Genomic DNA, 87,687 nt, shown 5'->3' with positions numbered 1-87,687 from the left:
GCGGCCCGCCCGGTTCTGGACTGAGTGGAGCGGGGGAGCGAAGCGGAGGAGCGGAGGGAGGGAAGAACCGGGCCAAAGGGGCCGCGAACCCGCCGGAGCGAAGCGGAGGCAGATAGATACAGAAACACCGCGACGCCCGCCTGCACGGGGCAGACGGGCGTCGTCAGGGAAGCTACTTGGACTCGGCCTTCGACGGGCGCTTGCCGTAGCGAGCCTCGAAGCGAGCCACGCGGCCACCGGTGTCCAGGATCTTCTGCTTGCCCGTGTAGAACGGGTGGCACTGGGAGCAGACCTCGACCGTGATCTGGCCGGTCTCCTTGGTGCTCTTGGTCTGGAAGGTGTTGCCGCAGCCGCACACGACCGTCGTATCGACGTACGTGGGGTGAATTCCTGCCTTCATGGGTGTCCTTTCAACTGGTCCCGGGTCGCCTCACACGGCGTGAACCGGTACCGACTAGGCATGGTTGCCAAACGGAAAGTATAGACACTCCGCGAGGCCGAAATATTCCGGCCCCGGAGCCCACCCGAACGACGGGTCGTGTGAACAGTCACCCCTTCCGCGACGGGTTTCGATGCCCCTGATTTTCGGGGGTCCCCTACCGCCTCCGCCCCCAAAACTGCGGGCACGCAGAAGGTTCGGGCTCGAGTCAGGCTGGAAGTCGAGTAGTTCGCTACTCGGGAATGCGAACAACAGTGTTCATAGAGTAGTCGCAGGTGAGAGGCTTACCACTACCGGGAGGACAGCTGTGACCAGGAAGGACGCGTTCGCGGGGGTGGTCCTGGCGGGGTTGGCTCTGGCGGTGGTCGTGGGCTGGTGGTTCGCACCCGGGGAGCCGGGCGGTGGGACGGGGCAGGCCTCGACGGCGCCCGCCGGGTCGCACGGGGACGGGACCACCCTCATCCATACGGCGGCCACGGCATCGGACAGCGGGGCCGGCGCCGTGACCGCCACCATTCTCGGATTCATGATCGCGGGGGCGATGCTCATCGGCCTCTTCTTCCACAGCCCCCGTCCGGTGCCGATCCTGCCCCGGAAACAGCAGCGGCCCCGCCGAAGCGGGGCCGTCACTGTCAATGTCGTTCTACGACAACTTTATTCGTCGATCGCGCCGGGCGCGGTCTTGGAGACCGTCATCAGGAACTCGACGTTGCTCTTGGTCTTCTTGAGTCGATCCACGAGCAGATCGATGGCCTGATGCGAATCCAGACCGGACAGCACGCGCCGGAGCTTGTGCAGGACCGCGGCCTCGTCGGGCGACATCAGTAGATCGTCGCGGCGGGTGCCGGACGGGTTGACGTCGACCGCGGGGAACACGCGCCGCTCGGCGATCTTGCGATCGAGCTTGAGCTCGGCGTTGCCGGTGCCCTTGAACTCCTCGAAGATGACCGTGTCACCGGTGGAGCCGGTCTCGACCATCGCGGTGGCGATGATCGTGAGCGAGCCGCCGTTCTCGATGTTGCGGGCCGCGCCGAGGAACCGCTTGGGCGGGTACAGCGCGGTGGAATCCACACCACCGGAAAGGATTCGGCCCGACGCCGGGGACGAGTTGTTGTACGCGCGGCCCAATCGGGTGATCGAGTCGAGCAGCACGACGACGTCCTGACCCATTTCCACCAGGCGCTTGGCCCGCTCGATCGCGAGCTCGGCGACCGCGGTGTGATCGCCCGGCGGGCGATCGAAGGTCGAGGCGATGACCTCGCCGCGCACCGAGCGCTGCATATCGGTCACTTCTTCGGGACGCTCGTCCACCAGCACCACCATGAGGTAGCACTCGGGGTTGTTCACCGCGATGGCGTTCGCGATGTCCTGCATGATCGTGGTCTTACCCGCCTTGGGCGGGGACACGATCAGCGCGCGCTGGCCCTTGCCGATCGGCATGATCAGATCGATGATGCGCGTGGTCAGCTTGTTGGGCGTGGTTTCCAGGCGCAGTCGCTGATTCGGGTACAGCGGGGTGAGCTTGTTGAATTCCGGTCGGCGCTTTGCGGATTCGATATCCGAGCCGTTGATGGAATCCAGCCGCACCAGCGGGTCGAACTTCTGCCGCTGGTTGCTCTGATCGCCGTCGCGCGCCGCGCGCACCGCACCGGTGACCGCGTCACCGCGGCGCAGGCCGTTCTTGCGCACCAGGTTCATGGACACGTACACGTCGTTCGGCCCGGCCAGGTACCCGGAGGTCCGCACGAACGCGTAGTTGTCGAGCACGTCGAGGATGCCGGCGACCGGCTGCAGGACGTCGTCCTCGCGGATCTCCAGCTCGCGGCTCTCGCGGCTGCTGCCGCTCTCGCCCGCCACGCCGTCCCGGTCACGCCCGCGACGCCGCTCCCGGAAGCGACGACCCCGGCGACCGCGGCCGCCTTCCTCGTCGTCGTCGGCGGCGCGATTGCGATCGCGGTCGTTGTTGCCGCCGCGCGCGGTGCCGTTCTGGTTCTGCTGGTTCTGGCCGCCCGACTGCTGGTTGTTGCGGTCGCGACGACGCTCACCGCCCTCGGACTCCGGCTTCTCCGCGGCGTCGGTGGCGCCGGCGTCACCGGCGTTGCCGGCCCCGCCGCGCTGCTCGCGGCCACGGCGCTGGCGGCCCCGGCCGCGCTCGCCGCGTTCGCGGGTCTCCTCGCCGCCGTCGGCCCGATTGCCTTCGGCCTCTTCACGCTTCGCCTCGCGGGGCTCGGCGGACTTCTCCGGAGCGGACCCGGCGGTCGCGGGCGCTTCGGCCTGCGCGCGGGTGTCCTCGGCCTTGGCGGCCGGGCTCTCGGTCTTGGTGGCCTCGCTCTTCGCGGCCTCGGCCTTCACGGCGGGGGTCTCGGCCTTGGCGGGAGCGGCCTCGGCCACGGCGGACTCGCCCTTGGCCTTGGCGTCGGTGCGCTTGGCGGTGGACTTACCGCTCACCGCGCCGCCGCTCACGACGGCCGACTTGGCCGATCCACCCGACTGATTTTCCTTGATGGCGGCGATGAGATCACCCTTACGCATTCCGGAAGTGCCTCGAATACCGAGTTCCCCCGCAAGCGCACGCAATTGCGGCAACAACATTCCAGTCAGCCCCGATCGTGCGATGTCAGTGTGTTCGCTCATCTTCGAAATCTGTCCGGATTCACTATCGCGATCCGAGGAGTTTGAATCACTTTCCACCCCGGGTGTCGCGAGCAGGTCCGTCTCTGTCACGGAAATCCTTTCCTTCCCTCGACCGCCGTGTGCCTGATCGAGGGTTCCTCCTGCAGTCCGGTCTGATGCCGGACTCGGATGCCGTATCGCCTGTCCCGCCGGATCGGTGGGGGTACCTCCGCGTGGGCCTGCCCACCGAGTGAAAAGGCGGGAGAGATCATCCCAGTTGACTGGCTACCCCCAAGTTTCGAGCCTCAAGCCTCGAGCCTGAGCAAGGAGCCTCTGGAGCGATTGCCCTAATGAAGCACCGGCGTCTGACGCGCACGATGTACGGACTCGCTCAGGATAGCTCCCACCCTTTACATCGGCAAGGCAGGCACGCGGTCAATCCACCAGCACGCCGTCGGCGATGCCGGGTTCGAGAACACGCAGGCCGTCGGCGATCGCGAGTTCACGCAGTTCCGCAGGGAATTCGCTGGTCCCGAGGGCCAACACCGTCGGACCGGCGCCCGACACGGTGGCGGCGATGCCCGCCGCGCGCAGCCGTTCGATCCATTTCGTCGTCAGCGGCAGCGCGGAGGCGCGGTAGCCCTGGTGTAGCCGATCCTGTGTAGCGGCCATCAGCAGGTCAGGGCGCTGCGTCAAGGCAACTACCGACAGCGCCGCGCGACTCGCGTTGAAAGCCGCGTCACCGTGCGGCACGGTGTCGGGCAGCAGACCGCGGGTGTGCGCGGTGGAGGACCGCTCCTCGGGAATGAGCACGACCGGGCGCAACGACGGGTGCGGGTCCAGCCGCACCGCGCGGTACACGCGCTGATGGTGTTCGGCGGTGCCGTTGAGCTCGCCGCGCTGGTCGGTTTCGGTCCAGGACACCACGATTCCGCCGAGCACGCTGGCGGAGGCGTTGTCGGGGTGGCCCTCGAACTCCGAGGCCAGCTGCACCATGACGGTGTCGTCATAGGCCAGTCCGGCATCGAATTTCGCGGCGAGGCCGCGGCCGGCGGCCAGTCCGCCGACCACCGCCGAGGCCGAGGATCCCATACCGCGCGAATGCGGAATCACGTTGCGGCACACCACGTCCAGGCCGTCCGCCCAGACGCCCGCGGCCTGCAGGCCGCGCTCGATGGCCCTCACCACCAGATGCGAAGGGCCCCAGGGCACGTCGTCCGCGCCCTCACCCTCGACCCGGATGTTCAGCCCGGACTCGGTGGTGGTCACCGAGATCTCGTCGTACAGCCCCAGAGCGATTCCGAGGGAATCGAAACCCGGGCCCAGATTGGCGCTGGACGCGGGGACCCGCACCGTGACCGAGATTCCGGCGGGCAGGGTGCGAGTCATCACCTGACTCTCGCGCGAATTCACTCAGGCCAGCTCGAGTTCGCGGGCCACGGCCACCGGGTCGACACCGATGGGGGTGATCTCCGGCATGCCCTTGAGCGCGTTGTCCGGGTCCTTGAGACCGTTGCCGGTCACCGTGCAGACCACGGTCAGGCCCGGCTCGAGCCAGCCTTCGGCGCGCGCGGCGAGCAGACCGGCGACCGAGGCCGCCGAGGCGGGCTCGACGAAGACGCCCTCGGTGGCCGCGACCAGGCGGTACGCGGCGAGGATCTCGTCGTCGGTGGCCGCGCGGAACGCGCCCCCGGACTCTTCCTTGGCGGCCACGGCCTGGTTCCAGGACGCGGGCGCGCCGATGCGGATCGCGGTCGCGATGGTCTCGGGATTCTTCACCGGAGCACCGTTGACCAGCGGCGCGGCGCCCGCGGCCTGCACGCCGAGCATGCGCGGCAGCGACGTGGTGACACCGTCGGCGAAGTACTCGTTGTAGCCCTTCCAGTACGCGGTGATGTTCCCGGCGTTGCCGACCGGGAGCACGTGCACGTCGGGGGCCTTGCCGAGCACATCGGCGATCTCGAAGGCCGCGGTCTTCTGGCCCTCGATGCGGTACGGATTGACCGAGTTCACGAGGCCGACCTCGGGGAACTCCGCGGTGACCTTGCGCGCCAGTTCGAGGCAGTCGTCGAAGTTGCCCTCGACCTGGATGATCTTCGCGCCCAGCATGACCGCCTGGGCCAGCTTGCCCATGGAGATCTTGCCCTGCGGGATCAGCACCGCGCAGTGCATGCCGGCCCGGGTGGCGTACGCCGCGGCCGAGGCCGAGGTGTTGCCGGTGGAGGCGCACAGCACGGCCTTCTTGCCGCTGGCCTTGGCCTCGGTCATGGCCATGGTCATACCGCGGTCCTTGAAGGAACCGGTCGGGTTCGCGCCCTCGACCTTGAGGTACACCTCACAGCCGGTCAGCTCCGACAGGTGGGTGGCGGGCACCAGCGGGGTGCCGCCCTCGAACAGCGTGACGGGCTCCCAGTCGGCGCCCAGCGGGAGCCGATCCCGGTACGCGGCGATCAGACCCGGCCACGGGGTATGCGTGGCAGCTGTCGTACTCATTCCTCGGTGCCTTCCAATCTCAGAACACTGGTCACGGATGTGACGGAGTCCAGCTCGGCCAACGCGGCCACGGTATCGGCCAGCGCGGATTCCAGCGCGTGGTGGGTCACCACGACCAGGCGGGCGCCGACATCGTGCCCTTCCTGGCGAACCGTCGAAATGCTGACCCCGTGCTTGGCGAACTCGCCCGCCACCGCTTCCAGTACACCGGCGCGGTCCGCGACCTGCATGTTCACGTGGTAGCGGGTGGGGGTGTCACCGACAGCCGCGATCGGCAGCTCAGCATAGACCGATTCGCCGGGCGCGCGGCCACCGTAGAACTTGTTGCGCGCCGCCATCACCAGGTCGCCCATGACGGCCGAGGCGGTGGGCGCGCCGCCCGCGCCCTGTCCGTAGAACATCAGGCGGCCGGCGTTCTCGGCCTCCACGACCACCGCGTTGAACGCGCCGCTGACCGAGGCCAGGGGGTGCTTGCGCGGGATGAGCGCCGGGTAGACGCGGACCGAGATGGATTCCTTGCCGCTCTCGTTGGTGACGCGCTCGGCCATGGCCAGCAGCTTGACCGTGCAGCCGACGGCGGCGGCGGTTTCCAGATCCTCGGAGGTGATCTTGGAGATGCCCTCGCGGTAGACATCGGCGGAGGTCACGCGGGTGTGGAAGGCCACCGAGGCCAGGATCGCGGCCTTGGCGGCGGCGTCGTAGCCCTCGACATCGGCGGTCGGATCGGCCTCGGCGTAGCCCAGGCGAGTGGCCTCGGCGAGCACGTCGCCGTAGTCCGCGCCGGTCTCGGCCATGGCCGAGAGGATGAAGTTGGTGGTGCCGTTCACGATGCCGACCACGCGGTTCACCCGGTCACCGGACAGCGACTGGATGAGCGGGCGCACGACCGGGATGGCCCCGGCGACCGCGGCCTCGAAGTACAGGTCGGCCCGGTTGTTCTCGGCCGCGCCGGCGAGCTCGCCTGTGTAGTCGGCCAGCAGCGCCTTGTTGGCGGTGACGACGGACTTGCCCGCCTCGAGCGCCGACTTGATCAGGGCGCGCGCGGGGTCGATGCCACCCATGACCTCGACCACGATGTCCACGTCGTCGCGGGCGACGAGCGCCTCGGCGTCGGTGGTGACGAGCTCGGGGGCCAGGCCGCGATCCTTGCTCGCGTCGCGCACGGCCACGCCGCGCAGCACGACGGGGGCGCCCACTCGGTTGGTCAGGTCATCGGCGTGGTCGCGGATGACGCGCACCACCTCCGTGCCGACCGTGCCCATGCCGAGGACCGCGATTCCGATGGGATGATCCGATCCCCACACGTCACCTTTGGTGCTAGCCACCTCGGTCATGCATTCACCTCCAAGCTGAGTAGGTCCTCCACCGTTTCACGACGAAGGATCAAGCGCGCCTTGCCGTCTCGCACAGCGACCACGGCGGGACGCGTGAGCATGTTGTAACGACTCGACATCGAGTAGCAATACGCGCCGGTCGCCGCCACCGCAACCAGATCCCCCGGGCCGACGTCGGCCGGGAGCCAGGTGTCACGAATGACGATATCCCCACTCTCGCAATGCTTTCCGACCACACGAGCGACGACCGGATTGGCATCGCTGGATCGCGAGACCAGTCGGCAGTCGTATTCGGCCTGGTACAGCGCGGGCCGGATGTTGTCGCTCATGCCTCCATCGATGCTGACATAGCGACGGCGCAGGCCCGCATCCAGGACCACGTCCTTGGTGGTGCCGACCTCGTACAGGGTGACCGTGCCCGGCCCGGCGATGGCCCGGCCCGGTTCGACCGCGATGGTCGGGACCGGCAGGCCCGCGCGCTCGGCCTCTTCGGCCACGATGCGGCGCAGCTTGGCCGCGAAGTCGTCCAGGGCCGGCGGATCGTCGTGCGGCAGGTACGAAATACCAAGGCCGCCACCGAGATCCAGCACGCTGATCTGCGCGGCGCGCTCGACGCCGAACTTGTCGACCGCCTCGCGCAGCAGGCCGAGCATGCGGCGGGTGGAGATCTCGAAACCGTCGATCTCGAAGATCTGCGAGCCGATGTGCGAGTGCAGGCCCACCAGGCGCAGGTTGTCGGACTCGAAGACCCGCGCGATGGCCTGCATCGCGTCGCCGCTGGCGATGGAGAAACCGAACTTCTGGTCCTCGTGCGCGGTGGAGATGTACTCGTGGGTGTGCGCCTCCACGCCCACGGTGACGCGCACCAGCACCTCGGCGACCTTGCCGGCCGCCTTGGCGACGGCCTCGAGGCGGTCGATCTCGATCAGCGAGTCCAGCACGATGTGCCCGACCCCGGCGGCAACGGCCGCTTCCAGCTCGGGAACCGATTTGTTGTTGCCGTGCAACGCGATTCGCTCGGCGGGGAAGCCCGCGTGCAGCGCGACGGCGAGCTCGCCGCCGGAGCACACGTCCAGGTGCAGGCCCTCGTCGCGGATCCAGCGCGCGATCTCGCCGGACAGGAACGCCTTGGACGCGTAGTGCACCCGCGCGCCCGCGCCGAAGGCGCGCACCATGTCGCGGCAGCGCGAACGGAAGTCGTCCTCGTCGATGACGAACAGCGGGGTCGCGAACTCCGAGGCCAGCTCGTGCACTGGCACCCCGGCCAGCCGGACCACGCCGTCCTCGTCACGGGAGGCGTTGCGGGGCCAGACATTCGCGGGCAGATCGATCATCTGCCGCGGATTCTCGGGCCGCTCGGGCAGATTCGGCGCGGGCGGGATGTCGGCGTGCCGGGGACCGGCGGGATGGGCACTCATTACATACGCTCCGGAGCACTGACGCCTAGCAGGCCGAGGCCGTTGGCGAGAACCTGACGGGTGGCTTTGACCAGCTCGAGGCGGGCCGCGTTACGGGGACTGACGGGCTCGTCTCCCAGGGGGAGCACGCGCATGTCCTTGTCGGATTGGAAGGGGTGGTACGCGCCGGCGAGTTCCTCGAGGTAGCGCACCACCCGGTGCGGTTCGCGCACCTCGGCGGCGGTGGCCAGCACCCGGGGGTACTCACCGAGGGTGCGGATCAGCTCGCCCTCGCGATCGGCGGTCATGAGCGCGAAATCCGGTGCGACCGAGTCGAAGTCGAACGCCGCCGCGTTGCCGATGATGTTGTTCGTGCGAGCGTGCGCGTACTGCACGTAGTACAGCGGATTCTCGTTGTCGGCCTTGGTCCACAGATCGAGGTCGATGTCGATGCTGGAGTTCACCGAGGACCGCACCAGCGAGTAGCGCGCGGCGTCCACGCCGATCGCCTCGACCAGATCGTCGAGGGTGATCACGGTGCCCGCGCGCTTGGACATCTTCACCGACGCGCCGTCCTTGACCAGGTTCACCATCTGGCCGATGAGGACCTCGACGGTGTTCGGGTCGTCGCCGAAGGCGGCCGCCGCCGCCTTCAACCGGCCGATGTAGCCGTGGTGGTCCGCGCCGAGCATGTAGATGCACAGGTCGAATCCGCGCGAGCGCTTGTTCTGGAAGTACGCGATGTCGCCGCCGATGTACGCGGAGTTGCCGTCGCTCTTGATGACGACGCGATCCTTGTCGTCACCGTATTCGGTGGAGGCGATCCACCACGCGCCGTCCTTCTCGTACAGGTTGCCCGAGCCCTTGAGCGTCTCGAGCGCCTGCTCGACCGCGCCGGAGGCGAACAGCGCGCTCTCGTTGAAGTACACGTCGAAGTCGACGCCGAAGTCGTGCAGGTCCTGTTTGATCTGCGCGAACATGAGCTCGACGCCCTCGCGGCGGAACAGCTCGTGCCGTTCGGCCTCGGGCAGGCCCGGCGCCTCGGGGTGCGCGGCCACGACCGTGGCGGCGATGTCGTTGATGTACGCGCCGCCGTAGCCGTCCTCGGGGGTCGGCTGCCCGGTGGCCGCGGCGACCAGCGACTTGGCGAACCGGTCGATCTGCGCGCCGTGGTCGTTGAAGTAGTACTCGCGGGTGACGGCCGCGCCCTGGGCGGACAGGATCCGTCCGAGCGCGTCGCCGACCGCCGCCCAGCGGGTGCCGCCGAGGTGAATGGGCCCGGTGGGGTTGGCGGAGACGAATTCGAGGTTGATCTTCTGGCCGCCGAGGGTGTCCGCGGTGCCGTACGCCGCGCCCGCGGTGAGGATCTTCTCGATGATCGCGCCCTGGGCGGCCTTGGCGAGGCGAATGTTCAGGAACCCGGGACCGGCGACCTCGGCGACCTCGATGCCCTCGGCCTGACCCAGCGCCTCGGCCAGCAGGCCGGCGAAATCGCGGGGGTTGATTCCCGCCTTCTTGCCTACCTGCATGGCCACATTCGTGGCATAGTCACCGTGCTCAGGGTTGCGGGGACGCTCCACCTTGACCTCGTCGGGCAGGACCGCGGGGTCGGATCCACGTTCGACAAGTACCTTCGCAGCGGTTGCGCGAAGGAGATCTGCAAGGTCAGCTGGAGTCACGAGTCACTATCCTATGGTCTGAGCAGGTGAACGCCGCGAGCGGGCACCTACCGGGCAGGCGCCCAGCAAACGATGCGGCCGCACCGTTTGATTGTCCGACACGTCGAAGAGAGCACAACGAGCTATGCCGAGCAGGACCAGTGCCAAGTCGGCCAAGGCCGTGAAGGCCGCGGGCAAATCTTCGCGTTCCTCCCGTAAGGGCGGGAACGGCAAGCTGCCCAACCAACGAACCATTCCCTGGATGACGATCGCCGCCGTGGTGGTGGTGCTGGGTCTGATCGGCGGTATCGCCGCGGTCCTGGTGCCCAAGTACCAGGCTCGCGAGGAGCTCAAGAATCCGTCGGCGTACATCGACGGCGTGGTCAAGAAGGATTATCCGGCGGGTCTGCACGTGGCCGCCACCCAGCGGGTGGCCTACGACCAGGCGCCGGCCTTCGGTGGCCCGCACGACGGTTCGTGGGCGAACTGCATGGGCACGGTGTACGCCAAGGCGATTCGCACCGAGAACGCCGTGCACTCGCTCGAGCACGGCGCGGTCTGGGTCACCTACAACCCGGACAAGGTCGACGCGGCGGGGATCGAGACCCTGAAGTCGAAGGTCGAGGGCAAGCCGTACTCGCTCATGTCGCCGTATCCGGGCCTGGATTCGCCGATCGCGCTGCTGGCGTGGGGCCATCAGCTCAAGCTGGACTCGGCCGACGACGCGCGGGTCGACAAGTTCATCAAGAACCTGCGCCTGAACGAGAACACCTACCCGGAGGTCGGCGCGAGCTGCTCGAACCCGACCTTCGACGCGGAGAACCCGCCGCCGTTCGATCCGAGCGCGCCAGGCCCCGACGCGGTGCCCATGGACGGTAAGGGCCTGACCCAGGATCCGACCGAGCTCGGCGGCGGCGCGAGCCCGTTCGGCAACGGCCTGTCCGGCATTCCGGGGCTGGAGAACATCCCCGGCATGGAGACCGTCCCCGGCGGCGTGCCCGCTATTCCCGCGCCCACCGACGGCCCGGCCCAGCCCGCCGGTCCGACCGAGCCCGCCGAGCCGGCCGCCCCGGCTCCGGCCCAGTAATGCCGCCCTTGCTCGCACACGACGAGTCCGGCGACCACGAATCGACGGCTCCTGCCCGGGAGCCGGGCCGCGGTCAGCGGCCCGCGCTGCTGGTGCTCGGGGTGATCGCGCTCGTGCTGCTGGGGTTCGCGGCGGGTCTGCTCGTGGGCAACCGGGACACCGCCGCGGCCGCGGGTTCGGTGGATATCGGCTTCAGCCAGGACATGTCGGTGCATCACGCGCAGGCGGTGGAGATGTCGGCCATCGCGCTGGCCGGTTCGGACGATCCCGCGATCAAGCGGCTGGCCTACGACATTCTGACCACCCAGCAGAATCAGGCGGGCCGCATGCAGGCGTGGCTGTCGCTGTGGGGCGAGCCGCTGCTGCCGTCCGACGGCTACATGGGCTGGATGAGCGACGCGAGTTCGCATCACGGCGGCGGGCAGCACACGGGCCCGGTGCCGTCCATGCCGGGCATGGCCTCGGAGCAGGAACTGGCGACCCTGCGCACGGCGACCGGCGCGACGCTGGACAAGCTGTTCCTGCAGCTCATGCTGCGGCACCACCAGGGCGGCATGCCCATGATCGAGTACGCCGCCCAGCGCGCGGACACCGATCAGGTGCGGCACCTGGCGGGCAGCATGGCGAAAACCCAAGCCGGCGAATCGCAATTGATCACCCAGATGCTCGCCGAGCGCGGCGCGACCCCGCTCCCGATGAACTGAGCACGAGCCGTTCGCGGCGCCCGGCCGGGCGCCGCAAAACGCCCGGTCCGAAAACCTTTTTGGCCCAGCGCACCCGATGCGCTACGCTTTCGGAGCCCGCTCGGAAGCCAGATGGTCCGAGGGGTTCTACCCCGCCCTCGTAGCTCAGGGGATAGAGCGTCTGCCTCCGGAGCAGAAGGCCGCAGGTTCGATTCCTGCCGAGGGCACCGGATGGTAAGGCCCCGACCATGTTTCATGGTCGGGGCCTTACTCGTTCCGGGGAGCGGGCACCCTGCCCGGGATATACACCGGACGGTGCCACCACGCAGCCGTTTCCTTGCGGGTTCCGGGACCGACAGAGCGGTATGTTTCTGGACATGTCGGACATCGAGGCGGTGCATGCGCGACGGCCGCGGCACACGCCGCGCCGGCGGTCCGGATTCGTCGCCGCGACGGCCTTGGCCGCGGCGATCGTGAGTTCACCGGTCGCCATCCGGCCCGCCGCCGCGACCCCGGTGGTCGACGACTCCCCCGACCTGTCGTTCTATTCCGCGCCGGACGACCGGATTCCGGGACCGCCCGGCTCGATCATCCAGATCCGGGCCGTCATCGGCGATCCCGGACTGCCGAACGCGCGAAACTACCTGCTGCTGTACCGATCCGTCGACATGCAGGGCATGCCGGTGGCCGTCTCCGGCACGGTGGCCGTCCCGCAGGGCAGCCCGCCGCCGGGGGGCTGGCCGCTCATCTCCTGGGCGCACGGCACCACGGGGGTGGCCGATGTCTGCGCGCCGTCGCTGGACGCCTCCGAGCTGTATCCGGCGCGGGACTACACCGCGCTGGTGCGGCAGGTGCAGGCGCGGTGGATCGCCGCCGGGTACGCGGTCGCGCAGACCGACTATCAGGGGCTCGGCACCCCGGGCCCGCACGGCTATCTCATCGGGACGGCCGAACAGCGCGCGGTGACCGATATGGCCCGCGCCGCACGCGAACTCGAACCCGAGATCGGCAAACGCTGGGTCGCCATGGGGCATTCGCAGGGCGGGCAGGCCGCGATCTTCGCCAATGCCCGGGCCCAGGAGTGGGCGCCGGAACTGCGGTTGCTCGGCGCGGTCGCACTGGCCCCGGCCTCACATCAGGGCGTGGGGCTGCAGGCGGCTCAGCTGGCGACGGTGGCGGGCGTGCCGAGCGCGGGCGCCGCGCTCGCGGGTGAGTCGACGGCCTTCCTGCCGTTGATCATTCGCGGCGCGCAGACCGTCGCCGACATCGATCCGGGCAGATTCCTGACCGCCCAGACCACGGCGATGGTCTCGCTCGCGGACGCCAGCTGCATCGGCGGCCTGCGCGGCCCGCAGGCGTGGGGCGGTCTGGCCATGAACGAGGTCTTCGATCCCGAGGGCGATATGAGCGCGCTGACCGACGTGCTCAACGAGAACGATCCCGGCGCACTGACTTTCACCCGCCCGCTGCTGGTGCTGCAGGGCCGCGAGGACACGGTCGTGCCCGCGGTGGCCACCGATTCCCTGGTGGCGAAGCAGCGCCTGGCGGGACAGCCGGTGCAGTACCGCGGCTACGCGGGCGCGGATCATCGCGGGGTGCTCGAGGCGTCCTACGACGACGCGCTGCTGTGGGTCAACGCGCGCTTCGCGGACTGAATCCCGCTCGGCCGCAGGCGATACAGCAGCACAGTGCCCGCCGCGCAGCCGAGCGTGACGGCCAGCGCCGTCCAGCCGGGGGTCGCCGACACGACGCCGCTCGGGTCGCGATACCACCGCGGCGAGTAGGCGATGCGCCCGAAGCTGCTGCCGCGCACAGCGACCACCAGGCACGGCACCACCAGCGCGGCAAGCGCGACCACCATGCTGGTCGGGGCCACCGGCGCGGGGCCGGCGAAGCAGTAGCCCAGGAGCAGGCCCAGTGCGGTGATGCCGATGATCGGGACAACAGCGCCGGTGTGCGCGTAATCCGCGGTCAGCGCGGCGAACACCGCCAGCAGTCCGATTCCGGCGAAGCCCAGCCACGGCGAGAAGCCGCGCCTGCCCAGATAGAAGCCCAACAGCACGCCGCCGACCTGCATGAACACACTCCAGTCCGGGCGCGGCACGGTGAATATGGCGCTGCCGGAGTTGGCGACCGCAACCGCGAGCAGCACGTACCGCCCGTCGCGACCGGGCAGCACGAACGCCGCGAGCAGTGTCGCGAGCAAGGTGACCGCAGCGGCGAGCGCGATGTTCGTCACGGTGCCCGGTTGCCGCACGAACCAATCGGTGGACACCGCGATAGCCATCACGAGCACCAGCGCTGCCGTGATCGGGGCGATCGGCAGATCGGCGGTCTCGGCGTCGGGCTCCTCGCTCGGGCGCTGCACGCTCATCCCGGCGGCCAGTGCGAGTACCGCGAGCAGTAGCAACCAGATCGGCGGCGTGCCGACCGAGAGCCAACCGGCGAACGAGGATTCACCGTCCGCGTCGGGCAGCGCGGTGAGGTCGCCGAACAGGATGGCGCCGAGCGCGCCGACGAGGAACGCCATCGAGGTGAGTCGCCGGCCGCAGGCGGCCACCGCGAGGGCGCCGAGCAGGATGCCGCCGAAGATCGAGTCGATGTAGTTGACGGTGATGAGCGTGCCGGTGAAGGAGGAGTTCAGATTCCAGACGTGATCGGCGAGCAGGATCGTCGCCGAACTGAGGGAGATGAGCCAGGCGGCCCGGCGCCCGAGCGCCACCGCGAGCGCGGCGGCCACCACCGCGAAGATCGCCCCGGCCGCGGCGGCACGGGGCATGTTGAGTACCAGCATGTCCAGTTCGAGCGGGCCGCCGTCGGACCACGCGAGATCGAGTGGGGCCATGAGCAACAAACCGGCGACCACCGCGCCGAGAAAGGCGGACAGGACCTCGGCCAGATTCGCGAAACGACGTAGCTCAGGCACGACCGCCATATCCATCGGATATCCCAGGGCGGACTTCGCGCCCATACCGTCACCTCTCATCGGTGATGCGACGCTTATCGCGCTACAGCATTTCGAGCAGCTAACCGATCCCGAGGTTAACAGCCAGTGCCCATACCGGAGAGGGTGAGTGAAATTGCCCACATTCACACCGGAGGCGGACGGGCTGCGCGAATGGGCATCGACTGCGCCACGGCGAGCCGGGGCCTACCCCATCTTTCGACGCCGGCCCGGAACCGAGAACCCCGGGCATCGTGCGATTCGAGCACATCGCCGAGCCTGCGAATCTCACCGCGTCCCGGCGGTGGATTCATGACGGCGGTGTCGCTCAGGCGCAGCGGAAGCGGAACGTGGCGACGGCGGTGAGCCCTGGAACCACGGCCACCTGCTGCACGGGGTCGCCGTCGACCATGCAGCCGGACAGCTCGCCCGCCCGCACCGCGTAGCAGCCCGCGCCGGCCGGGAGCGTGGCCGCGCCGGTGACATCGGTCGTGACGGTCGACAGGGCGGGGCCGCCCGCGCACGGCGTGATCTCGGCGGTGACACCGGCGATCGGGAACTCCTCGGGGCCGTAGACCGCCCGCACCTGCACCCCGGCCGCGGCGGCGGGTGGCTGCGCGGCGGCGAGCGGGGCGGCCGCGAGCGGGGCGGTGAGAACGGCGAGAACGGCGAGCGTGCGGCGCACGGGCACTCCTTCGGGATCGAGCCGGGCGAATTCGCCCTCGCGCCAATATATGTGGTGGGCGGCCCCGCGCGGCCGTCGCGCGGCCCACGGAACGTCGTGCGCAGCGGACGCGGATCCCGCCGGGACACAATCGTTGTGGCGTAAGGTGCGGGCAGTTCACTGCCAGGACGATCGAAGGAACCCGATGACCCTGCCGCCCGGCGGACAACCGCACAGCCCCGCCCCGGATGTCGAGCACCCCACCGGAACCCGGGGCGGCGGGCGCAGACCACTGCTGATCGGCGTGCTCGTCGCGGCGGTCGTGGTGGTCGGCGGCGGCGTCGCGGCGACCCTGGCCCTGGGCGGCAAGTCCGATCCCACCGCCGCCGAGCAGATCGAATCCGCGATCCGCGATTTCTACGGCACCCTGTCCGCCGACGGCCCGTCGGTGGCGGTCGAGCAGGCGTGCGCCGCCGATCGCGCCGAGTTCGCCGCGCTGCCGGACGCGCAGAAGGCCGCCGCCGATCGCGGCAAGTTCACGATTCGCATTGTCGGCGTGGCCGATATCGCCATCGCCGCGGAGACCGCGACCGCGCAGATGACGGGTTCGCTCGCGCTGGCGGGCGCCGAGGACAAGACCACGACGGCCACCGAGCACCTGCGCCTGGAATCGGGCACCTGGAAGGTCTGCTCCGCGGACGGCAAGTAGCGCGGGAAACGAACGCGCACACACGAATCAGGCCCCCACGGCGAACCGTGGGGGCCTGACCCTTCCAGAGCGAGCGGCGGGAGTCGAACCCGCGTATACGGCTTTGCAGACCGCTACCTGGCCACTCGGTCACACCCGCATCGTCATCAATAATGACCTGCGCCAATGTGATTGCCCAGGGTTGGGATCAGCGTGATTTCAATGCGCTCAGGGCGCGGGCGGCGGCTCCGGGGCGGGCGGGGCCGGGGGCGCCTCGGGGCCCGGCGGGGGCGGCGGTGCGTCGGGAGCCGGTTCGGGCGCGGGGGCCGGGGGCGGCGGTGCGACGGTGGTGGTCGGCAGTGTCGTGGCGGTCTCGGCGATCGCGTCCGGCCCGGGGGCGGTGGTGTCCGCGCGCGGCGGGGCCACCGGGTCGATGCTCGGGTTGGAACAGGTCGCGCCCGGCTCGGGGTGCGTGTAGTCGTTCACCCGCAGCGCGGTGATGAAGTGCTCGATGCGCTCGTCGCGCGGGTCGGCGAGTTTGATCTGATGACCCCAGGACTGCAGCGAGATGGGGGTGGTCAGGCCGGGGTACGGCGACATGAACATGTAGGGCTTGCCCACGACCAGCGTCTTCAGCACCGCCTGCCCGTCGGCGTCGAGGGTCTCCGGGTTGTAGGTGATCCAGACGGCGCCGTGTTCGAGGGAGTGCACCGCGTTCTCGTTGCGGACCGCGACCGCGTACTCCACACCCGTGCACGGCAGCCAGGAGCCGTCGTGCGGACCGCCGAACGGCGGGGACTGGGTGTAGGCCACCCGCTGCTGCCCGGTCACGTGCAGGCCGGCGGGGTAGTCCTTGCGCACGACGCCCGGGATCCGCTCGGAGGGATCCCGGTCACCCTTCGTCGGGGCGAATTCGCTTGCGCCCGCTGCGATGTCGTCCTCCGCTGCGGCCGATCGCTGCAGTGACCAGACGATGACGCCCACCGAGAGCAGCAGGGTCGCCGCGGCCAGCCCCAGGATCTGGGTGCGCCGATTGCGCTGAGGTGGCTGCGAGTTGGGGAAGGGCACCATGTAGGGGCCCGGTGCGGAGTCGGATTGCGGGTCGGGCGGGTTGATCACGTACTGCCTCCTGTTCGCGCGCAACAGTACGACACCGGATCGGGCTCGGTGCGGCGGAGTTTGCCCGGATCGCGTGCGATGATCGATGTCATGTCCCGGCCACGTCCCCTGCCACTGGATCCTATCGAGGAGGCACACCGCCAGTGGACCGAGCACGGCTGGGGTGAAGTCGCAGATGGGATGGCCGCGGTCACCTCGCTGGTGCGCGCGCAGCAGATCGTGATGGCCCGGGTGGACGAGGCGCTCAAGCCGTCCGGGCTGACCTTCTCGCGCTACGAGCTACTCATGCTGCTGGGTTTCAGCAAAACGGGCGCCCTGCCGATGGCGGTGGCCAGCGCGCGCCTGCAGGTGCATCCGACCAGCGTCACCAACACGGTCGATCGGCTCGAGGCGGCGGAGCTGGTGAAGCGGGTGCCGCATCCGAGTGACCGGCGGGCGACGCTCATCGAAATAACCGATGCCGGAAGGGAATTGGTAGCCAAGGCCACCACCCAGCTGAACCGGCAGGTCTTCGCGAACGCGGGCCTGGCGCCGGATCGTTTACAGCTGCTGCTGCAATTGCTGGCGGAATTCCGGCAGACGGCGGGCGACTTCGACAGCGGTGGCGCGCCGACCCGCTGGGCCGGGCAGTAACCGTCCAGCATCCGAGCAGCCAATTTCCTGCGTCATAGTCTTGGAATCGGGCCGCAAAGGGTTCACCATGGAGGCCATGGTGCTGGTCCTCGGGGTGTCCGCCGGTGCGGCCGGTGCGCGCGCCATGCTGACCCATTCCGATCAGCCCCATCTGCCCCCGATCGATCGGTGCGAGGTCGAGCGGCGCGCGGGCGGCGCGCTGGAAGAGGGCGTGTTCGAGGCCATTCGGCTCATGCGTAAATCCGCGGCCCGCCGCGACGAGTTCATCACCGGCATAGCCGTGACCTGTCGCTGTTCCGCGCACGCCGAGGCGGTGCGCACGACCGCGGGCCGCAATCGCCTGACCGTCATCGACGAGCCGGTCGCCCAGCTGCGCTATCTGCGGTTCACCGGCCGGCTGCCCGCCGAGGGTTCGATCCTGCTGTACGACCTCGGCGCGTCGGGTCTGACGCTGACCCAGATCGACTGCCGCACCGACGCGATCCTGGCGACCAAGCGCAGTCCCGTGCTCAGCGGCGACGGTCACGATTCGCTGCTGCGCTGGCAGCTGGTGCGCAGCGGGGTCACGGTGGATCTGGGCACGAGCCGCCGCTGCAAGGAGGCGCTGGCCGCCGAACGGGTACTCACCGTGCAGGATCCGGTGACGGGTCAGCGCGCGGTGCTGACCCGCAGCGATTTCGCCGATCTGGTGTCCGCGGGCATCCACCATTCGGCCTCGTTCGTGCGGCAGATGGTCGAGGAGACCGGTGTGCACCCCACCGGCATGGCCCTGCTGGGCGGCTGTTCGCGCAGCCGGAGCATTCGCGACGGCCTGGAGCAGCAGCTGGACCTGCCCCTGATCTACGATCCCGAGCCCGAGTTCGTCTCCACCCGCGGCGCGGTCCTGCTGGCCGCCGAACGCCCATCCGCCCGCCGCGTCCGCAGTGTCCGCTTCAATCCCGTTCCCGCCCTACGGGCTCAGGTGGAGGCCCCGGTGTCCCGCCGCAAGGTGGTGGCCGCCATCGCCGTCACGGCGACGCTGGGCGGCACGATCGCGGGCGCCCTGGCGATGGACCGCAACGGCGATCACCCGGACAAGCCCGCGACGGTGGAGGTCGTCGGCCCGCCCAGACACGGCTGAATCCGGTTCGCCCGTACCGGTTTTCGCCGCGCAACGGCGGACGTCCCGCCATCCGTGCGGAGGGCGGGACATCCGGTGTGGCGCGAGGCAAACTCGCGAGTCCTACTTGTGGCTGAAGTTGGCGGGCCGCTTCTCGACGAACGCGGTCATGCCTTCCTTCTGATCCTCGGTCGCGAAGAGCGAGTGGAAGACCCGGCGCTCGAAGCGCAGGCCCTCGCCGAGGGTGGTCTCGAAGGAGCGGTTCACCGCCTCCTTCGCGATCATGACCGACGGCAGGCCCATGCCGGCGATGGTCTCGGCCACCTCGAGGGCGGTCGCGACCAGGTCGGCGGCGGGGACGATGCGCGAGACCAGGCCCGCGCGCTCGGCCTCCTCGGCGTCCATGTTGCGGCCGGTGAGGATCAGGTCCATGGCCTTGGCCTTGCCGACGGCGCGGGTCAGGCGCTGCGAGCCGCCCATGCCGGGGATGACGCCGAGCTTGATCTCGGGCTGGCCGAACTTGGCGGTGTCGGCCGCGAGCAGCAGATCGCACATCATGGCCAGTTCGCAGCCGCCGCCCAGGGCGTAGCCCGCGACCGCGGCGATGATCGGCTTGCGGAAGGCGGTCAGGCGATCCCAGCCGGCGAAGTGGTCGGTGAGGAACATGTCCATGTAGGACTTGCTCTGCATCTCCTTGATGTCCGCGCCGGCCGCGAAGGCGCGCTCGGACCCGGTGAGCACGACGGCGCCGATCTCGCTGTCGTTCTCGAGCTCGTCGAGGGCGGCCGAGATGTCGGCCAGGACCTGCGAGTTCAGCGCGTTGAGGGCCTTCGGCCGATTGAGCGTGATGAGCGCGACCCGCCCCTTGCGCTCGAGCAGAATGGTCTCGAAGTCACTCACGCGTTGTCTCCTCCAGATCGCTTACGGATATCGGTGACGATAGCCGAGAAATCCTTGCCCGCTTCGTCCTGGTTGAAGCGGTTGTAGATCTCCGCCGCCAGCAAACCGATCTGTCCGTCGACACCGTTGGCCTGCAACGCGTTCGCCGCCAGACCGAGGTCCTTGGTCATGAGCGCGGTCGCGAAACCCGGCTTGTAGTCGTTGTTCGCCGGGCTGGTCGGCACCGGACCCGGCACCGGGCAGTACGAGGTCAGCGCCCACGACTGCCCCGAGGCGGTGGAGACCACGTCGAAGAACTTCTCGTTGGTCAGCCCGAGCTTCTCCCCCAGCACGATGGCCTCGGACAGCCCGATCATCGAGATGCCCAGGATCATGTTGTTGCAGACCTTGGCGGCCTGGCCGACGCCCGCGCCGCCGCAGTGCACGACCTTGCCGCCCATGACCTCCAGCAGCGGCAGGGCCGCGGCGAAATCGGCGTCCGCGCCGCCCACCATGAAGGTGAGGGTGCCCGCCGCCGCGCCCGCGACGCCGCCGGAGACCGGGGCGTCCAGGGCGCGGTGTCCCGCCGCCGCGGCGAGTTCGGCCGCGGCCTTGGCGTCGCCGACGTCGATGGTCGAGCAGTCGACGAACAGGGTGCCGGGCCGGGCCGCCGCCAGGATCTCGCGGTAGAGGTCGAGCACGATGCGCCCGTTGGGGAGCATGGTGATGACGATCTCCGCGTCGGCCACGGCCGCGGCGGTGGTCTCGACGACGGTCGCGCCGTCGGTGCGCGCCTGCTCCTGCGCGGCGGGCACGGGGTCGTAGGCCAGGACCTCGTATCCGGCCTTGACCAGGTTGGCGGCCATGGGTCCGCCCATGTGGCCCAGACCCAGGAATCCGACCTTCTTGCCGATTTCAGTGCTCACAGGGAATCCTTTGCGATCAAACCCAATTCGCGATCCCCGAGGTCGCCGAAGTAGGCGTCCACGTCGGCGGTGGTGACGTCGGCCAGGGTCGCGGGCGACCACTGCGGATTGCGATCCTTGTCGATGACCTGGGCGCGAATGCCCTCCACCAGGTCGTGGGTGTTCAGCGAGGCGGCCGAGACCCGGAACTCCTGGTTCAGCACCTCCTCGAGGCTCGCGGCGGCGCGGGCGGCGCGCAGCGAACGCAGCGTGACCTTCAGGGCCACCGGCGATTTGGCGAGTACGTCGGCGGCGGCCTTGGCGGCCTCCGGCGTGCCGTGGCCGCGCAGGCGGTCCACGATCTCCTCGACGCTGTCCGCGCCGTAGCAGGAGTCGATCCACCCGGCCTGCGCCACGAAGTCCGACACCGGCGCGGGCTGCGCGAATTTCGCGATGGCCACCTCGACCTCGTTGGCGCGCAACGCCTCCAGCAGGTCCGGCAGCTGTTCGGACGGCACGAAGTAGTCGGCGAATCCGGCCGCGATGGCGTCCCCGGCGCTCATGCGCGCGGTGGTGAGCGCCACGTGGGTGCCGATCTCGCCCGGGGTGCGGGCGAGCAGGTAGGTGCCGCCCACGTCCGGGATGAAGCCGATGCCGGTCTCCGGCATGCCGATCATGGAGCGTTCGGTCACGATGCGGTGGCTCGCGTGCCCGGACAGTCCGACGCCGCCGCCCATGACGATGCCGTCCATGACGGCGACGTACGGCTTGGGGTAGGCGCCGATGAGGGCGTTGAGGATGTACTCGTCCCGCCAGAAGCGCCCGCTCGGCGAGTCCGCCGCGACGTAGGGCGAATCACCCTGTGCCACGGCCTGCTTCGCGTCGTTGTGGATGGCGACGATGTCGCCGCCCGCGCACAGTCCGCGCTCGCCGGCGCCGGTGAGCACCACCGCGCGCACCTCGTCGTCCGTCGCCCAGTCCCGCAGCGCCGCGAGGATCGTGAGCGCCATGGGGTGGTTCAGGGCGTTGATGGCGCGCGGCCGGTTCAGCGTGATCAGGCCGAGCCCGTCGCGCTTGTCGATGAGCACTTCGGCTTCGGACGTACCCACAGTTTCGCTCATGCCGCTCCTACCACCGAGCGGGCGACGACCACCCGCATGATCTCGTTCGTGCCTTCCAGAATCTGATGCACCCGCAGGTCGCGGACGATCTTCTCGATCCCGTATTCGGCCAGGTAACCGTAGCCACCGTGCAGTTGCAGGGCCTTGTTGGCCACCTCGAATCCGGCGTCGGTGGCGAATCGCTTTGCCATGGCGCAGAGTTCGACCTTGTCCGGCGCGTCGGCGTCCAGCGCGGCCGCGGCCCGCCACAGCAGCGTGCGGGCGGCCTCGAGGGAGGTGCGCATGTCGGCCAGATCGAACTGCAGGGCGGTGTTGTCCAGCAGCCGGGACCCGAAGGCCCGGCGCTGGGCCATGTAGCCGACGGTCCGGTCGAGCGCGAACTGCGCGCCGCCGAGCGAGCAGGCGGCGATGTTGAGCCGCCCGCCGTTGAGCCCGTTCATCGCGATGCGGAACCCGTTGCCCTCGGCGCCGAGCAGGTTGGCCGCGGGCACCCGGGCCTCGTCCATGATGACCGCGCGGGTGGGCTGGGCGTTCCAGCCCATCTTCTTCTCGTTCGCGCCGAAGGACAGCCCGGGGGTGTCGGCGGGCACGATGAACGCCGAAATGCCCCGCGCGCCTTCGTCTCCGGTGCGCGCCATGACGACGTACACGTCGGTGCTGCCGGCGCCGGAGATGAATTGCTTGACGCCGGTGAGCAGATAGTCCTCACCGTCGCGAACGGCCCTGGTGCTCAGGGCCGCCGCGTCCGAGCCGACGCCGGGTTCGGTGAGCGCGTAGCTGGCCAGCAGGTCCATGGAGGTCAGGCCCGGCAGCCACCGATTGCGCTGTGCGTCATCGCCGTAGCTGTCGATCATCCACGCCGCCATGTTGTGGATGGAGATGTAGGCGGCGATGGCGGGGCAGCCGGTGGACAGCGCCTCGAAGATCCGCACGGCGTCCAGCCGGCGCAGCTCCGAGCCGCCCACGTCCTCGCGGACGTAGATGCCGCCCAGGCCGAGCTGCCCGGCCTTGCGCAGCACGTCGATCGGGAAGTGCTTGCGCTCATCCCAATCCAGCGCGTCGGGGGCGAGCAGCTCGTCGGCAAAGGCGCGGGCGGTCTGCACGATCGCCTGTTCGTCTTCGTCGAGTGTGAACATCGATCAGTCCATGGTCGGGATGACGAACGCGTTGGACTCCTTGAGACCGGAGGGCCAGCGCTGGGTGACGGTCTTGGTCTTGGTGTAGAAGCGGATCGAGTCCGGGCCGTGCTGGTTCAGATCGCCGAAGCCGGAACGCTTCCAGCCGCCGAAGGTGTGGTAGGCGATCGGCACCGGGATCGGCACGTTGATGCCGACCATGCCGACCTGCACGCGCGCGGCGAAGTCGCGGGCGGTGTCGCCGTCGCGGGTGAAGATGGCGACGCCGTTGCCGTACTCGTGCTCGTTCGGAAGCCGCAGCGCCTCTTCGTAATCCTTGGCCCGCACGATCGTGACGACCGGGCCGAAGATCTCTTCCTTGTAGATGCGCATGTTCTCGGTGACATGGTCGAAGAGCGTTGCCCCGGCGAAGAATCCGTCCTCGCCGCCCTCGACCACGAGGCCGCGGCCGTCGATGACGAGTTCCGCGCCCTCGTCCACACCGATCTGCACGTAGTTGTTCACGCGGTCCACGCCGTCCTGGCCGACGAGCGGGCCGAAGTCCGCGCCCGGGTCGTCCGAGGCGCCGACGTTGAGCTTCTCCACGCGCTCGACGAGCTTGGCGCGCAGGCGATCCGCGGTCTCCTCACCGACGGGCACCGCGACCGAGATGGCCATGCAGCGTTCGCCGGCCGAGCCGTATCCCGCGCCGACCAGCTGATCGGCGACGTCGTCGAGGTCGGCGTCCGGCATGACGATGGCGTGGTTCTTCGCGCCGCCGAAGCACTGGGCGCGCTTGCCGTTCGCGGTGGCGGTCTCGTAGATGTACTGCGCGATCGGGGTCGAGCCGACGAAGCCGACGGCCTTGATCCGCTCGTCGTGCAGGATGGTGTCGACGGCTTCCTTGTCGCCGTTGACGACGTTGAACACGCCCGCGGGCAGCCCGGCCTCGAGGAACAGCTCGGCGAAGCGCAGCGGCACCGAGGGGTCACGCTCGGAAGGCTTGAGCACGAAGGCGTTTCCGCACGCGAGCGCGGGCCCGGCCTTCCACAGCGGGATCATGGCCGGGAAGTTGAAGGGCGTGATGCCGGCGACCACGCCGAGCGGCTGGCGCATGGAGTAGACGTCGATGCCGGTGCCGGCGCTCTCGGTGTACTCGCCCTTGAGCAGGTGCGGGATGCCGGTGGCGAATTCGATGACCTCGAGGCCGCGCTGGATGTCGCCCTTGGCGTCGGGGATGGTCTTGCCGTGTTCGCTGGACAGCAGCGCGGCGAGCGAATCCATCTCGTCCTGCACCAGGGTCAGGAACTTCATCAGGACGCGGGCCCGCTTCTGCGGATTGAACGCCGCCCACTCGCGCTGGGCGTCGGCGGCGTTGGCGATGACGGCCTCGACCTCGGCCTTGCTCGCCAGCGGTACGCGCGCCTGCACCTGCCCGGTGCTGGGGTTGAAGACGTCCTTGAAGTTGCCGGAGGTGCCGGGGACGTGCTGCCCGCCGTAGAAGTGGGTGAGTTCGCGAACCATGCCAGTCCTGTCTCGAATCGCCGCCGTCGCATCGCCGAGGGCCGATGCCGGCGCCGCACGCGGATCGCGCGGGTGCTAGGCCACCATATAGTTGGACATCCAAGTAATTCCAGAGCGTTTGCTGTGGCGGATATCACGTCGACTTTGCTTTGACGTCCTACTATTGGGATATCAACGGTACGAGCCGCGGGCGGGCGCGCCCCCGGGTGTCGAGGCGGAGGAATCCATGGCCGATCTGCACGTTCCCGTGAACCCGGTCCGATTCGTGACCTCGGCGGCGCTGTTCGACGGACACGACGCGGCCATCAACATCATGCGGCGGATCCTGCAGGCGCAGGGCGCCGAGGTCGTGCACCTCGGGCACAACCGCGCGGTGCTCGACGTCGTGGACGCGGCGGTCAGCGAGGACGTGCAGGGCGTCGCGGTCAGCTCGTATCAGGGCGGGCACGTGGAGTACTTCGAGTACCTGGCGACCGCGCTGCGCGAGGCGGGGGCCGGGCACGTGCGCGTCTTCGGCGGGGGCGGCGGGGTGATCATCCCCGAGGAGATCGAGCGGCTGCGCGCGGCGGGAGTCACCATCTTCTCGCCCGAGGACGGGCAGCGGCTCGGGCTGCCCGGCATGATCAATCAGCTGATCCGGGAATGCGATACGGACCTGGCGCGCACCCCCGCGCCGATCGAGGCGGTGCTCGGCGGCGACCGCGCGGCCCTGGCCCGCACGCTCACCTGTCTGCAGCAGGACACGCTCGGCTCGGCGGAGAGGGCGGACCTGGCCGCGGCGGCGGCCGCGCGGCGGGTACCCGTGCTCGGCATCACCGGCACCGGCGGCTCCGGAAAGTCCTCGCTCACCGACGAACTCGTGCGCAGGCTGCGCACCGATCAGCAGGACAAGCTGAAGGTCGCGGTGCTCGCGGTGGATCCGACCCGGCGGCGCGGCGGCGGCGCCCTGCTCGGCGATCGCATCCGGATGAACGCGCTGGATCCCGAGCGGGTGTTCTTCCGGTCCCTGGCCACCCGCGGCGCGCGCGAGGTACCGGTCAACATCGACGAGATGGTGATCGCCTGCAAGGCAGCGGGTTACGATCTCGTCGTGCTGGAGACCCCCGGCATCGGGCAGGGCGACGCCCAGATCGCCGAGCACGTGGACGTGGCGCTGTACGTCATGACGCCCGAGTTCGGCGCGGCCTCCCAGCTGGAGAAGATCGACATGCTGGATTTCGCGGATGTGGTGGCCATCAACAAGTTCGAGCGGCGCGGGGCGGCGGACGCGCTGCGCGACGTGTCGCGCCAGCTGCTGCGCAATCGGGAGGAGTTCCACGCCCTGCCCGAGGACATGCCGGTATTCGGTACCAGCGCCGCGACTTTCAACGACGACGGGGTGACCGCGCTCTACCAGCACGTCTCCGCGCTGCTCGGTGAGCACGGCCTGCCGCTGGAACCCGGCGTGCTGCCGCGCGTGGACACCCGGGCCTCGACCCGGTTCGCGCAGATCATTCCGCCCGCGCGGGTGCGATACCTGGCCGAGATCGCCGAGACGGTGCGCGCGTATCACGGGACGACGGACCTGCAGGTCGCGGCGGCCCGCCGGGTGCAGCGGCTGGAGCTGGTCCTGGCCGAGCTGGGCGGGCCGTCCGGCGCCGGCTCCCCCGCGGATTCCGGCCGGGAGCAGGCCGCGCCGCGCGCGGGCGGTATGCCGGGTGACGGCGTGGCCGCGGTGACCGCGCTGCTGGAGAGCGCGCGCCGGGAGCTGTCCCCCGACGCCGCCGCGCTGCTGGCCGAGTGGCCCGCGCTGGCCGAGTCCTACCGGGGCGAGGAGCAGGTGGTCCGGGTACGGGACCGCGAGATCCGGACCGCGCTGCGCCGGGAAACCCTGTCCGGCAGCTCGATTCCCCGCGTCGCGCTGCCGCGCTACACCGATCACGGTGAGCTGCTGCGCTTCCTGCGCGCGGAGCACCTGCCCGGGCGGTTCCCGTTCACCGCCGGGGTGTTCCCCTTCAAGCGCGAGGGCGAGGATCCCGCGCGCATGTTCGCCGGGGAGGGCGACGCCTTCCGCACGAACCGGCGCTTCCGCGTGCTGTCCGAACACGCGGAGGCCAAACGGCTTTCGACCGCCTTCGACTCGGTGACGCTGTACGGGCACGATCCCGCCGAGCGGCCCGACATCTACGGCAAGGTGGGCACCTCCGGGGTGTCCATCGCGACGCTCGACGATATGAAGGCGCTCTACGACGGATTCGATCTGGACGCGCCGAGCACCTCGGTGTCGATGACCATCAACGGCCCGGCCCCGACCATCCTGGCCTTCTACCTCAACGCCGCCATCGATCAGGCCGAGCAGCAGTTCGCCGACGCCGAGGGCCGGCCGCCCACCGACGCCGAGGCCGCCGAGCTGCGGGCACGGACGCTGGCGACGGTGCGCGGCACCGTGCAGGCGGACATCCTCAAGGAGGATCAGGGGCAGAACACCTGCATCTTCTCCACCGAGTTCAGCCTGCGCATGATGGCCGATATCCAGGAATGGTTCGTGCGCAACGGCGTTCGCAATTTCTACTCGGTCTCCATCTCCGGGTATCACATCGCCGAGGCCGGGGCGAACCCCATCAGCCAGCTGGCCTTCACCCTCGCCAACGGATTCACCTACGTGGAGGCGTATCTCGCGCGCGGGATGCGGATCGACGACTTCGCGCCGAATCTGTCGTTCTTCTTCTCCAACGGCATGGACGCGGAGTACTCGGTGATCGGCCGGGTGGCGCGGCGCATCTGGGCCGTGGCCATGCGGGACCGGTACGGGGCGGACGAGCGCTCGCAGAAGCTCAAGTACCACGTGCAGACCTCGGGGCGGTCGCTGCACGCGCAGGAGATGAGCTTCAACGACATTCGCACCACGCTGCAGGCGCTCATCGCGGTCTACGACAACTGCAACAGCCTGCACACCAACGCCTACGACGAAGCGGTGACCACCCCGACCGAGGAGTCGGTGCGGCGCGCGCTGGCGATTCAGCTCATCATCAACCGCGAATGGGGATTGGCGATGAACGAGAATCCGCTGCAGGGCAGTTTCATCATCGACGAGCTCACCGATCTGGTGGAGGAGGCGGTGCTGCGCGAGTTCGATCGCATCAGTGAGCGGGGCGGGGTGCTGGGCGCCATGGAGACGGGCTTCCAGCGCGGGCGTATCCAGGACGAGTCCATGCTGTACGAACGGCGCAAACACGAAGGCTCGCTGCCGATCATCGGCGTGAACACCTTCCGGAGCCCGCACGAGCAGGAGCACCGGGTGCTGGAGCTGGCGCGCGGGACCGAGGCGGAGAAGCAGTCCCAGCTGCAACGGGTGCGCGAGTTCGGCGAACGGCATCGCGGCGAGTCCGCGGCGGCGCTGGCCCGGCTGGCCGAGGCCGCCGGCGGCGACGCCAATGTCTTCGAGGTGCTCATGGACGCGGCGCGGGTGTGCACGCTGCAGCAGGTCACCGACACGTTCTTCACCGTGGGCGGGCAGTATCGGCGCAACGTGTGAGGCGGGTTCGCGCCCGCCGACCCGAACCTGTCGGGGGTGCGAGCTAGGTTCGGATCCATGCAGGCAAACGGAACCTTCAGCGTCAAATCCTTCACGCCCACCGAGGTGGTCCCCGAACCGCGGATCGCCACGGCGGCGCCGGTGAGCGCGGCGCTGATGGAGAAGCTGTTCGAGGGCGACATCGCCGGCCGCGCGTCGACGCTGTTCAGCTCGGCCTTCGATCAGAACACCGGCGCGGGCACCTATCTCGCGCTCGAATCCTTCGAGGGCACCCTGAACGGGCGGCCGGGCAGCTTCAACTTCGCGCACTCGGCCACCACCACGGGATCGGACCGCAGCGCGCCGTTCTTCGTCATCGTGCCCGGCAGCGGTACCGGTGAGCTGGCCGGCATCACCGGCACCGGCGACATCGAGATCGACGCGGACGGCACGCACCACATCCGGTTCGACTACGAACTGGGCTGAGCGCGCGACGCCGTTCCCGCTCGGCTCCTGCCGGATTCGAACCACCCGGCGGGATCGCCCGTGGAACAATCCGGGGGCAGGCAGACCCGGACGGAAGGGACAAGATGGACCTTGCGGGAATGACAGTCGTCGATGCGCACATCCACCAGTGGGATCCGCTCAGCACCCCGCGCGAGTTCAGCTCACTGGCCAGGCTTTTCCGATATGTTCCCGTTCCCATCGACTGGGCCAAGAGAGTCGCACCCCGGCGGGATCGCGAATTCGTCGGTGACCCGGCGCCGTTCGTCGCACCGTATCTGCCCGCGCAGTATCGCGACGACGCCGGCGACGTCCCGGTCGAGGCGATCGTGCACATCGAGGTGGAGTGGTCCGGTAAGGGGCCGCTGGCGCAGGCCGCCGAAACCCGCTGGGTGGCGAGCCTGCCGTTCGGGGTGGACACCCCGGTGCTGGGCGCCATCATCGGGGCGGGTGATCCGGCCGCGCCGGATTTCGCCGAGCTGCTCGACGCGCACCGGTCCGCGTCCCCGCTGTTCCGCGGGATTCGCACCCGGGTGGAGTACCACCCGGATCCCGCCGTGCGCGCGCACAACAAAGCGCCCGGCAAGCTGACCGATCCCCGGTTCCTGGACGGGTTCGCGGCGCTGGCCGAACGCGGGCTGTCCTTCGAGGCGTGGGTGTACTCGGGGCAGCTGCCCGAGGTGACCGCGCTGGCCTCGCGCTATCCGGACGCCACCATCGTGCTGAACCACCTCGCCACGCCCGCCGGGATCTTCGGGCCGGTCGGCAAGCACACCGGCCGCAATCCCGGGCAGCGCCGGGAGTTGTTCCTGCGCTGGCGCGACGACATCGCCGAGCTGGCCACGCACGCCAATGTGGTGGCCAAGGTCAGCGGGCTCATGATGCCGATCCTCGGCCATCCGGTGCCACCGCGCGGGCAGGCCACCCCGGTACCGGTACTGCTGGAACGCATTTCGCCGATGCTGACACACGCGCTCGACGTGTTCGGCGCGGATCGGCTGCTGTGGGGCTCGAATTTCCCGGTGGACAAGCCGATCACGAGCATCGGCAACGCCGCCGAGGCGGTGGCGACCGCGCTCGCCGGGCACGGGGCCGACGACAAGGCGCTGGAGCAGGTGTTCCGGCTCAATGCCCAACGGGTGTACGGGATCACCGACTTCTAGCCGGGTGTGCCGGTGTCGCTCCGCTGTTCTCGCAGCGCGCGAGGTTCGCGCACGAGCAGGGCGACACCGGCGCCGAGCACGACCGCGCCCACGATCAGCACGATGACGAAGGCGGCCGCGGTGCCGCCGGTCCAGTCCCACACGGCCGTCGACGCGCCGATGGCCAGCGCCAGCGCGCCGCCGATCACCAGCACCGAATGGCGGCGCAGGCCGTACAGGCCGAAGCACACGGCCGCGACCAGCACGGTGAGTCCGTAGGCCCAGGGCCGCCCGGCGTCGCCCGCGGTCTGCGCCCCGGCCAGGCCCGTGAGCACCGCGGCGGTGTACCCCGCCCAGGTCGGCTCGGCGTAGCCGAAAAAGCTGACGGCGAACCAGATTCCGGCCAGCACGAGCAGCGCGAGACCGAACACGACGTCGTGCGATCCATCGAACCGATCGAGCACCCCCGCCACCGCGGCGGGCGCGAACCCCGCGCAGGCGAACAGTCCCACGAACGACGGCAGCGCCGCGTATCCGGCGACGGCCGCGATCAGTCCGGCCGTGACCGGCCACACCCAGTCCTCCCCCGACGAGCCGTCCAGCGCCATCCCCACGAAGATGGCCACGCACACCGCCGCCAGCGCGAACAGCGCCGACCCGAGCCGCGCCCGCGCCGACCCCGGCGGAGCCACCGAGGTCCGCCCGCGATCGATGGCCCCGGCACCGGAATCCGGCCCGGCCGGAACGGAATCCGGCACACCAGGTCCGTGTTCCGCTGCCGCCGAACCCCCCGCCGCCCCCGCGCCCACCGCCGACGCGCGTCCCCGGAACAGCGCGGCCCGCCCGCCGGCCACCGCGTACCCACCCGCCACCAGTCCCACGATCACCACGGCCATCACTCCCAGCTGCGCAACCTTGCCCAGGTCGTCCCACGCCGAGTCCAGCAGCAGCACCACCCCGCCCAGCACCAGCCCGGCCCCCGCGTAGGCGGCGACCTCGGCGAGCCATCTGCCGCCCGACGCCCGGTCAGCTCGCTCCCGCGCCACCTCCGCCACGACCGCGTCCCGCTGCGCCCCGCTCAGAACGCCCTGTTCGACCAACCGCGCCAACGCGACCCCCACCGCACGATCACCGCTCATTCCCCCAGTATGCGCGCGCCTACCCGGCACACCGGGCTCCCACGACACGGCCACCGCGCGCCGGCGTAGGCGTGCTTATGCACGGCATCCCCGGTGACGTGCTGCTCCCCCGCCCCAATGTGTATCGCCTGGTTCTGCATCCGCGCGGGCTGAACGCCCGGCTGGCAAACGCGGCTAAGGTGCACGCGCTGTTCCTGGAACGGCTGACCCGGCAGGCCGCGGCCACCGGCGACCCGGAGCTGCGGGCGTTGTACGACGAAGTCACGCGCTATCCGGTTCCCGCCGACCAGGATTCGGGCGCACACGCCGAGTCCGGGCCGTTCCAGGTGCCGGTGCGGATCCGCACCCCGGCCGGTGAACTCGCGATGTTCAGCGTCATGGCGACCTTCGGCGCGCCCGCCGATGTCACGCTCTCCGAACTCGCCATCGAACTCTTCTATCCCCTGGACGAATTCACCGCCGCGGCGCTGCGCGAGCTCGCCTCAGGAGGGCAGGGCCAGGTACCGAACGCCGAGCAGGTGGGCGGTGCCCGAGACGTGCTCGACGATGCGGGCGGTGTCGGCCTCGATGGCGCCGGTGCGCCAGGCGGTCAGTAGCTCCACGAAGCCGCCGATGCCCATCACGGTGCCCATGCGCAGGTCGGATTCGTCGCAGCCGGGCCGCAGGTACGGGCGGGCGGTGGCGATGAGCAGATCGGTGGCCTCGGTGAGCATGGCCTTGCGGCGCTCCTCGAGGACCCGGCTGCCCGCGTGGTCGCCGAAGAGAATGCGTGCGGGACTGTCGATCTGGAGGCCGACCGCGCGGGCGATGGCCAGGTCCAGGATGTCCAGCGGCGCGCGGCCGAGGTTGTCCGCGACAACGGCCGAGAGCTCGCCGAAGACCTCGGAGCAGACCTCGTCCCACACCGTCGCGAGCAGTTCGTCGCGGTCGGTGAAGTGCTCGTAGAAATAGCGGTCGTTGAGCCCGGCCCGGGTGCAGACCCCGCGCATGGTGACTGCGGCCCAGCCACTTTCGAGCCAGATGTCCAGCGCCGCCGCCACGATCCGCCCGCGACGTTCGGCACGGCGTTCGTCCCGGGTTCGGCCGCCCCAGGTCCCGGCCGGTGCGCGCACGTTCATGGTTGACATTTTGCCCCACCGCGCGCCTAATTGGTGGCAGGCGCGGCCAGTGGTGGCGGATGCCACCACTTGACTGCCCGGATCACACCTCTCGGGGAGTTCCCATGCGACTCAATCCCTTCGGCGGCACCCACCGCACCCGGCAGGCGGACGCCGTGGTCACCGGCGCGGGCAGCGGCATCGGCCGCGCGTTCGCGATCGAGCTCGGACGCCGCGGCGGGCGCGTCATCTGCTCCGATATCGACGCGGAACGGGCGCGCGAGACCGCCGAAGCGGTCGCCGCGACCGGCGGCAAGGCCTTCGACGCGGTCTGCGATGTCCGCGACCTGGACCGGGTCACCGCACTCGCCGACACCGCCGAACAGTGGTTCGGCAAACCCGCCGACGTGGTCGTCAACAACGCCGGAATCGGGCGCGGCGGCACCGTGGTCGGTGAAACTCCCCTGGACGACTGGCATCGGGTCCTGGACATCAACCTGTGGGGCGTGGTGCACGGCTGCCACGTCTTCGCACCGCGGCTGCGCGCCGCCGGGCACGGCGCCATCGTGAACGTGGCCTCGGCCGCCGCGTTCGGCGCCGCCCCGCGCATGGCCGCCTACAACGTGAGCAAGGCCGGGGTGCTGGCGCTCTCGGAGACCCTGGCCGCGGAACTGTCCGGCACCGGCGTCGTGGTCACCGCCCTGTGCCCGACCGCGGTGAGAACCCGCATCCTCGAGGGTGTTTCGATCGGCGACCCCACCGTGCAGCTGTGGGGCGACCGGCTGCTGCGCTGGACCGGCCGCCCGCCCGCCGCCATCGCCCGCACCACCCTCGACGCCGTGGACCGCGGCGAGCTGTACGTGGTCCCGCAGGTCGAGGCCAAAGTCATCTGGCAGTCCAAACGGCTGCTGCCCGAGTCGTACACCCGCGCCGCCGGATTACTGGAGCGGCTGGTGCGGTAGCACTTTCGAACAGGAGCTGAACAATGGCGTTCACGTATTCCGACATGCTCACGGTGATCCAGGACAAACAGTGGGCCCTGGCCGATATCGACTGGGACGCACCGGGAGCCGAGCTCATCACCGACGAGCAGCGCCCGCGACTGGCGGCGTTCATGGCGGATCTGGTCTGGATCGAGCACGTGGGCGCGCGCGGTTTCGCCGCGCTCACCCGGTGCGCGCCCGAGGGCCCGCTCAAGGAGATCTACCGCTACTTCCACGCCGAGGAGCAGAAGCACGCCAACGCCGAACTGGCGCTCATGCGGCGCTGGGGCATGCTCGACGGTGACTCGATGCCCGTGCCCAACAAGAACATCCGGCTCGTCATCGAGTGGCTCGACCGGTACGGCGACGAGCTGTCCCTGCCGGTGCTCGGCACGGTCATTCCCTCGCTGGAATGCGCCCTCGACGGCGCCCTGGTGAAGTTCCTGCTCGACGAGGTTCGGGATCCACTGTGCCATCAGGTATTCCGGCACATCAACAGCGACGAATCCCGGCACCTGGCGGTGGGCTTCCAGGTGCTCGAACAGCTCGGCGCCGGTCCCCTGCGCCGGATCGCGATCGAGACCGCCGGTTTCGCGCTGCGGCCCACCCTGCTGCTCGGCGCGCTGCTCTACACCCCGCTGCTCTCGCGCATGTCCGCGAACATCATGGCGATGGGGCTGGACGAGGAGAAGCTCTGGAACGCGGTGCGGCGCTACGAGAAAGCGGGCGAGCGCAGTCCGAGCATCCAGCGGGTGCCGCTGTTCCACGTCGTCCGGCTGCACGGGCGCGCGACGATCAACGGACTCCAGCCGATCCAGGGCATCAATACCGCGCTGAACCGGGCCATCGATCACTTCCCGGTCCGCCTGCTCGGCAAGCCGCCGACCTGGTCGAAGAGCCTGACCTACGACCCGGTGGCGAAATGAGTTCCGTACCGCTGCCGCGTGATCCGCACGCCGGCTACGACGGACCCCGCCTGCGGTGCACCCGCTGGCGCGACGACCACGATCTCGGCGGCCTGCACGTCGCGGTGATCGGCGGAGGTGCGGCCGTGGCCCGGGTGCTCCCCGCGGTCGCCGCGCGGGCACGCCGGGTGACGGTGTTCCAGCACGATCCGGTCTGGGTGCTGCCCGCTCCGCGGCTGCCCGGCGTCCGGCTGCTGCGCGGGCTGCCGGCGGATCTGCTCGGCGCGCTGCCCGCGCACACCTCCGCCCCGCTCACCGGGGAACCCGCCGGTCCCGCCCCGGCCTCGCCGGTACACCGTATCGCCGGGGAGGCGCTGCGCCTGGCGGCCCTGGCGAATCTCCGGGTGCGGGTGCGTGATCCGTGGCAGCGGCGGCAACTGACGCCCGACACCACCGCCGGCGTCCGGCTGCACACCCGCTACTACGCGGCCCTGCAGGCCCCGAACACCACCCTCGTCACCTGGCCCATCGCCCGCCTCGCGCCCCTCGGTGTCCGCACCGTGGACGGCGTCGAGCATCGGGTGGACTGCATCATCTTCGCGGAGGACAACACATGACCAGTACCGTGGTCGATCACGAGATCATCATCGTCGGCGCCGGATTCGCGGGCATAGGGACCGCGATCGCTCTACGCGAGGCCGGTTTCGAGGATTTCCTGCTGGTGGACGACGCGGACGGGGTCGGGGGCACCTGGCACTGGAACACCTATCCCGGTATCGGGGTGGACATTCCCTCGTTCAGCTATCAGTACTCGTTCGAGCAGCGGCGCGACTGGTCGCGGGTATACGCGCCCGGGCGCGAACTCAAGGCGTACGCCGAGCACTGCGTGTCGAAATACGGCCTGCGCCCGCGCATTCGGTTCAACACGACCATCGCGAGCGCCGACTTCGACGACACCGTGCACCTGTGGCGGCTGCGCACCGGCGACGGCGAGGAGCTCACCGCTCGGTTCGTCGTCGGGGCGACCGGCGTGCTCACCCGGCCGAAACTGCCGGACATCCCCGGCGCGGACGAATTCACCGGCACGGTCGTGCACACCGCCCGCTGGGATCACACGGTCGATCTGCGAGGAAAGAAGGTGGGGATCATCGGCACCGGGGCCTCCGCGGTGCAGATCATTCCCGAGATCGCGCCGCGGGTCGCGACTCTCACCGTCTTCCAGCGCACCCCGATCTGGTGCCTGCCGCGCCCGGACGCGCCCGTGCCCGATGTGGTGCGCCGGTTCATGGGCCTGCCCGGCGGGCAGGCGCTCACCCGCTGGCTCAGCCAGGCGTTCGTGGAGGTCACCTTCCCGCTGGCCGCGCACTACTACCGGATCCTGCCGGTGGCCGCCCTCGGTGAACGCACCGGACGCGCACACCTGCGGGACCAGGTCCGCAATCCGGTGACGCGCGCCAAACTCACCCCGGACTACGCGCTCGGCTGCAAGCGGCCGTCCTTCTCCAACGACTATCTGAAGACGTTCAATCGCGCGAACGTGACCCTGGAAACGGATCCGATCAGCGAGATCACCGCCACCGGGGTGCGCACCGCCGATGCGCATCACGACGTCGACGTGCTCATCATGGCCACCGGTTTCAAGGTCATGGAGTCGGGCAACATGCCGACCTTCGATCTGCACGGCAGCGGCGGCGTCCGGCTCGAGGATTGGTGGGACACCCACCGACTGCAGGCCTACGAGGGCGTCAGCGTGCCCGGCTTCCCGAATTTCTTCACCATCATCGGACCCTACGGCTACAACGGATCCTCGTATTTCGCACTCATCGAAACGCAGACCCGGCACATTCTGCGACTGCTGCGCCAGGCCCGGCGGCGCGCGGCCACCCGCGTGGAAGTCACCGAGCAAGCCAATGCCGAGTACTTCCGGGAAATGCTGTCCCGCCGCGATACCCAGGTGTTCTGGCAGGACAGTTGCGCGCTCTCGAACAGCTATTACTTCGACAAGAACGGCGATGTGCCGTTGCGCCCCATGAGCACACCCGAAGCATATTGGCGGGCGGGCCATTTCGACCTGAACCACTATCGCTTCGACACGCTCGCACCACGCAGCGCGCCGGCGGGCGTAGCGGGCCGCAGCCGCGCCCGCTGAGCGGGCGGATTCAGTCCTCGAGCACGCGGTAGATCGTCCGGACCTGCCGCAGGCCGCTCTCGGCGACACGCTCGTCCTCGGCGGTCATGCGCAGCGCCTGGCGCAGCAGTATGGCGTCCAGGTCCTCCCAGGCGGCGCGGTGCGCCGGTTTCGGCAGCGCGGGCCAGGCGGCCGAATCACCGTAGAGATCAACGGGATCGGCCGGAACGGACTCGCGCTGCACCTGGCCGATGAGATCGTCCAGACCCACCCCGCGCAGGGTGAGCAGGTCGTCGGGATGCTCGTCCAGGCGTTCGGCGATGACGTAGCAGACCGCGGCCACGTGCTTGCAGGGCCAGCCGGAATCCGGGCAGCTGCACGAGAAGTCGAGTTCGGACGCGGTGGTGGGCAGCAGCAGCGGCGCGAGCGCCTGCGGCAGCGTGCCCGCCGCGATCTCCCCCAGCATGCCGGGGGTGGCGCGAACCAGATCGGCGAGTTCCGCCAGCCGCTCGTCACGCAGTTCGCGCAGGGTCAGCACCGAGATGAACGGGCGGGGCTGACTGCCCTGCACCTCCGCGGTCACCGCACCGGATTCGAGCCGGTAGCTGATGACCTGGCCGCTGCGGGCGTAGGAGCGGCCGCGGGTCAGGCGCCCGGCATCGGCGACCTTCTCGACCGCGCCCAGAAACGCACGGCCCCACCAGGTCCGGGCGAACGCCGCGCCCCCGCGGCTGCGGGCGGGCACCGCGCCCTTGACCGGCCGGCGCGGGCCGAATTCGCCGAAGTCGGGGAAGCTCATTCGCCGACCGCCGCGTCGCCCAGGGCCAGCAGTGCCCGCAGTTCCGCGTCACCGAGTTCGGTGATCCACTTCTCGCCCGCGCCGACCGTCAGGTCCGCGAGCTGACTCTTGCCCCGCAGCATGTCGTCCACGCGCTCCTCGATGGTGTCGACGCACACGAGCTTGCGCACCTGCACGTCCCGGCGCTGGCCGATGCGGAAGGCGCGGTCGGTGGCCTGGTTCTCGACCGCGGGGTTCCACCAGCGGTCCAGGTGCACAACGTGATTGGCGGCGGTGAGATTGAGCCCGGTGCCACCGGCCTTGAGCGAGAGCAGCATGATGGGCGGCCCGTCCCCGGACTGGAAACGGGTGACCATGTCGTCGCGGCGCGCCTTGCTCACCCCGCCGTGCAGGAACGGCGCCTCCGCGCCGAAACGCTCGGTCAGGAACGGCGCGACCAGCTCCCCGAATTCGGCGAACTGGGTGAAGAGCAGCGCGCGTTCGCCGTCGGCGAGTACCGATTCCAGGATGTCCTCCACCAGTGCGAGTTTGCCCGAGCGATGGTGGCCGCGGCGCAGCAGCGCCGACCCGTCGCGCAGGTATTGGGCGGGGTGGTTGCAGACCTGTTTGAGCCGGGTCAGCGCGGCCAGCACCGCGCCCTTGCGCTCCATCCCCTTGGCGGACTTCAGTTTCGCGCTCATGTCGTCCAGCACCGCCTGGTACAGCGCGGCCTGCTCGACGGTCAGGTTGGCGCGCACCGTGATCTCGATCTTGTCCGGCAGATCGGAGATGACCGCGGGATCGGTCTTGACCCGGCGCAGCACGAACGGCGCGGTGATGGCCCGCAGCCGGGTGACCGCGTTGTGGTCCTGTTCGCGCTCGATCGGTACGGCGAAGCGCGCGTGGAATTCCGAGGCCTTGCCCAGCAGCGCCGGATTCGCGAAATCCATGATGGAGCGCAGTTCTTCGAGCCGGTTCTCCACCGGGGTACCGGTGAGGGCCAGCCGATGACGCGCGGGGACCTGGCGCGCCGCGCGGGCCGGGCGGGTCCCGGCGTTCTTGATGTGCTGCGCCTCGTCCACCACCACCCGCTGCCAGGGCTGCCGCTTCAGCTCCTCGACGTCGCGGGCCAGCAGCGCGTAGGTGGTGACCACCAGATCCGAATCGGCCACCGCCGCATCGAATTCCGCCCCGGAGCGGCGTCCGGCGCCGTGATGCACCAGCACCCGCAGATCCGGCGCGTACCGCTCGGCCTCGCGCTGCCAGTTGCCGACGACCGACATCGGGCACACCAGCAGCGTCGGGCCGACCGGTTCGTGATCATCGGTGGCGGTGGCGATCTCGCGTTCGTGCACGAGCAGTGCCAGGACCTGCACGGTCTTGCCCAGACCCATGTCGTCGGCCAGGATCGCGCCGCACCCCAGCCGGCTCATGGTGGCCAGCCAGCTCAGCCCGCGCAGCTGATAGGGCCGCAGCTGCGCCTTCAGCCCGACCGGCTCGGCGACCGGGGCGGACTCGCGTTCGGTCTCCAGCAATTCCGCGGCCCAGCCGGTCGCGGACACCTCCTCGATCGGCACGCCCGGCACCGGCTGCGCGGCCAGCTCCGCGAACAGGCCCGCGATCGTGGACGACACCGGCTCGGCCCGGCCCGCAACGTATTCCGCGGCCGCGGCGAGCATGCGGTGATCGGCCTGCACCCATTCCCCGCGCAGTTTCACCAGATCCGACTTCGAGCGAATCAGGCGCGCCATGTCGGCGGCCGAGAGCGTCTGGTCGCCCAGCGCCAGCTCCCAGCGGAACGACACCAAACCCTTGAGCCCGACGGCGGTTTCGGTGGCGGCCGGACTCTGCACCTTCAGGCGCAGCGCGGGCGCGGCGACCCGCCACGCGCGCGGCAGCAGCAACCGCACCCCGGCCGCCTGCAGCGCACCCGCGCCGTGCGCCACCAGATCCATCACCACTTCGCTCGGCAGGAACAGGTCCATACTGCGGTTGTCGCCGGGCAGGTCCCGCAGGCGCGGATAGGCGAGCTTGGCCGCGGCCAGCTTCTCCCCCGCGATCCGCACCAGCTGCGGATCACCGGGCAGCAGGACCGGTTGCGGCGCTTCGCCTTCGGTGCGCAGGCAGACTTCGAGCCGCCATAGCGCGTCGCCGTCGTCCTCGGCCGCGGGCTCGAGCAGCCGCAGCAGTAGTTCCGGTTCGTCCGCGGTCAGGCTCGTGCGCCACTCGGTGAGCACCGCCGCCACCCGCGGCGAACCCTCTTCCAGCGGTTCGGCGTCCAGCAGCGCGGTCAGCAGCGGATGCGTCACCGGGCCCGCGGATTCGAGCGCGTCCGCCCGCGCGGCGAGCCGCGCGCGCACCATGGGATCGGTCAGCTCGTCGAGGAGATTGTCCAGGATCTCGGCCGGACGGCCCGCCGCCTGCAGGGCGGCCGGCATGGCCACCGCGAGCTCGGCCAGCCACGCGCGCTGGCGCTGACCGCCCACCAGCCGCCAGCGCACCCACCAGTCGCCCTCGTCGCGACGCACGTGCGGGACCATGCGACCCGCACGCACCCAGCGATCCACACCGTGCGCGACGTGCGACAGATACCGCAGATCGCCTGCGACGGCGGGCGCGGGCAGCTCGCTCAGCAGCACGCGCACGGCTTTCTCCGGAGCGAGCGCGTGGGCGCGCACCTGGAGCTCCCGAGGCCCGTCCGGGCCCGGGACCAGCACGTTCGCCCGGTGCCGGAACTTGGCGGCGGCCACGATCGAGGCCGTGGGCTCGGGCAGCCCGGCCGGATCGGGGACCGTCTCCGGGTCGTGCCACAGCACCAGCCCCGACCCCGGCGACCACAGTCCGTGCAGCATTGCCCCATCCAAGCAGCCCGCCCCGACAGTCCCGTCGGGCACTCTCTCCGTAATCCGGCGAATCACGACCCCTACCGGGTCTTTATTTCTGCCCGCCGACAGCACATACTGAGATAACCCCAGGTCACCGCGTATTGCGGTATCGGCTGTGCCTAGTGACAGCCTGGCGGGGCGCACCCTGATAATCCACCGCGACTCATGCCGGAGCCGTGGCAATTTCGATACCGAGGGAGGCCGTGAAGATGACGATTCTGCTCCAAGTGCTCGAGCAGAGCTTCACGCCGACAACGCCGTGGGAGCGACGAAAGTTCACCTTCGTGGACACGACGAAAATCGTGGGAATGCGTTTGGACGGTCAATCGGGCGTATGGCTCGATCTGTCCCGTCCGGGAGAATCCCAGCGTTTGGCCCGCGTCGCCGATCCACGTGACGCCATCAATTTCCTGCTTTCCACCTTCGCCAAAATCGCCGAGTGCGAAGAGCGGGGCGGCTCGTGGCTCATCGGCCACGACGGCGTGCACGCCGATTCCATCGCCGCCACCCGCTTCCCACCACAGCTGTCGGAAACCGCGGCAGACGATCTGCTCGCGCACGCCTGGTTGTAGTTCCGTTCCAGCCTGTTCCACCTGTTCAGCACGGTGTCGTGAATCCGCGGGGGTGCGAACTCGCGTGCCTACGCCATTGCTTCCCGGTTCGGGAGTAAGTGTGTAGCGGTGCGCGTACTGCTCGCGGTTCTGCTGGCGCTCACCGCATCCGGATGTGCCGCGGTGGGCGGACACGACACGCCCGCACCCGGCAGCCCCACCCGGGCCGTGCTCGAACAGTTGCTGTCCCAGGTGCGGACCGTGCACGCGCGCCCGCACCCGGGCGGCTACGAACGCGGCTGTAAAGCGGGGCAGGGCTGCGTGTTCGGGCCCGCGTGGAGTGACGACCACGACGGCCCGGGCGGGCACGACGGGTGCGACACCCGGAACAACGTGCTGGCCGCGCAGCTCGCCGAAGTGGCCTACCGGTCCGGGGCGGGCACCTGTGTCGTCGTGGGCGGCACGCTGATCGATCCGTACACCGGGCGGCAGCTGGTCTTCGCCAAGGCCGACGCCAAGGCGGTGCAGATCGATCACGTCTATCCGCTGGCCGCGGCGTGGGACATGGGCGCCGCGGGGTGGACGCCGGCGCGGCGCATGGTCTTCGCCAACGACACCGCGCTGAATCTGCTCGCGGTGGAGGGCCGGATCAACCAGGCCAAGAGCGATAAGACCCCGGCGTCGTGGCTACCGCCCGCCGGGGCCAATCACTGCTTCTACGCGGGCAAGTACCTGACGGTCGCGGTGCACTACGACCTGCCCGTCACCAAGGCGGACAGGTCCGCGCTGCAGCGCGTCGCGCGCGGCTGCCCGGCGAACTAGCCGGTCGCGACCGGGCGTTTGGGGTCGTGGGACCACTGCGACCACGAGCCGGGGTAGAGCGCGGCGTCGATGCCCGCCACCGCCAGCGCCGCCACCTGGTGCGCGGCGGTGACGCCCGAACCGCAGTACACCGCGACCGGACCCGCGCCCAATTCGGTGAAGCGCGAACGCAATTCGGCTGCGGACTTGAAATGCCCTTCGGGCGTGAGGTTTTCAGCGGTCGGGGCGCTGACCGCACCCGGGATGTGGCCCGCGCGCGGGTCGATGGGCTCGACTTCGCCGCGGTAGCGTTCGCCCGCCCGGGCGTCGAGCAGCAGGCCGCGCCAGCCGGCGGCGGCGTCGGCGTCGATCATGGGCATGGCGCCCGGGTTCAGGACCACGTCACCCGGGGCCGGGTCGGGTTCCTCGCCGGAGGCCGCGACGCCGCCCGCGCGCTCCCAGGCGGGCAGTCCGCCGTCGAGGATGAGCACCTCGGGCACGCCCGCCCAGCGCAGCAGCCACCAGGCCCGCGCCGCGGCCATGCCGCCCGTGGCGTCGTAGACGACGACGGTGTCGCCGGTGCGCACGCCCCAGCTGCGGGCACACTTCTGCAGGTGCCCGATCTCCGGCATGGGGTGACGCCCGCGCGCCGGGGACGGCGGCGCGGCCAGCTCGGTCTCGAGATCCACGAAGACCGCGCCCGGAATGTGGCCGTTCAAGTAGTGCTGCGGCCCGTCCGGATCCCCCAGCGCCCACCGCACATCCAGCAGCCGCACCCGAGAATCACCGCCGCCCAGTCGCTCCCGCAGCTCCTCGGCCGAGATCAGCACCGTGCTCAACGCAACTCCTCTTCGCAGAATCCGCACTCCGAATGGAACCCCCTCACCCTACTGAGCCGGGTATCGCCGCGCACTCGGGCGCGGCCGTGTCCTGCCGCGCTGCCACTCGGTGTACCGCGCCGAGCGCCAGCGGTTGCCGTAATACCGAACCGCGAGACGGCGTCGACCGACCAGGTCTGCCGCTGCGGCGGGCGACCATCCGGCTCGTGGGGAATGCGGCCGGTGCGCGGACGGGGTCGAGCGCACAACATGGCCGTAAGTTATTGCCGCACAACAAGGCCGGATCTCCGAGGGCGCTTCCGGCCCTTGCGCCGACCGGCAGCGGAGCGTGCCCGTGTCAGGAAGTTGCTTCCGGTTGCGGGCGGGGGCGCAGGAGGCGGCGGACCAGGAGGCCGGCGACCAGCGCCCAGAAGGCCGCGCCGATGCCGAGCAGGGCGATGCCGGAGGCGGCGACCATGAAGGTGAAGGCGGCGGCGAGGCGGTGGTCGGGCGGGGTCAGCGCGGAGGTCAGGGCGGCGGCGAGGGTGGCCATGAGGGCAAGGCCCGCAACGGTTTCCAGGACGCCGTCGGGGGCGGCGGCGACCAGGGCGACGAGCGCGCCCGAGGCCAGGGCCAGCAGGAGGTAGGTCGCGCCGGCGGTGGCGGCGGCGATCCAGCGGCGCTTGGGATCCGGGTGCGCGGTGGGGGCGGCGGACAGGGCGGCGCTGATCGCGGCGAGGTTGATGGCGTAGCCGCCCGCCGGTGCGCCCAGGACGGTGCCCAGGCCGGTCACCGTCATGGCGGCGCGCCAGGGCACGCGATAGCCGAACGAACTCATGACCGCGGTGCCCGGGATGTTCTGCGCGGCCATGGTCACCACGTACAGCGGCACCGCGATCCCGATGAGAGCCTGCCAACTCCAGTGCGGCACAGCGAATTCCAACCGGGGCGCCATGGCCGCCAGCTCGGGACCGCGCCGGTGCACCGCCATGTCGATGCCCGCGCCGACGGCCGCCACCCCGAACGCCGCGAGCACCGCCCACCGGGCCGCGTACTTCTGCAGGATCAGCCAGGTCGCGATGACCGGCACCACCACCGCCGGGGTCACCGCGAGGGCTTTCATCGGGGCCAGGCACAGCGGCAGCAGCACCCCGGCCAGCATGGCCTGCGCGATCTCCACCGGAATGGCCGCGATCAGCGCGCCGAGCCGCTGCCAGAATCCGGTCAGCACGATGAGCAGCCCCGTCACCACGAACGCGCCGACGGCCGCGGGCCACCCGCCCGCCACGGCCCCGGTACTCGCCAGCAGCGCCGCACCAGGCGTGGACCAGGCCAGCGTGATCGGCATCCGGTACCGCAGACTCAGGATCAGGATCCCCGCCCCCATGGTCACCGACACCGCGAGCAGCCCCGAAGCCGCCTGTGCCGCGGTGGCTCCCACCGCCGTGAGCCCCGCCAGCACGACCGCGAACGAACTCGTGAATCCCACCAGCGCGGTGACGATCCCCGCCCCGAGCGCCTGCCCCATCCCGGGGTTCGGCGACTCGCCATCGGACGCATCTCCGAACGCGGCTTCGTCCAGTTCGGCGCGACCTCGCGCACCTACCGCACCATCCGGTCCGGCTGGGACGCCGGCCAACAGATCGGCGGGTGCCCCGGCCTCGGCGCCGAGTGCGGCGGGACCGGCTGCCGTCGTGCCGGGCTCGCCCGCGGGTGCGGCGCCCGCCGGAACCTCACCGGGCGGCACCGTCGCGCGGCCGTGGCCGTTCGCGGGGCCATCGGCGGCGGGGGTGGCGGCGAGAGACGTCATCGGGCCATGGTCCCGGTCCACTCCGGGTCCGGTCAGTGGCCAATGCAGCGAAACTGGACTGAAATCGGAGTGAGTGCGGGGCGCGAGTCAGTTCGAGTCGGGGTCGGGGGTGCCGTTGGTTCCGGCCAGGCGGTCCAGCAGGGGCGCGGTGCGCGGGCCCACCAGGGAGCGCATCAGCAGGGAGGTGTTCGTGCGTTCCACGCCGGGGATCTCGAGGACCCGGCCCGCCAGGCGGTAGAGGTCGTCGGCGTCGACCGCCACGACGCGCACGATCAGATCGGTCGCGCCGGTCGTGCCGCAGACCTCGGTGACCTCGGGAATCTCGGCCAGCGCGGACACCACGGCGTCGAGGCGGTGCTGGTCGACCACCACGGACACCAGGGCTGCCAGGGGATAGCCCAGGGCGCGGGGTTCGACCCGGCGTTCGACGCTGGCGAGCACCCCGGCGGCCTCCCAGCGAGCCAGTCTGGCCTGCACGGTGTTCCGGGAGAGACCCAGTCTGGCCGCGAGTTCCACGCCGGTGGCGCGGGGGTTGTCCACCAGTTCCAGCAACAGCCGGGCATCGGTGGCGTCGAGCGGGCCGGTGAAGGGTTCCCTGCTGCTCATGAAAGGCAGTATGACACGCCGACCGGGGGCTCAACCGCGCATTCTGCTCAGTTTTGACCTTGGTACTTGCGCAGATCGCACAGCGGAGGATGCTGTGTGGTACAGGCCACACACCGCCGTCGATACGGGACACAATCCCCCGGCGCCCACGGTGTACCCGGCGTTTCGAGGAGGCGATACCGATGCCAGAGCAGCGCATCTCTCCCCCGCAGGGCGATATCGAGAAGATCCCCTACCCGGTACAGCTCGTGCAGCCCGACGGGCACCGCGTCCACGACCGGGCGCACGCCCCGCTCGTCGCCGACATCGGCGGTGACCGCCTCCGCTCGATGTACACCGACATGGTCGTGGCCCGCCGCATCGACACCGAGGCCACCGCCCTGCAACGGCAGGGCCAGCTGGGTCTGTGGCCCCCGCTGCTCGGTCAGGAAGCCGCCCAGGTCGGTTCCGCGCACGCCCTGCACCCGGACGATTACGCCTTCTGCAGCTACCGCGAAGCCGGCGTCGCCTACTGCCGCGGGGTGCCGCCCGAGCAGATGACCGCGCTGTGGCGCGGGGTGGCGCACTCCTGCTGGGACGCCGACGCGTTCAACATCACCAATCCGGCCATCGTGGTCGGCGCGCAGGGCCTGCACGCCACCGGTTACGCGTACGCCGCCCAGCTCGAGGGCGCGGAGATCGCCACCATCGCCTACTTCGGCGACGGCGCCACCAGCCAGGGCGACATCGCCGAGGCGCTGGGTTTCGCCGCCTCGTGGGACGCGCCGGTGGTGTTCTTCTGCCAGAACAACCACTGGGCCATCAGCGCGCCGGTACGGGTGCAGAGCGCCACCCCGATCGCGCGCCGGGCCGCCGGCTACGGAATTCCCGCGGTGCAGGTCGACGGCAACGACGCCCTCGCGGTGCTGGCGGTGACCCGGCAGGCCCTGGTGCGCGCCCGCGCGGGCGGCGGCCCGTCGTTCATCGAGGCCATCACCTATCGCATGGGACCGCACACCACCGCCGACGATCCCACCCGCTATCGCGCGGCCGCGGAGATCGAACTGTGGCGGCGGCGCGACCCCATCGACCGTCTGCGCCGACTGCTGGAGCGAGAAGGGCTGTGGGACAGCGATTTCGCGCAGGAGGTCACCGTGACCGCCGACGCGGTGGCCGCGCGCCTGCGCGGCGCCACCCTCGGCATGGCCGACCCGGAGCCGAGCGCGCTGTTCGAGCACGTGTACGCCACCCCGCACCGTCTCATCGAACGCGAAAGCGCCGAGTACGCCGCCTATCTGGAGGGAGCACGGTCATGAAGACCACCTTCGCGGGAGCGATCAACCTCGGACTGCGCCGGGCGCTCGAGGACGATCCCAAGGTCCTGCTCATGGGCGAGGACATCGGCAGGCTGGGCGGTGTCTTCCGGGTCACCGACACCCTGCAGAAGGACTTCGGGAACAACCGGGTCATCGATACGCCGCTGGCCGAATCCGGCATTATAGGAACGGCTTTCGGAATGGCGTTGCGTGGACTGCGGCCGGTGTGCGAAATCCAGTTCGACGGATTCGTGTATCCCGCATTCGACCAGATCGTGTGCCAGGTGGCGAAAATTCACTATCGAACGGGTGGAAAAGTGATCGCCCCCATCACCATTCGCATTCCGTTCGGCGGCGGCATCGGATCTGTCGAACACCATTCCGAATCCCCGGAAGCGTATTTCGCGCACACCGCCGGGTTGCGGGTGGTGTCGCCGAGCAATCCGGCCGACGCGTATCTCATGATCCGCCAGGCGGTCGCGCTGGACGATCCGGTGGTGTTCTTCGAACCGAAGCGGCGGTACTGGGACAAGGCCGAGGTCGACTTCGCGCAGCTGGACCGGGACGGCGGATTGCCGCTGGACAGCGCCCGCGTCTGCGTGAGCGGGGACGACGCGACGATCGTCGCGTACGGCGGCACCGTCGCCACCGCGCTGGGCGCCGCGGATATCGCGGCGGCGGAGGGGCATTCGCTGGAGGTGATCGATCTGCGCAGCCTGTCGCCGATCGATTTCGACACCATCGAGACCTCCGTCCGCAAAACCGGACGTTTGGTCATCGTCCATGAAGCACCGGTATTCGGCGGTCTCGGCGCGGAAATCGCGGCGCGCGTGACCGAAAGCTGCTTCTATGAATTGGAAGCGCCGGTGCTGCGGGTCGGCGGCTTCGACATCCCCTATCCCCCCGCTAAGCTCGAACGGCACCACCTGCCCGACCCCGACCGCATTCTCGCCGCGGTCGATCGCACGCTCGCCGCCTAACGGTCATGCCTTCGGAGGAAGCTCGGTGGAAGAACAGCGTCAGGTCATGGAATTCCAATTGCCCGATCTCGGTGAGGGATTGGCCGATGCCGAATTGGTGTCGTGGGCGGTTCGGGTCGGCGACACGGTGGAACTGAATCAGGTCATCGCCGAGGTCGAGACGGCGAAAGCTCAGGTGGCGCTACCGAGTCCGTATGCCGGGACGGTGCTGGAGCTGCTCGCGCAGCCCGGGGAGACCGTGCCGGTGGGCGCGGGACTCATCCGGATCGGGACCGCGGCGGACGCGGAATCCGTTGCGGGACCGGCGTCCTCCGCTGTCGCGGACACGGCCGACTCCGCCGCGCCGGAACGGCAGGCGGTGCTGGTCGGTTACGGGCCCGACAGCGAGCCCGTCTCGCGGCGCGCCCGGGCGGCGGCCACGGCCAGCGGCACCACCGCGGACACGGGCTTGAATCGCGGACACGAGGGGCTCGCCCGCCGACGGCCGGCGGCCACCCCGGGCGCCCGGCGACTGGCCCGCGACACCGGCGTCGACCTGGGTTCGGTCGCCGGGTCCGGGCCCGACGGCGCGGTCACCGTGCGCGATCTGCGCGACGAACGCCCCGGCACGGAACACATCCCGATTCACACCGCACCGCCGGTCACCCCGGTCGGCCCCGCGCAAGCGGGCCGGACGCCCGGCGAACGCGAAACCCGCACCCCCATCACCGGCGTGCGCAAGCGCACCGCGGCGGCCATGGTGGCGAGCGCGCAGCACATTCCCCAGGCCAGCGCGTTCGTGACCACCGATTTCACCGGTTCCATGGAACTGCTCGATCATCTGCGCGCGACCCCGACCTTCGCCGGGCTCACGCTCACCCCGCTCGCGCTGGTCGCCAAGGCGACGCTGGTGGCGCTGAGCGAGTTCCCGGAGCTGAACGCCTCCTGGGATGAAGCGAACCAGGAGATCGTCACCAAGCACTACGCCAACCTCGGCATCGCGGTGGCCACCACGCGCGGGCTACTGGTGCCCAATCTGAAAGAGGCGCAGGCGCTCAGCCTGCGGGACCTGTGCCAGGACATCGGCCGGGTCGCGGAGCTGGCGCGGTCCGGCACGGCCACCCCGGCCGATCTCACCGGCGGCACCCTCACCATCTCGAACGTGGGTGTCTTCGGCGTGGATGCCGGTGTGCCGCTGGTGAATCCGGGCGAGGCGGCGATCCTGTGCCTGGGCTCGATCCGCAAGCGCCCGTGGGTGCATCGCGACGAGATCGCCGTGCGCTGGGTGACCACCCTCGGCCTGAGCTTCGACCACCGCATGATCGACGGCGAACAGGGTTCACGGTTCCTGTCCGCCGTGGCCGCGCTCCTGGAGGATCCCCTGACCCTGCTCGGTCGCGTCTAGCCGCTAGGAGTAGGTGACCACCAGCGGCTCGGCGGCCTCGCGGATCACCGCGGGGATCGGCACCGGCTTGCGGGTCACCTCGTCGACGTAGACGTGCACGAAGGTGCCGGTCGCCGCCAGCTCCAGCGTGCCGCCCGCCTCGCGGAAGATGGCGAGGTCGTAGTTGATGCTCGAATTGCCCAGGCGCGCTATGCGAATGCCGACCCGGAGCTGATCGGGGAAGCTGATCGACCCGACGAACTTGCACGAGGTCTGCGCCACCACGCCGATGGCGGGCAGATCCCGGATGTCGGTGCCGGTCGCGTGGATGAGCCACGCGTTCACCGCGGTATCGAAGTAGCTGTAGTAGGTCACGTTGTTCACGTGGCCGTAGTGGTCGTTGTCCGCCCAGCGGGTCGGCACCGGCCAGAGCACCGGGTATCGCTCATCCGTCACCCCACGGACGGTAGGGGATTTCCGCGCGGGGCGATACGGCGGGGTTCTGGCAGACGCCGGACGGTCAGGCGCTGCGCTCGTCCGAGGCATTGCGGTGATCGCGCGGGCTGATGCCGTGGTGGCGCTTGAAGGCGGTGCTCAGGGCGAACGCGCTGCCGTAGCCGACGCGGCGGGCGATCGACTCCAGGGTCGCGTCGGACTCGTGCAGCAGGTCCGCGGCCAGGGCCAGGCGCCAATCGGTGAGGAAGGCCATCGGGGGCTCGCCGACCAGCTCGGTGAACCGCCGGGCCAGGGCCGCGCGCGAGACGCCTACCTCGGCGGCCAGCGACGCGACGGTCCAGCCGTGCGCGGGGTTGTGCTGCATGAGGCGCAGCGCCTTGCCCACCAGCGGATCGGCGTAGGCGTGGTACCAGGCGGGGGCGTCGGCCCGGGAGAACCAGGCCCGCAGGGTCGCGATGAGCAGCAGATCCAGCAGGCGGTCCAGCATCGCGCCCTGGGCGGGCAGATCCTTGGCGGCCTCCTCCACCAGCAGGTCGAGCACCCGGGTGTCGACCTCGTCGCGGGCGAGCACCGCGATGGGCGGCAGTGCCCGCAGCAGCCGCCGGCTGGCGGCCGACTCCTGCTCGTAGGTGCCGGTGACCAGCACGTTCGCGGCGGTGGCGCTGGTACCCCAGCTGCGCATGCCCAGGCTGAGCGTCTCGCAGAGCACCTCACCGTCGGGGGTGGTGGTGATCTGACCCGGATGGATGATGACCTGCGGCTCGGTCTCGGGATCGTCGGCGACGGTGTAGTGGTCCGGGCCGCGGAAGATCGCGATATCGCCCTCGCGTAGCTGCCGGGGCGCGATCTGCTTGCCGCCCTTGGGATCCGGGACGATCCAGCCGCCGCCGCGCACCATCGCCACCAGCGTGAGCGGGGCTTCGTCCCGGATGCGCAGCGACCAGGGCGGGTCGAAGGACGATCGCATCACGAACGCGGCCCGCGCACGTGGTCCTTCGAGCAAGCTGGCCAACGCATCCATACCTAGACGATGGCAAATGTGCGGGCGCTTCTCAACCATGTTCAGTCTCAGGGCTTCTCGATGTACTGGTGGCATGACCGATAAAGACATCCCCAGCAGCGCGGATACCGTCCTGGTGCTGGGCGGGACCGGTAAGACCGGCAGGCGGGTGAGCGCCCGGCTGACCGCGCTCGGGATACCGGTGCGGCTCGGATCGCGCGGAGCCGATCCGGCCTTCGACTGGAACGACCGCACCACCTGGGCGGCGGCGCTGGACGGCGTCGCGGCGGTCTATCTCGCCTACGCGCCGGACCTGGCGATGCCGGGCGCGACCTCGGCCCTCAAGTCGTTCACCGCGCGGGCGGCGGCGGCCGGGGTGCGGCGGGTGGTCATGCTGTCCGGGCGCGCGGAGCCCGAGGCGCTGGAATGCGAGGAGATAGTGCGGAATTCGGGGCCGGAGTGGACGATCGTGCGCTGCGCGTTCTTCGCGCAGAACTTCGACGAGGGTCTCTTCGCGAGCGAACTGCGCACGGGGACACTGGCTCTGCCGGTCGGGGCGACGCCCGAACCCTTCGTGCACGCGGACGACATCGCCGATGTCGCGGTGGCGGCGCTGACCCGCGACGGGCATGCCGGGCAGGTGTACGAGCTGACCGGGCCGCGCGCGCTGTCCTTCGCCGCGGCGATCGCCGAACTCGGGGCGGCCTGCGAGCTGGAGCTGTCGTTCGAGTCGGTGTCGCGCACGGAATACATTGCGGCCCTGAGTGCGCGCGGCGTGCCGGGTGCGGAGATCAGCCTGCTCGACTATCTGTTCGGGGTGCTGCTGGACGGGCGCAACGCCACGCCGGCCGACGGGGTGCGGCGGGCCCTGGGCCGTGGGCCCCGGGATTTCGCCGAGTACGCCCGCGACGTGGCGGTTTCCGGTGTCTTCTCGGTCACAGCGCGGGGTAAATCTGTCGGTGCCCGGGCCTACAATTGAGACGAAACAGGTTGTATTCCACCGGATTCGGAACCTCGATCCGGTACCGATTCGAAGCCCGGCCGGGAGTGTCGACGAAGCCACGATCGCCGGGGTCACGGGGAGCTGCCGGTTCTGCCGGTAGCGTCGTACCAATGGTCGCTGCGACGCCCGCTCCCCCGATTCGACTCGCACGCGCCGCGCTGTTCGTGGTGTTCGGGCTGAACGGTCTGCTCTCGGCCATCTGGATCGTGCACATTCCGGCGGTCTCCGAGCGCACGGGCGTCTCACACAGCCTGTTGGGCATGCTCATTCTGCTCATGGCCACCAGCGCCATCGTGGGCATGCAGACCGCCGGACCGCTCGCCGACCGACTGGGCAGCCGCACCCTCACCGCGACCGCCGCCACCCTGCTGTCCCTGACCCTGCCCGGCCTGGCGTTCGCCACCTCGCCGCTCACCCTCGCACTCGCTCTGGTGGCCTACGGTTTCGGCAACGGCATGCTCGACGTGTCGATGAACGCCCAGGCGGTCCACGTGGAACGGGCGTATGCCCGGCCGATCATGGCGGCGTTCCACGCGCTGTTCTCCCTGGGCGGGCTGGCGGGGTCGCTCGCGGGGGCCGCCACCCAGCGCGCGGACTGGAACATCCACGTCACTTTTCTTGTAGCGGCGGCCTTCGGTCTCACCCTGGTGGCCGTCTGCGCGCCTCGCCTGCTGCCGAGCACCCACCACCGGACATCTGATTCCCCTGCGGCACAGCAGGATAACGGGCAGGTGCGCCCGCTGACGCCCGACGAGTCGACCCGGGAGCCCGTACCGGGCTCCGCCGCGGCCGGGGTGTCCGCACCGGATTTCGCAGCAGCACGAACCACCGACTCGACGCCGTCCACCACGGAAACGGCGAAAGCCGAGACGACCGGCGATCCGGGCTCCCGGGCGGCGGCGGGCCGCGCGGGTGTGACGCGAAAAGTGCTGGCGCTCGGCGGAATCGCGTTCGTTCTCCTCATGGCCGAGGGAGTCGCGGCCGACTGGAGCGCGCTACAGCTGCGCGACCGCCTCGAGGTCGACACGGGTACGGCGGGGCTGGCCTTCGCCGCGTTCTCCGCGACCATGACCGCGGGCCGGTTCGGCGCCGACCGGGTGGCGGGCAGGCTCGGACCGGTGGCCGTGCTGCGCTGGGGAACCCTCTTGGCCGCAGCGGGTTTCGCCCTGATCACCGTGTCCGACTGGCTCCCCCTGACCATCCTGGGCTGGGCCCTGTGCGGCATCGGCCTGGCGGGCGGCGTGCCCCAGGTCTTCACCGCCGCGGGCAATCTCGGCTCGGCCACCTCCGCCACCGACATGTCCCGGGTCTTCGGCGTCGGCTACGTGGGCCTGCTCGCCGGCCCCGCGATCATCGGCTGGCTCACCCAACTGGTCTCGCTCACCACGACGATGGTCGTCCCGCTGCTGGCCCTCCTGCTGTGCGCGTGGGGCGCCCGCGCGGTGGCCGGATCGGGCCGCGCGACATAGCGGTACCCCGGCCGAGATCGGCCGGAGTGGATCAGCGGGGGCGGGCGGTGAGATCGCCGACCTGGTCGGCGTGGTCCAGGAAGTCGTCGACCATCCGGTGATTGAGGACGGCCAGGGCCTTCAGGTCCTCCGACGACCAGTCGGTGAGGGCCTCGCGCATCCAGCCGCGCAGCACCGCGCGGATGGCTTCCACGGCCTCGCGGGCCTTGGGGGTGGGGCGCACGCGCTGGGCGCGGCGGTCGTCCGGATCGGGGACGCGCTCGACGTGGCCGGACTTCTCCAGGCGCTGGATCTGGCGGCTCACATGGGGGGCCTCGACGTCGAGGCGGGTGGCGAGTTCGCCCAGGCGCATCGGCTCCTCGGCGTCGACCAGCACCCGCAGCAGGGGGACGCTGGCGCGGTCCATGGTGAGACCGCACTCGTGCATGGCGCGGTCGTGGCGGCGGACCCTGGTCAGCAGGTAGGCGACGCGGGCCAGCGCACGCTCGAGTTCCACGACGTGACCCTCGTCGACCTCGTGGGGGGAGATGGCTTCCGGCGGCGGCATGTGGTTATCTTACGAAACCCATTTACTTAATTTTGGTAAGTAATACAAAAGAGGAACAGCGCATGACTTCGACCGCAGTCGGTCAGGGCGGTGGGAGCATCCCCGCTGCCGCGACGACCCCCGCCCCGGACAACAAGCCGGCGCACCTCGGCCTCACCCTGCTCGCGCTGTGCGCGGCGGGTCTGGTCGTCTCGCTGCAGCAGACCGTGGTCATCCCACTGCTGCCGCGCATGATCGTGCAGCTGAACACCGACGTCGCCGGTGTCACCTGGCTGTTCACCGCCTCGCTGCTCACCGGCGCGGTCGCCACTCCCCTGCTCGCGCGCTTCGGCGACATGTACGGCAAGAAGCCCATGGTCATGATCACCATGGGCGTGCTCATCGCGGGGTCGGTGATCTGCGCCTTCGCCACCACGCTCGGCGTCTACATCGTCGGCCGGTCACTGCAGGGCATCTCGGCGGCCATGATCCCGCTGGCCATCGGCATCATTCGCGACACGTTCCCGCGGGAGCGACTGGTCGGCGCGATCGGCGTCGTGTCCGGCACCATGGGCGTCGGCGGCACCGTCGGCCTGCTCATCACCGGCGTCATCGCCGATCACACCACCGATCCGCACCCGGTGTTCTGGCTGACCGCCGCCCTCGGCGTGGTCGCCACCGTCCTGATCCAGGTGAGCGCCAAGAACAACGGTGTGCGCCACGGCGGCAAGCCCGACTACATCGGCGCGGCCCTGCTCGCCGGACTGCTCGTCTCGCTGCTGCTCGCGATCAGCGAGGGCCCGCGCTGGGGCTGGAGTTCGGGCTCGGTGCTGGCACTGTTCGGCACGGCCATCGTGCTCGCGGTGATCTGGGTGTTCGTCGAGTTGAAGGTGGAGCAGCCGCTGGTGCGCCTGCAGCTGCTGGTCGGCCCGCAGTCGCTCTCGGCGAACCTGGCCTCGGCGCTGCTGGGCTTCTCGATGTTCGGATCCTTCACGCTCATCTCGAATTTCATCCAGACCCCCGCCGACAAGGTCGGCTACGGCCTGTCCGGTTCCGTGCTCGCGGTGGGCCTGTACGGCATCCCCAGCTCGGCGCTGATGACCTTCTTCTCCTTCCGCACCGGCCGCATCGCCGCCAAGATCGGCCCGGCGTACACCCTGGCCATCGGCTCGGCCTTCGCCGGACTCTCGATGGGCTGGCTGACCTTCTCGCACGATCACGGCTACGACATGATCATCGCGAATGTCCTGCAGGGCACCGGATTCGGCATCGGCTACGCGGCCCTGGGCACCCTCGCGGTGCAGCACGTTGCCATGAGCGAGAGTGGCATCGCCTCGGGCATCAACTCCCTCGTGCGCACCGCCGGCGGCAGCATCGCGGGCGCGGTCACCGCGTCCATCCTGTCCGCGCACGTCATGGCGGGCACCCACGCGCCCAGCGTGAACGCCTACGTGGCGAGCTTCGCCGTGCTGTCCGTCGGCGCGTTCGCGGCCGCGGCGGTGGCGCTCGGACACGGGCTGCGGCACAAGGGGTTCTAGCGATACCCCGCTAGGTGAGCACCTCGGTGCGGTCCCCGTCCACCAGGACGACGTGGTCGTCGGTCAGCGCCCAGTGCGGTGTGCCGGCGGCCAGGTACTCACGAGCGAGTTTGCGCGACAGCCCTTCCGGGTCGGTCGGCGAATCCAGGTGCGGGACGATCGGCCGATCCACCAGGCCCAATCCGTCCCAGCGCGGCTCCACCCCGCATGCCGTGCGCACCTCCTCGGGGTCGTCCATCGACTCGAGGCCGTGCAGATCCGGGGTCAGCACGCAGGCGCCCGCGCTGTAGCCGGCGTAGACCAGTGCGTCCCGCTCCAGCAGCCGGGTCAGCACGACATCGGCTCCGCTGCGGGCGAATTGGGCGCGCAGCACGAAGGTGTTGCCGCCGCGCACCCACACGAGTGGAAAACCGGTCAGCGTGCGCTCCAGGGCCGCGGTCCGGCCGACGTAGTCGCGCAGGTCCACCACCTCGGGCGCGAAACCCATGCGGCGCAACGGAACCAGATCACTGGTGACCGCGCTCTGCCAGGCCGAGGGCCAGGCGTCGCAGGCGTTGGCGATCACCGCGACGCGCCCGGGCGCACCGAGCATGGCGAGCAGCCGATCGGCGTGCGCGCCGAAACGATAGCTGGACAGAAAGAGTCGCACCGGGGCTCAGCAGGCGCTGTCGAGGCCGTGGACCAGGGCATTACCGCCCGGGCGGACCCCGTCCACTGGCCGGGTGCGGGTGTCCCACTGGCCGGGCAAGGTGGCCGCGCGGGCGGCGTGGTCGGGCACCGTGTCGGTCATGTGCTGGTTTCCCTTTCCTCCGCGGTCAGCCGCTCCAGCCCCGCCCGGATGGCCGCGGCGGTGGATTCCCGATCGTGCGGGCGGCGCATGACGAACCCCTTCGCGAAGGTCAGGATGTCGCCCGTGCGCCGCGGTATGACGTGCAGGTGCACGTGGTGCACGGTCTGGAAGGCCGACTTGCCGTCGTTGAGCACCAGATTCGCCCCGTCGGCGCCGAGATCGCCGCGGCGCACCGCTTTCGCGAGCCGGTGCCCGGCGGTGAACAGCCGCGCGCCCAGCGCCGGGTCCAGCGCGTTCAGGTCGGACGCGTGTTCCTTGGGGATCACCAGCATGTGCCCCCGCGTGATGGGCCGGATATCGAGGAACGCCACCAGGGTGTCGTCTTCGAATACCTTGGTCGCGGGCGCCGAGCCCGCCACGATCTCGCAGAAGATACAGCCGCTCACCCGGCAGACATTACGGCGTACGAGTGAGCCGCGACACCCCATTCGCAGACACCGTTCGCCCCAACTGGAAACACACCTACCAGTAAGTAGCGCACACCGTCGTGCGTACTTGTGGCCGGTAGCGGGCTTGCGGACGATTGCCGGGTGAGCGTTTCTAGCAACACCATGTGATCGCTATCTCCGCTACGCTCACGCCGGACCAGGTACAGTTGCGAGAATTCTCACGAACTTACTTGTCAGTAAGTTCGGCCTCACCGTTTGGACCGGTGACCCGGCCCATCACGTGCAACACGGTGGCTCCGGTTCATCATCGAGAAGGAAGTTTTGACAGTGGACACAACGCAGAGCGCACAGACGGCTGCGCCCCGCGGTGCACGCGTCGGCGTAGTTCGCGAGACGAACTCGGACGAACGACGCGTCGCATTGGTGCCGAAGATCATTCCCTCCCTGCTGAAGCAGGGCGTGGAAGTGATCGTCGAGGCCGGGGCCGGACTGGGCGCGCTCATCCCGGATGAAGCATACGTCGAAGCGGGCGCCACCGTGGGCGATCCGTGGTCGGCCGATGTGGTCGTCAAGGTCGCGCCGCCGAACGACGCCGAGATCGCCAAGCTCTCCAGCGGGCAGACGCTCATCGGCTTCCTCGCGCCCCGCAACGCCGACACCAAGATCGGCGCGCTCAAGGCCGCGGGCGTCCAGGCGTTCGCCGTCGAGGCGATTCCGCGTATCTCCCGGGCCCAGGTGATGGACGCACTGTCCTCGCAGGCCAACGTCGCCGGCTACAAGGCCGTGCTGCTGGCCGCGTCGGAATCGACGCGCTTCTTCCCGATGCTCACCACCGCCGCGGGCACCGTGAAGCCCGCGACCGTGCTGGTCCTCGGCGTCGGCGTGGCCGGACTGCAGTCCCTGGCCACCGCCAAGCGCCTCGGCGGCCGGACCACCGGCTACGACGTCCGCCCCGAGGTCGCCGATCAGGTGCGCTCGGTCGGCGCGCAGTGGCTGGACCTGGGCATCGACGCCGCCGGCGAGGGCGGGTACGCCCGCGAACTCACCGAGGACGAGAAGGCCCAGCAGCAGGCCGCGCTCGAGAACGCCATCAAGGGGTTCGACGTCGTGGTCACCACCGCGCTGGTTCCGGGTCGTCCCGCGCCGCGCCTGGTCACCGCCGCCGCGGTCGAGGGCATGAAGCCCGGCAGCGTCATCATCGACATGGCGGGCGAGACCGGCGGCAACTGCGAGCTCACCGAGCCGGGCAAAACCGTTGTGCGCCACGGCGTCACGATCTGCTCGCCGCTGAACCTGCCGGCGACCATGCCCGAGCACGCCTCGGAGCTGTACTCCAAGAACATTTCGGCCCTGCTGGAACTGATGCTGAAGGACGGCGCCCTGGCCCCCGATTTCAGCGATCAGGTGCTGGCCGACTCCTGCGTCACGCGTGAGGTGGAAGCCTGATGTACACCGAACTTCTCGCGAACATCGCGATCCTGGTGCTATCCGGGTTCGTCGGCTTCGCGGTCATCTCCAAGGTGCCCAACACCCTGCACACGCCGCTCATGTCCGGCACCAACGCCATTCACGGCATCGTGGTGCTCGGCGCGCTCGTGGTGTTCGGCAAGGTCGAGGACCCCTCGATCCTCATGCAGATCATTCTGTTCGTCGCGGTCGTCTTCGGCACGCTGAACGTGGTCGGCGGCTTCGTGGTCACCGACCGCATGCTCGGCATGTTCAAGGCCAAGAAGCCCGCCGCGACCGAGAAGGCCGGTAAGTAGCCATGGACAATCTCGTCAACATTCTCTACATCGTCTCCTTCGCGCTCTTCATCTACGGCCTCATGGGCCTGACGGGCCCGAAGACGGCGGTGCGCGGCAACTGGATCGCCGCCATCGGCATGGTGATCGCGGTCATCGCGACCTTCATCTCGATTCGCGACACCAGCAACTGGATCATCATCGTCGCCGGTCTCGTGGTCGGCATCGGCCTGGGCGTGCCCCCGGCCCGCTTCACCAAGATGACCGCCATGCCGCAGCTCGTCGCCGCGTTCAACGGCGTCGGCGGTGGCACCGTGGCCCTCATCGCGTGGGCCGAATTCATCGACACCACCGGCTTTTCCGCGTTCAAGCACGGCGAAGAGCCCACCGTCCACATCGTGATCGGCTCGCTGTTCGCGGCCATCATCGGCTCGGTGTCCTTCTGGGGCTCGATCATCGCGTTCCTCAAGCTGCAGGAGACGCTGCCCGGCCGCCCGATCGGCATCGGCAAGCTGCAGCAGCCGCTGAACCTGCTGCTGCTGCTCGGCTCCATCGCGGCCGCGGTCGTCATCGGTATCGGCGCCACCAATGACGGTGTGCCGCAGTACTGGATGATCCTGGTGCTCGTGCTCGCGGGCATCCTCGGCCTGATGGTCGTGCTGCCCATCGGCGGCGCGGACATGCCGGTCGTCATCTCGCTGCTCAACGCGCTCACCGGTCTGTCGGCCGCCGCCGCGGGTCTGGCGCTGAACAACACCGCCATGATCGTGGCGGGCATGATCGTCGGCGCGTCCGGCACCATCCTGACCAACCTCATGGCCAAGGCCATGAACCGCTCGATCCCGGCCATCGTGGCCGGTGGCTTCGGCGGCGGCGGCACCGCGCCCAGCGGCGCCGGCGGCGAGCAGAAGCAGGCCAAGGCCACCTCCGCGGCCGACGCGGCGATCCAGATGGCGTACGCCAACCAGGTCATCGTGGTGCCCGGCTACGGCATGGCCGTCGCCCAGGCGCAGCACGCGGTCAAGGAGATGGCGGCGCTGCTCGAGGCCAAGGGCGTCGAGGTCAAGTACGCGATTCACCCCGTCGCCGGTCGTATGCCCGGCCACATGAACGTGCTGCTGGCCGAGGCCGAGGTCTCCTACGACGCGATGAAGGAGATGGACGACATCAACGGCGAGTTCAGCCGCACCGATGTCGCCCTGGTCATCGGCGCGAACGACGTCACCAACCCGGCCGCCCGCGAGGACTCCTCGTCCCCGATCTACGGCATGCCGGTGCTCGACGTGGACAAGGCCAAGTCGGTCATCGTCCTGAAGCGCTCGATGAACTCCGGCTTCGCCGGCATCGACAACCCGCTGTTCTACGCGGACACCACCTCCATGCTGTTCGGCGACGCGAAGAAGTCGGTCAGCTCGGTGACCGAGGAGCTGAAGCAGCTGTAGGGGATTCCCTGCCACCGCAAGGCAATCGATGGCCCGCACCCGATGAGGGGTGCGGGCCATCGTCGTTATCCCCCGTCCGCGCCGGCGAGGCGCAGGACGCTTTCGCGCAGGGCCGCTTCGGCTTCCGGGCGGGTCATGCGGCCGGACTTCACCGCCTGTTTGGCGGCGGCGCCCACGGACACTATGGCGGTCGCGAGCCATTCCGGGGTTGTGCCGCAGGTGAATTCGCCGGAGACGAGGCCGCGACGCAGGAGCGGGAGCAGGTGGTCGGTGACCGGGATGTGGCGGGCGTAGCCGTCCTTGGGGGCGACGGGGCCGAGGTTGCGCATGACGGGGGTGTTGGCTTCGAAGGTGCGCCAGCTGATGTCAAGCACTCGGAGGAGGGCGGCGGTGGGCGAGCCCGCGGTGAGATCGGCGTCGGACATCGCGGCGGCCGTCGTGGCGGCGAGGCGGTCGGCGACCGCGACGCGCAGGTCGTCGCGAGAAGGGAAGTGCGCGTAAATGGTTTGCCTGCTCACCCCGGCGGCCGCGGCGATCGCCGACATGCCCGCGCCGGGCTGATCCGGTAGCAGGGCGAGGGCGGCGTCGAGGATGGCGGCGCGACTGCGCTCGGCGTCGGCGCGGCGGCGGGGCTCGGATTCTGCGGACAAACTCTTACACCCTTGTCAAAGTTGTCGATGGCGACTTAACCTTTACAGCGTTGTCAGAATTGTACGACAGCGGTGGCATGCGCTCCGCTTCGTCAGCGCCCCAGGAGATTTCGTGTCGCATCGGTTCGTTCTCACCGCCGCACTGCTGTCCACCGGGCTGCTCGCCGGGGCCTTCGGCTACGGCGCGGTCAATCTCGCGCCCACGTTCCGACGGGTGCCGTTGCAGATGCGGCTGGAGTTTCACACCGAGCTCATGAAGATGAACAGCATCAGCATGCAGGCCACCATGGCCGTCGCGGCGCTGAGCTGTCTCACGCTCGCGTGGCTGGGGCGCGGGCCGGTGCGGAAGGTCGCTGCGGGCGCGGCGGCGCTGGTGGCGGCGTCATTCGCGATCACGCGGCTGGGCAATGTGCCGATCAATCACCGGATCAACGAGTGGGCGTTGACCGGTGCGCCCGCCGACTACGCCGAGATCCTCGCGCGCTGGGATGTTTTCCACGTGCTGCGCACGCTGACCGGGCTCGGGGCGTTCGCGCTGCTGATCGCGCTCGCGGTGTGGGGGCCGCGCGTGAGCGCGGAATCCGGGCGGGATCTCGACGGCGCTCGCCGCACACCCGTAACCGCGTGACCTCCGGTGTCCGAGCTCATCCGCATCGCGCCGGCGGCAGGCTCGCCACACGGGCGGGCTCGAACCGGCGACACTCGCAACGCGACATCAGCCCGTATCGGGTGCCCGATTCTGGCGATACACGTAGTTTTTGAGGGTGGAACCGAACAGCTCTGGCGTCGACCTCGATTCGCTGCGCTCCCTGCTGCCCGACGGGATAGTCGTGACCGACCCCGACGTGCTGGCGGGATACCGGCAGGACCGGGCGTTCGACCCGAACGCCGGGATCGGGCTGGCGCTGGTGCGGCCGCTCACCACCGAACAGGTTGCGGCCGTGGTGCGGTGGGCGCAGGAACGGGGCGTGCCGATCGTGCCGCGCGGGGCGGGAACCGGGCTGTCCGGCGGGGCCACCGCGCAGGACGGGGCGCTCGTGCTGAGCACCGAGAAGATGCGCGACATCGCGGTCGACACGGTCACGCGGACCGCGGTCGTGCAGCCGGGACTGTTGAACGCCGAGGTCAAGCGGGCCGTGGCCGAGCACGGGCTGTGGTACCCGCCGGACCCGTCCTCGTTCGAGATCTGTTCCATCGGCGGCAACGCCGCCACCAACGCGGGCGGGCTGTGCTGCGTGAAGTACGGCGTGACCACCGACTACGTGCTCGGCATGGAAGTGGTGCTCGCGGACGGGACGGCCGTGCGATTGGGCGGGCCGCGGCTGAAGGACTCCGCGGGGCTCTCGCTCACCAAACTCTTCGTCGGCAGCGAGGGCACGCTCGGCATCATCACCGAACTCACGCTGCGGCTCCTGCCGGCGCAGCCGCCGCAGTCCACGGTGGTCGCGACCTTCCCCACCCTCACCGCCGCCACCGACGCCATCCTCGCCATCACCGGGACGCTGCGGCCGTCCATGCTCGAGTTCATGGACGCGGTCGCGGTCAACGCGGTCGAGGACGAGCTGCGGATGGGGCTGGATCGGGACGCGGCGGGGTTGCTGGTGGCCCGTTCCGACGCACCCGGCGAACACGCCGGACACGAAGCGGACATCATGCTCGCCGCCTGCGAGAAGGCCGGGGCCACCGAAGCCTTCCGCACCGACGATCCGGACGAGGGCGAAGCGTTCTGCGCCGCGCGGCGATTCGCCATCCCGGCCGTGGAACGCAAGGGACCGCTGCTGCTCGAGGACGTCGGGGTGCCGCTGCCCCGGCTCGGCGAACTGATCAACGGCGTCGCCGACATCGCCCGGGAGCGGGGCGTGCTCATCTCGGTCATCGCGCACGCGGGCGACGGGAACACCCACCCGCTCATCGTGCACGACCCGAACGACCCGGACGAGGCCGCGCGCGCCCATCGGGCGTTCGGGGAGATCATGGACCTGGCCATCGCCCTGGGCGGCACCATCACCGGCGAGCACGGCGTCGGGCGGCTGAAGAAGGATTGGCTGCCCGACCAGGTCGGGCCCGATGTGATGGCACTCACCCGGCGGATCAAACAAGCCCTGGATCCGCACGGGATACTCAATCCGGGAGCCGTGCTCTGAACCGCCGGCCGGAACAATCCGCACGACAAGGGAGTTCACACCGACCATGAGTACCAGGCTGGAACACAACGCCGACGCCACGCGCTACGAGATCTATCTCGACGACACGCTCGCGGGCTACGCCGACTACGCGGAGAGCACCCGAGGCGATCGCAAGGTCCGCGACATCCAGCACACACTCACCTTCCCCGAGTTCCGGGGCCGCGGCGTGGCCGCGCAGGTGGTCGAATTCGCGCTGAACGACGCACGCGCGGAAGGCTTCTCGGTCGTCCCCACGTGCTGGTACGTCGAGAAGTACATCGCCGAGCACCCCGAATACGCCGATCTGGTCGGCTAGTTCGCGCGGTAACCCCCGCCCGAGGACTCCGACCGCCGCCACACGAGCAGCTGGCGGTCGGCCACACTCATCATGGCTTCTATCACCTTCTCGTTGTCGAAGCCCGGTAGCGCCTGTAGTCGCGCCAGGAACCCGGTGTCGGCCGCCGAATGCGGTACGACACACCCCTTACCCGTGGCGCCGATCAGCACGAAGAACACGTCCTCGGCGAACGGTCCGTCCGCCGTGGTGATGATGCGCACCTCGGCCAGCTCGGTCCACGCGACCTCTTCCACTCGTCCGTTGGCCAGCGTGCGCCGGACGAAGGTGTCGTTGATTTCGACTCCGGCCATGGATCCATAGTGCACCCGTCGCTCGCGGGCCGACAGTCCCGAAAGCCATGGTTTACCTGAGGAAACCGTATCGAGAACTCCCCGTTCACCCGGCTACCGGGGATGTTGCGGATCGAGCAATTATTCAGCTATCTAAGGGTTTTCGCGGCGACACGCGGAGGCGCTGCGGGACTGCGGGATTCCGGACCCGCAGAATCCGAGCGAACGGGATCATCGGTGGTGGGAGCCGATATCTGGCTCGAAAAGCGACGGCCGCAACCGCCCGCGGCGTGTTACCGTTCGCACGCGGCCGTGACCGGCCGGTGCAAGGGGGTTCTCGATGCGGCGTTCGATTCTCGCGACCGTCGGCGCGTTGGTGATGTTCGGGGCCGCCGCGTGTGGTGACGATGGCGGCGATGAGAAATCAGCCGCGCCGGCCTACACGCCGCCGACGGTGACCAACGCCTGCGATCTGCTCGATCTCACCGTGTTGAACACGTGGGAGTCCACAGCGGGCGAGCGCAACCACACGCGGGAGGAGAACATCCTCGGCACCGTGCTGAGCTGCGAAGCCAGGAACGAGTCCACGCGGCTGGCCGCGTTCGCACTCCAGGCGGTGGTGCACAAGTCGGCCGGCGAGGCGCGCTCCGGATACGAGATGGGCGTTCGGTTCGCCAAGAACGGCTCCGCCGTCACCACCGGCGGCGGGGTCTCCGGACTGGGGTCCGAGGCTTACTTCGTGTGGACGAAACGGGACTTCGATCCGACCGCCATGCTCAACACGGCGTCGAGCTACGAGATCATGGTGCTCGACGGGACGATCGAGTTGAGCTTGATTCTCAATGTGGCCGCGCCGCTCGCGCAGGCCGATCTGGCCGATGCCGCGCAACAGCAGGCGCGTCGGGTTCTGGAACAACTGAAGGGCTGAGGCATGCGCCGAATCACTCTGGCCGCCACCGTATTCGCTTTGGGCACAGCGCTTCTCACGGGATGCGGAGGCGACGATGACGACGCCTACTGCAGCGCGTTGAAGGACCTGGGCAGCGGCAGCTACGTTCCCGACATCGCCAATTCCGAGACCGTGCCGAAGCTGCGGGCGATCGCCGATGTCTCGCCGGACAGCGTCAAGGCGGATTGGCTGGAGTTCGCCGCCTGGCAGGAGAAGGCAATGATCGCCGCCAATTCCGGGATCGAGCCGGCGGGTCAACTCGACCCGACGGTGCTGGAACGAATCGTGGCTTACAACGAGAAGACGTGCATGAAGTAGGTCGACGGCGGCTTGCTCGGCGCGTGCACCACCGACGTAGCCGAGCCCGACAGAACAGCAGCTCAGAAGAACTCGTCGAGCAGGCGGTAGTAGTCGAGGCGCCAGGGGTCCGCGCCGGTGCGCTCGGCGACCCGCGCGGCCAGTTCGGGACCGTAGGCGGGGTTGAGGTCGGGGTCGGCGACCGACCGGGTGAGCAGCGCCAGATCCAGGTGGCGGTCGGCGACGCCCAGGCGGCCGACGTCGAGAACCCCTGTCACCGTGATGGTTTCGGGATCGAGCAGCACGTTCGGCAGGCAGAAGTCGCCGTGGCAGACGACGAGATCGGCGGCTTCCGAGGCGGCGGCGCGTGGGCGGTCCGATTCGAGTTCGGCCAGCAGCTGTGCCGCGGTGTGGCCTGCGCGCTCACCGTCGAAGTCGTCCTCGTCCACCAGTCCGGCCGCCACGTTCGCGGCCGCCGCCGGGATGGTCACCGCCAGTGTGCGATCGAACGGGCAGCTGTCGACGGGCAACGCGTGCAGCGACTTCAGGTAGTCCGCCAGGGCGTCGACGGCCATCGTGGCCAGGGTGGATGACAGCTCGCTCGCGGGGATCCCGGGCAGGGTCGAGGTGACGAGCGTGGACCCGCCCCCGTTTTCAATCCAATCCAGGACGCGCGGCGCACCAAATCCTGCGCGGGCGAGCCACAGCAGCCGGTCCCGCTCGTCCGCCAACTCCGCCCGCGCGGCGGCCGTCGTCGCCGTCTTGTCGAACCGGCTGCCGTCGGCACTGCGCCGTACGACGGCGTCACTACATCCGACGGTCACCACTTCCCAGTCACCCATGCGCCCGAGTCTGCCACCGGGACACCGCTCGAGCCTCTGCATTTCGGCGGCGACGGGTGCGCCGAGAGTGGTCGGACTTGCAGGAAGAGTGCAGTGCCCGGATTCGAGGCGTGCCCGGCCTCGGGCGTCGAGAACGGGCACGGCTCAGCGAGACACGCTCAGAGTCGTTGCCACAGAGCGGGAGTCGCTGCCGGAGTCCATCCGGCATCATGGGCGGTGTGCGCCTGCAGGCATCGATACTGCGCACCGTCGAAAGTGACCACATCACCGGTGTTGTAGGCCAGCCCTTGAGCCCACGTCGAGACGGCCGGTCCGCCGGGCGCGGGCAACTTCTGCCAGAGTGCGGGCGTCGCGGCGGGAGTCCACCCGGCATCGTGCGCGGTGTGCGCCTGAATCGCCCGGTACTGCGCACCGTCGAAAGTGACGACGTCGCCCACGTTGTAGACCGCACCCTGCTGCCACGCGGGCACGGTGGGCAGCGCAGCCTGCACGGTCACGGTGAGAGTCGAGGTCGGCGGGCGGTAGTCCGGCGGCGAACCGAGCGCACAACCGTAGGCCTGAATCGTGTGGGTACCGGCCGTGGTCGGCGTCCACTGCACGGTGGCCAGCAGATTCTCATCCGGTGCGACCGCCCGGCCCTCCAGGATGTCACCCGGTTCGGCCGAATAGGGATCGACATCGATGGCGACGGCGACGGTGCTGCGAACCTCGCAGTGCACCGTGACCGTAATCGGTCGGCCGACACGAATATCGGTGTCGGACACCGTGATCGTGGTCAATCCGGCAGTCGCGGGCGTGGCGGCGACACCGGCCGCCGCGGCCATAGCCGCCAGGATGACGGCTCCGGCGCTCGCCCGGCGTACATGAGCAGATGTCATGCGTAGATCTCCTGCGTTCCAGCAATAAAATTCGTTCGCGGAGGCGAACACGCAGAAAGCTAACAGCCGGGGGCGACAGAAAACCGGGCATCGAATCGGCTACCGGACCGCCGGGTGCTGAAGATCGACTTCTAGTGCGACACAGCGCAATTCCGTCTGTTCGGGTTGGCACATGTGATGGTGCAGCGTAATCCCAGCGACATCAAGGGGTGGTTGCCGCGACACGACGCGGGTCGACCAGAGCGGCGACGGCGAAAGCCAGTTCGTGTCGTTGGTCGGCTGTTCGCTGGAACGGGAGCGTGGACTCTGTGACGTCGGCGCGGGCGAGGGTGTGGATCTGATCCAGGAGGGAGGCGGCCGGGACCGCGAGAGTGACGTGGCCGGTGGATTGTGCGTATTCGATCGCGGCGATCCTGTGCTCGGTAGCGGCTCGGAGAGTGGGGGAGGCATTCGCGAGGTCGGGGCGTTCGAGAGACTGCCAGAGGAGCAGGCGGGCCAGGTGCGGGGCAGCGCGGTAGTGGTCGAAGAGGTGCAGGGCGTAGCGGGGTAGATCCTCGGCATCGAAGGGGATCGTCATGTGCGCAGCCGCGTGGTGGTTCAGGACCGCGGCGAACAGGGCGTTCTTGCTGCCGTAGTAGGCGTAGAGCATGCGGGGATTCGAGCGTGCCGCCTCGGCGATGCGCGCCGTGCGGGCGCCGGCCAAGCCGAAGGCAGCGAACTCGGCGGTGGCGGCATCGAGGATTCGGCGGCGCGTCGCGGCAGCATCGCGCGGCAGGGGTGGTTTCGTCATCTGTGTCTGCGCTCCCCAGATATGTAATCGGTTAATCACCGGATGACCCGGACGCAGAGTAGACGTCGTTTACGCAGGTCAGGCGGATTGCGTTCGGTGCCGCCCGACGGACGGCGTGTCGTGCGCACCGCCCCGGCCGGTCGGGGGAGCGCATGGCGAGCGCGACAGCGGGTAGTCGGCGAGTGTGGTTCCCAGTGGCTTGACGCAGGGCAGGAGCGGACTATGAGCGCGATCGGACTCACCGGCGAGATCGGACATCCCTTCACCGTCGAACCCAGTCCGGAGGAAGTGACCATCACCCCGGGCGGCGGTACGGCACGGGTGGGCGTGCGCGTGACGCCGAACGACGAGGGCGGGGTGGGCGAGGTCCGGATAGTGGTCGGCGTCGTTCCCGATTCGGGCCTGAGCTTCACCCGGCACGAGTTGACGGGCGGGGACGGGACCAGCTACCAACCCGGCGCCGACTCCCGCGCGGATGTGCTGAGTTTCGACGGGATCACCCTCGATACGTCGGCGAATCCCGAACTGTCAGTGGAGATCACGGCCGACGCGGACGCGTCGGAGGAGCCGACCACGGTGACGTTCGTGGTGGGGGCCGTGACGTGCGCGGTGCCGGTGCGGGTCGCGGGGCCGGATTCCGAGTAGTCGCTGAGGCCTGCTCGGTTCCCGGTGCAGCACGGTCCGCCTCGGCGTGCAGGAACTCACGCGCAATTGGCAAACGCCGGCGGATGTCTAGCGTCGACATAACCCCTACGGTCACGGCGCGTCAGCGTGCCGGGACGCCCGAACGGTGATTTCGTCGTGTGTGTCCGTGCTGACCGGATAAGTAGTCGGTTAATTACACGATCAAGCAGGGTGGTGTTGCCACACCCCGGATAGCCGCGCACTGGTTGGCCGTCTCCCCCGGCGGCAGGCTCGATCGCATGAACTCCTACGTCGCTCACCTCAACGGCCGGCCCGCCACCACCCCCGACCTGACGCCGCTGGCGTTCACCGGGTACGCGCACTTCACCGCGATGCAGGTGCGCGACAACGGGATTCGCGGCCTCGACCTGCACCTGGAACGGCTCCGCAACGCGTCGCTGCGGATGTTCGGGCGGGCCCTGCCGGACGAGGTGATTCGCGAGCACCTGCGCGCGGCCCTTGCGACCGGGCCCACCGATCTGTCACTCACCGCCACCGTGTTCTCCCCGGCGGGGGAGTTCACCGTCGCCGGACCCGAAGTCGAGCTCGAGGTCCTGGTCCGCACCTCGCCGCCCTCGACCGGGCCGGGCGGGCCGCTGGCACTCACCGCGGTGGAGCATGAGCGCACGTTGCCGGAGGTGAAGCACGTCGGCGAGGTCGCCAAGACCCTCTACCTGCGCGAGGCCGTCGCCCAGGGCTACGACGACGCCGCGTTCCTCGACCGCCACGGGAGGTTCAGTGAGGCGTCGATCTGGAATCTGGCGTTCTGGGACGGGTCCGCGGTGGTGTGGCCGGGGGCGGAGATGTTGCGCGGCACGACGATGGGGATTCTCCAGCGGCAACTGGAGAAGCTGGGGGTGCCCCAGCGCGAGCAGGAGATCACTCCCGCGGACCTGGCCGGGCTCTCCGGCGCGGTGGTCATGAACTCCTGGACCCCGGGGATCCCGGTTCATCGCATCGCCACGACCGACCTCCCCGAGGCTGGTGAGTTCCCCGGCCTGCTGCACCGCACCTACGAAGCCGAACCGCGTGTCGCGCCGTGACGAATACGGCTGCGGGGCTGCATCTCTCGGCGTGGCCGACTACGAGAGGCCGCTATTCGGGATGCAGCCGCCTGACGTATCCGGCGTCGACCAAGCGCGAGAACGCCTTTCGTACGGCGTCCGGCACCGGCTGCTCGATCGCCCACCCCAGCGCCGGGTAGACCCACAGCCGCTGGGTGTCGCCGACCAGGGTGTTGATCACCCGGTCGGCGTCGCCGATCGCGGCGACATAGTCGTCGAGCGGCAGCGTCCGCGATGCGCACGTCACCTCTACTTCCGGCCACCGTTTACGGCAGATGGCATAGCTCCTGCGCTGCTGGTAGGGCCGGGAAATCAGTGTGACCGAATGGATTTCGTCAGAGAGTTCAAGCTTCCGAACGAGGTCCCGGGTGAAGTCGATGTTCTCGCCGGTGTTGGTGGAGTGCGGCTCGACCAGAATGGCGTCCTCCGGCACACCGAGTTCGATCGCGCGTTCGCGAAAATGAACGGCCTCCCCGCGAGGAAAGAGGTCGAACGTCCCGGGCGCGTTGCCTCCGGTGAAAAGGATCCGCGGAAAGAGCCCCCGATGGTAAAGCTCGGCCGCGAAGACCGGCACGTCGAGGTCGTGGCTCCCGAGCCCGATCCCCAGGTCGACGGCCCGCGGCTCATCCCCCATCCGCGCGTGCTCCCACAACGTTTCGACGTCGCCGCGCAATTCAGCGGGAATGGTCGTCGACGGCACAGCTCTCCTCGGGTCGGGGTCTATGCCGCCAGTATGTACACCGTCAGCGACCACCCGTCCGCCGAGATGTCCGCGATGCCCCCGCCCACGCCACGAATGACGATGAACCGATATCCGAGAGTCTCACGCCCGCAATGCCGATCGGTCCAGACAAACGCGCTTTCGACCTGCTCGACGACACCGGCCCCGCCTTCCATCTCGTAGTCCGCGCCCAGCGGCTCTCCCGACCCGAGAAAGAAGCTGCCCAGCTCCCCGATCCGCATCGACTCACCGTTGCGCACCACAGGCTCCGGCGCGGGCAGCTGCCCGAAAGACTGAATCTCGCGGGGACACACCAGTTCGGGTTTACTGATCACGACCACTGCCCCACCCGCCACCAAGAGCACGACAAGAACCCTGATCGCGAACCAGCGCCTTCCCGCCACTCGCCCCCACCTGCTCACCAGCACCCCCGCCGATCATCGACAGCGCGCATCTCGCCGTCGTCTCTCCATTCCACCACGGTTCACCGGTGCGGTGCTGCGTCGATACCGGCGCATCGCGCCATTGCCAGATGATCCGCAAGGCCGGATGGCTGTTCCGGAACCCAACGCTGCGTGGGCGGATGCCGATACCATTTGGTCAAGGCGGTCACAATCGCTCGGCCGAGTGAGTATGAGCCGCAGCAGTTTTGGGTTCCGTTCAAAATCAGAGGTGACCCGTGAATGCGGCTCTGGGAAGTGTCATCGCCGTCGTCGGCACGCTGCTCGGTTCGTGCACAACGTACTGGTTTCAGCGTCGTACAGCAGCCAGGGCGGAGGTCCTGGCAAGATCCGAACGGCTACGGCAGGAGCGCTTGGCGGCCTACAGCGAGTACGCGGGTGCGCTCTCCGATCTACGGAGAGGCCAAGTGACGCTATGGCTTCGGAAGAGGGACTCACGAGATACGCCCGCGGCCTATGCGGAGGCGGACCGCCTGGGCAGCGTGGCCCACGCCGCCAAGCTCCGCCTGGAGCTGGTGGCCGCACGGCCCGAGCCCCTGGTGGATGCGGCGTTCACCAAGGTCCAGGATCTGTTGAACGCTGACGACCCGGCCGATCTCAGGCAACGGGAGAATGCTTTCGAGGCTGCGGTATCAGCCTTTGTTCAGGACGCGGCCGTACGTCTGCTCGCCGACTATCAGTCCGACCTACGAGGCCGGTGAGTCCTTGGCCGAGGTCGGTCGCGAGGAGTTGCGTAACCGTGCCCGCGGCGGAAGTGCGGCAGCCGAGCGTGTACTGGCACTGTTCGAGGTCGACCAATTCGGACCGCCCGAGGGCTGAGCTTGGTTGACGGCTGGCGCGGTGGGGAGAGAAAGACCGAGGGCGGTACCGAACCCGGTACCGCCCTCAGGAAACTCGCTGCAGCCGAAAGGGAATCAGCGCAGGATCTGGCGGGACATCACCACGCGCTGGATCTGGTTGGTGCCCTCGTAGATCTGGGTGATCTTGGCATCGCGCATCATCCGCTCCACGGGGAAGTCGGTGGTGTAGCCGGCGCCGCCGAACAGCTGGACCGCGTTCGTCGTCACCTCCATCGCCACATCGGAGGCGAAGCACTTCGCGGCGGCGGAGATGAAGCCGAGGTTCTTCTCGCCGCGCTCGGCGCGGGCCGCGGAGGTGTAGACCATCAGGCGGGCGGCCTCGATCTTCATCGCCATGTCGGCGAGCATGAACTCGGTGTTCTGGAACGAGGCGATCGTCTTGCCGAACTGCTTGCGGTCCTTGGTGTAGGCGATCGCGGCGTCCAGGGCGCCCTGGGCGATGCCGACGGCCTGCGCGCCGATCGTCGGGCGGGTGTGGTCCAGGGTCTGCAGGGCGGTCTTGAAGCCGGTGCCGGGGGCGCCGATGATGCGGTCGCCGGGGACTTTGCAGTTCTCGAAGTACAGCTCGGCGGTCGGGGAACCCTTGATGCCCAGCTTGTGCTCCAGCGGGCCGACCACGAAGCCCTCGTCGTCCTTGTGGACCATGAACGCCGAGATGCCGTTCGCGCCCTTGTCGGCGTCGGTCACGGCCATCACGGTGTACCAGTCGGACTTGCCGCCGTTGGTGATCCAGCACTTGGAGCCGTTGATGATCCAGCTGTCGCCGTCCTGCTTCGCGCGGGTGCGCATCGAGGCGGCGTCGGAGCCGGCCTCACGCTCGGACAGCGCGTAGGACGCCATGCCACCGTTGACGATGGTCGGCAGCACCTGCTGCTTGAGCTCGTCCGAGCCGTTCAGGATCAGGCCCATGGTGCCCAGCTTGTTCACGGCCGGGATCAGCGAGGACGAACCGCAGACGCGGGCGACCTCCTCGATCACGATGCAGGTCGCGACCGAATCCGCGCCCTGGCCGCCGAAGGCGTCCGGCACGTGCACCGCGTTGAAGCCCGCGGCGTTGAGCGCGGTCAGCGCCTCCTCCGGGAAACGCGACTTGCCGTCGACGTCCTTGGCGTAGGGCGCGATCTCCTTCTCGGACAGACCGCGAATGGCCTCGCGCAGCTCATTGTGGAAATCCTCGAGCTGGAACAGATTGAAATCGGGGTTGCCCGCCATGGGAGTTCGTCTCCTGGTCGTCGGATCGGATCGCCGCTGGTTACCCAGCATCCTCGGCACTGAGTGCCATTCACGAGATAGTGTACGCCGCAATAGTGCGACCACATGCGCTTACTCCCCATTCAGGGAGTGGCACGCAGTGTCATTTAGAACACTGTTTACCGGCTACAGCCTATCGAGGCGACTGGCCAGCAAGTCCGCGACCTGCCGGGGCGGCATATCTCTCGGAAACACCGCGACCACCATCTGATCATCGGCCGCGCGCTCGCCGGCACCCCCGACACCGGCCGCCGCGGGCCCCGCAGCAAACGGCCCGCGCGCACCGCGCGGAATCGTCGCCAGCGCCGCGCGCAGATCCGCCGACCCTGCCGCCGACTGCCCGCGCACCATGCGCCGCAGCAGATAGTTGTGCGTCGCCGTCACCGCCGCCGTGAACTGCACCAGCGCCAAATCCGAACTCCCCGCGAGCTTTTCACGCAGATAGTCGGTGAACAAACGCTCGTACCGGAACACCGTCACGATCTCGCGCTCGCGCAGCGTCGGCACCTGCCGCACCACCCCGTACCGGCGCACCGCCAGCTCCCGCCACTGCGTGAACCGCTCGAACACCTCGATCACGGCCTCGCACACCGCATCCCACGGATCACCCTGCGCGGCGTCGAGGAACTCCCGCGCCTGCGCCAGCTGCGACTCGTGGTCGGCGAAGACCACGTCCTCCTTCGACCGGAACTGCCGGAAGAAGGTCCGCCGCGAGATCCCCGCCGCCTCCGCGATCTCGTCGACAGTCGTTGCCTCGTAACCCTTGTCGGCGAAGAGCCGCAGAGCCTGATCGACGACGCGCAGCCGCCGCGCGGTCGCGTCCGCCCCGGAGCGGGCAGCGGGAGAAGGGTCAACGGTCACCGCTCAACCGTAACCATAGGAACCCACTCCCCCGGCATGCAGCCGCTGCGGCGCGAATCCTCGGCGGTTCGCAACGGGATTGCGGACCCGCAATCCCCGTCCCGGGCGGGCCGCCCGAATCGAGCCGAACTCAGCCCAGCAGGCTCGAGCGGAGCTTCTCGTCCTTGTCCAGGACCATCTTCTCCAGCTCCGCCTGGAACTGCTCCATCTTCGTGCGCAGGGACTCGTCCGCGGCCGCCAGGATGCGCACGGCCAGCAGGCCCGCGTTCCGGGCGCCGCCGATCGACACCGTCGCCACCGGCACGCCGGCGGGCATCTGGACGATCGACAGCAGCGAATCCATGCCGTCCAGGTGCTTCAGCGGAACCGGGACGCCGATCACCGGGAGGGGGGTCGCCGAGGCCACCATGCCGGGCAGGTGCGCCGCGCCGCCCGCGCCGGCGATGATCACGCGCACGCCGCGGCCCGCGGCCTCACGGGCGTAATCGAGCATCCGCTGGGGAGTGCGGTGGGCCGAGACCACGCCGACCTCGAAGCGAATCCCGAACTCGGCCAGCGCTTCCGCGGCCGCGACCATCGTCGGCCAATCGGAGTCGCTGCCCATGATCAGGCCAACCTGTGCGGACTCAGTCATGATGCGGATCCCATCCATCGGTCCAAATCGCGTGCGACATCCAATGCGCCGCGCGCTCGGCTTTCTCGCGGGTGGCCTCGACCTCGTCGCCGAGCACGTTGATGTGGCCGATCTTGCGATCGGGCCGCTCACCCTTGCCGTACAGGTGCACCTTCGCCTCGGGCAGGCGCGCGGCCAGATGATGCAGCCGCTCGTCCATCGACATCTCCGGAGCCTGCTGGGCACCCAGAATGTTCGCCATCACCGTCACCGGCGCCAGCGGGCGCGTGCTGCCCAGCGGGTAGTCCAGCACCGCGCGCAGATGCTGCTCGAACTGCCCGGTGCAGGCGCCGTCCATCCCCCAGTGCCCGGAATTGTGCGGGCGCATCGCCAGTTCGTTCACCAGCAGCTCGCCCGAGCGCGTCTCGAAGAACTCCACCGCCATCGCGCCGGTCACCCCGAGCTCGGCCGCCAGCCGCAACGCCAGCTCCTCCGCCTCGGAACCGCGCCGCTCGGGCAGATCCGGCGCGGGCGCGATGACCACCGCGCACTGACCGTTGCGCTGCACGGTCTCCACCACCGGCCAGGTCGCCGCCTGTCCGAACGGCGACCGCGCCACCATCGCCGACAACTCGCGCGCCAGATCGACCTTCGTCTCGGCCATCAGCGAAACACCGTGCGTGAGTTGATCGGCCACGATCGTCTCGGCCTCGGCCGCGTCCGCGGGCATCCATACGCCGCGGCCGTCGTAGCCGCCGCGCACCGCCTTGAGGACGAACGGCCAGCCGTGCGCGTCACCGAACGCGACCGCGTCGGTGATCGAATTCACCTCCGCGAACTCCGGGATCGGCACACCGAGCTCGGCGAGTTTGCGGCGCATGCGCAGCTTGTCCTGGGCGAAGATCAGCGCGCTCGGCGGCGGCTGCACGTTCACCCCCTCGGCGATGAGCTCGTCGAGCAGCTCGGTGGGCACGCCCTCGTGATCGAAGGTCACCGCGTGCGAACCGACCGCGGCCTTGCGCAGCGCGGTCAGATCACCGTGGCTGCCGAAGACCACATCGGGCGTCACCTGGGCGGCCGGGTCGTCCGGCCGCTCCGCCAGCACCCGCAGCCGCTGGCCCAGGGCGATGGCCGCCTGGTGCGTCATGCGCGCGAGCTGGCCGCCACCGATCATCGTCACGGTGGGCATCGCGGAGGAGTCGAAGGAACGTGCGTTCACGTTCATAAATGTTGTCATGTGGCCAACCCCCCAGTTGCCGCGGGTTGCTCATGGCCTCGCGAGGCGACGTAGACTCGCGAGGTGTCATTCGTCGACGACGTGGTAAACGTCCTGCCCAAGCCACTGCGGGACCTCGCAGACCGCCATTACGAACTGCTGAAGTTCGCGATTGTCGGTGCGACCACGTTCGTCATCGACATCGGCATCTTCTACGTCCTGAAGTGGACGATCCTGGACGAGAAGCCGACCATCGCGCGGGTGCTCTCGGGCATCGTCGCGGTCATCGTGTCCTACATCCTCAATCGGGAATGGACCTTCGACAAACGCGGCGGCAGAGAGAAACATCACGAGGCCCTGCTCTTCTTCGCCGTGAGCGGCATCGGCGTGGTGCTGGCGAGCATCCCGCTGTGGCTCTCGAACAACGTGCTCGACCTGCGCCAGCCGCACGTGAGCTTCACCGTCGAGAACATCACCGACTTCATCAGCGCGTTCATCATCGGCAACCTGCTGCAGATGGCGTTCCGGTTCTGGGCCATGCGGCGCTGGGTCTTCCCGGACGAGATGGCGGAGATGGAGAGCGAGCTCGAGGACCTCATCAACGAGGAGCAGCTCGGACACAGCTGAGAGTCGAGACTTCGAACGGCCCGCGACCTACGTCGCGGGCCGTTCGTCGTATCGGGGGGAGGGTGGGCCGCACGGGCATCCAGATCGTGCGCAGGCGGCCTATCGCCGGGCGGGCGCATGTCGGGGCGAACGGGGAGGTCAGGGGCGGCGCAGGGACAGGGTGAGGGTCAGGCGGGCCCCGCCGAGCGGGCTCTCGGTGAGGGTGGCGGCGCCGCCGTGGAGGCGGGCCTGCTGGGCGATCAGGGCCAGGCCCAGGCCGCTGCCGGGGGCGGTGCCCGCGCGCTGGAAGCGCTCGAAGACGCGCTCTCGGTCGGGCTCGGGGATGCCGGCGCCGTTGTCGTCGACGGTGAGGATCACCGTGTCACCCGCGGCGCGGGCGGCGAGGTCGACCCGGGTGGCGGGGCCGTGGCGCACCGCGTTGGTCAGGGCGTTCTCCAGGACGGATCGCAGGCCCGCGGCCAGACCGTGCAGGCGGATCGACTCCACCTCGTCCGTGGTGATCACCACCCCGGGGTGCGCGCGCCGGGCATCCTCCACCACCTGATCCACCAGCTGCCCCAGATCCACGTCCTCCCAATCGGATTCGGTGGTCAGATCACCGACGGCCAAGCGCTCCAGGGCATACAGCGTCGACTCGATGGCGCGCTGGCCGGCCAGCACCTCGTCCAGGATCTGCGCGCGTTCGGCCGCGGGCAACTCGACCGACCGCAGCACCTGCAGATCCGTGCGCATCGCGGTCAGCGGCGTGCGCAGCTCGTGCGCGGCCGTGGCGGCGAAATCCCGTGCCGTGACCAAGGCTTCGCTCGTGTGCTGCCGCTCGTCGGCGATACGGGCCAGCATGGAGTTCATGGCCTCGGCCAGTTCGGTGGTCTCGCTGGCCACGGGCTGTCGCGGGGCGTCCAGGGTCAGACGGTCACCGAGACCGGCCGTGGCGGCGGTCAATCGGCGCAGCGGCGCCACCGCGCGCGAGGCGAAATACCAGCCGAGCAGGGCCGCCAGGGCGGTCGCCGCCAGACCGATACCGATGACACGGGTGCGCTGCTTGGTGGCCGAATCATCGGCGACCGCGGTGGGTACCTCGAGAAAGACCGTTCGGCCATCCACCGGCAGGGTGCGCGCGAATTCTATTCCGGGCATGAGCGATTCGGTGCGCACGCGGCCGGGCGTCAGCGGCACCCGGGTCGAATCCGCGTCGGCGGAAAACGGCGGCGCGGAGTCGCCCTCGGGCGAAAGGGGTTCGGCCGGAACAGCGGGTTCTGCCGGGGTCGTGTCACCGGGAACCGTCGGCACCGTGCCCTCGGCCCGGGTGATCGCCAGGGCGTTCACGACCGTGCCGACCTGGGTGCGCGCGTCACTGCCCGCCACCGCAAGCAGCACCGTGCTCATGATCGCGACCACGATGGCGGCCGTCGCGGCGCTGGCCAGCGCGACCCGTGTGCGCAGCGAAAACTGTTGCAGGAAAACTGCTTTCCGGATGCGCGCCAGGACGGGTCGACCACCGGCGGAGACCTCGACGGTGGTCGGTGCACCGTCCGTGCGAGCGCTCCGCGCGGCCGCCGGCACACGCGATCCATCCACCGCACCGGCTTCTCGGGGCGCGTCCGCCGCCCTCTCCGGCGAGACCGGCTCGCCCTCCCCCGCGCTCACGCGTCCGCCCGCAGCACGAACCCCACCCCGCGCACCGTGTGCACCAGGCGCGGCGCGCCCGCCGCCTCGATCTTGCGGCGCAGATAGGAGACGAACACGTCGACCACCTTCGTTTGTGTCTCGAAGTCGTACCCCCACACCCGATCCAGCAGTTGCGCGCGGGTGAAGACCTGCCCCGGCGCCGACGCCAGCGCCGCCAGCAGATCGAACTCGCGCTTGGTCAGATCCAGCAGCACGTCGTTGGCGTAGACCCGGCGCGCACTGGGATGAATCACCAACGGGCCCACCGTGATCCGATCGGAACCGTGCGCGGGCGCGGGCGCGCGCCGCAGCATGGCGCGCAACCGCGCCACCAGTTCACCCAGATCGAAGGGCTTGGTCAGATAGTCGTCGGCCCCGGCCTCCAGCGCCCCGATCCGATCGGTGACCTCCGACCGCGCACTCAGCACGCAGATCGGAATGTCGTTGCCGAACGAGCGCAGCGCCGTCACCACCTGCACGCCGTCCAGCAGCGGCATGTTCAGATCCAGCACCATGGCCTGCGGCGCCCCGGTGGCGATGCGCTGGAGCGCGGCGGCCCCGTCCGTCGCGGTCTCGACCTCGAAACCGGACACACGCAGCCCCCGCGCCACCGACGCCAGCACCCGGGCGTCATCGTCCACGACCAATATCAGCGGACTCGTCACCGCACCGACGATACTGACGCGCACGCGCTATTCAGCGGACCCGAACCGATCAGCCCGCGCTCCCGGTGGACGGCGCGGGCACCACCGGTCGGGCGGGCACCCAGTCGCCCGGCACCCGGTCGCCCGGGAACACCCGGGTGGTGGCGTGATCGCCGTCCGGGGTCACCAGGATGGTGCCCTCCTCGCTCGGGAACGTGGGCAGCGCGGGCATCGCGCCCGGGGGCAGCTGCGACAGATCGCCGCGGTGCACGGTGACGGTGCCGTCGCGGTCCTTGGTGATCAGCACGTTCTCCCCCGGTTCCGCGGGAAAGCGCTCACCCGGACGAGCCACCTCGGCGGCCTCGGACGTCGCCTCGGTGACCGCGACCGGATCGGGGTCGGACGCGCTCGCCACGGCCGGGGCGAGCAGCGCCGCGACCAGCGCGACTCCCGCGACACCGCCGACAATCGCGCTTCGGCGCACAGTGGACTTCCGCATGAACACTCCTTCAACTCGTCGACGATGGTTCGTCGTTGCACTGGACGAGTCCGAAGGTATGGAGCGATTTCTCAGCGCTGGACAACAAATGGTTAGAGAAACGATAGAACCGGCGGCGCGCATCTCCGGACTCCGCGCCTACGGGTTTCGGCGGCCGGTGGGATCGAGTGATATCGCCTTGCTGTCGCTCGCCATCTTCGGATGCGGCCGGGAATCCCCGCGCGGCAGACGCCGATTCCCGCGCGGGGGTTCCCGCCCGTGTGCGATCCGCGAAGGCGCTGCGCACGACCGCTCAGCGCGGCTCGGTCACCGTGCCGCCCATTTGACGGCCCAGCCCCGCGTTCGAACCCAGGAACACCGCGAACAACGCGGGGCGGCGGCGCTGCAACTCCATACGCCCGCCGTCGGCCTCGACCAGCGCCCGCGCCAGCGCCAATCCCACACCGGTCGACCCGCCCGCGGAGAACCCCCGATCGAAGATGTGCGGCGCGAGCTCGTCGCGCACGCCGTCGCCCTCGTCGGCCACCTCCACGCACACCAGCGGATCGCGGTGGTCCCGCCCGCCGGTCACCGTGCGCACCGACACCGTGCAGGTCCCGCCGCCGTGCATGAGCGCGTTGTCGATCAGCACCGTGATCGCCTCCTTGAGCCGCGAACTCGTGATCGGCGCCCGCAGCGTCGGATCGCCGAGCAACACGAGCTTGCGGCCCGCCTCGGCGAACGGATGCCGCCACTCGGCCACCACGCCGCGCAGTTCCGCCACCACCGGCACCGGATCACGCTCGGCGGCGCCCTCGTCGCGCGAGGCGCGCACCAGCTCGTCGATGGCGTCGGTCAGCCGATCCACCTGCGCCATGGCCTCTTCCGCCTCGTGCACCACGTCGGAATCGGGATGCGTGGACAGCTCGTCCAGCCGCAGCCGCACCGCGGTCAACCGGCTCCGGAGCTGATGCGAGACATCGGCCACCAGGGCGTGCTCGCGCTGCAGCCGCCCGGCGATCTCCACCGTGGCCGAGTCCAGCACATCCGAGACGCGGTCCAGCTCGGTGATCCCGTGCCTGCGCGGATCGGCGCGGAAATCACCCTTCGCGAGCCGGGCCGCGCGCGCGGCCACGTCCCGCAGCGGATCCGCCACCCGCCGCGCGGTCACCACCGCCACCGCGATACCAGCGCCCAGCGAGATCATCACCAGCGCGAACACCGCGCCCAGCGCCTGCCGCTGCATCGAATGCATGGGCGCCGCAGGGGTTTCCAGCCGCAGCGAACCCGAGATGCCCATCGCCAGCGATTCCGCCAGCGGGTCGGTCACCACCTCCGGGCCGATGTCCAGACGCGACGCGTTGTCCTGCGGAGTCGGATACACGATGGTCAGGCGGCCGCCCGGCGGAATCAGCGGCCGCACCGAACGCAGATCCAGCGCCCCGTGCACCAGCCCGTCGGCGCGTTCCTGCGCCACCACCTCCACCGCGATACGATCGAGGCGGTTGCGCAACTCCTGCCGCGCGACGTCCTCGACCCATTTCCACGCCGTGAATGCCAGCGGCACACCGAGAACCAGCGTGGTCAGGGTGAGCGCGGCCACCATGGACAGCAGGATCCTGCGTCTCATCGTCGATATGCCTCGCTTCGTTCGCACAGCGGACGGGGGATGCCACAGCAGGGCGGCCAATGACACGAACACGGTGGGCAACACGGGCGATCGGACGGCGTGGTCGGTCAGTCGGTATTGAATCGGAAGCCTACGCCGCGCACCGTCACGATCCGCCGTTCGGCCACCGGGCCCTCGTCGCCGATCTTGCGGCGCAACCAGGACATATGCATGTCCAGGGTCTTGGAGCCACGCAGATCGGCATCGCCCCACACCTCGCGCAGGATGGTCTCGCGCGAAACCACCTGCCCGGCACGGTCGATGAGCACCTTGAGCAGTTCGTACTCCTTGTTGGCGAGGTTCACTTCCAGGCCGTTCACCAGCACACGGCGCGCGGCCGGCTCCAGCCGGATACCGCCCACCTCCACCGTCTCGTCACCGATTCCACTGCGCCGCAACAGCGCTCGCACCCGCGCCAGCAGTTCGGCGAGCCGGAAGGGCTTGCCGACGTAGTCGTCGGCGCCCGCGTCCAGCCCGACCACGAAATCCACCTCGTCGGTGCGCGCGGTCAGCATGAGCACGGCCAGATCCGCCCCGCGCGCCCGGACCTGACGGCAGACCTCGAGACCGTCCATACCGGGTAGGCCGAGGTCCAGAATGAGCAGATCATGGCCGCCTTCGAGCGCCCGTTCCAGCACGGCGGGACCGTAGCTCTCCACGGTCACCGAATAGCCCTCACGCCCCAGCGCTCGCGACAGCGGCGCCGCAATGGCCTCGTCGTCTTCGGCCAGCAGTACAGCGGTCACGGACCAAGACTACGGGTATGCGCCCTGAGATCCGTGGTACCCGCCGCCACGCGGATCATTTTGCGCGATATCGAAGACCTGGTGATACAACAGCGCGTGTACCTGCTGCACACGCGGAATGTCGTCGTACTCCAGCGGATCCTCCGACGCCGACCCGATCACCAGGGTGCCGGTGCCCAGCATCCGATCGAAGAGTCCGTGCCGGAACTGCACATTGGAGATCCGGTTGAGCGGAATGTCGATACCGGTGTGCGTGAGTACGCCCTGCCGAATCAATACCCGGCGGTCGGTGATGATGAAATGCGTCGATTTCCAACGGATCAGCGGCGCGATGGCGCGCCACAGCACGATCACCAGCCACAGCACCGGAATACCGATCATCAGCACCGAACGCAGCGTGCCCTCGGTGTTGCGCGCGGACACACCGAGAGCGAATCCGGCCAATGCGGTGATCAGGATGAAAGTCGCAGCGGGCCAGAACAACATCTTCCAATGCGGGTGACGATGCAGCAGCAGTCGTTCCTCCGGCGCCAGCGCCTCCTCCGGATAACCCATGTGTGCACCGTACCGCGCGGAGATGTCAGAATGCCTCACGCCGAACGGCGCACTGAAGCACAATCGTTCGGCATCCGCGTAGCATCGGCGACCACGTTCTGCCTTGATCTGCCCGCTTCATCTCCGAATCTCCGAATCGTCGAGCTGTCCCGCGCAACAAAACTCCGGCTAGTGACCGGCGCATGACACAGGAGGCGTGTGTGACCCGAGAGTTGACCCAGCTGGAAATCCTGCGAGAACTCGAACCCGTGGCGGAGCAGAACCTCAACCGCCACCTGTCCATGGCCAAGGACTGGTACCCGCACGACTACGTGCCGTGGGACCAGGGCAGCAATTTCGCCGCCATGGGCGGCCAGGACTGGGACCCGAGCCAGTCCGCCCTCAGCGAGGTCGCCAAGATCGCCATGGTCACCAACCTGCTGACCGAGGACAACCTGCCCTCCTACCACCGCGAGATCGCCGAGAACTTCTCCCAGGACGGCGCCTGGGGCACCTGGGTGGGCCGCTGGACCGCCGAGGAGAACCGGCACGGCATCGTCATGCGCGACTACCTCATCGTCACCCGGGCGGTCGACCCGGTGGCCCTGGAAGAAGCGCGCATGATCCACATGACCAACGGCGCGCAATCCCCCGACGACTGGGGCGGGTTCCTGGAGAACGTCGCCTACGTGACCTTCCAGGAGCTGGCCACCCGCATCTCCCATCGCAACACCGGCCGGGTCTGCGACGACGCCACCGCCGACCGCATGCTGCAGCGCATCGCCGCCGACGAGAACCTGCACATGATCTTCTACCGCACGCTCTGCGGCGCGGGCCTGGACCTGGTACCCGATCAGGCCATCGAAGCGATCACCAAGGTGCTCACCAACTTCGTCATGCCCGGCGCGGGCATGCCCAACTTCCGGCGCAACGGCGTGCTCATGGCCAAGCACGGCATCTACGACCTGCGCCAGCATCTGGAAGAGGTCGTGAACCCGGTGCTCAAGAACTGGAACATCTTCGACCGCACCGACTTCGGGCCGCGCGGGGAGAAGGCGCGGGACATCCTCGCCGACTACGTCGAGAAGCTGCAGGCCGACACCCTCAAGTTCGAGGAGCAGCGCGACCGGCTGCTCGCCCGCGAGGCGGCCCGCGGCATCCTGCAGCCGGTCTGAGCGGGAGCGGCGTGCAGCGCGAGCGGGGATCCGGAAGGCGATCCGGCATCCCCGCTCACATCACGACGACTCGACTCCTGGGCGAAACGGGCGAATAGCCCTCGGCGCCTTCAGTATTCGGCGCGCAGATGGGTGACATCGCCCGCCGAAACGGCCTGATCGCCGATCAGCAGCCGCCCGTGCCCGTCCACGCCCGTGGCCACACCGGTCAGCACCTCGTCACCCGGCAACTCGGCGCGCACCGTCGCGCCGATGGTCGAGCACCGATCGCGGTAATCCGCGGACAACTCCGCGATATCCCAGCCCGCGGCCTCCCAGGCGACGAACCGGCGGGCGAACTCGCGCAGGATCGCCGCCGCCACGGCGGTGCGATCCACCGGCTCGGGCGCACCGGCCAGCGCCAGCGAAGTCGCGTGCGGCACCGGCAGTTCCGCCTCGGTGAGGCTGACGTTGAGACCGATGCCGACCACCACCGCCGGATCCGGGCCCACCGCGGCGATCTCGGCCAGAATGCCGGACAACTTGCGGCCCTCGACAAGAACGTCGTTCGGCCACTTCAACACCGCCTTGACGGCGGTCGCGGACCGCACCGCGTCCACCACCGCGACACCGGTCAGCAGCGGCAGCCAGCCCAGCAGCTCCGGGGCGATCCCCCGCACCCGCACCAGCACCGACATCGCCAGCTGCGCCCGCGGCGGCCCCACCCACTGCCGGTCGTGCCTGCCCCGCCCGCGCTCCTGCGCCTCGGCGAGCAACACCAGCCGGTCCGCGCTCGAATCCGCCGCGCGCGCAACCAGATCCGCGTTGGTCGAACCGGTCGATTCCACCACGTCGATCTCGTGGAAGAACCGCGTCGCCGGTGTCTCGAGCAGCTCGCGCCGCAGCCTGGTCACATCCAGGGGTGCCCTGTTCATCAGGGCAGGCTACCCCGTGCCCGCCCGCGCGCTGCCGGCCGCCGCCGGGGTCCGCACCGGCGTGTTCGCGCGGATGGTTCGCCCACCGTCACCAGCGGATGCGCCATCGTCACTGTCGCGGCCGTGCGATCCGGTGGCCGCCGGACGCTACCGCGCTCCACCCGAATGTGGTGAGACGCGACGGGAACCCGGTACCGACCGCATCCGCCCGCACGTCAGCCGGCCGCCGCCCGCACCCGCACCGGCGTGTTCGCGCGGAGGGCGCACCCGCCGTCACCGGCGGGTGCGCCATCGTCACTGTCGCGGTTGCCGGGTCGCGGCCCGGTGGGCGCCGGGCGCCGTGCCGCACCGGCCGGACGCGGCCGGGCCCCACCCGAATGCGGTACGGCGCGACGGGAACCCGGTGCGGCGCCCCGCCGCACCACGTCACCACGGCCGATGGGCCCGAGGCCCGTTCGCGGGTCATACGGCTGCTCCCCGCGATCCGCGATGTCGCCCACCGGCATATCGCCCGGCTGCTCCGCGTCACCCGCGGGCTCGATCGCCGGCATGTCACTCGGCTGCTCCGGGCCCGGCGGCCGCGGACCGGCGGCCCGCGGGCTCAGGGTCGAGCCCTCGCTCCGGTAGTCCGGGTCGGTGACGGTCGGCTCGGGTGGCGTTGTCCGCCACGGCGTCCAGGCCGCCGCGGTCGCTCTGATCGATTGATGTTCGTCCCAGCTCCACATGTGCCCCACCCCTTTCTCCGTTGTTCGGAGGCATATCCAGGGTCCCCCGGACACGGGGGCGAGCACGAGCGAATATCGGCCCCGCAGAGCCGTTCACGCTGGTGAGGGCGAGGAAATTGGCTCGACGGATCGTCCGGACCGGACAGCGGAGCAGGCCGGGTCAGCGCGCGGGCGCGTCCCACGCGACGTCGACCGGGTCGAGTCCGAGCGCGCCCGCGACGAAACGGCGCACCGACTCCAGGCCGTCCGCGAGCGCGTCCTCGAACCCGGTCCGCGCCCAGCCGCCGACCGCGGCGGTTCCGTCCGAGCCCGGCGTCACGCCGATCTCGGCCACCAGCTCCGCGGTCGTCGGCACGCACACCGCCCACGAGAAATGCGTCTCCGCATCCCATTCCGCGGCGCGCCGGGCCACGTACTCCGGATCGGTGATCCCGCCGTCGGCCAGCGCGGGCCGATCGTCGATCCGCTCGTCGGCGCGCATGGCCCGCAGATACCAGCCGCCCGCGTTGATCTCGATCGGTTCCATCAGCCCCTGTTCCTTCGTTCCCGATTGCGTCGCTTACGTTCTCGCTTGCTCTGCCCGAACAGCACGCCCGCCAGCGGGATCAGCAGCAGCACCCACCACTGATGCGTCACCAGGAACAGGATCAGCGCCAGAATCGGCAGCGCCGGTCCGATCCGCTCGGGCCAGTACGTTCCGAACCTCGGCTCCCGCTGCGCCGGAACGGCCTTCGCCGTCTCCACCGGCTCGGGCAGATCCGCGAACATCGGCACCAGATCCCCGCGCGTCACCGCCGCCGCGACCTGCCCACTGCGCTCGTCGAATTCGGCGACGCTCAACCGCCCCGCCGCGAAATGATCGGACAGGCGACGCAGCGCGTCCTCCCGCTCCGCGGTCCCGATACGGATATCCGGCAGTTCGCCCATATCTCGACCTTAGCGCGGCGCGAATGACGCCACGTCCGCCGCGGGACGTACTCGGACATACGACGGGGGCCGCACACCCCAGGTGCGCGACCCCCGCCGGAAAGCCTTCGGCCGCCTGGCTCACAGCCTCGGCGGCTCAGCTCACTTGATCTCGGCCAGCACGGTGCCCTGGGTGATGGCGGCGCCCGCCTCCACCGACAGACCCGTGATGACACCGGCCTTGTGCGCGGTCACCGGGTTCTCCATCTTCATGGCCTCGAGCACCACGACCAGGTCACCGACCTCGACGGTCTGACCCTCTTCGACCGCGACCTTGACGACGGTGCCCTGCATGGGCGCGGTGACCGAATCACCCGACGCGCCCGCGCCGCCCGCGCCACCGCGCTTGCGGGGCTTGGGCTTCTTGCGAACGACGCCCGCGCCGTTGGAAGCGGGGGCCGCACCCACCGAGAACTGACCCGGCAGCGAGACCTCGAGACGACGGCCGCCGACCTCGACGACCACCTTCTGGCGGGGCGCCTCGTCCTCGTCCTCGATCGGCACACCACCGGTGTACGGCTCGATCGGGTTCTCCCAATCGGTCTCGATCCACTTGGTGTAGACGTCGAACTTGGTGCCGTCACCGATGAACGCGGGGTTCTCGACGATGTGGCGGTGGAAGGGCAGCACGGTGGCCAGGCCCTCGATCTGGTACTCGGCCAGCGCGCGCGCCGAACGCTGCAGCGCCTGCTCGCGGGTCTCACCGGTCACGATGAGCTTGGCCAGCATGGAGTCGAACTGACCGCCGATGACCGAACCCTCGACCACGCCGGAGTCCACGCGCACACCCGGGCCCGCCGGCTCGCGGTAGACCACGACCGGGCCGGGCGCGGGCATGAAGTTGCGGCCCGCGTCCTCACCGTTGATGCGGAACTCGAAGGAGTGGCCGCGCGGGGTCGGGTCTTCCTTCAGCTCGAGCTCGTGGCCCTCGGCGATGCGGAACTGCTGACGCACCAGGTCGATACCGGCGGTCTCCTCGGTGACCGGGTGCTCGACCTGCAGGCGGGTGTTCACCTCGAGGAAGGAGACGGTCTCGCCCTGCACCAGGTACTCGACCGTGCCGGCGCCGTAGTACTCGGCTTCCTTGCAGATGCGCTTGGCGGACTCGTGAATCTTGCCGCGAACCTCGTCCGAGAGGAACGGCGCGGGGGCCTCCTCGACCAGCTTCTGGAAGCGGCGCTGCAGCGAGCAGTCGCGGGTGCCGACGACGATGACGTTGCCGTGCTTGTCGGCGAGCACCTGGGCCTCGACGTGGCGGGCCTTGTCCAGGTACTGCTCCACGAAGCACTCGCCGCGACCGAAGGCGGCGATGGCCTCACGGGTGGCTGACTCGAACAGCTCGGGGATCTCCTCGACGGTCTGCGCGACCTTCATGCCGCGACCGCCACCACCGAAGGCTGCCTTGATCGCGACCGGGACACCGAACTCCTTGGCGAAGGCGACGACCTCGTCGGCGCCCTTGACCGGATCCTTGGTGCCCGCCGCCATCGGCGCCTTGGCGCGCTCGGCGATGTGGCGTGCGGTGACCTTGTCGCCCAGGTCGCGAATGGACTGCGGCGAGGGGCCGATCCAGATCAGACCGGCGTCGATCACGGCCTGCGCGAAATCGGCGTTCTCGGAGAGGAAGCCGTAACCCGGGTGGATCGCGTCGGCGCCGGCCTTGGCGGCGGCGTCCAGGATCTTGTCGAACACCAGGTACGACTCGGCGGAAGTCTGACCACCGAGCGCGAAGGCTTCATCAGCGAGCTTCACGAAGGGCGCGTCGGCATCGGGTTCCGCGTAGACCGCGACACTGGCGATTCCGGCGTCCTTGGCGGCCCGGATCACGCGCACGGCGATCTCGCCTCGATTGGCTACGAGGACCTTTGTGATCTGCGCGTTGGCATGGCTGGGCACTGAGCCTCCTGTGCTGTGAAAACTTCGTCTTGGGCGAGTGTAGGCAGTGTGCCAACAACTGCCGAACCCGGCCAGGGCTACCCATGGGTAGGCCCTGAGAGTGACAGGTGCGACACTCTACAACTCTCTCGCGAGCGTCGCCCCTACATCGGAGCGTCTCGGTCGAGCGTTAGGCCGGGCCGGCGTGAGTCAGACAACCGTGCCCGGGTCTTCACCGGTGACGATTGGCGCGCCCACGGCGTTGGCCCATTCGGTCCAGGAGCCGTCGTAATTGCGGACGCCTTCAACACCGACGAGGTAGGTGAGGACGAACCAGGTTAGGGCGGACCAGCGGCCGATACGGGAGTACACCATGGGGGCGGTGCCCGCGGACACCCCACCGTAGATGACATCGAGCTCCGCGCGGGAGCGGAATCGAGAATCCGGTGCGATCGAGGCGCTCCACGGGATGCTCACCGCGGTCGGGATGTGGCCGACCCGCAGCGCCTGCTCCTCGGGGCGATCCAGGACGACAAGCTCGCCGGTGTACTCCTCGGCCACGCGGGCGTCGATGAGCGGGCCGCCGAGATGGGCGAGGACATCGGCCCGGAAGGCGCGGGCGCGCTTGTCGTCCCGGTCCACCACCGGGTATTCGCCGTACAGCGGGTAGGGCACGTCGAAGGTGACGTCGCGGGACTCGGAGATCCAGGCGTCGCGGCCGCCGTCCAGCAGGCGCACATCCTCGTGCCCGAAGAGCGTGAAAACCCACAGGGTGGCCGCCGCGGTGCCGTTGGCCCGGTCGCCGTAGATGACGACGGTGTCGTCGCGGCCGATGCCCTTGGCGCGCATGAGCGCGGCGAATGTTTCACCGTCGACCACGTCGCGGGTGCGGCCGTCGATGAGCTCGTTTCGCCAATCGAGCTTGATGGCGCCCGGGACATGGCCGATGTCGTATAGCAATATGTCCTCGTTGGACTCCACGATCTTGATCCCCGGCGCGCCGATGTTTGCCGACAGCCATTCTGTGGTTACTAGTCGGTGAGGATGTGCGTAGGAGCCGAACGATGGATGCGGATCCGAAGCGACGGGCACGATGTGTTCCTTCACGCGTGGTGGATTGGGTATCGACGGGTGGAATCTCAACACCGATCGTAGGCATGTACCGGTAACGAAACTCGTTTCAGATCACGAATCGGGTGATTGGGCGAATTAAGCGCAGCTTCATCCGATAAAGTCTCCCGAGAGGAGGGGTGAGCTATGTCCGATTCTTGGCCGCGACGACGACTGCTCGCGATCCTACGTGGCGCCAGCGAGCCTCTCGACGCGCAGGAACTCGCGCGAGTCACCGGCCAACATGTGACTACGGTTCGTTTCCATTTGGATGTCCTCACGCGTGAATCGCTGGTTCGCCAATTCCAGCAGCCACCGCGCGGTCGCGGCCGCCCGCGCATCGGCTATACCGCCGTGCAGCGATCGGTGGGTTATCAGGAATTGGCGCAGGTCCTGGCCGACCAGCTCGGCAGCGACCCGCGCCGGCGCTCGGATGCCGCCATCGCGGCCGGGCGCGCGTGGGGTTCGAAATTGGAATCGGTGGATCAGCCGATCGAAACTCTCGAGGACGCCCGGGATCTGACCATCACCGTCGCCTCCGAACTCGGTTTCGCGCCCGAACGCGACCACGCCGACGAGACCGACGAGCAGTCGCTCATCCGGCTCACCGCGTGCCCGCTGCGCGAATTGGCCCGCACCCACTCCGAGGTCGTGTGTGGCGTCCACCTGGGACTCATCCGGGAAGTGCTGGACCACAACGGCGCCCGCGACACCGTCACGGTACGGCTGCACCCGTTCGTCGAACCGGAGCTGTGCGTGACCCGCCTGGAATTGATCAAGGCGCGGACCGCCGAGGGCGTGCCCGGGGTGAACGGTGAGGCCGGGGAAGAACCCCGGATCGCGCCGTCAGCGAACCGGGTCGCCCCACAGCTGCGTAGCACCGACCCCCACCTGGGCAAGCAGTCGACGAACCAGCGGTAGACCGATACCGATCACGCTGGAGGGGTCGCCCTCGATGCGCTCGACGAACCAGCCGCCGCGACCGTCGAGGGTGAAGGCCCCGGCCACCTGCAGCGGCTCGCCGGTGGCGATGTAGGTCTCCAGCTCGTCGGCGTCCGGTTCGGCGAAATGCACCGTCGTGGTGCTGCAATCGGCGGCCTCGCCGACGATCTCGCCGTCGCGCAGGCGCAGGACGCAATGCCCGGTGAGCAGATCGGCGCTGCGCCCGGCCATCACGGCCCAGCGTTTGCGCGCGACCTCGGGGGTGAGAGGTTTGCCCTGCAGCTCGCCGTCCACGAGCAGCATCGAATCACAGCCCACCACAACGGAATCGGGGAATTCGCCGCCGATCCCGGTGGCGATGTCGAGCGCCTTGGCCCGAGCCAGTTCGATGACCACCCGATCGGGGGCGGTGCCGGGCGGCAGCGCGGCGGCCACCGCGTCCTCGTCCACGTTCGACACCCGGACCACCGGTTCGACGCCCGCGGTACGCAGGACGCCGAGCCGGGCCGGGGATTGTGACGCCAGTACGAAGGTCGTCACCGAGTTCAGTCGCGCAGGTGCGACAGCGTCGGGAAGGCGTACGGGGAGAACGGCGAG

At 69.5% G+C, this 87,687-nt stretch carries 89 protein-coding genes and 2 tRNA genes (1 of these 91 only partly in view); 37 read left to right on the top strand and 54 right to left on the bottom strand.

Annotated features, from left to right (window positions below; genetic code table 11):
- Positions 1 to 172 precede the first annotated feature (172 nt).
- From rpmE to argS, 7 genes are all read right to left on the bottom strand, one after another.
- Positions 173 to 400, bottom strand: a complete 228-nt coding sequence (gene rpmE, locus ACWIGI_RS13005; RefSeq protein ID WP_454202561.1) for a 50S ribosomal protein L31 — start codon at positions 398 to 400, stop codon at positions 173 to 175.
- 693 nt (positions 401 to 1,093) lie between these two features.
- Positions 1,094 to 3,073: a transcription termination factor Rho gene (gene rho / locus ACWIGI_RS13000; RefSeq protein ID WP_454202560.1), complete on the bottom strand. Its 1,980-nt coding sequence runs from the start codon at positions 3,071 to 3,073 to the stop codon at positions 1,094 to 1,096.
- A 414-nt stretch (positions 3,074 to 3,487) separates the two neighbouring features.
- Positions 3,488 to 4,441: a homoserine kinase gene (thrB, locus tag ACWIGI_RS12995; RefSeq protein WP_454202559.1), complete on the bottom strand. Its 954-nt coding sequence runs from the start codon at positions 4,439 to 4,441 to the stop codon at positions 3,488 to 3,490.
- A 24-nt stretch (positions 4,442 to 4,465) separates the two neighbouring features.
- Positions 4,466 to 5,545: a threonine synthase gene (thrC, locus tag ACWIGI_RS12990; protein ID WP_454202558.1), complete on the bottom strand. Its 1,080-nt coding sequence runs from the start codon at positions 5,543 to 5,545 to the stop codon at positions 4,466 to 4,468.
- Positions 5,542 to 6,879 carry a homoserine dehydrogenase gene (locus tag ACWIGI_RS12985; protein WP_454202557.1) on the bottom strand — a complete coding sequence of 446 codons (1,338 nt, stop codon included), beginning with the start codon at positions 6,877 to 6,879 and terminating at the stop codon, positions 5,542 to 5,544. The genes thrC and ACWIGI_RS12985 overlap by 4 nt, the downstream gene beginning before the upstream one ends.
- The gene (gene lysA, locus ACWIGI_RS12980) at positions 6,876 to 8,297 is read right to left on the bottom strand and encodes a diaminopimelate decarboxylase (RefSeq protein ID WP_454202556.1); all 1,422 of its coding nucleotides are present in this window, start codon (positions 8,295 to 8,297) and stop codon (positions 6,876 to 6,878) included. Before lysA ends, ACWIGI_RS12985 begins: the two co-directional genes overlap by 4 nt.
- A complete protein-coding gene (gene argS / locus ACWIGI_RS12975; protein ID WP_454202555.1) occupies positions 8,297 to 9,955 on the bottom strand; it encodes an arginine--tRNA ligase in 1,659 nt (552 codons plus the stop codon). Before argS ends, lysA begins: the two co-directional genes overlap by 1 nt.
- Positions 9,956 to 10,079: 124 nt before the next feature.
- On the opposite strand from argS, the gene ACWIGI_RS12970 reads away from it, so the two are divergent.
- From ACWIGI_RS12970 to ACWIGI_RS12955, 4 genes are all read left to right on the top strand, one after another.
- Complete coding sequence (locus ACWIGI_RS12970) at positions 10,080 to 11,021, top strand: DUF3105 domain-containing protein (RefSeq protein ID WP_454202554.1); 942 nt, start codon at positions 10,080 to 10,082, stop codon at positions 11,019 to 11,021.
- 8 nt (positions 11,022 to 11,029) lie between these two features.
- Positions 11,030 to 11,725 (top strand): DUF305 domain-containing protein, encoded by a 696-nt coding sequence (locus tag ACWIGI_RS12965; RefSeq protein WP_454202553.1) that lies wholly within the window; start codon positions 11,030 to 11,032, stop codon positions 11,723 to 11,725.
- Positions 11,726 to 11,858: 133 nt separating this feature from the next.
- Positions 11,859 to 11,931: transfer RNA gene (locus ACWIGI_RS12960), tRNA-Arg, on the top strand.
- A 150-nt stretch (positions 11,932 to 12,081) separates the two neighbouring features.
- Entirely contained in the window at positions 12,082 to 13,359 is a 1,278-nt protein-coding gene (locus ACWIGI_RS12955; RefSeq protein WP_454202552.1) for a lipase family protein, read from the top strand.
- Here ACWIGI_RS12955 and ACWIGI_RS12950 read toward each other — a convergent pair.
- Together ACWIGI_RS12950 and ACWIGI_RS12945 are read right to left on the bottom strand one after the other, a co-directional pair.
- A complete protein-coding gene (locus ACWIGI_RS12950) occupies positions 13,314 to 14,675 on the bottom strand; it encodes a hypothetical protein (protein ID WP_454202551.1) in 1,362 nt (453 codons plus the stop codon). The two genes, ACWIGI_RS12955 and ACWIGI_RS12950, sit on opposite strands and share 46 nt — an antisense overlap.
- A 301-nt stretch (positions 14,676 to 14,976) precedes the next feature.
- Positions 14,977 to 15,333 (bottom strand): hypothetical protein, encoded by a 357-nt coding sequence (locus ACWIGI_RS12945; protein WP_454202550.1) that lies wholly within the window; start codon positions 15,331 to 15,333, stop codon positions 14,977 to 14,979.
- Between the two features lie 184 nt (positions 15,334 to 15,517).
- Between ACWIGI_RS12945 and ACWIGI_RS12940 the strand changes: the two genes are divergently transcribed.
- Positions 15,518 to 16,021 carry an Rv0361 family membrane protein gene (locus ACWIGI_RS12940; protein ID WP_454202549.1) on the top strand — a complete coding sequence of 168 codons (504 nt, stop codon included), beginning with the start codon at positions 15,518 to 15,520 and terminating at the stop codon, positions 16,019 to 16,021.
- Positions 16,022 to 16,089: 68 nt separating this feature from the next.
- Here the strand turns inward: ACWIGI_RS12940 and ACWIGI_RS12935 are convergent.
- A tRNA-Cys gene (locus tag ACWIGI_RS12935) sits at positions 16,090 to 16,160 on the bottom strand.
- Between the two features lie 68 nt (positions 16,161 to 16,228).
- Positions 16,229 to 17,119: a DUF3105 domain-containing protein gene (locus ACWIGI_RS12930; RefSeq protein WP_454202548.1), complete on the bottom strand. Its 891-nt coding sequence runs from the start codon at positions 17,117 to 17,119 to the stop codon at positions 16,229 to 16,231.
- 90 nt (positions 17,120 to 17,209) lie between these two features.
- On the opposite strand from ACWIGI_RS12930, the gene ACWIGI_RS12925 reads away from it, so the two are divergent.
- Positions 17,210 to 17,752, top strand: coding sequence for a MarR family winged helix-turn-helix transcriptional regulator (locus tag ACWIGI_RS12925; protein ID WP_454202547.1), 543 nt, complete (start codon positions 17,210 to 17,212; stop codon positions 17,750 to 17,752).
- A 67-nt stretch (positions 17,753 to 17,819) separates the two neighbouring features.
- Positions 17,820 to 18,872, top strand: coding sequence for a hypothetical protein (locus ACWIGI_RS12920; protein ID WP_454202546.1), 1,053 nt, complete (start codon positions 17,820 to 17,822; stop codon positions 18,870 to 18,872).
- Positions 18,873 to 18,974: 102 nt separating this feature from the next.
- Here ACWIGI_RS12920 and ACWIGI_RS12915 read toward each other — a convergent pair whose 3' ends face one another.
- Genes ACWIGI_RS12915 through ACWIGI_RS12895 form a run of 5 tightly spaced genes read right to left on the bottom strand, consistent with a single transcriptional unit; the run spans position 18,975 to position 24,395 of the window.
- Positions 18,975 to 19,751, bottom strand: a complete 777-nt coding sequence (locus ACWIGI_RS12915) for an enoyl-CoA hydratase (protein WP_454202545.1) — start codon at positions 19,749 to 19,751, stop codon at positions 18,975 to 18,977.
- Positions 19,748 to 20,644, bottom strand: a complete 897-nt coding sequence (gene mmsB, locus ACWIGI_RS12910; protein WP_454202579.1) for a 3-hydroxyisobutyrate dehydrogenase — start codon at positions 20,642 to 20,644, stop codon at positions 19,748 to 19,750. The genes ACWIGI_RS12915 and mmsB overlap by 4 nt, the downstream gene beginning before the upstream one ends.
- A gap of 8 nt (positions 20,645 to 20,652) precedes the next feature.
- Positions 20,653 to 21,756 (bottom strand): enoyl-CoA hydratase/isomerase family protein, encoded by a 1,104-nt coding sequence (locus ACWIGI_RS12905; protein WP_454202544.1) that lies wholly within the window; start codon positions 21,754 to 21,756, stop codon positions 20,653 to 20,655.
- Positions 21,753 to 22,892, bottom strand: a complete 1,140-nt coding sequence (locus ACWIGI_RS12900) for an acyl-CoA dehydrogenase family protein (protein WP_454202543.1) — start codon at positions 22,890 to 22,892, stop codon at positions 21,753 to 21,755. Before ACWIGI_RS12900 ends, ACWIGI_RS12905 begins: the two co-directional genes overlap by 4 nt.
- A gap of 3 nt (positions 22,893 to 22,895) precedes the next feature.
- On the bottom strand, positions 22,896 to 24,395 hold the full coding sequence (locus ACWIGI_RS12895; RefSeq protein WP_454202542.1) for a CoA-acylating methylmalonate-semialdehyde dehydrogenase: 1,500 nt from the start codon (positions 24,393 to 24,395) through the stop codon (positions 22,896 to 22,898).
- 226 nt (positions 24,396 to 24,621) lie between these two features.
- On the opposite strand from ACWIGI_RS12895, the gene icmF reads away from it, so the two are divergent.
- From icmF to ACWIGI_RS12880, 3 genes are all read left to right on the top strand, one after another.
- Positions 24,622 to 27,909 carry a fused isobutyryl-CoA mutase/GTPase IcmF gene (gene icmF / locus ACWIGI_RS12890; RefSeq protein WP_454202541.1) on the top strand — a complete coding sequence of 1,096 codons (3,288 nt, stop codon included), beginning with the start codon at positions 24,622 to 24,624 and terminating at the stop codon, positions 27,907 to 27,909.
- Between the two features lie 57 nt (positions 27,910 to 27,966).
- Positions 27,967 to 28,374: a DUF3224 domain-containing protein gene (locus ACWIGI_RS12885; RefSeq protein WP_454202540.1), complete on the top strand. Its 408-nt coding sequence runs from the start codon at positions 27,967 to 27,969 to the stop codon at positions 28,372 to 28,374.
- A gap of 119 nt (positions 28,375 to 28,493) precedes the next feature.
- A complete protein-coding gene (locus ACWIGI_RS12880; protein WP_454202539.1) occupies positions 28,494 to 29,555 on the top strand; it encodes an amidohydrolase family protein in 1,062 nt (353 codons plus the stop codon).
- Here the strand turns inward: ACWIGI_RS12880 and ACWIGI_RS12875 are convergent.
- A complete protein-coding gene (locus ACWIGI_RS12875) occupies positions 29,552 to 30,673 on the bottom strand; it encodes a DUF2157 domain-containing protein (RefSeq protein ID WP_454202538.1) in 1,122 nt (373 codons plus the stop codon). The genes ACWIGI_RS12880 and ACWIGI_RS12875 overlap by 4 nt on opposite strands.
- A 77-nt stretch (positions 30,674 to 30,750) precedes the next feature.
- Here ACWIGI_RS12875 and ACWIGI_RS12870 point away from each other — a divergent pair, with 77 nt between their 5' ends.
- Positions 30,751 to 31,269 (top strand): MmyB family transcriptional regulator, encoded by a 519-nt coding sequence (locus ACWIGI_RS12870; protein ID WP_454202537.1) that lies wholly within the window; start codon positions 30,751 to 30,753, stop codon positions 31,267 to 31,269.
- Here the strand turns inward: ACWIGI_RS12870 and ACWIGI_RS12865 are convergent.
- Positions 31,156 to 31,785, bottom strand: a complete 630-nt coding sequence (locus ACWIGI_RS12865) for a TetR/AcrR family transcriptional regulator (RefSeq protein WP_454202578.1) — start codon at positions 31,783 to 31,785, stop codon at positions 31,156 to 31,158. The two genes, ACWIGI_RS12870 and ACWIGI_RS12865, sit on opposite strands and share 114 nt — an antisense overlap.
- Positions 31,786 to 31,895: 110 nt before the next feature.
- Here ACWIGI_RS12865 and ACWIGI_RS12860 point away from each other — a divergent pair, with 110 nt between their 5' ends.
- Genes ACWIGI_RS12860 through ACWIGI_RS12845 form a run of 4 tightly spaced genes read left to right on the top strand, consistent with a single transcriptional unit; the run spans position 31,896 to position 35,807 of the window.
- On the top strand, positions 31,896 to 32,732 hold the full coding sequence (locus ACWIGI_RS12860) for an SDR family NAD(P)-dependent oxidoreductase (RefSeq protein WP_454202536.1): 837 nt from the start codon (positions 31,896 to 31,898) through the stop codon (positions 32,730 to 32,732).
- 23 nt (positions 32,733 to 32,755) lie between these two features.
- Positions 32,756 to 33,679 carry a ferritin-like domain-containing protein gene (locus tag ACWIGI_RS12855; protein ID WP_454202535.1) on the top strand — a complete coding sequence of 308 codons (924 nt, stop codon included), beginning with the start codon at positions 32,756 to 32,758 and terminating at the stop codon, positions 33,677 to 33,679.
- A complete protein-coding gene (locus ACWIGI_RS12850; protein ID WP_454202534.1) occupies positions 33,676 to 34,275 on the top strand; it encodes a hypothetical protein in 600 nt (199 codons plus the stop codon). The genes ACWIGI_RS12855 and ACWIGI_RS12850 overlap by 4 nt, the downstream gene beginning before the upstream one ends.
- Positions 34,272 to 35,807, top strand: a complete 1,536-nt coding sequence (locus tag ACWIGI_RS12845; protein ID WP_454202533.1) for a flavin-containing monooxygenase — start codon at positions 34,272 to 34,274, stop codon at positions 35,805 to 35,807. The genes ACWIGI_RS12850 and ACWIGI_RS12845 overlap by 4 nt, the downstream gene beginning before the upstream one ends.
- Before the next feature lie 10 nt (positions 35,808 to 35,817).
- Here ACWIGI_RS12845 and ACWIGI_RS12840 read toward each other — a convergent pair whose 3' ends face one another.
- Positions 35,818 to 36,585, bottom strand: a complete 768-nt coding sequence (locus ACWIGI_RS12840; RefSeq protein ID WP_454202532.1) for an SWIM zinc finger family protein — start codon at positions 36,583 to 36,585, stop codon at positions 35,818 to 35,820.
- On the bottom strand, positions 36,582 to 39,416 hold the full coding sequence (locus ACWIGI_RS12835) for a DEAD/DEAH box helicase (RefSeq protein WP_454202531.1): 2,835 nt from the start codon (positions 39,414 to 39,416) through the stop codon (positions 36,582 to 36,584). Before ACWIGI_RS12835 ends, ACWIGI_RS12840 begins: the two co-directional genes overlap by 4 nt.
- 242 nt (positions 39,417 to 39,658) lie before the next feature.
- Between ACWIGI_RS12835 and ACWIGI_RS12830 the strand changes: the two genes are divergently transcribed.
- Both ACWIGI_RS12830 and ACWIGI_RS12825 read left to right on the top strand, forming a co-directional pair.
- Entirely contained in the window at positions 39,659 to 40,021 is a 363-nt protein-coding gene (locus ACWIGI_RS12830) for a hypothetical protein (protein WP_454202530.1), read from the top strand.
- 108 nt (positions 40,022 to 40,129) lie between these two features.
- Positions 40,130 to 40,822, top strand: coding sequence for an HNH endonuclease family protein (locus ACWIGI_RS12825; RefSeq protein ID WP_454202529.1), 693 nt, complete (start codon positions 40,130 to 40,132; stop codon positions 40,820 to 40,822).
- Here the strand turns inward: ACWIGI_RS12825 and ACWIGI_RS12820 are convergent.
- The 3 genes from ACWIGI_RS12820 to ACWIGI_RS12810 all read right to left on the bottom strand — a co-directional run bounded on the left by ACWIGI_RS12820 (position 40,819) and on the right by ACWIGI_RS12810 (position 44,035).
- Positions 40,819 to 41,628: a sulfurtransferase gene (locus ACWIGI_RS12820; RefSeq protein WP_454202577.1), complete on the bottom strand. Its 810-nt coding sequence runs from the start codon at positions 41,626 to 41,628 to the stop codon at positions 40,819 to 40,821. The two genes, ACWIGI_RS12825 and ACWIGI_RS12820, sit on opposite strands and share 4 nt — an antisense overlap.
- A gap of 349 nt (positions 41,629 to 41,977) precedes the next feature.
- The gene (locus ACWIGI_RS12815) at positions 41,978 to 43,147 is read right to left on the bottom strand and encodes a benzoate/H(+) symporter BenE family transporter (protein ID WP_454202576.1); all 1,170 of its coding nucleotides are present in this window, start codon (positions 43,145 to 43,147) and stop codon (positions 41,978 to 41,980) included.
- Between the two features lie 369 nt (positions 43,148 to 43,516).
- Positions 43,517 to 44,035, bottom strand: a complete 519-nt coding sequence (locus ACWIGI_RS12810) for an Lrp/AsnC family transcriptional regulator (protein WP_454202528.1) — start codon at positions 44,033 to 44,035, stop codon at positions 43,517 to 43,519.
- Positions 44,036 to 44,217: 182 nt separating this feature from the next.
- Here ACWIGI_RS12810 and pdhA point away from each other — a divergent pair, with 182 nt between their 5' ends.
- From pdhA to ACWIGI_RS12795, 3 genes are read left to right on the top strand one after another with little or no spacing between them, the layout of a single operon-like run.
- Positions 44,218 to 45,330 (top strand): pyruvate dehydrogenase (acetyl-transferring) E1 component subunit alpha, encoded by a 1,113-nt coding sequence (gene pdhA / locus ACWIGI_RS12805; RefSeq protein ID WP_454202527.1) that lies wholly within the window; start codon positions 44,218 to 44,220, stop codon positions 45,328 to 45,330.
- Positions 45,327 to 46,310, top strand: coding sequence for an alpha-ketoacid dehydrogenase subunit beta (locus tag ACWIGI_RS12800; protein ID WP_454202526.1), 984 nt, complete (start codon positions 45,327 to 45,329; stop codon positions 46,308 to 46,310). Before pdhA ends, ACWIGI_RS12800 begins: the two co-directional genes overlap by 4 nt.
- 46 nt (positions 46,311 to 46,356) lie before the next feature.
- On the top strand, positions 46,357 to 47,694 hold the full coding sequence (locus ACWIGI_RS12795; RefSeq protein ID WP_454202575.1) for a dihydrolipoamide acetyltransferase family protein: 1,338 nt from the start codon (positions 46,357 to 46,359) through the stop codon (positions 47,692 to 47,694).
- Between the two features lie 3 nt (positions 47,695 to 47,697).
- On the opposite strand, the gene ACWIGI_RS12790 is transcribed toward ACWIGI_RS12795, so the two are convergent.
- Together ACWIGI_RS12790 and ACWIGI_RS12785 are read right to left on the bottom strand one after the other, a co-directional pair.
- Entirely contained in the window at positions 47,698 to 48,129 is a 432-nt protein-coding gene (locus ACWIGI_RS12790) for an acyl-CoA thioesterase (RefSeq protein WP_354986794.1), read from the bottom strand.
- Between the two features lie 64 nt (positions 48,130 to 48,193).
- Positions 48,194 to 49,150, bottom strand: coding sequence for a cupin domain-containing protein (locus ACWIGI_RS12785; protein WP_454202525.1), 957 nt, complete (start codon positions 49,148 to 49,150; stop codon positions 48,194 to 48,196).
- A gap of 73 nt (positions 49,151 to 49,223) precedes the next feature.
- Here ACWIGI_RS12785 and ACWIGI_RS12780 point away from each other — a divergent pair, with 73 nt between their 5' ends.
- Together ACWIGI_RS12780 and ACWIGI_RS12775 are read left to right on the top strand one after the other, a co-directional pair.
- Positions 49,224 to 50,108: an NAD(P)H-binding protein gene (locus ACWIGI_RS12780; protein ID WP_454202524.1), complete on the top strand. Its 885-nt coding sequence runs from the start codon at positions 49,224 to 49,226 to the stop codon at positions 50,106 to 50,108.
- Between the two features lie 134 nt (positions 50,109 to 50,242).
- Positions 50,243 to 51,601 carry an MFS transporter gene (locus ACWIGI_RS12775; RefSeq protein WP_454202523.1) on the top strand — a complete coding sequence of 453 codons (1,359 nt, stop codon included), beginning with the start codon at positions 50,243 to 50,245 and terminating at the stop codon, positions 51,599 to 51,601.
- 31 nt (positions 51,602 to 51,632) lie between these two features.
- Here ACWIGI_RS12775 and ACWIGI_RS12770 read toward each other — a convergent pair whose 3' ends face one another.
- The gene (locus ACWIGI_RS12770; RefSeq protein ID WP_454202522.1) at positions 51,633 to 52,148 is read right to left on the bottom strand and encodes a MarR family winged helix-turn-helix transcriptional regulator; all 516 of its coding nucleotides are present in this window, start codon (positions 52,146 to 52,148) and stop codon (positions 51,633 to 51,635) included.
- A 62-nt stretch (positions 52,149 to 52,210) separates the two neighbouring features.
- Here ACWIGI_RS12770 and ACWIGI_RS12765 point away from each other — a divergent pair, with 62 nt between their 5' ends.
- Complete coding sequence (locus ACWIGI_RS12765; protein WP_454202521.1) at positions 52,211 to 53,665, top strand: MFS transporter; 1,455 nt, start codon at positions 52,211 to 52,213, stop codon at positions 53,663 to 53,665.
- A gap of 10 nt (positions 53,666 to 53,675) precedes the next feature.
- Here ACWIGI_RS12765 and ACWIGI_RS12760 read toward each other — a convergent pair whose 3' ends face one another.
- From ACWIGI_RS12760 to ACWIGI_RS12750, 3 genes are read right to left on the bottom strand one after another with little or no spacing between them, the layout of a single operon-like run.
- Positions 53,676 to 54,314, bottom strand: a complete 639-nt coding sequence (locus tag ACWIGI_RS12760) for a Type 1 glutamine amidotransferase-like domain-containing protein (protein ID WP_454202520.1) — start codon at positions 54,312 to 54,314, stop codon at positions 53,676 to 53,678.
- Between the two features lie 6 nt (positions 54,315 to 54,320).
- On the bottom strand, positions 54,321 to 54,455 hold the full coding sequence (locus ACWIGI_RS12755) for a hypothetical protein (RefSeq protein WP_454202519.1): 135 nt from the start codon (positions 54,453 to 54,455) through the stop codon (positions 54,321 to 54,323).
- Positions 54,452 to 54,901, bottom strand: a complete 450-nt coding sequence (locus ACWIGI_RS12750; protein WP_454202518.1) for an HIT family protein — start codon at positions 54,899 to 54,901, stop codon at positions 54,452 to 54,454. Before ACWIGI_RS12750 ends, ACWIGI_RS12755 begins: the two co-directional genes overlap by 4 nt.
- 330 nt (positions 54,902 to 55,231) lie before the next feature.
- On the opposite strand from ACWIGI_RS12750, the gene ACWIGI_RS12745 reads away from it, so the two are divergent.
- Genes ACWIGI_RS12745 through ACWIGI_RS12735 form a run of 3 tightly spaced genes read left to right on the top strand, consistent with a single transcriptional unit; the run spans position 55,232 to position 58,088 of the window.
- On the top strand, positions 55,232 to 56,350 hold the full coding sequence (locus ACWIGI_RS12745) for a Re/Si-specific NAD(P)(+) transhydrogenase subunit alpha (RefSeq protein WP_454202517.1): 1,119 nt from the start codon (positions 55,232 to 55,234) through the stop codon (positions 56,348 to 56,350).
- Entirely contained in the window at positions 56,350 to 56,667 is a 318-nt protein-coding gene (locus ACWIGI_RS12740) for an NAD(P) transhydrogenase subunit alpha (RefSeq protein WP_354986783.1), read from the top strand. Before ACWIGI_RS12745 ends, ACWIGI_RS12740 begins: the two co-directional genes overlap by 1 nt.
- A gap of 2 nt (positions 56,668 to 56,669) precedes the next feature.
- Positions 56,670 to 58,088, top strand: coding sequence for an NAD(P)(+) transhydrogenase (Re/Si-specific) subunit beta (locus ACWIGI_RS12735; RefSeq protein WP_454202516.1), 1,419 nt, complete (start codon positions 56,670 to 56,672; stop codon positions 58,086 to 58,088).
- Positions 58,089 to 58,153: 65 nt separating this feature from the next.
- Here the strand turns inward: ACWIGI_RS12735 and ACWIGI_RS12730 are convergent, their stop codons facing one another.
- A complete protein-coding gene (locus ACWIGI_RS12730; RefSeq protein WP_454202515.1) occupies positions 58,154 to 58,738 on the bottom strand; it encodes a TetR/AcrR family transcriptional regulator in 585 nt (194 codons plus the stop codon).
- Between the two features lie 112 nt (positions 58,739 to 58,850).
- On the opposite strand from ACWIGI_RS12730, the gene ACWIGI_RS12725 reads away from it, so the two are divergent.
- The 3 genes from ACWIGI_RS12725 to ACWIGI_RS12715 all read left to right on the top strand — a co-directional run bounded on the left by ACWIGI_RS12725 (position 58,851) and on the right by ACWIGI_RS12715 (position 61,219).
- Positions 58,851 to 59,366, top strand: coding sequence for an anthrone oxygenase family protein (locus ACWIGI_RS12725; RefSeq protein WP_454202514.1), 516 nt, complete (start codon positions 58,851 to 58,853; stop codon positions 59,364 to 59,366).
- A gap of 136 nt (positions 59,367 to 59,502) precedes the next feature.
- The gene (locus tag ACWIGI_RS12720; RefSeq protein ID WP_454202513.1) at positions 59,503 to 60,882 is read left to right on the top strand and encodes an FAD-binding oxidoreductase; all 1,380 of its coding nucleotides are present in this window, start codon (positions 59,503 to 59,505) and stop codon (positions 60,880 to 60,882) included.
- Positions 60,883 to 60,928: 46 nt separating this feature from the next.
- Positions 60,929 to 61,219, top strand: coding sequence for a GNAT family N-acetyltransferase (locus tag ACWIGI_RS12715; RefSeq protein WP_454202512.1), 291 nt, complete (start codon positions 60,929 to 60,931; stop codon positions 61,217 to 61,219).
- Here ACWIGI_RS12715 and ACWIGI_RS12710 read toward each other — a convergent pair.
- Positions 61,216 to 61,551: a hypothetical protein gene (locus ACWIGI_RS12710; RefSeq protein WP_454202511.1), complete on the bottom strand. Its 336-nt coding sequence runs from the start codon at positions 61,549 to 61,551 to the stop codon at positions 61,216 to 61,218. The two genes, ACWIGI_RS12715 and ACWIGI_RS12710, sit on opposite strands and share 4 nt — an antisense overlap.
- A 319-nt stretch (positions 61,552 to 61,870) precedes the next feature.
- Here ACWIGI_RS12710 and ACWIGI_RS12705 point away from each other — a divergent pair, with 319 nt between their 5' ends.
- Both ACWIGI_RS12705 and ACWIGI_RS12700 read left to right on the top strand, forming a co-directional pair.
- Positions 61,871 to 62,458, top strand: a complete 588-nt coding sequence (locus ACWIGI_RS12705; protein ID WP_454202510.1) for a hypothetical protein — start codon at positions 61,871 to 61,873, stop codon at positions 62,456 to 62,458.
- 3 nt (positions 62,459 to 62,461) lie between these two features.
- Positions 62,462 to 62,797: a hypothetical protein gene (locus tag ACWIGI_RS12700; RefSeq protein WP_454202509.1), complete on the top strand. Its 336-nt coding sequence runs from the start codon at positions 62,462 to 62,464 to the stop codon at positions 62,795 to 62,797.
- 62 nt (positions 62,798 to 62,859) lie between these two features.
- Here the strand turns inward: ACWIGI_RS12700 and ACWIGI_RS12695 are convergent, their stop codons facing one another.
- The 3 genes from ACWIGI_RS12695 to ACWIGI_RS12685 form a co-directional block, all read right to left on the bottom strand.
- Positions 62,860 to 63,618 (bottom strand): APH(3') family aminoglycoside O-phosphotransferase, encoded by a 759-nt coding sequence (locus ACWIGI_RS12695; protein ID WP_454202508.1) that lies wholly within the window; start codon positions 63,616 to 63,618, stop codon positions 62,860 to 62,862.
- A gap of 158 nt (positions 63,619 to 63,776) precedes the next feature.
- The gene (locus ACWIGI_RS12690; protein WP_454202507.1) at positions 63,777 to 64,496 is read right to left on the bottom strand and encodes a carbohydrate-binding protein; all 720 of its coding nucleotides are present in this window, start codon (positions 64,494 to 64,496) and stop codon (positions 63,777 to 63,779) included.
- A 202-nt stretch (positions 64,497 to 64,698) separates the two neighbouring features.
- Positions 64,699 to 65,286 carry a TetR/AcrR family transcriptional regulator gene (locus tag ACWIGI_RS12685; protein ID WP_454202506.1) on the bottom strand — a complete coding sequence of 196 codons (588 nt, stop codon included), beginning with the start codon at positions 65,284 to 65,286 and terminating at the stop codon, positions 64,699 to 64,701.
- 222 nt (positions 65,287 to 65,508) lie between these two features.
- Here ACWIGI_RS12685 and ACWIGI_RS12680 point away from each other — a divergent pair, with 222 nt between their 5' ends.
- The gene (locus ACWIGI_RS12680) at positions 65,509 to 65,931 is read left to right on the top strand and encodes a hypothetical protein (RefSeq protein WP_454202505.1); all 423 of its coding nucleotides are present in this window, start codon (positions 65,509 to 65,511) and stop codon (positions 65,929 to 65,931) included.
- A gap of 278 nt (positions 65,932 to 66,209) precedes the next feature.
- Positions 66,210 to 67,013 (top strand): aminotransferase class IV family protein, encoded by an 804-nt coding sequence (locus ACWIGI_RS12675; RefSeq protein ID WP_454202503.1) that lies wholly within the window; start codon positions 66,210 to 66,212, stop codon positions 67,011 to 67,013.
- 52 nt (positions 67,014 to 67,065) lie between these two features.
- Here ACWIGI_RS12675 and ACWIGI_RS12670 read toward each other — a convergent pair whose 3' ends face one another.
- Positions 67,066 to 67,734: a YdcF family protein gene (locus ACWIGI_RS12670; RefSeq protein ID WP_454202502.1), complete on the bottom strand. Its 669-nt coding sequence runs from the start codon at positions 67,732 to 67,734 to the stop codon at positions 67,066 to 67,068.
- A gap of 20 nt (positions 67,735 to 67,754) precedes the next feature.
- Entirely contained in the window at positions 67,755 to 68,159 is a 405-nt protein-coding gene (locus ACWIGI_RS12665; RefSeq protein WP_454202501.1) for a hypothetical protein, read from the bottom strand.
- 275 nt (positions 68,160 to 68,434) lie between these two features.
- Between ACWIGI_RS12665 and ACWIGI_RS12660 the strand changes: the two genes are divergently transcribed.
- On the top strand, positions 68,435 to 68,917 hold the full coding sequence (locus tag ACWIGI_RS12660; RefSeq protein ID WP_454202500.1) for a hypothetical protein: 483 nt from the start codon (positions 68,435 to 68,437) through the stop codon (positions 68,915 to 68,917).
- Between the two features lie 213 nt (positions 68,918 to 69,130).
- On the opposite strand, the gene ACWIGI_RS12655 is transcribed toward ACWIGI_RS12660, so the two are convergent.
- The 4 genes from ACWIGI_RS12655 to ACWIGI_RS12640 form a co-directional block, all read right to left on the bottom strand.
- Complete coding sequence (locus tag ACWIGI_RS12655; RefSeq protein ID WP_454202499.1) at positions 69,131 to 70,288, bottom strand: acyl-CoA dehydrogenase family protein; 1,158 nt, start codon at positions 70,286 to 70,288, stop codon at positions 69,131 to 69,133.
- Between the two features lie 165 nt (positions 70,289 to 70,453).
- The gene (locus ACWIGI_RS12650) at positions 70,454 to 71,188 is read right to left on the bottom strand and encodes a TetR family transcriptional regulator (protein ID WP_454202498.1); all 735 of its coding nucleotides are present in this window, start codon (positions 71,186 to 71,188) and stop codon (positions 70,454 to 70,456) included.
- A gap of 130 nt (positions 71,189 to 71,318) precedes the next feature.
- Complete coding sequence (purE, locus tag ACWIGI_RS12645; protein ID WP_454202497.1) at positions 71,319 to 71,822, bottom strand: 5-(carboxyamino)imidazole ribonucleotide mutase; 504 nt, start codon at positions 71,820 to 71,822, stop codon at positions 71,319 to 71,321.
- Positions 71,815 to 73,020 carry a 5-(carboxyamino)imidazole ribonucleotide synthase gene (locus tag ACWIGI_RS12640; protein ID WP_454202496.1) on the bottom strand — a complete coding sequence of 402 codons (1,206 nt, stop codon included), beginning with the start codon at positions 73,018 to 73,020 and terminating at the stop codon, positions 71,815 to 71,817. The genes purE and ACWIGI_RS12640 overlap by 8 nt, the downstream gene beginning before the upstream one ends.
- Before the next feature lie 81 nt (positions 73,021 to 73,101).
- Here ACWIGI_RS12640 and ACWIGI_RS12635 point away from each other — a divergent pair, with 81 nt between their 5' ends.
- Complete coding sequence (locus ACWIGI_RS12635; protein ID WP_454202495.1) at positions 73,102 to 73,644, top strand: GtrA family protein; 543 nt, start codon at positions 73,102 to 73,104, stop codon at positions 73,642 to 73,644.
- A gap of 138 nt (positions 73,645 to 73,782) precedes the next feature.
- On the opposite strand, the gene ACWIGI_RS12630 is transcribed toward ACWIGI_RS12635, so the two are convergent.
- The 6 genes from ACWIGI_RS12630 to ACWIGI_RS12605 form a co-directional block, all read right to left on the bottom strand.
- On the bottom strand, positions 73,783 to 75,222 hold the full coding sequence (locus tag ACWIGI_RS12630; RefSeq protein ID WP_454202494.1) for a sensor histidine kinase: 1,440 nt from the start codon (positions 75,220 to 75,222) through the stop codon (positions 73,783 to 73,785).
- Between the two features lie 65 nt (positions 75,223 to 75,287).
- A complete protein-coding gene (locus ACWIGI_RS12625; RefSeq protein WP_454202574.1) occupies positions 75,288 to 75,989 on the bottom strand; it encodes a response regulator transcription factor in 702 nt (233 codons plus the stop codon).
- Between the two features lie 37 nt (positions 75,990 to 76,026).
- Positions 76,027 to 76,455, bottom strand: a complete 429-nt coding sequence (locus tag ACWIGI_RS12620) for a hypothetical protein (protein ID WP_454202493.1) — start codon at positions 76,453 to 76,455, stop codon at positions 76,027 to 76,029.
- A gap of 292 nt (positions 76,456 to 76,747) precedes the next feature.
- Positions 76,748 to 78,064: a sensor histidine kinase gene (locus tag ACWIGI_RS12615; RefSeq protein ID WP_454202492.1), complete on the bottom strand. Its 1,317-nt coding sequence runs from the start codon at positions 78,062 to 78,064 to the stop codon at positions 76,748 to 76,750.
- A gap of 107 nt (positions 78,065 to 78,171) precedes the next feature.
- A complete protein-coding gene (locus ACWIGI_RS12610; RefSeq protein ID WP_297614539.1) occupies positions 78,172 to 78,849 on the bottom strand; it encodes a response regulator transcription factor in 678 nt (225 codons plus the stop codon).
- A gap of 9 nt (positions 78,850 to 78,858) precedes the next feature.
- The gene (locus ACWIGI_RS12605; protein ID WP_454202491.1) at positions 78,859 to 79,404 is read right to left on the bottom strand and encodes a PH domain-containing protein; all 546 of its coding nucleotides are present in this window, start codon (positions 79,402 to 79,404) and stop codon (positions 78,859 to 78,861) included.
- Between the two features lie 200 nt (positions 79,405 to 79,604).
- On the opposite strand from ACWIGI_RS12605, the gene ACWIGI_RS12600 reads away from it, so the two are divergent.
- The gene (locus ACWIGI_RS12600; RefSeq protein WP_454202490.1) at positions 79,605 to 80,558 is read left to right on the top strand and encodes an acyl-ACP desaturase; all 954 of its coding nucleotides are present in this window, start codon (positions 79,605 to 79,607) and stop codon (positions 80,556 to 80,558) included.
- Positions 80,559 to 80,668: 110 nt separating this feature from the next.
- On the opposite strand, the gene ACWIGI_RS12595 is transcribed toward ACWIGI_RS12600, so the two are convergent.
- From ACWIGI_RS12595 to ACWIGI_RS12570, 6 genes are all read right to left on the bottom strand, one after another.
- Positions 80,669 to 81,472, bottom strand: a complete 804-nt coding sequence (locus tag ACWIGI_RS12595) for a biotin--[acetyl-CoA-carboxylase] ligase (RefSeq protein WP_454202489.1) — start codon at positions 81,470 to 81,472, stop codon at positions 80,669 to 80,671.
- A 215-nt stretch (positions 81,473 to 81,687) separates the two neighbouring features.
- Positions 81,688 to 82,197 (bottom strand): hypothetical protein, encoded by a 510-nt coding sequence (locus tag ACWIGI_RS12590; protein WP_454202488.1) that lies wholly within the window; start codon positions 82,195 to 82,197, stop codon positions 81,688 to 81,690.
- A gap of 160 nt (positions 82,198 to 82,357) precedes the next feature.
- Positions 82,358 to 82,723, bottom strand: a complete 366-nt coding sequence (locus tag ACWIGI_RS12585; RefSeq protein WP_454202487.1) for a hypothetical protein — start codon at positions 82,721 to 82,723, stop codon at positions 82,358 to 82,360.
- On the bottom strand, positions 82,723 to 83,124 hold the full coding sequence (locus tag ACWIGI_RS12580; RefSeq protein WP_454202486.1) for a DUF1707 SHOCT-like domain-containing protein: 402 nt from the start codon (positions 83,122 to 83,124) through the stop codon (positions 82,723 to 82,725). Before ACWIGI_RS12580 ends, ACWIGI_RS12585 begins: the two co-directional genes overlap by 1 nt.
- 141 nt (positions 83,125 to 83,265) lie before the next feature.
- Positions 83,266 to 85,059: an ATP-binding protein gene (locus tag ACWIGI_RS12575; RefSeq protein ID WP_454202485.1), complete on the bottom strand. Its 1,794-nt coding sequence runs from the start codon at positions 85,057 to 85,059 to the stop codon at positions 83,266 to 83,268.
- Positions 85,060 to 85,248: 189 nt separating this feature from the next.
- Positions 85,249 to 86,130 carry a sulfurtransferase gene (locus tag ACWIGI_RS12570; protein WP_454202573.1) on the bottom strand — a complete coding sequence of 294 codons (882 nt, stop codon included), beginning with the start codon at positions 86,128 to 86,130 and terminating at the stop codon, positions 85,249 to 85,251.
- 264 nt (positions 86,131 to 86,394) lie between these two features.
- Between ACWIGI_RS12570 and ACWIGI_RS12565 the strand changes: the two genes are divergently transcribed.
- The gene (locus ACWIGI_RS12565; protein WP_454202484.1) at positions 86,395 to 87,069 is read left to right on the top strand and encodes a helix-turn-helix transcriptional regulator; all 675 of its coding nucleotides are present in this window, start codon (positions 86,395 to 86,397) and stop codon (positions 87,067 to 87,069) included.
- Here ACWIGI_RS12565 and ACWIGI_RS12560 read toward each other — a convergent pair.
- Both ACWIGI_RS12560 and ACWIGI_RS12555 read right to left on the bottom strand, forming a co-directional pair.
- The gene (locus tag ACWIGI_RS12560; protein ID WP_454202483.1) at positions 86,995 to 87,630 is read right to left on the bottom strand and encodes a Maf family protein; all 636 of its coding nucleotides are present in this window, start codon (positions 87,628 to 87,630) and stop codon (positions 86,995 to 86,997) included. The genes ACWIGI_RS12565 and ACWIGI_RS12560 overlap by 75 nt on opposite strands.
- A 5-nt stretch (positions 87,631 to 87,635) precedes the next feature.
- Positions 87,636 to 87,687, bottom strand: partial view of an acyl-CoA carboxylase epsilon subunit gene (locus tag ACWIGI_RS12555; protein ID WP_454202572.1) — the 3' portion only. Its footprint extends 263 nt past the window's final position; 52 of the gene's 315 nt are visible here — the last part of the coding sequence; its start codon lies beyond the right edge, outside the window; its stop codon occupies positions 87,636 to 87,638.

The sequence above is a fragment of the Nocardia sp. NPDC055321 genome (assembly GCF_053645575.1).
The sequence above is the reverse complement of the archived record's forward strand: the minus strand, read 5'-3'. Positions and strand labels throughout refer to the sequence as shown.

Excerpts from the sequence above, each read along its gene's own strand:
- ACWIGI_RS12705 (WP_454202510.1), top strand. The coding sequence starts at position 61,871 with ATGCGGCGTTCGATTCTCGCGACCGTCGGCGCGTTGGTGATGTTCGGG.
- ACWIGI_RS12770 (WP_454202522.1), bottom strand. The coding sequence starts at position 52,148 with ATGCCGCCGCCGGAAGCCATCTCCCCCCACGAGGTCGACGAGGGTCAC.
- ACWIGI_RS12855 (WP_454202535.1), top strand. The coding sequence starts at position 32,756 with ATGGCGTTCACGTATTCCGACATGCTCACGGTGATCCAGGACAAACAG.
- ACWIGI_RS12785 (WP_454202525.1), bottom strand. The coding sequence starts at position 49,150 with ATGGATGCGTTGGCCAGCTTGCTCGAAGGACCACGTGCGCGGGCCGCG.
- ACWIGI_RS12690 (WP_454202507.1), bottom strand. The coding sequence starts at position 64,496 with ATGACATCTGCTCATGTACGCCGGGCGAGCGCCGGAGCCGTCATCCTG.
- ACWIGI_RS12920 (WP_454202546.1), top strand. The coding sequence starts at position 17,820 with ATGGAGGCCATGGTGCTGGTCCTCGGGGTGTCCGCCGGTGCGGCCGGT.
- ACWIGI_RS12715 (WP_454202512.1), top strand. The coding sequence starts at position 60,929 with ATGAGTACCAGGCTGGAACACAACGCCGACGCCACGCGCTACGAGATC.
- ACWIGI_RS12605 (WP_454202491.1), bottom strand. The coding sequence starts at position 79,404 with ATGGGTTATCCGGAGGAGGCGCTGGCGCCGGAGGAACGACTGCTGCTG.
- rpmE (WP_454202561.1), bottom strand. The coding sequence starts at position 400 with ATGAAGGCAGGAATTCACCCCACGTACGTCGATACGACGGTCGTGTGC.
- pdhA (WP_454202527.1), top strand. The coding sequence starts at position 44,218 with ATGCCAGAGCAGCGCATCTCTCCCCCGCAGGGCGATATCGAGAAGATC.
- ACWIGI_RS12895 (WP_454202542.1), bottom strand. The coding sequence starts at position 24,395 with ATGGTTCGCGAACTCACCCACTTCTACGGCGGGCAGCACGTCCCCGGC.
- ACWIGI_RS12870 (WP_454202537.1), top strand. The coding sequence starts at position 30,751 with ATGCACGGCATCCCCGGTGACGTGCTGCTCCCCCGCCCCAATGTGTAT.
- ACWIGI_RS12815 (WP_454202576.1), bottom strand. The coding sequence starts at position 43,147 with ATGGGGCAGGCGCTCGGGGCGGGGATCGTCACCGCGCTGGTGGGATTC.
- ACWIGI_RS12940 (WP_454202549.1), top strand. The coding sequence starts at position 15,518 with ATGACCCTGCCGCCCGGCGGACAACCGCACAGCCCCGCCCCGGATGTC.
- ACWIGI_RS12845 (WP_454202533.1), top strand. The coding sequence starts at position 34,272 with ATGACCAGTACCGTGGTCGATCACGAGATCATCATCGTCGGCGCCGGA.
- ACWIGI_RS12585 (WP_454202487.1), bottom strand. The coding sequence starts at position 82,723 with ATGGAACCGATCGAGATCAACGCGGGCGGCTGGTATCTGCGGGCCATG.
- ACWIGI_RS12590 (WP_454202488.1), bottom strand. The coding sequence starts at position 82,197 with ATGTGGAGCTGGGACGAACATCAATCGATCAGAGCGACCGCGGCGGCC.
- ACWIGI_RS12695 (WP_454202508.1), bottom strand. The coding sequence starts at position 63,618 with ATGGGTGACTGGGAAGTGGTGACCGTCGGATGTAGTGACGCCGTCGTA.
- ACWIGI_RS12775 (WP_454202523.1), top strand. The coding sequence starts at position 50,243 with ATGGTCGCTGCGACGCCCGCTCCCCCGATTCGACTCGCACGCGCCGCG.
- ACWIGI_RS12850 (WP_454202534.1), top strand. The coding sequence starts at position 33,676 with ATGAGTTCCGTACCGCTGCCGCGTGATCCGCACGCCGGCTACGACGGA.
- ACWIGI_RS12735 (WP_454202516.1), top strand. The coding sequence starts at position 56,670 with ATGGACAATCTCGTCAACATTCTCTACATCGTCTCCTTCGCGCTCTTC.
- ACWIGI_RS12925 (WP_454202547.1), top strand. The coding sequence starts at position 17,210 with ATGTCCCGGCCACGTCCCCTGCCACTGGATCCTATCGAGGAGGCACAC.
- ACWIGI_RS12765 (WP_454202521.1), top strand. The coding sequence starts at position 52,211 with ATGACTTCGACCGCAGTCGGTCAGGGCGGTGGGAGCATCCCCGCTGCC.
- ACWIGI_RS12835 (WP_454202531.1), bottom strand. The coding sequence starts at position 39,416 with ATGCTGCACGGACTGTGGTCGCCGGGGTCGGGGCTGGTGCTGTGGCAC.
- ACWIGI_RS12580 (WP_454202486.1), bottom strand. The coding sequence starts at position 83,124 with ATGGGCGAACTGCCGGATATCCGTATCGGGACCGCGGAGCGGGAGGAC.
- ACWIGI_RS12985 (WP_454202557.1), bottom strand. The coding sequence starts at position 6,879 with ATGACCGAGGTGGCTAGCACCAAAGGTGACGTGTGGGGATCGGATCAT.
- ACWIGI_RS12900 (WP_454202543.1), bottom strand. The coding sequence starts at position 22,892 with ATGTTCACACTCGACGAAGACGAACAGGCGATCGTGCAGACCGCCCGC.
- ACWIGI_RS12685 (WP_454202506.1), bottom strand. The coding sequence starts at position 65,286 with ATGACGAAACCACCCCTGCCGCGCGATGCTGCCGCGACGCGCCGCCGA.
- ACWIGI_RS12710 (WP_454202511.1), bottom strand. The coding sequence starts at position 61,551 with ATGGCCGGAGTCGAAATCAACGACACCTTCGTCCGGCGCACGCTGGCC.
- purE (WP_454202497.1), bottom strand. The coding sequence starts at position 71,822 with ATGACTGAGTCCGCACAGGTTGGCCTGATCATGGGCAGCGACTCCGAT.
- icmF (WP_454202541.1), top strand. The coding sequence starts at position 24,622 with ATGGCCGATCTGCACGTTCCCGTGAACCCGGTCCGATTCGTGACCTCG.
- ACWIGI_RS12620 (WP_454202493.1), bottom strand. The coding sequence starts at position 76,455 with ATGCGGAAGTCCACTGTGCGCCGAAGCGCGATTGTCGGCGGTGTCGCG.
- ACWIGI_RS12810 (WP_454202528.1), bottom strand. The coding sequence starts at position 44,035 with ATGAGCAGCAGGGAACCCTTCACCGGCCCGCTCGACGCCACCGATGCC.
- thrC (WP_454202558.1), bottom strand. The coding sequence starts at position 5,545 with ATGAGTACGACAGCTGCCACGCATACCCCGTGGCCGGGTCTGATCGCC.
- ACWIGI_RS12755 (WP_454202519.1), bottom strand. The coding sequence starts at position 54,455 with ATGACCGACACGGTGCCCGACCACGCCGCCCGCGCGGCCACCTTGCCC.
- ACWIGI_RS12615 (WP_454202492.1), bottom strand. The coding sequence starts at position 78,064 with ATGAGACGCAGGATCCTGCTGTCCATGGTGGCCGCGCTCACCCTGACC.
- ACWIGI_RS12675 (WP_454202503.1), top strand. The coding sequence starts at position 66,210 with ATGAACTCCTACGTCGCTCACCTCAACGGCCGGCCCGCCACCACCCCC.
- ACWIGI_RS12680 (WP_454202505.1), top strand. The coding sequence starts at position 65,509 with ATGAGCGCGATCGGACTCACCGGCGAGATCGGACATCCCTTCACCGTC.
- ACWIGI_RS12655 (WP_454202499.1), bottom strand. The coding sequence starts at position 70,288 with ATGGCGGGCAACCCCGATTTCAATCTGTTCCAGCTCGAGGATTTCCAC.
- ACWIGI_RS12955 (WP_454202552.1), top strand. The coding sequence starts at position 12,082 with ATGTCGGACATCGAGGCGGTGCATGCGCGACGGCCGCGGCACACGCCG.
- rho (WP_454202560.1), bottom strand. The coding sequence starts at position 3,073 with ATGAGCGAACACACTGACATCGCACGATCGGGGCTGACTGGAATGTTG.
- ACWIGI_RS12780 (WP_454202524.1), top strand. The coding sequence starts at position 49,224 with ATGACCGATAAAGACATCCCCAGCAGCGCGGATACCGTCCTGGTGCTG.
- thrB (WP_454202559.1), bottom strand. The coding sequence starts at position 4,441 with ATGACTCGCACCCTGCCCGCCGGAATCTCGGTCACGGTGCGGGTCCCC.
- ACWIGI_RS12800 (WP_454202526.1), top strand. The coding sequence starts at position 45,327 with ATGAAGACCACCTTCGCGGGAGCGATCAACCTCGGACTGCGCCGGGCG.
- ACWIGI_RS12950 (WP_454202551.1), bottom strand. The coding sequence starts at position 14,675 with ATGGGCGCGAAGTCCGCCCTGGGATATCCGATGGATATGGCGGTCGTG.
- ACWIGI_RS12905 (WP_454202544.1), bottom strand. The coding sequence starts at position 21,756 with ATGAGCGAAACTGTGGGTACGTCCGAAGCCGAAGTGCTCATCGACAAG.
- ACWIGI_RS12830 (WP_454202530.1), top strand. The coding sequence starts at position 39,659 with ATGACGATTCTGCTCCAAGTGCTCGAGCAGAGCTTCACGCCGACAACG.
- ACWIGI_RS12860 (WP_454202536.1), top strand. The coding sequence starts at position 31,896 with ATGCGACTCAATCCCTTCGGCGGCACCCACCGCACCCGGCAGGCGGAC.
- ACWIGI_RS12875 (WP_454202538.1), bottom strand. The coding sequence starts at position 30,673 with ATGAGCGGTGATCGTGCGGTGGGGGTCGCGTTGGCGCGGTTGGTCGAA.
- ACWIGI_RS12885 (WP_454202540.1), top strand. The coding sequence starts at position 27,967 with ATGCAGGCAAACGGAACCTTCAGCGTCAAATCCTTCACGCCCACCGAG.
- ACWIGI_RS12795 (WP_454202575.1), top strand. The coding sequence starts at position 46,357 with ATGGAATTCCAATTGCCCGATCTCGGTGAGGGATTGGCCGATGCCGAA.
- ACWIGI_RS12880 (WP_454202539.1), top strand. The coding sequence starts at position 28,494 with ATGACAGTCGTCGATGCGCACATCCACCAGTGGGATCCGCTCAGCACC.
- lysA (WP_454202556.1), bottom strand. The coding sequence starts at position 8,297 with ATGAGTGCCCATCCCGCCGGTCCCCGGCACGCCGACATCCCGCCCGCG.
- ACWIGI_RS12970 (WP_454202554.1), top strand. The coding sequence starts at position 10,080 with ATGCCGAGCAGGACCAGTGCCAAGTCGGCCAAGGCCGTGAAGGCCGCG.
- ACWIGI_RS12840 (WP_454202532.1), bottom strand. The coding sequence starts at position 36,585 with ATGAGCTTCCCCGACTTCGGCGAATTCGGCCCGCGCCGGCCGGTCAAG.
- ACWIGI_RS12740 (WP_354986783.1), top strand. The coding sequence starts at position 56,350 with ATGTACACCGAACTTCTCGCGAACATCGCGATCCTGGTGCTATCCGGG.
- ACWIGI_RS12700 (WP_454202509.1), top strand. The coding sequence starts at position 62,462 with ATGCGCCGAATCACTCTGGCCGCCACCGTATTCGCTTTGGGCACAGCG.
- ACWIGI_RS12595 (WP_454202489.1), bottom strand. The coding sequence starts at position 81,472 with ATGAACAGGGCACCCCTGGATGTGACCAGGCTGCGGCGCGAGCTGCTC.